99 protein-coding genes, 2 tRNA genes and 1 pseudogene (2 of these 102 only partly in view) are annotated in these 115343 nt (G+C 63.3%); 57 read left to right on the forward strand and 45 right to left on the reverse strand.

Annotated features, from left to right (window positions below; translation table 11 throughout):
* The 5 genes from M4J40_RS20695 to M4J40_RS20715 all read right to left on the reverse strand — a co-directional run.
* Positions 1 to 1091, reverse strand: partial view of a beta-galactosidase gene (locus M4J40_RS20695; protein ID WP_251756309.1) — the 5' portion only. 1048 nt of this gene lie to the left of the window's left edge; 1091 of the gene's 2139 nt are visible here — the first part of the coding sequence; the start codon lies at positions 1089 to 1091; the stop codon falls past the left edge of the window.
* A gap of 15 nt (positions 1092 to 1106) precedes the next feature.
* Complete coding sequence (locus M4J40_RS20700) at positions 1107 to 2243, reverse strand: ABC transporter ATP-binding protein (protein WP_251756310.1); 1137 nt, start codon at positions 2241 to 2243, stop codon at positions 1107 to 1109.
* A 25-nt stretch (positions 2244 to 2268) separates the two neighbouring features.
* A complete protein-coding gene (locus M4J40_RS20705) occupies positions 2269 to 3120 on the reverse strand; it encodes a carbohydrate ABC transporter permease (protein WP_251756311.1) in 852 nt (283 codons plus the stop codon).
* Positions 3120 to 4004: a carbohydrate ABC transporter permease gene (locus M4J40_RS20710; protein ID WP_251756312.1), complete on the reverse strand. Its 885-nt coding sequence runs from the start codon at positions 4002 to 4004 to the stop codon at positions 3120 to 3122. The genes M4J40_RS20705 and M4J40_RS20710 overlap by 1 nt, the downstream gene beginning before the upstream one ends.
* 126 nt (positions 4005 to 4130) lie before the next feature.
* A complete protein-coding gene (locus M4J40_RS20715) occupies positions 4131 to 5411 on the reverse strand; it encodes an ABC transporter substrate-binding protein (protein ID WP_251756313.1) in 1281 nt (426 codons plus the stop codon).
* 202 nt (positions 5412 to 5613) lie between these two features.
* On the opposite strand from M4J40_RS20715, the gene M4J40_RS20720 reads away from it, so the two are divergent.
* Positions 5614 to 6771 (forward strand): ROK family protein, encoded by a 1158-nt coding sequence (locus M4J40_RS20720; RefSeq protein ID WP_251756314.1) that lies wholly within the window; start codon positions 5614 to 5616, stop codon positions 6769 to 6771.
* Positions 6772 to 6885: 114 nt separating this feature from the next.
* Here M4J40_RS20720 and M4J40_RS20725 read toward each other — a convergent pair whose 3' ends face one another.
* The 3 genes from M4J40_RS20725 to glgA form a co-directional block, all read right to left on the reverse strand.
* Positions 6886 to 7092: a hypothetical protein gene (locus M4J40_RS20725; RefSeq protein ID WP_251756315.1), complete on the reverse strand. Its 207-nt coding sequence runs from the start codon at positions 7090 to 7092 to the stop codon at positions 6886 to 6888.
* Positions 7093 to 7184: 92 nt separating this feature from the next.
* Positions 7185 to 9518: a glucose/quinate/shikimate family membrane-bound PQQ-dependent dehydrogenase gene (locus M4J40_RS20730; RefSeq protein ID WP_251756316.1), complete on the reverse strand. Its 2334-nt coding sequence runs from the start codon at positions 9516 to 9518 to the stop codon at positions 7185 to 7187.
* 262 nt (positions 9519 to 9780) lie between these two features.
* On the reverse strand, positions 9781 to 11454 hold the full coding sequence (glgA, locus tag M4J40_RS20735) for a glycogen synthase GlgA (RefSeq protein WP_251756317.1): 1674 nt from the start codon (positions 11452 to 11454) through the stop codon (positions 9781 to 9783).
* 497 nt (positions 11455 to 11951) lie between these two features.
* Between glgA and M4J40_RS20740 the strand changes: the two genes are divergently transcribed.
* On the forward strand, positions 11952 to 12896 hold the full coding sequence (locus M4J40_RS20740; RefSeq protein ID WP_251756318.1) for a lactate/malate family dehydrogenase: 945 nt from the start codon (positions 11952 to 11954) through the stop codon (positions 12894 to 12896).
* Positions 12897 to 13044: 148 nt separating this feature from the next.
* Here M4J40_RS20740 and M4J40_RS20745 read toward each other — a convergent pair whose 3' ends face one another.
* From M4J40_RS20745 to M4J40_RS20760, 4 genes are all read right to left on the reverse strand, one after another.
* Positions 13045 to 13875, reverse strand: coding sequence for an SDR family NAD(P)-dependent oxidoreductase (locus M4J40_RS20745; protein ID WP_251756319.1), 831 nt, complete (start codon positions 13873 to 13875; stop codon positions 13045 to 13047).
* Positions 13876 to 14009: 134 nt separating this feature from the next.
* Positions 14010 to 14876, reverse strand: a complete 867-nt coding sequence (locus M4J40_RS20750; RefSeq protein WP_251756320.1) for a DMT family transporter — start codon at positions 14874 to 14876, stop codon at positions 14010 to 14012.
* A complete protein-coding gene (locus M4J40_RS20755) occupies positions 14873 to 15601 on the reverse strand; it encodes a copper homeostasis protein CutC (protein ID WP_251756321.1) in 729 nt (242 codons plus the stop codon). The genes M4J40_RS20750 and M4J40_RS20755 overlap by 4 nt, the downstream gene beginning before the upstream one ends.
* On the reverse strand, positions 15598 to 16491 hold the full coding sequence (locus tag M4J40_RS20760) for an ROK family protein (RefSeq protein WP_251756322.1): 894 nt from the start codon (positions 16489 to 16491) through the stop codon (positions 15598 to 15600). Before M4J40_RS20760 ends, M4J40_RS20755 begins: the two co-directional genes overlap by 4 nt.
* 340 nt (positions 16492 to 16831) lie before the next feature.
* Here M4J40_RS20760 and M4J40_RS20765 point away from each other — a divergent pair, with 340 nt between their 5' ends.
* The 5 genes from M4J40_RS20765 to tenA all read left to right on the forward strand — a co-directional run bounded on the left by M4J40_RS20765 (position 16832) and on the right by tenA (position 23257).
* Positions 16832 to 17032 (forward strand): DUF2892 domain-containing protein, encoded by a 201-nt coding sequence (locus M4J40_RS20765; RefSeq protein ID WP_251726492.1) that lies wholly within the window; start codon positions 16832 to 16834, stop codon positions 17030 to 17032.
* Between the two features lie 13 nt (positions 17033 to 17045).
* The gene (locus M4J40_RS20770; protein WP_251756323.1) at positions 17046 to 17999 is read left to right on the forward strand and encodes an efflux RND transporter periplasmic adaptor subunit; all 954 of its coding nucleotides are present in this window, start codon (positions 17046 to 17048) and stop codon (positions 17997 to 17999) included.
* On the forward strand, positions 17996 to 21223 hold the full coding sequence (locus tag M4J40_RS20775) for an efflux RND transporter permease subunit (protein WP_251756324.1): 3228 nt from the start codon (positions 17996 to 17998) through the stop codon (positions 21221 to 21223). The genes M4J40_RS20770 and M4J40_RS20775 overlap by 4 nt, the downstream gene beginning before the upstream one ends.
* A gap of 238 nt (positions 21224 to 21461) precedes the next feature.
* Positions 21462 to 22598 (forward strand): tRNA guanosine(34) transglycosylase Tgt, encoded by a 1137-nt coding sequence (tgt, locus tag M4J40_RS20780; protein WP_251756325.1) that lies wholly within the window; start codon positions 21462 to 21464, stop codon positions 22596 to 22598.
* On the forward strand, positions 22595 to 23257 hold the full coding sequence (tenA, locus tag M4J40_RS20785; protein ID WP_251756326.1) for a thiaminase II: 663 nt from the start codon (positions 22595 to 22597) through the stop codon (positions 23255 to 23257). The genes tgt and tenA overlap by 4 nt, the downstream gene beginning before the upstream one ends.
* Positions 23258 to 23261: 4 nt before the next feature.
* On the opposite strand, the gene M4J40_RS20790 is transcribed toward tenA, so the two are convergent.
* Entirely contained in the window at positions 23262 to 24383 is a 1122-nt protein-coding gene (locus tag M4J40_RS20790; RefSeq protein ID WP_251756327.1) for a serine hydrolase, read from the reverse strand.
* Between the two features lie 185 nt (positions 24384 to 24568).
* Here M4J40_RS20790 and M4J40_RS20795 point away from each other — a divergent pair, with 185 nt between their 5' ends.
* The 9 genes from M4J40_RS20795 (at position 24569) to M4J40_RS20835 (ending at position 33289) form a co-directional block, all read left to right on the forward strand.
* Entirely contained in the window at positions 24569 to 24964 is a 396-nt protein-coding gene (locus M4J40_RS20795) for a TfoX/Sxy family protein (RefSeq protein WP_251756328.1), read from the forward strand.
* Between the two features lie 108 nt (positions 24965 to 25072).
* Positions 25073 to 25597: a DUF4405 domain-containing protein gene (locus M4J40_RS20800; RefSeq protein WP_251756329.1), complete on the forward strand. Its 525-nt coding sequence runs from the start codon at positions 25073 to 25075 to the stop codon at positions 25595 to 25597.
* Positions 25598 to 25733: 136 nt separating this feature from the next.
* A tRNA-Leu gene (locus tag M4J40_RS20805) sits at positions 25734 to 25818 on the forward strand.
* 170 nt (positions 25819 to 25988) lie between these two features.
* Positions 25989 to 27338: a trigger factor gene (gene tig, locus M4J40_RS20810; RefSeq protein ID WP_251756330.1), complete on the forward strand. Its 1350-nt coding sequence runs from the start codon at positions 25989 to 25991 to the stop codon at positions 27336 to 27338.
* Positions 27339 to 27673: 335 nt separating this feature from the next.
* Positions 27674 to 28300: an ATP-dependent Clp protease proteolytic subunit gene (locus M4J40_RS20815; protein ID WP_251756331.1), complete on the forward strand. Its 627-nt coding sequence runs from the start codon at positions 27674 to 27676 to the stop codon at positions 28298 to 28300.
* A gap of 200 nt (positions 28301 to 28500) precedes the next feature.
* Positions 28501 to 29763, forward strand: coding sequence for an ATP-dependent Clp protease ATP-binding subunit ClpX (clpX, locus tag M4J40_RS20820; protein ID WP_251756332.1), 1263 nt, complete (start codon positions 28501 to 28503; stop codon positions 29761 to 29763).
* Between the two features lie 356 nt (positions 29764 to 30119).
* Positions 30120 to 32552 carry an endopeptidase La gene (lon, locus tag M4J40_RS20825; RefSeq protein WP_251756333.1) on the forward strand — a complete coding sequence of 811 codons (2433 nt, stop codon included), beginning with the start codon at positions 30120 to 30122 and terminating at the stop codon, positions 32550 to 32552.
* Between the two features lie 204 nt (positions 32553 to 32756).
* Positions 32757 to 33032: an HU family DNA-binding protein gene (locus M4J40_RS20830; protein WP_026782895.1), complete on the forward strand. Its 276-nt coding sequence runs from the start codon at positions 32757 to 32759 to the stop codon at positions 33030 to 33032.
* Positions 33033 to 33213: 181 nt separating this feature from the next.
* Positions 33214 to 33289 (forward strand) — tRNA-Val (locus M4J40_RS20835).
* Positions 33290 to 33383: 94 nt separating this feature from the next.
* Here M4J40_RS20835 and M4J40_RS20840 read toward each other — a convergent pair.
* A complete protein-coding gene (locus M4J40_RS20840) occupies positions 33384 to 35897 on the reverse strand; it encodes an EAL domain-containing protein (RefSeq protein ID WP_251756334.1) in 2514 nt (837 codons plus the stop codon).
* A gap of 36 nt (positions 35898 to 35933) precedes the next feature.
* Positions 35934 to 36971 (reverse strand): TRAP transporter substrate-binding protein, encoded by a 1038-nt coding sequence (locus M4J40_RS20845; protein ID WP_251756335.1) that lies wholly within the window; start codon positions 36969 to 36971, stop codon positions 35934 to 35936.
* Positions 36972 to 37400: 429 nt separating this feature from the next.
* On the opposite strand from M4J40_RS20845, the gene M4J40_RS20850 reads away from it, so the two are divergent.
* The 4 genes from M4J40_RS20850 (at position 37401) to glpX (ending at position 42313) form a co-directional block, all read left to right on the forward strand.
* A complete protein-coding gene (locus M4J40_RS20850; protein ID WP_251756336.1) occupies positions 37401 to 38141 on the forward strand; it encodes a cytochrome c biogenesis CcdA family protein in 741 nt (246 codons plus the stop codon).
* A gap of 172 nt (positions 38142 to 38313) precedes the next feature.
* Positions 38314 to 39543, forward strand: coding sequence for an LL-diaminopimelate aminotransferase (locus M4J40_RS20855; RefSeq protein ID WP_251756337.1), 1230 nt, complete (start codon positions 38314 to 38316; stop codon positions 39541 to 39543).
* 142 nt (positions 39544 to 39685) lie between these two features.
* Positions 39686 to 41002: a homoserine dehydrogenase gene (locus tag M4J40_RS20860; protein ID WP_251756338.1), complete on the forward strand. Its 1317-nt coding sequence runs from the start codon at positions 39686 to 39688 to the stop codon at positions 41000 to 41002.
* Between the two features lie 324 nt (positions 41003 to 41326).
* Positions 41327 to 42313 (forward strand): class II fructose-bisphosphatase, encoded by a 987-nt coding sequence (gene glpX / locus M4J40_RS20865; protein WP_251756339.1) that lies wholly within the window; start codon positions 41327 to 41329, stop codon positions 42311 to 42313.
* A 51-nt stretch (positions 42314 to 42364) separates the two neighbouring features.
* Here the strand turns inward: glpX and M4J40_RS20870 are convergent, their stop codons facing one another.
* Positions 42365 to 43024: a DsbA family oxidoreductase gene (locus M4J40_RS20870; RefSeq protein ID WP_251756340.1), complete on the reverse strand. Its 660-nt coding sequence runs from the start codon at positions 43022 to 43024 to the stop codon at positions 42365 to 42367.
* 151 nt (positions 43025 to 43175) lie between these two features.
* On the opposite strand from M4J40_RS20870, the gene pcaQ reads away from it, so the two are divergent.
* Positions 43176 to 44105, forward strand: a complete 930-nt coding sequence (gene pcaQ / locus M4J40_RS20875; RefSeq protein ID WP_311134176.1) for a pca operon transcription factor PcaQ — start codon at positions 43176 to 43178, stop codon at positions 44103 to 44105.
* Between the two features lie 8 nt (positions 44106 to 44113).
* On the opposite strand, the gene recG is transcribed toward pcaQ, so the two are convergent.
* Positions 44114 to 46225 carry an ATP-dependent DNA helicase RecG gene (gene recG, locus M4J40_RS20880; protein WP_251756342.1) on the reverse strand — a complete coding sequence of 704 codons (2112 nt, stop codon included), beginning with the start codon at positions 46223 to 46225 and terminating at the stop codon, positions 44114 to 44116.
* A 427-nt stretch (positions 46226 to 46652) separates the two neighbouring features.
* On the opposite strand from recG, the gene M4J40_RS20885 reads away from it, so the two are divergent.
* The 5 genes from M4J40_RS20885 (at position 46653) to M4J40_RS20905 (ending at position 49752) form a co-directional block, all read left to right on the forward strand.
* On the forward strand, positions 46653 to 47441 hold the full coding sequence (locus tag M4J40_RS20885) for a TatD family hydrolase (RefSeq protein WP_251756343.1): 789 nt from the start codon (positions 46653 to 46655) through the stop codon (positions 47439 to 47441).
* Positions 47441 to 48268: an MBL fold metallo-hydrolase gene (locus M4J40_RS20890; protein ID WP_251756344.1), complete on the forward strand. Its 828-nt coding sequence runs from the start codon at positions 47441 to 47443 to the stop codon at positions 48266 to 48268. The genes M4J40_RS20885 and M4J40_RS20890 overlap by 1 nt, the downstream gene beginning before the upstream one ends.
* A gap of 246 nt (positions 48269 to 48514) precedes the next feature.
* Positions 48515 to 48676: a DUF3563 domain-containing protein gene (locus tag M4J40_RS20895; protein WP_251756345.1), complete on the forward strand. Its 162-nt coding sequence runs from the start codon at positions 48515 to 48517 to the stop codon at positions 48674 to 48676.
* Between the two features lie 302 nt (positions 48677 to 48978).
* Positions 48979 to 49134, forward strand: coding sequence for a DUF3563 family protein (locus M4J40_RS20900; RefSeq protein WP_251756346.1), 156 nt, complete (start codon positions 48979 to 48981; stop codon positions 49132 to 49134).
* Positions 49135 to 49596: 462 nt separating this feature from the next.
* Positions 49597 to 49752, forward strand: coding sequence for a DUF3563 family protein (locus M4J40_RS20905; RefSeq protein ID WP_251726468.1), 156 nt, complete (start codon positions 49597 to 49599; stop codon positions 49750 to 49752).
* Positions 49753 to 49899: 147 nt separating this feature from the next.
* On the opposite strand, the gene mazG is transcribed toward M4J40_RS20905, so the two are convergent.
* Both mazG and M4J40_RS20915 read right to left on the reverse strand, forming a co-directional pair.
* The gene (gene mazG, locus M4J40_RS20910) at positions 49900 to 50733 is read right to left on the reverse strand and encodes a nucleoside triphosphate pyrophosphohydrolase (protein WP_251756347.1); all 834 of its coding nucleotides are present in this window, start codon (positions 50731 to 50733) and stop codon (positions 49900 to 49902) included.
* Positions 50734 to 50827: 94 nt separating this feature from the next.
* Positions 50828 to 51538 carry an HAD family hydrolase gene (locus M4J40_RS20915; protein WP_251756348.1) on the reverse strand — a complete coding sequence of 237 codons (711 nt, stop codon included), beginning with the start codon at positions 51536 to 51538 and terminating at the stop codon, positions 50828 to 50830.
* A gap of 89 nt (positions 51539 to 51627) precedes the next feature.
* On the opposite strand from M4J40_RS20915, the gene M4J40_RS20920 reads away from it, so the two are divergent.
* The 3 genes from M4J40_RS20920 (at position 51628) to M4J40_RS20930 (ending at position 55557) form a co-directional block, all read left to right on the forward strand.
* Positions 51628 to 52356 (forward strand): HAD family hydrolase, encoded by a 729-nt coding sequence (locus tag M4J40_RS20920; RefSeq protein ID WP_251756349.1) that lies wholly within the window; start codon positions 51628 to 51630, stop codon positions 52354 to 52356.
* A gap of 259 nt (positions 52357 to 52615) precedes the next feature.
* Positions 52616 to 54121: an IMP dehydrogenase gene (gene guaB / locus M4J40_RS20925; RefSeq protein ID WP_251756350.1), complete on the forward strand. Its 1506-nt coding sequence runs from the start codon at positions 52616 to 52618 to the stop codon at positions 54119 to 54121.
* Positions 54122 to 54240: 119 nt separating this feature from the next.
* Positions 54241 to 55557: an RsmB/NOP family class I SAM-dependent RNA methyltransferase gene (locus M4J40_RS20930; RefSeq protein ID WP_251756351.1), complete on the forward strand. Its 1317-nt coding sequence runs from the start codon at positions 54241 to 54243 to the stop codon at positions 55555 to 55557.
* A gap of 6 nt (positions 55558 to 55563) precedes the next feature.
* Here the strand turns inward: M4J40_RS20930 and M4J40_RS20935 are convergent, their stop codons facing one another.
* The 3 genes from M4J40_RS20935 to M4J40_RS20945 form a co-directional block, all read right to left on the reverse strand.
* Positions 55564 to 56736 carry an MFS transporter gene (locus M4J40_RS20935; RefSeq protein WP_251756352.1) on the reverse strand — a complete coding sequence of 391 codons (1173 nt, stop codon included), beginning with the start codon at positions 56734 to 56736 and terminating at the stop codon, positions 55564 to 55566.
* Positions 56737 to 56907: 171 nt separating this feature from the next.
* Positions 56908 to 57699, reverse strand: a complete 792-nt coding sequence (locus M4J40_RS20940) for a TOBE domain-containing protein (protein WP_251756353.1) — start codon at positions 57697 to 57699, stop codon at positions 56908 to 56910.
* Positions 57700 to 57803: 104 nt separating this feature from the next.
* The gene (locus tag M4J40_RS20945; RefSeq protein ID WP_251756354.1) at positions 57804 to 59396 is read right to left on the reverse strand and encodes an MBL fold metallo-hydrolase; all 1593 of its coding nucleotides are present in this window, start codon (positions 59394 to 59396) and stop codon (positions 57804 to 57806) included.
* Between the two features lie 194 nt (positions 59397 to 59590).
* On the opposite strand from M4J40_RS20945, the gene M4J40_RS20950 reads away from it, so the two are divergent.
* Positions 59591 to 60598, forward strand: coding sequence for an SLAC1 anion channel family protein (locus tag M4J40_RS20950; RefSeq protein WP_251756355.1), 1008 nt, complete (start codon positions 59591 to 59593; stop codon positions 60596 to 60598).
* 89 nt (positions 60599 to 60687) lie between these two features.
* The gene (locus tag M4J40_RS20955) at positions 60688 to 61635 is read left to right on the forward strand and encodes a nucleoside hydrolase (RefSeq protein ID WP_251756356.1); all 948 of its coding nucleotides are present in this window, start codon (positions 60688 to 60690) and stop codon (positions 61633 to 61635) included.
* Positions 61636 to 61659: 24 nt separating this feature from the next.
* On the opposite strand, the gene M4J40_RS20960 is transcribed toward M4J40_RS20955, so the two are convergent.
* The 5 genes from M4J40_RS20960 to M4J40_RS20980 form a co-directional block, all read right to left on the reverse strand.
* The gene (locus M4J40_RS20960; RefSeq protein WP_251756357.1) at positions 61660 to 62205 is read right to left on the reverse strand and encodes a DUF2087 domain-containing protein; all 546 of its coding nucleotides are present in this window, start codon (positions 62203 to 62205) and stop codon (positions 61660 to 61662) included.
* 233 nt (positions 62206 to 62438) lie between these two features.
* Positions 62439 to 64625: a bifunctional diguanylate cyclase/phosphodiesterase gene (locus M4J40_RS20965; RefSeq protein ID WP_251756358.1), complete on the reverse strand. Its 2187-nt coding sequence runs from the start codon at positions 64623 to 64625 to the stop codon at positions 62439 to 62441.
* Positions 64626 to 64823: 198 nt separating this feature from the next.
* Positions 64824 to 66215 carry a methylenetetrahydrofolate--tRNA-(uracil(54)-C(5))-methyltransferase (FADH(2)-oxidizing) TrmFO gene (gene trmFO / locus M4J40_RS20970; protein ID WP_251756359.1) on the reverse strand — a complete coding sequence of 464 codons (1392 nt, stop codon included), beginning with the start codon at positions 66213 to 66215 and terminating at the stop codon, positions 64824 to 64826.
* Positions 66216 to 66676: 461 nt separating this feature from the next.
* The gene (locus tag M4J40_RS20975; protein WP_084633142.1) at positions 66677 to 66826 is read right to left on the reverse strand and encodes a DUF1127 domain-containing protein; all 150 of its coding nucleotides are present in this window, start codon (positions 66824 to 66826) and stop codon (positions 66677 to 66679) included.
* Between the two features lie 664 nt (positions 66827 to 67490).
* Positions 67491 to 68069 (reverse strand): L,D-transpeptidase, encoded by a 579-nt coding sequence (locus tag M4J40_RS20980; protein ID WP_311134177.1) that lies wholly within the window; start codon positions 68067 to 68069, stop codon positions 67491 to 67493.
* 188 nt (positions 68070 to 68257) lie between these two features.
* On the opposite strand from M4J40_RS20980, the gene M4J40_RS20985 reads away from it, so the two are divergent.
* The 6 genes from M4J40_RS20985 to gyrA all read left to right on the forward strand — a co-directional run bounded on the left by M4J40_RS20985 (position 68258) and on the right by gyrA (position 76473).
* Positions 68258 to 68833, forward strand: coding sequence for an NnrU family protein (locus M4J40_RS20985; protein WP_251756360.1), 576 nt, complete (start codon positions 68258 to 68260; stop codon positions 68831 to 68833).
* A 144-nt stretch (positions 68834 to 68977) separates the two neighbouring features.
* Entirely contained in the window at positions 68978 to 69655 is a 678-nt protein-coding gene (locus M4J40_RS20990; RefSeq protein ID WP_251756361.1) for a tetratricopeptide repeat protein, read from the forward strand.
* On the forward strand, positions 69652 to 71025 hold the full coding sequence (locus M4J40_RS20995; RefSeq protein WP_251756362.1) for a PQQ-binding-like beta-propeller repeat protein: 1374 nt from the start codon (positions 69652 to 69654) through the stop codon (positions 71023 to 71025). Before M4J40_RS20990 ends, M4J40_RS20995 begins: the two co-directional genes overlap by 4 nt.
* An 82-nt stretch (positions 71026 to 71107) precedes the next feature.
* Positions 71108 to 72511: a ribosome biogenesis GTPase Der gene (gene der / locus M4J40_RS21000; RefSeq protein WP_251756363.1), complete on the forward strand. Its 1404-nt coding sequence runs from the start codon at positions 71108 to 71110 to the stop codon at positions 72509 to 72511.
* Positions 72512 to 72728: 217 nt separating this feature from the next.
* Positions 72729 to 73370: an NAD(P)H-dependent oxidoreductase gene (locus M4J40_RS21005; protein WP_251756364.1), complete on the forward strand. Its 642-nt coding sequence runs from the start codon at positions 72729 to 72731 to the stop codon at positions 73368 to 73370.
* Positions 73371 to 73716: 346 nt separating this feature from the next.
* Positions 73717 to 76473, forward strand: coding sequence for a DNA gyrase subunit A (gene gyrA / locus M4J40_RS21010; RefSeq protein ID WP_257235320.1), 2757 nt, complete (start codon positions 73717 to 73719; stop codon positions 76471 to 76473).
* A gap of 108 nt (positions 76474 to 76581) precedes the next feature.
* On the opposite strand, the gene M4J40_RS21015 is transcribed toward gyrA, so the two are convergent.
* Positions 76582 to 76830: a hypothetical protein gene (locus tag M4J40_RS21015; protein ID WP_251756365.1), complete on the reverse strand. Its 249-nt coding sequence runs from the start codon at positions 76828 to 76830 to the stop codon at positions 76582 to 76584.
* Between the two features lie 220 nt (positions 76831 to 77050).
* Between M4J40_RS21015 and coaD the strand changes: the two genes are divergently transcribed.
* The 4 genes from coaD (at position 77051) to M4J40_RS21035 (ending at position 79623) form a co-directional block, all read left to right on the forward strand.
* Positions 77051 to 77548, forward strand: coding sequence for a pantetheine-phosphate adenylyltransferase (gene coaD, locus M4J40_RS21020; protein WP_257235321.1), 498 nt, complete (start codon positions 77051 to 77053; stop codon positions 77546 to 77548).
* 75 nt (positions 77549 to 77623) lie between these two features.
* Positions 77624 to 78112, forward strand: coding sequence for a peptidylprolyl isomerase (locus tag M4J40_RS21025; RefSeq protein ID WP_251756621.1), 489 nt, complete (start codon positions 77624 to 77626; stop codon positions 78110 to 78112).
* A 75-nt stretch (positions 78113 to 78187) separates the two neighbouring features.
* Positions 78188 to 78655, forward strand: a complete 468-nt coding sequence (locus tag M4J40_RS21030; protein WP_251756622.1) for a peptidylprolyl isomerase — start codon at positions 78188 to 78190, stop codon at positions 78653 to 78655.
* Positions 78656 to 78801: 146 nt separating this feature from the next.
* Positions 78802 to 79623: a DUF817 domain-containing protein gene (locus M4J40_RS21035; RefSeq protein ID WP_251756366.1), complete on the forward strand. Its 822-nt coding sequence runs from the start codon at positions 78802 to 78804 to the stop codon at positions 79621 to 79623.
* Here M4J40_RS21035 and M4J40_RS21040 read toward each other — a convergent pair.
* Together M4J40_RS21040 and M4J40_RS21045 are read right to left on the reverse strand one after the other, a co-directional pair.
* Positions 79596 to 80600, reverse strand: coding sequence for an inorganic phosphate transporter (locus tag M4J40_RS21040; protein WP_251756623.1), 1005 nt, complete (start codon positions 80598 to 80600; stop codon positions 79596 to 79598). The genes M4J40_RS21035 and M4J40_RS21040 overlap by 28 nt on opposite strands.
* Entirely contained in the window at positions 80597 to 81238 is a 642-nt protein-coding gene (locus M4J40_RS21045; RefSeq protein ID WP_251756367.1) for a DUF47 domain-containing protein, read from the reverse strand. The genes M4J40_RS21040 and M4J40_RS21045 overlap by 4 nt, the downstream gene beginning before the upstream one ends.
* A 302-nt stretch (positions 81239 to 81540) precedes the next feature.
* Between M4J40_RS21045 and queA the strand changes: the two genes are divergently transcribed.
* The gene (gene queA, locus M4J40_RS21050; protein ID WP_251756368.1) at positions 81541 to 82629 is read left to right on the forward strand and encodes a tRNA preQ1(34) S-adenosylmethionine ribosyltransferase-isomerase QueA; all 1089 of its coding nucleotides are present in this window, start codon (positions 81541 to 81543) and stop codon (positions 82627 to 82629) included.
* Between the two features lie 78 nt (positions 82630 to 82707).
* Here queA and lexA read toward each other — a convergent pair whose 3' ends face one another.
* The 5 genes from lexA to M4J40_RS21075 all read right to left on the reverse strand — a co-directional run bounded on the left by lexA (position 82708) and on the right by M4J40_RS21075 (position 89818).
* Positions 82708 to 83421, reverse strand: a complete 714-nt coding sequence (lexA, locus tag M4J40_RS21055) for a transcriptional repressor LexA (protein ID WP_251756369.1) — start codon at positions 83419 to 83421, stop codon at positions 82708 to 82710.
* 517 nt (positions 83422 to 83938) lie between these two features.
* On the reverse strand, positions 83939 to 85138 hold the full coding sequence (nhaA, locus tag M4J40_RS21060; RefSeq protein ID WP_251756370.1) for a Na+/H+ antiporter NhaA: 1200 nt from the start codon (positions 85136 to 85138) through the stop codon (positions 83939 to 83941).
* A gap of 174 nt (positions 85139 to 85312) precedes the next feature.
* A complete protein-coding gene (locus tag M4J40_RS21065) occupies positions 85313 to 86218 on the reverse strand; it encodes a serine hydrolase (protein WP_251756371.1) in 906 nt (301 codons plus the stop codon).
* 46 nt (positions 86219 to 86264) lie between these two features.
* On the reverse strand, positions 86265 to 86435 hold the full coding sequence (locus tag M4J40_RS21070; protein ID WP_251756372.1) for a hypothetical protein: 171 nt from the start codon (positions 86433 to 86435) through the stop codon (positions 86265 to 86267).
* A gap of 11 nt (positions 86436 to 86446) precedes the next feature.
* Entirely contained in the window at positions 86447 to 89818 is a 3372-nt protein-coding gene (locus M4J40_RS21075) for a DUF5107 domain-containing protein (RefSeq protein ID WP_251756373.1), read from the reverse strand.
* 180 nt (positions 89819 to 89998) lie between these two features.
* Between M4J40_RS21075 and M4J40_RS21080 the strand changes: the two genes are divergently transcribed.
* The gene (locus M4J40_RS21080; RefSeq protein WP_251756374.1) at positions 89999 to 90838 is read left to right on the forward strand and encodes a helix-turn-helix domain-containing protein; all 840 of its coding nucleotides are present in this window, start codon (positions 89999 to 90001) and stop codon (positions 90836 to 90838) included.
* 25 nt (positions 90839 to 90863) lie between these two features.
* On the opposite strand, the gene M4J40_RS21085 is transcribed toward M4J40_RS21080, so the two are convergent.
* Positions 90864 to 91763 (reverse strand): LysR family transcriptional regulator, encoded by a 900-nt coding sequence (locus tag M4J40_RS21085; protein WP_251756375.1) that lies wholly within the window; start codon positions 91761 to 91763, stop codon positions 90864 to 90866.
* A 131-nt stretch (positions 91764 to 91894) separates the two neighbouring features.
* Between M4J40_RS21085 and M4J40_RS21090 the strand changes: the two genes are divergently transcribed.
* Together M4J40_RS21090 and M4J40_RS21095 are read left to right on the forward strand one after the other, a co-directional pair.
* Positions 91895 to 93109: an MFS transporter gene (locus M4J40_RS21090; protein ID WP_251756376.1), complete on the forward strand. Its 1215-nt coding sequence runs from the start codon at positions 91895 to 91897 to the stop codon at positions 93107 to 93109.
* Between the two features lie 282 nt (positions 93110 to 93391).
* Complete coding sequence (locus tag M4J40_RS21095; RefSeq protein ID WP_251756377.1) at positions 93392 to 95329, forward strand: beta-N-acetylhexosaminidase; 1938 nt, start codon at positions 93392 to 93394, stop codon at positions 95327 to 95329.
* A 4-nt stretch (positions 95330 to 95333) separates the two neighbouring features.
* Here M4J40_RS21095 and M4J40_RS21100 read toward each other — a convergent pair whose 3' ends face one another.
* Entirely contained in the window at positions 95334 to 95825 is a 492-nt protein-coding gene (locus M4J40_RS21100) for a GNAT family N-acetyltransferase (RefSeq protein ID WP_251756378.1), read from the reverse strand.
* A 68-nt stretch (positions 95826 to 95893) separates the two neighbouring features.
* On the reverse strand, positions 95894 to 96727 hold the full coding sequence (locus M4J40_RS21105) for a helix-turn-helix domain-containing protein (protein ID WP_251756379.1): 834 nt from the start codon (positions 96725 to 96727) through the stop codon (positions 95894 to 95896).
* Between the two features lie 72 nt (positions 96728 to 96799).
* On the opposite strand from M4J40_RS21105, the gene M4J40_RS21110 reads away from it, so the two are divergent.
* Together M4J40_RS21110 and M4J40_RS21115 are read left to right on the forward strand one after the other, a co-directional pair.
* The gene (locus M4J40_RS21110; RefSeq protein WP_251756380.1) at positions 96800 to 98191 is read left to right on the forward strand and encodes an SLC13 family permease; all 1392 of its coding nucleotides are present in this window, start codon (positions 96800 to 96802) and stop codon (positions 98189 to 98191) included.
* 84 nt (positions 98192 to 98275) lie between these two features.
* The gene (locus M4J40_RS21115) at positions 98276 to 99418 is read left to right on the forward strand and encodes a PQQ-dependent sugar dehydrogenase (protein WP_251756381.1); all 1143 of its coding nucleotides are present in this window, start codon (positions 98276 to 98278) and stop codon (positions 99416 to 99418) included.
* Here the strand turns inward: M4J40_RS21115 and M4J40_RS21120 are convergent.
* The 6 genes from M4J40_RS21120 to M4J40_RS21145 all read right to left on the reverse strand — a co-directional run bounded on the left by M4J40_RS21120 (position 99405) and on the right by M4J40_RS21145 (position 105462).
* Positions 99405 to 100484, reverse strand: coding sequence for an ABC transporter ATP-binding protein (locus tag M4J40_RS21120; RefSeq protein ID WP_251756382.1), 1080 nt, complete (start codon positions 100482 to 100484; stop codon positions 99405 to 99407). The two genes, M4J40_RS21115 and M4J40_RS21120, sit on opposite strands and share 14 nt — an antisense overlap.
* Positions 100481 to 101395: a PfkB family carbohydrate kinase gene (locus tag M4J40_RS21125; protein ID WP_251756383.1), complete on the reverse strand. Its 915-nt coding sequence runs from the start codon at positions 101393 to 101395 to the stop codon at positions 100481 to 100483. Before M4J40_RS21125 ends, M4J40_RS21120 begins: the two co-directional genes overlap by 4 nt.
* A complete protein-coding gene (locus tag M4J40_RS21130; RefSeq protein WP_251756384.1) occupies positions 101396 to 102412 on the reverse strand; it encodes an SIS domain-containing protein in 1017 nt (338 codons plus the stop codon).
* Between the two features lie 12 nt (positions 102413 to 102424).
* Positions 102425 to 103270, reverse strand: a complete 846-nt coding sequence (locus tag M4J40_RS21135) for a carbohydrate ABC transporter permease (RefSeq protein ID WP_251756385.1) — start codon at positions 103268 to 103270, stop codon at positions 102425 to 102427.
* Positions 103270 to 104154: a carbohydrate ABC transporter permease gene (locus M4J40_RS21140; protein ID WP_251756386.1), complete on the reverse strand. Its 885-nt coding sequence runs from the start codon at positions 104152 to 104154 to the stop codon at positions 103270 to 103272. Before M4J40_RS21140 ends, M4J40_RS21135 begins: the two co-directional genes overlap by 1 nt.
* Positions 104155 to 104223: 69 nt before the next feature.
* Positions 104224 to 105462 (reverse strand): extracellular solute-binding protein, encoded by a 1239-nt coding sequence (locus M4J40_RS21145; protein ID WP_251756387.1) that lies wholly within the window; start codon positions 105460 to 105462, stop codon positions 104224 to 104226.
* 217 nt (positions 105463 to 105679) lie between these two features.
* Between M4J40_RS21145 and M4J40_RS21150 the strand changes: the two genes are divergently transcribed.
* The 7 genes from M4J40_RS21150 (at position 105680) to M4J40_RS21180 (ending at position 112240) form a co-directional block, all read left to right on the forward strand.
* Positions 105680 to 106888 (forward strand): ROK family transcriptional regulator, encoded by a 1209-nt coding sequence (locus tag M4J40_RS21150; RefSeq protein ID WP_251756388.1) that lies wholly within the window; start codon positions 105680 to 105682, stop codon positions 106886 to 106888.
* 134 nt (positions 106889 to 107022) lie between these two features.
* Complete coding sequence (locus M4J40_RS21155; protein ID WP_405030782.1) at positions 107023 to 107787, forward strand: ABC transporter substrate-binding protein; 765 nt, start codon at positions 107023 to 107025, stop codon at positions 107785 to 107787.
* A gap of 160 nt (positions 107788 to 107947) precedes the next feature.
* Positions 107948 to 108742, forward strand: coding sequence for a dimethylarginine dimethylaminohydrolase family protein (locus tag M4J40_RS21160; protein ID WP_251756390.1), 795 nt, complete (start codon positions 107948 to 107950; stop codon positions 108740 to 108742).
* Between the two features lie 51 nt (positions 108743 to 108793).
* On the forward strand, positions 108794 to 109594 hold the full coding sequence (locus M4J40_RS21165) for a transporter substrate-binding domain-containing protein (protein ID WP_251756391.1): 801 nt from the start codon (positions 108794 to 108796) through the stop codon (positions 109592 to 109594).
* Positions 109595 to 109660: 66 nt separating this feature from the next.
* Positions 109661 to 110374 (forward strand): ABC transporter permease, encoded by a 714-nt coding sequence (locus M4J40_RS21170; protein ID WP_251756392.1) that lies wholly within the window; start codon positions 109661 to 109663, stop codon positions 110372 to 110374.
* A complete protein-coding gene (locus tag M4J40_RS21175) occupies positions 110374 to 111087 on the forward strand; it encodes an ABC transporter permease (protein ID WP_251756393.1) in 714 nt (237 codons plus the stop codon). The genes M4J40_RS21170 and M4J40_RS21175 overlap by 1 nt, the downstream gene beginning before the upstream one ends.
* Positions 111088 to 111091: 4 nt before the next feature.
* Positions 111092 to 112240 (forward strand): M20 aminoacylase family protein, encoded by a 1149-nt coding sequence (locus M4J40_RS21180; RefSeq protein WP_251756394.1) that lies wholly within the window; start codon positions 111092 to 111094, stop codon positions 112238 to 112240.
* A 2-nt stretch (positions 112241 to 112242) separates the two neighbouring features.
* On the opposite strand, the gene M4J40_RS21185 is transcribed toward M4J40_RS21180, so the two are convergent.
* Positions 112243 to 112791 (reverse strand): cysteine hydrolase family protein, encoded by a 549-nt coding sequence (locus tag M4J40_RS21185; protein ID WP_251756395.1) that lies wholly within the window; start codon positions 112789 to 112791, stop codon positions 112243 to 112245.
* 232 nt (positions 112792 to 113023) lie between these two features.
* Here M4J40_RS21185 and M4J40_RS21190 point away from each other — a divergent pair, with 232 nt between their 5' ends.
* The 3 genes and pseudogenes from M4J40_RS21190 to M4J40_RS21200 form a co-directional block, all read left to right on the forward strand.
* Complete coding sequence (locus M4J40_RS21190; protein WP_251756396.1) at positions 113024 to 113452, forward strand: NUDIX hydrolase; 429 nt, start codon at positions 113024 to 113026, stop codon at positions 113450 to 113452.
* 581 nt (positions 113453 to 114033) lie between these two features.
* Complete coding sequence (locus tag M4J40_RS21195) at positions 114034 to 114690, forward strand: sigma-70 family RNA polymerase sigma factor (protein ID WP_257235322.1); 657 nt, start codon at positions 114034 to 114036, stop codon at positions 114688 to 114690.
* A 144-nt stretch (positions 114691 to 114834) separates the two neighbouring features.
* Positions 114835 to 115343, forward strand: a pseudogene (locus M4J40_RS21200) (flagellin) (its annotated part continues 283 nt past the right edge of the window); the annotation flags it as partial.

A 115343-nucleotide genomic window follows, 5' to 3' on the forward strand; every position in this document is an offset into this window, starting at 1 on the left:
GGGCGCCAGCGGAAGAACATCAGGCCATCGGCGCCGCGCGCCACCGAACTCATGGCCATGCGGCGCATCTCGCCCGGTTCCGGCGTCATGGTCGAGAATGTCGGCTGGCTACCGAAACCCGAAGCCTGCTCCGGGACGATGAAGTTGCCCGTGAAACCGCGACAGACATCGAGGTGCAAGGCCTGCGTTGCCGCGTGACCGCCAGTCCGCTGCATCTCGTCGTAGAGCATCGGGTAGATGTCGAAGCCGAGAAAGTCGAGGTCCTGACCGAACTGTCCGCGGAAGTCGATGTCGACCAGACGACCGAGGTTGTGGAAGACGAACCAGTTGGGATTGGTGGCGCGAAGGATTTCGACCTGATCGTGCTGGAAGGCCGCCGTGGCGGTCGCCAGGAAGCGGTGGAAGTCCTGAACATGGCCGGGCGAGGGGTGGCCGGGAGCGCCCGAAAGCGGCAGCACCACCTGGTCGAAGCTGTCGTAGGCGAGCGCCCAGAAGTCGCCGCCCCAGGCAAAGTTGAGGTCGGCGATGGTCTTGTAGCGTCCGCGCAGATAGCGGCGGAACTCGCGAGCGGTCGCTTTCGAGTAGGAGGTCGAGACGGTGGTGTTGAGCTCGTTGTCGGTCTGCCAGCCGATGACATGCTGGTTGTCGCGGTAGTGTTCGGCCAGCGCCCTGGTGATGCGCCGGCTATGCTGGCGGTAGACCGGGCTGGCCGTGTCCGCGTGTTGGCGCGAGCCGTGGCTGGCGGTGCGGCCATGCTCGTCGACGCGCAGCACTTCCGGATAGGTGGCGGTCAGCCAGCGCGGCGGCGTCGCCGTCGGCGTGCAGAAGATGGTGCCGACGCCATGCTGCCCCAGGATGGCGATCGCCCGATCGAACAGAGAGAAGTCGAAAGCGCCTTCGCTTGGCTCGAGGATGTGCCAGGCGAACTCGCCCATGCGTACGGCATTGAAGCCGGCGGCCGCCATGCGCTCGGCGTCGCGTTCCCAATAGCTCTCGTCGACATGCTCGGGATAATGCGGGGCACCAACAAGGAAATCGTCGAGGGCGAGCGGGCGCCAAACCGACAGCGGCGCCTGAGATGCGAGTTTCATGTGCTGAAGTCCTTGTCAGATCTTGGTGACGGGCTTGGTTGCGGAAAGCGTCTTTCCGTTGGAATCGAAGAGATAGGCGGCGCCGGCGTCGAAGCCGACGGTAATCGCCGTGTCGGGCGCGAACGGTTGTATATCGCCGATCTGGATGGTGAACACGCCTGTGCCGCTATCTGATCCGGAGGTCGAGAGGGAGCCGGCGTCGGCATAGACGATGGTTTCGCGGCCGAGATACTCGGTCAAGTTCACGCGCGCCGGAAAGCTGTTGCCGGCGTCCGGATCGCCGATGCGGAGTCTCTCGGGCCGGATCCCGACCGTCACGCTTGAACCGGCGGCCGGTGTCTCGACGAGATCGTCGAAGTCGATCTTGAGGTTGTCGCCGCAGACCACCGTGGCGCTGTTGCCGTTTGCCGAGCTTACCTTGGCGGCGACGAAGTTCATGCGGGGCGCGCCAAGGAAGCCGGCGACGAACAGGTTTACGGGGTTGGTATAGAGGTCGAGCGGCGCGCCCACCTGCTCGATCCGGCCGCCGTTGAGGACGACGATGCGGCTCGCCATGGTCATCGCCTCGACCTGATCGTGCGTCACGTAGATCATGGTGGAGCCGAGCCGGGCGTGCAGCGTGGAGAGCTCCACGCGCATCTGGGTGCGCAGCGCCGCGTCGAGATTGCTCAGCGGCTCGTCGAACAGGAAGACGTCCGGCGAGCGGGTGATGGCGCGGCCGATGGCGACGCGCTGGCGCTGGCCGCCGGATAGTTGCTTGGGATATTTCCGCAGCTGCTCCTCAAGCCGCAGGATCTGAGCTGCCCGGGCGACGGCGGCGTCGATTTCTGCCTTGGGGCGCTTGGCCATCCTGAGACCGAAGCCCATGTTCTCCTCCACCGTCATGTGCGGATAGAGAGCATAGGACTGGAAGACCATGGCAATGCCCCGGTCGCCGGGTTCGAGGTGAGTGACGTCGCGCCCCTTGATCTTCAACTGGCCGGAGGTGACGGTTTCCAGCCCGGCGATGGTCTTGAGCAAGGTCGACTTGCCGCAGCCGGACGGTCCGACCATCACGATGAACTCGCCCTCGTCGACAGTGAGGCTGATGTCCTTGAGGGCGTGGAAGCCGCCATAGTGCTTTTCGACGTTCTGTATTTCGACGCTCGCCATCGGAGCCATCCTTCAAGTGGTGTTGTCAGCCCTTCACCGCGCCCATGGTCAGGCCGGCGATGAAGTGGCGTTGCATCAGGAAGAACATCGCGACCGGCGGGATCGCGACCATGATCGTCGCGGCCGCCACGAGGTTCCAGGCGGAAACCCATTCGCCGCGCAGGTTGTTGAGGCCGGCGGTCACCGGTTTCACGGCGTCGCTTTGCGTCAGCACGATGGCCCAGAAATAATCGTTCCAGACGAAGGTGAAGGTGAGAATGGCCAGTGCCGCGAGCGCCGGGCGTATCAGCGGCACGACGACGTGCCATAGCGTCTGCCAGGGGGACGCGCCTTCGGCCCGGGCGGCCTGGAACAGCTCGTCCGGCAGGGCGGCGATGAAGTTGCGCATGAACAGCGTCGCGAACCCGGTCTGGAAGGCGGTGTGGAAGATGATCAGCGCGAAAAACGTGTCGTAGAGGCCGATGCCGACCATCAGGTCGCGCACCGGGATCATCATGATCTGCGCCGGCAGGAAGTTGCCGCCGACGAAAAGCGCAAAGACCAGCCTGTTGCCCGGGAAACGATGGCGCGACAGCACGTAGCCTGTCAGGGTCGACAGGATCAGGACGCCGAGAACGGATGGCAGGGTGATGATCAGGCTGTTGGCGAAGTAGCGGGCCAATGCCGTCTGCTTGAACACGGCCGTATAGTTCTCGACGAGATTGAACGACTTCGGCCATCCCCAGTAGTTGCCGGCCATCACCTCTTCGAAGGAGCGGAGCGAGGTCAGCATCACCGTGACGAGCGGCAGCAGCCAGAGGACAAGCACCGCGGTGACGAGGGTGACATAGGCGGCGCGAGCCGAACGGTTGGTTTCCGGAATGGGACGGGGGTACATCAGGCGGTCTCCTGTTCCGGCCGGAGCAACGTGCGCAGGTACCAGGCGATGAACGCCGCCATGATGGCGAACAGCACGGTGGCGATGGCGGCGCCGTAGCCGAAGCGGTAGGAAAAGATCGACTGCTCGTACATCTGGTAGGCAAGCACGGTGGACGACCCGAACGGTCCGCCGGAGGTCATGACGGCCACCATGTCGAACGAGCGCAGGGCGCCGATGACGGTGACCGCGAGCGCAATGAAGCTCACCTCGCGAAGCTGCGGCAGCACGACATGCAGCAGCATGGCGGAACCTCGGGCGCCGTCGACCCGGCCGGCTCCGATCAGGTCCTCGTTGAGGTTGTTGAGGCCGGCGAGGAACAACACCAGACAAAAGGCAACCTGCGGCCAGAGGGCGGCGATCACCACGGCGAAGCTGACCAGATGCTCGTCGGACAGCAAGGCGGGGGCGGTGGCGCCGAACCAACCGTAGATCAGCGACAGCAGGCCGAAGGTCGGATCGTAGACCCAGGTGAAGACCACGCCGACGGTGACCGAAGCGAGCACCAGCGGCACGAAGAACATGGACTTCAGGAACTTCATGCCGGCGATCGCCTGGTTCAGCAGCAGGGCGAGCGCCAGGCCGAGCGGCGGCGCCAGCATGAACATTCCGAGCCAGATCACGTTGTTCTTCAACGAGACATAGAACTGCGGATCTTCTGCGAGTTGCTCATAGTTGGCGAGGCCGACCCACTGCATGGGGCCGACGCCATCCCAATCGAAGAAGGAGACCCAGATCGTCTGGACCGATGCCAGAATGATCACGATGCCGAACAGCAGGGCGCCGGGCAGGATGAAGAGAGTGGGCGCCAACCAATGCCGGTGGCGCCGCCAGAGGCGCATCATCTGGTCATTCCCGTCGAGTTGTGTGACCGATGGAGAGGGCCTCGGGCGAGGGTGCCCCCGGGGGGGAGGGACGTTGTCCTCGCCCGAGACAGCGATCGGGAGGAGTTCGCGATCGCCTGGAGCTGGTTATCCCTTGAAGATCCGCTGACGCGTCGCTTCCAGTCGTGCGAGGATTTGATCGCGGCGCTCTGGCTTGACCATGAACTCCTGGAAGCCCTTGAGGCCTTCCTGCGCCATGTCAGGGTCGGTGTCGCGGTCGTAGTACTGGGCGGTGCCGACGACGGTCTTCATCGACTCGACGGCGGCATTGATCAACGGATCCTTGCTCGGCGGGCAATCGTTGCGCGGCGGCACGGCGCTTTCGGCTTCCAGGAAGGCGGCGAGATTTTCCGGCTTGTAGAAATAGGCCAGGAAGTCGCGGGCGTTTTCCTTGTTCTTGCCGTTCTTGGGAATGTGTACCGAGTTGAGGGAGAAATCCTCGTAGCGCGGCATGGCCTTGTCGATCACGGGGAATGGCGCATAGGCGATCTGATCGACGTCTTCCGGCGGGAAGCCGTATTTGATGAAACCGCCGAGGTCCATCATGGCGGCCTTTTTCTGCGCCAGCGCTGCTGCCGCCTGTTCCCAGCCCGAGGAGGTATGGTTCGGGGTGAAGAGATCGGCCCGGATCAGGTCCTCCCAGCTATCGAACACCGGTTTCAGGGAAGCATCGGTATAGGGAAGTTTGCCGTCCATCAGGGCCAGGTGCTTTTCAAGGCCGCTGATCCTGAGGTTCATGTGGTCGAACCAGCCGGCGGCCGGCCACATCTCCTTGGTCCCCATGCTCACCGGCACCATGCCTGCGGACTTGGCCTGTTCGGCAAGCGCCATCAACTCCTCAATGGTGGAGGGCGCGGTCCAGCCTTTCTCCTCGAACACGTCCTTGCGATAGAACATGCCCCAGAGGAGGCCGCCGAGAGGCAGGCCGTATTGCTTGTCGTCGACGGTCAAGGCGCCGGTGGTGGCGCCGAGGACGTTCTTGTAGCCCTCGCGTTCGTAGAGGTCGGAGATGTCGTCGAACAGGCCGCGCTTGACGAAGGCCTTCATGCGATTGCCCGAGAACCAAAAACAAACGTCGGGCGCGCCGACCACCAGATAGCTGCGGATGGCCGTCTTGTGGGCCTCGTGGTCCATGTTGTTGATGGTGACGGCTACACCGGACGCTTTGGAATACTCGTCGGCGAGGCGCTGCAACACGGCGCGCTGGTCGGCATTGCCGATGTTCGAAATGACGGTCAGTTCCTTGGCCTGGGCAATGGCCGGGCGGGCCAGCATGCCGCCGGCCAGCACGGCGCCGGTGCCGAGGATGAACCGGCGGCGCGTCGTGGCGAGTTCAATGCCGGTCGTGGATTCAAATTTTCCATCCATATCAATCTCCTCCCGAGACATGACGAGGCGTTTTCGAACGGATATCCGTTCGAAGCTCAAAGACTGCAGAGCTGTTGTTTCTGACCTCCGGGCGCGGAAACGCCGCGCGGGCAACCTCTCCCCGATTGCCTTATGGACTCTGATAGCCTAGTTTCGGCGAGGTTCCAACAGTTAATTTAAGAAATAAACAAACGAGGACATCGTGCGGGGCAACTCCAGTACATCGCGGGCGCTGAACCGCCGGCTCATTCTTAATCTGCTGCGCCGCCACGGCCCCGTCTCGCGCGCGGAGATCGCAACCATCACCGGCCTCAGTCCGGCTGCCGTGACCTTTGTCGTCGCCGAACTGGTGGAGGAAGCGCTGATCGTGGAGCGGGAGGCGGTGACGGGCGCCACCGGTCGGCGGCCGGTCCCGATCGACATCAACTACGAGGCCCATCTTGCCTTCGGCTTCAAGCTCAACGCCGACGGAATAGACTGCGTGTTGACAGATCTCGCGACGAACCCACTCGCCACCTGGCACGCCCCGATCTCCGACACGAGCCCGGAGGGCATGATCAGAGCGATTTCGGAAGCGATGCCACAGATGCTCGCGGAAAGTGGGCGTCAGCAGTCCGAGGTCATGGGGATAGGGGTCTCGATTCCCGGTGAAGTCGATGTTCGCAACGGCATCTGCCGCCGCAGTCCTCGCTTTGGCTGGCGCGATCTGCCATTCGGCCAGTTGCTGGGCGAGCACGTGCACGTGCCGACCTGGATCGACGACGACATCAGCGCCTTCGCCGTTGCGCAGAAACTGTTTGGCGCGGGGCGCGATCGTCGGAATTTCGTCGCTCTCGCAGTGGGCACGGGCATCGGCACCGCGCTGATCATCGACACGGAAATCTACCGCGGCGCCAGGAATGTCGCCGGCAGGTTCGGCCATATCACGTCCGTTCCCGGCGGTAGGTTGTGCGAGTGCGGGCGTCATGGCTGCCTGATGGCTCATGCCGCCGAGCCCTACATGCTGGAAACGTGGCGGGAGAGGCGCGGTGGCGCCCCTGTCTCGCGGACGGAGTTCGCAGGGGCGGTTGAAGCGGGCGTTCCGGATGCGATTTCCATTCTTGAGGAAGCTGGAACCCGCATCGGCCGGCATCTTGCCGATCTGGTCAACCTGTTCGACCCCGAAGTCATCGTCGTCGGTGGCGAGGCGGTCCAGTTCGGCGAGGCGCTCCTTGCGCCGATCCGACAGGCGATGGAGGAAGGTGTGTTCATGTCGAAGCCCGAGCTCCTGCCCGACTGGGTGCCGGGCTCATGGGCGCGCGGCGCGGCTGCGCTGGCGACCCAGGGCATTTTCGACTTCGAGCGGTCTCCCAGCGGCTGAGCGTCGTCAACGCAAAGAAAGCCCCGCGTGCCCGGCAGGACCGGAACGACGCGGGGGTAGGGAGTTGGCCGAGGCAGACGCCCGAAGGCGGGGGTGAGGTGTCTCGGCGTGGCGTCAGGGCTGATAGGCGATCAAGGCGGCCATTTCGGTGATACGGGGATCGCAACGGTCGCCACCAAGGCGCCCCTCGGGATCGGCACGTTTCTCGTTACGGCTTACGAAGTCCTGCGCGGTGAATCGAAGAATGTCTCTCGGGGCATCGCCGCTTTCGATGAGATAGTCGCGATACTCGTCTTCCAGTTCGTGCAGACGGGTGGTCATGGCTTCTCTCCGTTACGTTTGGGCGGATTGGCTTTCGCAAGGGCAACCTGCGAAAGCCGGTGCGGTTCCATGAGGCGGTTGCCGGTTCGGGCTCAGGGCAGGGCATAGGCGATCACATAGTCGCCCGCCTTGGTGCCGATGGATCCGTGACCGCCTGCGACGATCACCACCATCTGGCGTCCGTCGTCGAGGGCGTAGGTCATCGGTGTCGCCTGGCCGCCTGCCGGCAGACGAGCCTGCCAAAGCTCGCGACCCGTCGTGAGGTCATAGGCGCGCAGATAGTTGTCGACCGCTGCGGCGAGGAAGGCGACGCCGCCCTTGGTGATCATCGGGCCGCCGATGCCCGGCACGCCCAGCTTGAAGGGCAGTGGCAGGGCGGTCATGTCGTAGACCGTGCCGTTGCGGTGCTTGTAGGCGATCTTGCCGGTGGAAAGATCGGCCCCGGCGACATAGCCCCACGGCGGAGCCTGGCACGGAATGCCCAGAGGACCAAGGAAGGGGCCCATCACCACGCCATAGGGAGCGCCGTCGTTGCGGTTGAGACCCTGCTCGCTGCCTTTCTCACCCTCACCGGGCGCTGGGATGTCGGCTCTCGGCACAAGACGCGAGGTGAACGCGAGGTAAGTCGGCATGCCGAACATCACCTGCCGTTCGGGATCGACGGCGACGCTGCCCCAATTGAACACGCCGAAGTTGCCCGGATAGACGAGGGTGCCATTCAGCGACGGTGGGGTGTAGCGGCCTTCGTAGTTGAGCTCGTGGAATTGAATGCGGCAGGCGAGCTGATCGAACATGGTGACGCCCCACATGTCCCTTTCCCGCAGTGGCGGGGGCGAGAACGACAGCGCGGACACTGGTTGGGTCGGCGCCGAGAAGTCCTCGGCAATGGCGCCTCCTGGGGCGGGCACCTCCTTCACAGGGAGGATCGGCTCGCCGGTCCGCCTGTCGAGCACGTAGATGTCGCCTTGCTTCGTCGGACCGACGAGTGCCGGAACGGTGGTCCCGTCGGGCCTTGTCAGATCGAGAAGCGCGGGTTGGGCGGGCACGTCCATGTCCCAGAGGTCGTGGTGGACGGTCTGGCGGACCCAGCGGTCCCGACCGGTTTCCACGTCCAGCGCGACGATCGACGAAGAGTATTTCTCGACGCTGGCGCTGCGCCCCATGCCGAGTTGATCCGGCACCTGGTTGCCGAGGGGGACATAGACGAGCCCCAGGGCCTCGTCGACGCTGAACACCGACCAGCTGTTGGGCGAGTTCGTTGTGTAGGTCTGGCCGGGCGGCAATGGCGCGGTTTCGCTCGGATTGCCGGAATCCCAGTTCCAGACAAGAGCGCCGGTATCGACGTCGAAGGCGCGGATGACGCCGGACTGTTCCTCCGTCGAGTAGTTGTCGTTGACGGCGCCGCCGATGATGATCTTTCGGGCCGCGATAACCGGGGGCGAAGTCGAATAGTAGTACCCCTTCGGGGTGTGCTTCATGCCGACTTCGAGGTGCAGCTCGCCTTGATCGGCAAATGTGGTGCAAACCGCGCCGGTCCGGGCATCGAGGGCGATCAGGCGGGCATCCGAGGTGGGCAGGTAGACGCGTTCGGAACAAGGGGCGCCAGCGGCCGCGGCCGTGTCGCGATAGTAGGTCACGCCACGGCAGGTCTGGTGCTGGCGGCTCGGATTGAAGCCGACCTTTGGGTCGTATCTCCATTTCTCCTTGCCGGTGGCGGCATCAATGGCGATCGCCCAGTTATGCGGGGTGCAAAGATATAGCGTGTCGCCGATCTTGAGCGGTGTGACCTGATAGGTGGTCTCGCCGACATCCTCGGGTTGTTTCAGGTCGCCCGTCTCGAAACGCCAAGCCTCCTTGAGCTTGTCGACGTTGTCGACCGTGATCTGGGTCAGGGGCGAATAGCGCTGTCCCAGCGGCGTTCGGCCGTATTGCCGCCACTCGCCATCGGGTACGTCGCTCTGGTTGACGGCGACCTGGCTGCTCTTTTCGGGAAGACAACCGGCGAGATCGTGCGGGTCGGACAGCATCGACCAGCCCGCGACGCCCGCCGAGACGATGCAGACGGCGGCCAGGGCCAGCGCTGGCGGACTGCCAAGGGCGGGAGATATCAGGCCTCGGTCGAGGTGCGACCGAACAAACGGTGTCAGCAGCCAAAGGCCGAGAAGGACCAGCAGTCCGCCTCGCGGGCCAAGCTGCCACCAATCGAAGCCGACCTCCCAGAGCGCCCAGGCCAGCGTACCAAAGAGCGTCGCGGCATAGACGGTGAGAGCATGGGCGTTTCGTCGGAGGAGAAGTAAGGCGGTTACCAGCAAGCTGGCGCCTGCGAGCAGATAATAAACACTACCCCCGAGAAGGACGAGGTAGACGCCGCCTCCCAGAAGAAGCAAACCGAACAAGCCGGTCAGAATTACGCTGAAGATTACCATTTATGACCTGTCCCAGCTGAAGTGTCATACCATTGACGCGCCAGGACTGCGTTGGTTCCCGCAAAAATCACTTCCCTTCCACGAGTGGAACAAGTTCGCCTCCGCCGCGTTTGACGATGAGTACAAACAGCGAGAAAGGTTTTCAGATGCGCCGAAACCGACTGATGCTCGTCCTTGGCCTTCTGGTCGTCATCGCCGTGGTTGGGGCGGTACGGCTTGGGGGAAACCTAGGTCGCGGTGAGGACCAGAAAGAGTTTCCGCCTCACTCGATCCAGCAGTAGGCAGCCGCCGGCGCGCCGGCGACCAGCCGCTCGGCGCGGCCGGGGCGCTCGCCGTCGCTACCGGGGTGAAGGGGAGGACTTGCCCAGGTCATGTTTCGCGCCAGAACGGCGCGCGCTTCACCCCGTGCCCACTTGCGATAGAGATATGCGTAGCGCTCGGCACTGCGCGCCCAGCCAAAGCTCGTCCGCATGGCCTGCGTTTGCAGCTGTCTCCAGGTACGGGCATCGTCGAAGGCGACGAGCGCCCGGTCGATGGCCTGATAGAGGTCCTCTATGGATCCGGGGTGGAAGTGGAACCCCGTCGCCACGCCCGCCGCAGTCGCCGCCTCGTTGGCGTCGATGACCGTCTCTGCGAGGCCTCCGGTTCGGGAAACGATGGGAATGGCGCCGTATCTCAGGGCGTAGAGCTGGGTCAGCCCGCATGGTTCGAAGCGGGAGGGCTGTATGACGATGTCGCTACCGGCATGAAGGAGGTGAGCCAGCTCCTCGCTGAAGCCCATCTTGACGACCACGCGGCCGGAATACTGACTCTCTTGCTCGAGGAGCCCCTGGACGATGCTGGAGTCGCCTTCTCCCATGACGATGAGGCGTGCGCCGCGATCGACGATCCCGCGCACCACGGGGGCGAGAAGATCGACGCCTTTCTGCCAGGTGAGCCTGCTGATGACGCTGAGGATGGCGCCATCGCCAGGTGTCAGGCCGAAGACCTTCTCGACGGCTTGGCGGTTTGCCTGGCGGTGTCCAAGGCTGTGGAGGTCGTAGTTTTCCGCGATGTAGGGATCAGTCCGAGGGTTCCAGACGTCCTCGTCGATGCCATTGACGATGCCGCAGAGCGCCGAGCGGCGGCTTTGCAGTACGCCCGCCATTCCCATTCCCATCTGCTCGGTCAGGATCTCGCGCGCATAGGTCGGCGATACCGTGGTGACCGCATCGCTCCATCGGATGCCGGCTTTCAGATAGCTGATGTCGCCATAGTACTCGAGGCCGTCGACGTTGAGGAAATGATCGGGCAGGTCGAGCCCGGGGAACACATCCGCCGGAAACTGCCCCTGAAAAGCGAGGTTGTGGATGGTGGTGACCGTGGGCACGCAGGTGCCGGCCGCGCGCATGTAGGCGGCCGTGAGCCCCGCCTGCCAGTCGTGAAGATGGACCATATCCGGCCGCCAGCCATCCACGCCCTCGGCGGCGATCCTCGCCCCTGCCGCCGACAGGAGGGCAAAACGACGCCAGTTGTCGGGGTAGTCTCTGCCCTGCTCGTCGAGGTAGAGGCCACCCGCCCTGTCGAAGAGCGCGGGGCAATCGACAAGCAAAAGCTCCAGTTCATGGCGGTGGCTGGCCCATAGCGTGACGTCTTCGCCAAGCACCGACATTTGCCCGACCATCTTTCGAGCGCCGCAGTTGGCCAGTGCCATCGGGTAGGCTGGAATGAGCGTCCGGGTGTTCACGCCCAGCGGCACAAGGGCTCTCGGCAGTGATCCGATGACGTCGGCGAGGCCGCCGGTCTTGACGACCGGAAACACTTCAGAGGCCACAGCTAGAACCGAAAGGGCCCCAAAGCTTTTTGATCGCCGGGCTTCCCAGTGTCCATCCGACTCGATCCGGTCCCACATCTGTTCGTCATCGTAGGAGTGGGCAATTTCCAGTTTTCGGGTCACTTGCGTCACCTCCTGGCCGGTTTGACTGCCGGATACCCCATTGCCTTTGGAACCGCACCGCCGCGCATTGGTCCCCCCCCCGTGAGATACGGCGGACGCGACCGAACAATCGTCTGGCGCCGGATAAAGACGCGTCAGTCGGGTTCGCCAATTGAAGAAAGCCGGAAATCAGAACAGGCCGGACAACTCTTGGAGGCTTGCGGGAACAGCAGCGGCCGAAAGCGATACAACCAGAGGAAATGGGCCGAAGCCAACATAGTCTATTGAGGCCACTACAGGAAGACATCTAGCGCCAAAAAATGCAAGTTTTGGTGAATGGCGGTGATAGATAGATACAACTATGGGTAATTCTGTCATGGCCCGGTAAGGGAGTGACGGCGGTTCCATTGTTATCGTCTCGTCCATCAACGGGACGCACCTTCACCTCATCCGGCGATTGCCTCTTGTCGTGTTAAGTGATCTAGATTCCGCCATCGATCATGCGTCAGGGGGCAGGGATGAAGATCACGGTCATCGGCATGGGAGCGGTGGGCACCGAGGTTGTCGGCCACCTTCTCGATAGCGGCATCGCTTCGGAGATCGTGGTCATGGATCAGGCGGCGGCCAAGGCCCAGGCGGAACTCTGGGACTTCTCGCACACGACATCCTTCATCTACGCTCAGAACCCACGCCTGACGGCTGGCGACTACGCGGACTCCGCCGGCAGCGACATCGTGGTGATCACGGCGGGCGCCCAGATCAAGCCGGGACAGACGCGCGATGCTCTCGCGCAGATCAACAGCGCGATCATGAAGTCGATCATCGCCGAGGTGGAACGGACGTCGCCGGGCGCCATCGTGCTGATGGTCACCAATCCCGTCGACATCCTGGTGCAGGTGGTGCTGCGCCACTCGTCTTTCCCGAAGGAGCGGGTGATCAGTCTCGGCACTATCATCGACACCGCCCGCTTCATGCGCATCGTCAGCGAGCACGTTGCGATCGATCCGAAGAACATCTTCGGCTGGGTGCTCGGCGACCACAGCGAGACCGGCTTCATTCCCTGGAGCCTCTGCAACGTCTGCGGCCTCGACGTCGACAGCTACTGCGAATTGAACGGCCTGCCGCCGATCGACCGCGCCGAGGTCCGGCGGCGGGTGCTGCAGATCGGCCTCGACATCTTCGCGGGCAAGGGCAACACCAACCACGGCATCGCCGCCTCGGTGTTCCGGATCATCCGGGCGATCGCCGGCAACGAGCGGTCGGTACTGCCGGTCGGAACGCTTCTGCAAGGCGAGTATGGCGTTTCCGACGTGGTGATGAGCGTGCCCTGCGTGATCGGTCGCGCCGGCCGCGAGGCCATCGTCAACTGTCGGTTCACCGAAGAGGAGCAGGCGGCTTTCGAGGCCTCGCACGCTCACGTGCTGGCGCTTCTTGCGCAGGCCGAGGCGCAGGCGACGGGGTAGGCCGCCCGCGCCATCTCTCATACGCGTTCCGCTTGATCCGGACTCATCCGGCTCAAACGGGTCTCGGCCTGACCGGCCGGCGCCCGGTCGGGCGCTTCCGCCTCCGTCAGCTTCCGACCCGAAAGGTCAAAACCCGACGGAAGCGGTATCAGATCTCGACGCGCGTGAGGCGCAATGCCCTGCCGTCCGTAGCGACGAGATCGTCCATCGCCTTTTCCAGGGCGTCGCGGTCCTCGACGCCGCGCAGCATGCGCCCGGCCAGCGGGTCGAAGCGTCCGGCGGCGATGTCGGCGATCAGGGCCGCGGCCCGGCTCGGCGGAATGTTCACGCCGTCGTCGAACAGTCGCTCGATGTCGGGCAGGTGTTTCTTGCCTTCGTCCGAATAGAGCTGGAGCTCTGTCATGGCGGTACGAACCAGACCCGGATCGACGGCGAAAGCCAGGACGCCGGCATCCTTCACTGTGTCGTTGAAGCATTCCGTGAAGCGCATGATCGCGGCCTTGCTGGAAGCATAGCCGGAGCCGTTGGGGAAGCTGTTTCCGGTTCCGCCGCCGACCAGATTGACGATGCGGCCGCGCGCCCGCTCCCGCATGGTCGGCGCCACGGCACGGCAGGTGTGGAAGGTGCCGCGCAGATTGATCTCAACATCGGCCCACCACGTCTCGGGATCGCAGTCCCAGATCGGACCGAAGGCGCGGAAGGAGCCGTGGTTGTTGACGAGCGTATCGATCGGGCCGAGTTCGGCGGAAACGTGGGCAACGGCCGCTTCGACAGCAGCTCGGTCGACGAGATCGACGGGCAGGGCGATCGCCTGGCCACCTTCGGAGACGATCAGGGCGGCAGTCTCCTCGATCTCTCGGGCCGTGCGGGCGAGAACCGCGACCTTGGCACCGGCGCGGGCCTGATGAAGAGCGATTTCTCGTCCGATGCCCCGACCGGCGCCAGTAACGATCGCGACCGTTCCTTCAAGTTTAGCCACGTCATTCTCCTCCCTGCGAGTAGTTTTGTCGTATGATTACGTTGTCATTCCTGCCCTCACGGCAAGCTAGCGCGTGGACTCGCTCGCATCAAGCTCGTCGAAGCGGCCAGCCTTTGGCGGTGACGGGCAATGGATCAGGCGTTGGTCCGATCGGACCGCAAGACGATCAGGCCGGCGACGATGATGATGGCCGCGCCGATCCATGTGAACAGTTCGACGGACTCTCCGAAAACCAGCCAACCGTTGAACGCGCCCCAGAAGATCAGGCAATACTGGAACGGGGCAACGAAGGATGCGGCGCCGACGCGATAGGCGCGGACGATCAAGAGATTGCCGGAGAACAGGCAGAAGCCGGCGAGGAGGACGAGCGCCAGATCCCGGATCGAGAGCGCCGGAAAGCCCGTGGTCAGCACGGTTAGTGTGCCGCTGCCGATGGCCAGGATGATCATCGGGCAGATGACCAGCGCCAGATCGGACTCGCGGGGTGGGGCGATGCGAATCATGACCAGCGTCACCGCGAAGATGAGCGCCGACCCGGCAGCGGCGAAATGGCCGAGGCCAAAGCCCATGTCTCCGGGGCGAAATGCAACGAGAACGCCGACGAACCCGAGCACGACGCCGACAGCCACCAGTGGCGAGGGGCGTTCTCCGAGGGCGACGATAGCGATCAGCGAGACGAAGATCGGCGTGAGAAAGGTAAGAACGTAGACATCAGCGAGCGGAACGATGGTGAAGGCGTAGTAGATGATCGCGGTTTCTGTTGCGAGGAGAGCGCCCCGGCCGAGCGTGAAGGCCGGCATTACGGGAACGAGCGCCCGCCCGCGACCGATGCCGAAGCCGTAGAGGGCGATCAGAAGCGTCGCTGTGCTTGTGATCATCACCGTCACGGCGGCGACGGGCAAGGACTGGCTCTCGTATTTAACGATGGTGTCGGCGACCGAGAACAAGCCGAAGGCGCAAACGGCGAGCAGAGCGCCCCGGAGATTGTCGCTGAGGATCACGACGGTTCTCCGGACATAGCGGCAGCCTTCAACACCCGGATGCGATCGGCATCGGTCAGGCGTCGTTCGCTCGGTCCGAAGCCGAAATGGCGGATGGCGTCTCCGTTGGCTTCGACGCGCCCGCAGGACGAGTGTAGCCAGTGGACACGCGTGCTTCGGTGGATCGCGGATGCGTTTTCCGGACGGACGCCGCTGCCCGCCATGATGTCGATGCGGCCGGCGGAGCGCTCGACCATGGCGGCGATGACGGCGGCGCCTGTGTCGGCGGAAAGAGCTCCGCCGGAGGTCAGGATGCAGTCGAAGCCCAGATCGACGGCGAGGTCCACGGCGTCGACGGGGTCGGGCAGCAGATCGACGGCGCGGTGCAGCGTCTTGCCGAGAGGACCGGTCGCCTTGACGAGACGGGTGATCACGGCGATGTCGAGCGTGCTCTCGCCAGTCGTCGCCCCGAGCACCACACCGGAAAGGCCTGCCTCCCGGACCGCCGCGATATCGGCGAGCATGACGTCCACCTCGGCGTCGGTGTAGCGGAAGTCGCCAGCGCGCGGGCGGATCATGGCTCGTACCGGCACCGAGGATTTCGCGGCGGCGGAGATGAGGCCGGGGGAGGGGGTGAGACCTCCGAGATCGAGCGCCGAACAGAGTTCAACGCGATCGGCCCTGCCAGCGGCGCAGGCGGCGAGGCCGGCAACGTCGTCGATGCAGACTTCGAGGCGGATGGTCATGGCAGGAGTGTTTCCGAAACGTGGATGGCGGCGCCGATGAGGCCTTTCTCCGGCCCAGTCTCGGTGGCTAAGCAGAGGGCCGTCGCACGGCGACCGAGCGTGCGGGAGCGGACTTCGGCATCGATGGCGGCGACGAGGGCTGCGTTGCGGGCGAGACCACCGCCGATCGGGACGATATCGGGATCGAGGATGTTGACGGTGTTGGCGAGCGCGCCGCCAACGACGTCGAGATAGACGTCGAGCGTGCGAACGGCGTCCGGTTCGCCCTGCTGCCAGGCGGCGAGAATGGCCGGCGTGTCCGCCTCGACGCCGCAGAGATGGCGGTGAAGGCGTTCGAGGCCGCGGGCGCCGCCCAGCGTGTCGACGCAACCGGGCTGGCCGCAGCCGCAGCGGACGATCGGCAAGGCGGCGCAGGTGCGCGCCGCCGCCGCCGGTCCGTGCCCCCACTCGCCGGCGCTGCCTGTCGCGCCCATGACAAGTCGGCCGTTCAGAACGAAGGCGCCACCGATTCCGGTGCCGATGATCACGGCGAAGACCGAAGCGTGTCCCTTGCCAAGGCCGACGGTGGCTTCAGCGAGAGCAAAGGCCTTGGCGTCATTGAGCACGCGTACGCGGCGGCCCAGGCTTGCCTCGAGGTCGGCGGCAAGAGTTTTGCCGTCGGCGCAGGGAATGTTCGCGACGGTGAGCCGACCGTCCCGAGGGTCGACGACGCCGGCTATGGAAATTCCAATCGGCTCGTCACCTTGTCCGGCGAGGTCGGCAATGGCGGCGCAGAAGGCGTCATAGTCGCGGGTCGGCGTCGGAACGCGGCCAATTTCGTTGGCCACCAGATCGACGCCGACTTTTGCTGCCGCGATTTTCGTTCCGCCGATGTCGAAGGCTATGGCCATGCGTTCCTCTCCGAGATTCGGGGCCGGAGGCTATCATCAAACCGGCGGAAAAGGCGATCGAAGTTGACCGCCGCGCCGGCTTGCCATCTGATCTTTCCGCGTCGCTCCGGAGGGGTGCCTCGTCGTGTTATCCTGATGAAATAACTATACAAATATCCAGATTTGCCGCCTGATGTATGATTGACGACGGCCCCTCGTTGATCCAGCCTGTCACGGTCTCCGGTGCTGCGTGACCACACTTGGTTGGCCGTATGCCGAAGAGGGTGGAGAAGCGCTTGCATCTTTGGTGCGTTTCTGTATATGAGTATATTATAATATAAACTCTTGACGGAGATGACCGATGACTCTTGATCGTGCCGTTCTCGCCTTCGCCGGCAGCGTGCTGCTCGTTTCGCTGCTGCTCACCTATTTCGTCTCGCCGTATTTCGTCTGGCTGACGGCCTTTGTCGGCTTCAATCTCATCCAGTCGGCCTTCACCGGGTTCTGTCCGGCGGCAATCGTGTTCCGCAAGCTCGGAATCAAGTCCGGTACCGCCTTCTGATCGGGAGTTCGTGATGCGCCTCTTCCTTGCCGGGCTTGTTTCGCTCAGCCTCGTCTCACTGGCGGAGGCGGGAACGTTCGTCGTCCAGCCGGTCTCTGTTCCGGAGTGGAAGGCGGTCTATGGCCGCGTCGAGGCGCGAGACAGTCTCGCCGCTCGCGCCCGCGTCGGTGGTACCCTGGTGTCGCTCGATGTTTCCGAGGGCGACACGGTGAAGGGGGGGCAGCGCATCGCAGTCGTGCGCGACGACAAGATCGATTTTCAGATCTCCGCCCTCGATGCCCAGCTGAAGGCGCTTGTCGCTCAGTTGCAGAACGCGGAGTCCGAACTCGCTCGCGGCCAGACGCTGGTCGACAAAGGGGTCAGCACCAGCCAGCGGCTCGACCAGTTGCGCACTCAGGTCGATGTGTTCCGCAACCAGATCGCCGCTGCCGAGGCGCAGCGGCAGGTCGTGGTTCAGCAGGGCGCTGAGGGGGACGTGCTGGCGCCCAGCGACGGCAAGGTCCTGACAGTGCCGGTGACCAAGGGGTCGGTGGTGATGGCTGGCGAGACCGTTGCCCAGTTGGGCGGTGGCGGCTTTTTCCTGCGCCTCTCGATCCCCGAGCGTCACGCCGACCTTCTTGAAATGGGCTCTTCGCTTGCAGTGGAGACCGCGAGCGGAGCCTTGGAGGGGCGGCTCGCCAAGATCTATCCGCTGATCGAAGGCGGCCGCGTGACCGCCGACGTCGATGTTCCGGGGCTTCCCACCGAGTTCGTCGATGCCCGTCTGCTCGTCCGTGTACCGGTCGGCAAGCGTCAGGCCATCCTGGTGCCGGCTTCGGCCGTCGTCAGCCGGTCCGGCATAGATACGCTGCGCGTCATCACGGATGGCATGGAGAGCGATCGGACCGTGGTGCTTGGTGAGCGAAACGGCGACAATGTGGAAATCCTGTCCGGCCTCACCGCCGGCGATGCGGTGGTGCTGCCATGAAACTCGGTATAGCCGGCCATCTCACCCGCGCCTTCATCGGCTCGGCGCTGACGCCGCTGTTTCTGCTGGCCGCCTTCGCGGTTGGCCTCGTCGCGCTCGTCACGCTGCCGCGCGAGGAAGAGCCGCAGATTTCGGTGCCGATGGTCGACATTCACGTGTCGGCGCCTGGCCTCAACGCCGAGGATGCCGAGAAGCTGATCACCGAGCCTCTCGAGACCATCGTCAAGGCGATCAACGGGGTCGAGCACGTCTACTCTCAGACCTACGACGAGCAAGTCCTCGTCACCGCGCGTTTCCTCGTCGGGACCTCGGCCGACGCGGCAGTGCTGCGCGTGCACGATCGGATCAGAGCCAATCTCGACCGCATACCCGTGGGAATCGCCGAGCCGAGAATCGTCGGTCGCGGCATTGATGACGTCGCCATCGTTACCCTGACACTGTCGCCGAAGCCGGAAGTGGCTGGCTCGGTGACCGCCGCCGATCTGACGCGCGTCGCCCACGAGTTGCGGAGCGAGATCGCAAAGGTCGAGGATGTCGGGTTGACCTATCTGGTCGGCGAAACCGGCGACGCCATTCGGATTGCACCCGATCCGGATCGACTCGCCCTTTATGGCGTGACGCTGCAGCAGCTATCGGCCAAGGTCACCGCCGCCAACAGGTCGTTTCCTGCCGGGACCGTGCGCAAGGACGGAAACGAAATCCAGGTGGTGGCCGGTGAAACGCTGCAATCGCCCGCCGAAATCGCAAATCTTCTGCTGACGACCCGTGACAGCCGGCCTGTCTACGTGCGCGACGTCGCCGACGTCTCCTTTGTTCAGGATACGGCCGACCATTATGTCTCTACCGTCCGCAAGGCGGCTGACGGATCGCTGGAGCGTTTGCCCTCGGTGACCCTGGCGGTCGCCAAGCGGGCGGGCGCCAACGCGGTCACCGTCGCTCACGACATTCTCACACGTGTCGAAGGCCTCAAGGGCAACCTCATTCCCGACAGCCTCTCCGTCGAGGTGACGCGCGACTATGGCGAGACCGCCAACGAAAAGGCCAACGAGCTTCTCTTCCATCTCGGGCTTGCGACGCTGTCGATCATTGTCCTGGTCTGGGTGGCCATCGGTTTCCGCGAGGCGGTGGTCGTGGCCGTCGTGATCCCGGTCACCATCCTGCTCACCCTGTTCGCCGCCAAGGTGATGGGCTACACGCTCAATCGCGTGTCGTTGTTCGCGTTGATCTTTTCAATCGGCATCCTGGTGGACGACGCCATCGTCGTCATCGAGAACATTGCCCGTCATGCCGCCATGGGCAAGGGCATCAGTCGCCGGGAAAGCGCGGTCGAGGCTGTCGCAGAGGTCGGCAACCCGACCATCGTCGCAACGCTGACGGTCGTGGCGGCGCTTCTTCCGATGCTGTTCGTGTCCGGAATGATGGGCCCCTACATGAGCCCGATCCCGGCCAACGCGTCAGCGGCAATGATCTTCTCCTTCTTCGTGGCGGTGACCGTGACGCCTTGGCTGATGCTCAAGGTGACCGGCGGTGGCTCAGCACATCATCACCAGGGTGATAGTGCCGGTGGTGCGCTGGGCAAGGCCTACGCGGCCGTGGCCCGGCCGATCCTGGCAACCAAGGGAAGAAGTCTTGCCTTCCTCTTGGCCGTGGGTGTGCTGACGCTCGGCTCGCTGAGCCTCTTCTACACCAAGCACGTCACCGTGAAGCTGCTGCCCTTCGACAACAAGGCGGAGCTCGCCGTCACCATCGACCTGCCGGAAGGCTCGTCGGTGGAGGCGACGGATGCCGTTGCCCAGGCCGTGGCGAAGGTGGCGCTCGACCTGCCCGAGGTGGTGTCGGTCCAGACCCACGCCGGTGCCGCGGCGCCGTTCAACTTCAACGGTCTTGTCCGCCACTCCTATCTGCGCGCCGAGCCGCAGCTCGGGGATGTTCAGGTCAACCTGACGCCAAAGGGCGAGCGTGACAGGGCATCGCACGACATTGCACTTGAACTGCGGCATCGCGTCATGGCGCTGCCGGTTCCTGCCGGTACCTCGCTCAAGGTGGTTGAGCCGCCGCCCGGACCTCCGGTGATGGCGACGCTCCTGGCGGAGATCTACGGTCCGACCGCCGACATGCGCCGCCGGACGGCCGAGAAGGTTGAAGCCGCCTTCCGCGAAGTTCCCTTCATCGTCGACGTCGACAACTCCTTCGGCGAGCCGGCCAAGCGGATGCGGGTCACCATTTCCACGGACGATCTCGACTTCTTCCACGTTCAGGAGAGCGACGTGTTCGACACGCTTGCCATCCTCGGTGGAACGTCGACGGTCGGTTATTCGCACCGTGGTGACGGGCGCGCGGCCATTCCCATCGTCGTCGCGCGGCCCAAGGGCCAGAGGGTGCTCGACGAGACGGCGCTCACCACGCCCATTCCGGCCAACGTGTTGCCGGGCGATCGCGGCGTCGTCGAGCTTGGAGATGTCGTGCGGGTGAGGGAGGAGAGGGCGTCCTTCCCGATCTTCCGCCACAACGGTCGCTTCGCGGAGATGGTGACGGCCGAGCTTGCCGGCGCCTATGAGGCGCCGCTCTACGGCATGCTCGCCGTTCAGGAGGCGCTTGACCGCCAGGACTGGACGGGGCTCGAGAAGCCGGTCATCGCCCTGCATGGCCAGCCGGCCGACGAGGGCAAGTCGACCTTGCTCTGGGATGGCGAGTGGGAGGTGACGTGGGTGACCTTCCGCGACATGGGCGCGGCTTTCGCCATCGCCGTGCTCGGCATCTACATCCTCGTCGTGGCGCAGTTCGGCTCATTCAAGCTGCCGCTGGTGATCCTGACGCCGATACCTCTGACCTTCATCGGCATTCTCGTCGGACACTGGCTGTTCCACGCTCCGTTCACCGCGACATCGATGATCGGCTTCATCGCGCTCGCCGGCATCATCGTGCGCAACTCGATCCTGCTCGTGGACTTCATTCGGCATGCGCCGCGCGAGGTGACGGTCAAGGACGAAGAGGGCGTGCCGCACACCGTGCAGCGTCCGCTCGCCGACATCCTGATCGAGGCTGGCTCGATCCGCTTCAAGCCGATCCTGCTCACGGCGCTTGCCGCCATGATCGGCGCGGCGGTGATCCTGACCGATCCGATTTTCCAGGGGCTCGCCATCTCGCTCCTGTTCGGCCTCGCGTCATCGACGCTACTCACGGTGCTGGTCATTCCGGCCATCTATCGCCTGCTCAGGAGCTGAGAGGCCGATTGGAGATTCTACTCCGGCGGCCGTCTGGCCCGACTTGTCTGCGCTTCCGGTGCTCACGGATCGAATGTCCGCTGCGCTCCGGTTCTCGAAAGCCGCGCCAGCCGACTCGCCGGAGCGATTCTCGAAACGGCCTCCGAGAGGCGTTGTTGCCGGCGGCATTTTTCGCTATTGGCGGGCGGCGCTCTCGTTCTCGATGAAACGGGGCGCCGTTCTCCGGAAAGCGATGCCGATGACACAGCCCTTTTCCTTCCGCCTCCTTGCGACCGATGGTCGGGCGCGCCGTGGCGAGATCGTCACGCCGCATGGCGTCGTCCGCACGCCGGCCTTCATGCCGGTTGGCACGCTCGGAACGGTGAAGGCGATGTTCATGGACGACGTGAAGGCGACAGGCGCCGACGTCGTGCTTGGCAATACCTACCACCTGATGCTGCGGCCCGGCGCCGAGCGGGTGGCAGCGCTTGGCGGGCTCCATAAGTTCTCAACCTGGGACAAGACCATCCTGACCGACAGCGGCGGCTTTCAGGTGATGTCGCTCGCCAAGCTGAGGAAGATGGACGAGCGCGGCGTCACCTTTCAAAGCCATATCGACGGCAGCCGCCACGAGCTGTCGCCGGAGCGCTCCATCGAGATCCAGGGGCTGCTGGGATCCGATATCCAGATGCAGCTCGACGAATGCGTCCGTTTGCCGGCCGAACCCAAGGAGGTCGAGCGCGGCATGCGATTGAGCCTCAGGTGGGCCGAGCGGTCGCGCCGGAAGTTCGAGGCGATGGGTGGCCCCGAGAAGGGGCAGGGCCTCTACGGCATCGTCCAGGGGGGGGACGTTCCGTCGCTCCGCGAGGTGAGCGCCCGCGAACTCTCCGCCATGCCCTTTGAGGGCTACTCGGTCGGTGGCCTCGCCGTTGGCGAGCCGCAGGCTGTCATGCTTCAGATGATTGACGTCGTCGATCCGGTTCTGCCGCGCGACAAGCCGCGCTATCTGATGGGCGTCGGCACGCCTGACGACATCATCGAGAGCGTAGCGCGCGGCATCGACCAGTTCGACTGCGTGATGCCGACGCGGGCAGGGCGCCACGGTCTTGCCTACACCCGCTTCGGCAAGCTCAACTTCAAGAACGCCCGCCACATGGATGATCCCCGGCCGATCGACCCCACATCGAACTGTCCGGCGGCGCGCGACTATTCGCGCGCCTACATCCACCACCTCGTTCGCACCGGCGAGGCGCTTGGCGCCATGCTGCTCACCTGGGTCAACGTCGCCTATTATCAGTCGCTGATGCAGGGTATCCGCGACGCCATCGAGGCCGGCCGCTTCGAGGCGTTCAAAGCGGAGACCCAGGCCGCGTGGGCGAGAGGAGAGACGGAATGACCCTGTTCGATCGCCTCGCCGAGTCCTGCGCCGACGATTGGCGCGCCTATGTCGAGCATCCCTTCGTGGAGATGATGGCGGCCGGTACGCTGCCGGAGGCCGCTTTCCGGCACTATCTCGTCCAGGACTACCTGTTTCTGATCCAGTTCGCCCGCGCCTATGCGCTTGCCGCCTACAAGGGGCGGACGATGGAGGAAATGCGCTACGGCCTCGATGGTCTCCGGGCGATCCTCGATGGCGAGATGGCGCTGCACGTCAAGTATTGCGAGGGCTGGGGACTGACGCCCGCCGACCTTGAATCATCCGAGGAGGATATGCCGACCACGGCCTATACCCGCTTCGTGCTCGACTGGGGCGTGCGGGGCGATCTCCTCGATCTCCACGTCGCGCTCGCGCCCTGCATGATCGGCTACGGGGTGATTGCCCGTCGGCTTGCACGGATCCCCGGGGCGCTTGACGCGAGCAACCCTTACGCGCCTTGGATTGCCGAATATGCCGCCGACGGCTACCAGCAGGTGGCGGCCGCGACCATCGAGCATCTCGATGCGCTGTCCGCTGGCGCGATGGGAGAGGTGCGCTTCCGCCAGGTCGCCGGCATTTTCAGGCAGGCGAGCCGGCTAGAGGCTGCCTTCTGGCAGATGGGGCTCGACAGGGCCTGAAGTGTCACTTGCCGGTGGCGAGCTGGGCGGTCGCCCTGGAAAACAGGCCCGCGGCGGACGCTTCGTCAATCGGCTTGTCGCCGTTGAGCGTCACCGACAGGCAATGTGTGCGGCCGTCCTTGCCGGTCAGCGCAGCCGTCAGGTTGAGGACGCCGGTTTCGCTGCCGCCCTTGTAGGCGACGCGCTGCCACAAACCGGGGCGAACCGGGCCGGGATTGATCTGGAAGACGTCGAGATCGGAGAGCGCGACGGCGAGGCTGCACAGTCGCTCGACGGGAATCATCCATTCGAGGCCGGGCGCGTAGGGGCTGGATGCCGCAGCCACCGAAGGCAGGTCTCGATCGGACAGCTGCTTCAGGATGGCCTTCCGATCGTCGGCCGAACCCGAAACGTAGGCGTTGGCCAGAGCCTTCTCGGCTTTCAACTGGAACAGGGCTCGGGTGGTCAGCAATGTATCAAGGCCGAGCACATCGGCGGCTCGCTCGGCTCCGACGACCCGGATCAGCAGGTCCGTTGCCGTGTTGTCGCTTCGGGCGATCATTTCGGCCGCGAGCGTATGGAGCGTGAAGGGCGATCCGGCGGGATAGAGGCGGAGGTCGCCCGATGGCAGCGAACGGTCGCTCTCCGCAAGGCGCACCACATCATCCCATCGGCTGCGTCCGGCCGCGATGTCGTCGGCGAGAACCTTCAGTACGCCGAGCTTGAAGGCCGAGCCGACGGCGAGCGGCCGGCTGGACTCTCGTTCCAGCCGAGCCGCTCCCGAGGTTTCGACCAGGTAGGAGACGGTATCGGCGAGGCCTGAGAGCTTCTCCAGGGTCTCCTCCAGCGAGGCCGTGAGCGCTACGGGCGGCTGGAACAGCAAGCCATCAATCAAGCCGTTGCTGTCCAAGGTCATCTTGGTGGGAATCGAGTGGGTGTCGGTCTCAATCGCGTAGTCGTCGCCGTCCTGAACGATCGCGCGGGGTGTCCCGAGCGAGCCGACCATCTGCTCGACGATCCTGGATACTTCTCCGGCAGGCACCGCGGCGAGAAAGGACCGGGAGAACTGGGTGCTTGCCAGCTCAGGGGCGCTGAACAAGCGTTCCAGATGGGCGATTTCCGCTTCGCCGGCGATAGCGTCGGTCACAGGGCTCACCAGTAGGGTTATTTGGACAAGGAACGAAACCGCGAGCGAGTTGCCTTGGATCATGGTTTGGACAGCTTAATCCTGCGTCAAGAAAGAACAAGTGATCGGCCGCGCTTCATCTCCGTGCTGGACGCGACGGTTTGTTCGCTTTATGTTCTTTTATGTTTCACGATTTGGAGGTGACGATGGCGGACGATGGTTTCAGGGAGTTCCTGCGCGAGCTGACGGAGCCGCTTGGCGGCGTCACGTTCCGCAAGATGTTCGGCGGGCTTTCGATCTATCAGGATGGCATGGTGTTCGCCCTGGAGGCCGATGGCAGCCTCTATTTCAAGGTGGACGAGGAAACACGGGAACGCTTCATCGCGGAGGGCTGTCCTCAGTTTGAGTACACTACCAAGGATGGTCGGACGGCCCAGATGCCCTACTGGAGGGCTCCGGAGCGGCTTTACGACGAGCCCGACGAGTTCATCGAATGGTGCCGCGCCGCGGTCGCCGTCGCTCGCCGCAGCGAAGCGATCAAGGCCGAGGAGAAGTCGCGCAAGGCAAGCCGCAAGCGCAAGGGGACGGCCGATACGCTTTGATACACTTCGCCATCTTGGTGAGAAGATTCGGACGAGGAGGAGTGCTAGGACTCGTTGAAGACCAGAGGTCTTCTTTCCAAGCTTTTCTTCATTCGTCGAGTTTTCCTCATGTCCATCAAAGATGCCCTGTTTCGCTATGCAACGCCCCTGACCACCTGGCTGTTCCTGATCTCCCTGGTCTCCGGCGTCGCGCTCTTCTTCGGCCTTGGCGCACAGTATTTCCGCGAGATGCACGAGATCCTGTCGATGCTCCTGATCGTGCCCTTCGGGCTGCACGTGTGGCGCAACTGGCGGACGCTTGCGAACTACTTCCGGCGGTCGGCCATGTGGATTTCGACGGTGGTCTGCCTAGCCGCCGCGGGCGCCTTTGCCTATGAGGGGGCGGGCGTCTCCTCGGCCAATCCCCGTGCCGTGGTGTTCGGCGCACTCAATAATGCGTCAGTGACGGCGCTGGCCGCGCTTGCCCACGCCGACGAGGCAACGGTAACCGATCGGCTCAAGGCGATCGGAGTCGAGGTCAAGTCGGCCGAGGATACGGTGGCGGGACTTGCCGAGGCATCCGGGCACGACAGTTTCGAGCTGCTGGGCGCCGCGTTGGTGGCTCCCGCGGCGACGGGCCAGCCGACGCCGTGAGCCCCTGAAAGCCGGCAAACTCGACCAAAGGGGAGGTTCGTCGCGAATCCTCCCCTTTTTGCTTTGTGCCTGCTGGGAAGTTTGCTATGGAGACCCCGCTTCGAGCATCGGAGGCGATGGTCGGCGCGGTTGGATCGCGGGCGTGGTGGAATTGGTAGACACGCTGGATTTAGGTTCCAGTGGCGAAAGCCGTGGGGGTTCAAGTCCCTTCGCCCGCACCAGATCGACACGCCGAGATCGAGGGTGATGCGGTCGGTGTACGGTACGCCTCCGTGGCGTCCCGCCGGTGGTGAAGACAGAATTGAACCGCTTCTTCGGACCGGGCCGGCAGGGAGAACCACCGGAACGGTCTCTGGGGCGTTCTCGGGATCAGAGACGAAAGAAAACATCCATGCAGGTGACTGAAACCTCGACCGAAGGCCTGAAGCGCGAGCTCAAGATCGTCGTCACGGCCTCCGAACTCGCTGAGAAGCTCGATGCTTACCTCGAGGACCTCAAGGCCCGCGCCAGGATTCCCGGCTTCCGTCCGGGCAAGGTTCCCAAGGCGCACCTCAAGAAGCTCCATGGCAAGTCCGCCATGGCCGAGATCGTCAACAACGTGATTGGCGAGACCTCGACCAAGGCTCTTGAAGAGCGTTCCGAGAAGGCTGCCATGCAGCCGCAGATCAAGCTGTCCGACGAGGATGCCGAGAAGATCCTGTCGGGTGAACTCGACCTTGCCTACGACCTCTCCTACGAGATCGTTCCCGAGTTCGAGCTGGCGCCGGTCGACGGCATCGCCATCGAGCGCCCGGTCGTCGAAGTTGCCGATTCGGAAGTCGAGGAGCGCCTGACCCAGATCGCCGAGGGCGCCCGTTCCTACGTTGCCCGCGAAGAGGGTGCCGCTGCCGAGAATGGCGACCGGCTGACCATTTCCTACCTTGGCAAGATCGATGGCGAGCCCTTCGACGGTGGCGCCGACGAACGCGCCACCATCGTCATCGGCCAGGGCCGGTTCATCCCCGGCTTCGAAGAGCAGCTGACGGGCGTCAAGGTCGGCGACAAGAAGGTCATCGAAGTGACCTTCCCTGAGGGGTATCAGGCCGAGCACCTTGCCGGTAAGCCGGCCACCTTCGATGTCGAGGTGTTCGAGATTGCCGCGCCGGGCGAGCTGAGGCTCGACGACGACTGGGCCAAGACGCTCGGCATGGACAGCCTCGATGCGGTGAAGGACATCGTCAAGCAGCAGATCGAAGCCCAGAACGGTGGCCAGACCCGCCAGAAGGTGAAGCGGCAGCTGCTGGACGCTCTTGATGCGCAGTATTCCTTCGAGCTGCCGGCGACGCTGGTTGAGCAGGAATTCAACGCCATCTGGGGGCAGGTCGAGGCTGAGATGAAGTCTGCCGGCAAGACCTTCGAGGACGAGGACACCACCGAGGAGAAGGCCCACGCCGACTATCGCAAGATCGCCGAGCGCCGCGTTCGTCTCGGTCTCGTGCTGTCGAAGTTCGGCGAGCGTGAGAAGGTTCAGGTCAATGAGCAGGAGCTGCAGCGCGCGCTGATCGAGCGTGCCCGTCAGTTCCCTGGCCAGGAAAAGGCCGTGTTCGACTTCTATCGTCGTGATGCCAATGCTCTCGCCTCGTTGCAGGCGCCGGTGTTCGAGGAGAAGGTCGTCGACGTTCTTCTCGGTCTGGTCAAGGTCACCAACAAGACGGTTACCAAGGAAGAGCTGTTCAAGGACGACGAAGAGCCGGCCGTCTGATCGGCCTCCGCAATCCTTGCAAAGCTTTCGCGGCCGGGGCGGCGACGCCCCGGCCGGTTGCGTTTTGAGGAGAGCAGCCTTGCGCGCGGTTTCGACCGCTTGCAGAGTTTGCCGACGATGCATAAGTGGCCTTTATGGGGATATCCCCATGCATAGGCGGGTATGGAAAGCCGTACACCATGCACCGAAAATTCAGAGGCTTTGGTGTAGCCAAGCGTCTGGTTGGGATGTAACGATCACGGCAAGAGTGATTTGCTGGCGACGCCACCGCTGTTCCACGCAGCCCCGAGACGGGGCGGGAAGGGCGGTTCGTCCGTCGAACGCCGAGGGAACGTATGAAGGATCCTGTCGATTTCACCATGAGCACGCTGGTCCCGATGGTCGTCGAACAGACGAATCGCGGCGAGCGCGCCTATGACATTTTCTCGCGCCTCCTCAAGGAACGGATCATCTTCATTACCGGCGGCATCGATGACGGTGTCGCGACGCTGGTCAGCGCCCAGCTGCTTTTCCTGGAGTCGGAGAATCCGAACAAGGAGATCTCTCTCTACATCAACTCTCCCGGCGGCTATGTGACGGCGGGTCTCGCGATCTACGACACCATGCAGTTCATCCGCCCGAAGGTGGCGACGCTCTGCATCGGGCAGGCCGCGTCCATGGGGTCTCTTCTGCTTTGCGCCGGCGAGGCCGGCATGCGCTTCTCGCTGCCCAACGCGCGCATCATGGTGCACCAGCCGTCGGGCGGCTTCCGTGGTCAGGCGGCGGACATCATGCTGCATGCCCAGGAGATCCTGAAGCTGAAGCGTCGCCTCAACCAGATCTATGTCGAGCACACCGGGCGCGATCTCGCGGCGGTCGAAGAAGCTCTGGAGCGCGACAATTTCATGGATGCCGAGGCGGCCAAGGCATTCGGCCTCGTGGACGATGTGATCGCCAAGAGGGCGGTTCCCGAACAGCCCTGAGGAAAGTAGGTTTGCCGGCGCCGCAGGCGGCGGTGCATCGAGATCGGTACGTTAAAGCTATCTTGAGTCCTTTGAGCGCAGCATGCGCATGTGGCGGTTCCGGCGGATACGGTCACTGAAGAGGGTTCGAGAGGAAGGTTCGGTTCGATACTCGCCCGGAGCGGGGTCGGGCCGTCCGTCAACCGAGCGGGAATGATTGGATGACCAAGGTTAGCGGCGAGTCGAAGAACACCCTCTACTGTTCGTTCTGCGGCAAGAGCCAGCACGAAGTCCGCAAGCTCATCGCGGGACCGACGGTGTTCATCTGTGATGAATGCGTTGAACTCTGCATGGACATCATCCGTGAGGAGTCGAAGTCCAATCTCGTGAAGTCGCGCGACGGCGTTCCGACACCTTCGGAAATCCGCAAGGTGCTCGACGACTACGTGATCGGCCAGGACAAGGCCAAGAAGGTGCTGGCTGTGGCTGTCCACAACCACTACAAGCGCCTCAATCACGCCTCGAAGAACAACGATGTCGAGCTGGCCAAGTCGAACATCATGCTGATCGGCCCGACCGGTTCGGGCAAGACGCTGCTCGCCCAGACGCTTGCCCGCATCATCGACGTGCCGTTCACCATGTCCGATGCGACGACGCTGACCGAGGCCGGTTACGTCGGCGAAGACGTCGAGAACATCATCCTGAAGCTTCTGCAGGCCGCGGACTACAACGTCGAGCGGGCCCAGCGCGGCATCGTCTACATCGACGAGGTCGACAAGATCTCGCGCAAGTCCGACAATCCGTCGATCACCCGCGATGTCTCGGGTGAGGGGGTGCAGCAGGCCCTCCTGAAGATCATGGAAGGCACTGTGGCCTCCGTGCCGCCGCAGGGTGGCCGCAAGCATCCTCAGCAGGAGTTCCTGCAGGTCGATACCACCAACATCCTGTTCATCTGCGGCGGTGCCTTCGCCGGCCTCGAAAAGATCATCTCGGCGCGCGGCAAGTCGACCTCGATCGGCTTCCAGGCACAGGTGACGGCCCCCGAGGATCGACGCACCGGCGAACTTTTCGCTCAGGTCGAACCGGAAGACCTCCTGAAGTTTGGTCTGATCCCCGAGTTCGTCGGACGTCTGCCGGTGCTTGCCACCCTTGAAGATCTCGACGAAGCGGCGCTGGTGATCATCCTCACCGAGCCGAAGAACGCCTTGGTCAAGCAGTACCAGCGCCTGTTCGAGATGGAGAACGTCAAGCTCTCCTTCCAGGATGATGCGCTGTCGGCCGTGGCCCGCAAGGCCATCGACCGCAAGACCGGCGCCCGTGGTCTGCGCTCGATCATGGAAGGTACTCTGCTTGAGACCATGTACGAGCTTCCCAACCTCGAAGACGTGACGGAAGTGGTCATTTCTGGCGACGTCATCGCCGGCAAGGCCAAGCCGATCTATGTCTACGGCGAACGCCTCGACGACACGGGCACGGGTGCCTGATAGTTTTCCGTGGGTGGCGACCAGAGCGCTCGCCGCCCATTTTCCCGGCCTGGCCGGCCGGGAGCGTCGTGCGTCGGGTCAATGACGCTTTCGTGTCAGGACCTTGAAAGCACAGTCGCCGCGATACATGTATCCGCTTACGCGGCGGCGACGGAAACGGGAACGGCGTCTGGCCTTGCGCCCATCAAGGGGCGGACCGGACGGCCACGTAGCGGATCACCTTCTCCGATCCTCTCACCCGTTGCCGAACTGGGGCACTCCGACCTTACGGTTGGCAGCCCTTGCCGAAAAACGCGTGCGACGGACGCCGGCGCCGATAGGCTTGGCCGGCGGGCCACCAGAAAGGAAACCACTCCATGGCCGCATCCACTCCAGCGACCGGCGCCGAACGGGACGTCTTTCCTGTCCTGCCGCTTCGTGACATCGTCGTTTTCCCGCACATGATCGTGCCGCTGTTCGTGGGGCGCGAGAAGTCGATCCGCGCCCTCGAAGAGGTGATGACGGCCGACAAGCAGATCCTGCTGGCCACTCAGCGCAATGCATCCGACGACGATCCTGCGTCCGGCGACATCTACACGGTCGGCACGCTCGCAACGGTGCTTCAGCTTCTGAAGCTGCCCGACGGCACGGTGAAGGTGCTTGTCGAGGGCGCGCGCCGGGCGGAAGTGATCAATTTCATCGACCGGTCCGACTATTTCGAAGCAGAGGTTCGGCCGATCGAGGAAGTGGAGAGCGATCGTGTCGAAGTTGAGGCGCTTGCCCGCTCGGTGCTGGTCGAGTTCGACAACTACGTCAAGCTGAACAAGAAGGTGTCTCCCGAGGTGCTCGGCACCATCAAGGAGATCGACGACTACGCCAAGCTCGCCGACACCATCGCCAGCCACCTCGCCGTAAAGATCTCCGAGAAGCAGGAAGTCCTTTCCCTGAAGTCGGTGGTCGAGCGGCTCGAACGCGTGCTCGGGCTGATGGAAAGCGAGATCTCTGTCCTGCAGGTGGAGAAGCGCATCCGCAGCCGCGTCAAGCGGCAGATGGAGAAGACGCAGCGCGAGTACTACCTCAACGAGCAGATGAAGGCGATCCAGAAGGAGCTGGGCGACGGCGAGGAGGGCAAGGACGAGCTTGCCGAGCTCGAGGAGCGCATCAAGCGCACCAAGCTGTCGAAGGAAGCGCGCGAAAAGGCGACGGCCGAGCTGAAGAAGCTTCGCCAGATGTCGCCGATGTCGGCCGAAGCCACAGTGGTGCGCAATTACCTCGACTGGATCCTGGGGATTCCCTGGAAGAGCCGCTCCAAGACCCGCGACGACCTCGCCTATGCCGAGGCGGTCCTGAACGAGGACCATTTCGGCCTTGAGAAGGTCAAGGAACGCATCATCGAGTATCTGGCGGTGCAGAGCCGGGCTAACAAGCTGAAGGGGCCGATCATCTGTCTCGTCGGTCCTCCTGGCGTCGGCAAGACCTCGCTCGCCAAGTCGATCGCCAAGGCGACCGGCCGTGAGTATGTGCGCATGTCGCTCGGCGGCGTGCGCGACGAGGCCGAAATTCGCGGCCATCGCCGCACCTATATCGGCTCGATGCCCGGCAAGGTCATCCAGTCGATGAAGAAGGCGAAGAAGTCAAATCCGCTGTTCCTGCTCGACGAAATCGACAAGATGGGCATGGACTTCCGCGGTGATCCGTCGTCGGCCTTGCTCGAGGTTCTCGATCCCGAGCAGAACCACACCTTCATGGACCACTACCTCGAGGTCGAGTACGACCTTTCGGACGTGATGTTCGTGACCACCGCCAACACGCTGAACATCCCCGGCCCGCTGATGGACCGCATGGAGATCATTCGGATCGCCGGCTATACCGAGGACGAAAAGGTCGAGATCGCCAAGCGGCATCTGTTGCCGAAGTCGATCGCCGACCACGGTCTCCGCGCAGGCGAGTACGAGATTACCGACGATGCCATTCGTTCCGTGATCCGCCAGTACACGCGCGAGGCCGGTGTCCGTAACCTCGATCGAGAGATGATGTCGCTCGCCCGCAAGGCGGTGACCGAACTCCAGAAGTCGAAGGGGGCGTTGAAGTCCGTCACGGTGACGCCGGAGAAGGTCGAGCAGTATCTCGGTGTGCCGCGCTTCCGGCATGGCGAGGCGGAGGGCACCGATCAGGTCGGCGTTGTCACCGGTCTTGCCTGGACCGAGGTCGGCGGTGAGCTTCTCACCATCGAGAGTGTGCGCTTGCCCGGCAAGGGACGCATGACGGTGACCGGCAACCTGAAGGACGTGATGAAGGAGTCGATTTCCGCAGCGGCGTCCTACGTGCGCTCGCGGGCTGTCGATTTCGGCATCGAGCCGCCGCTGTTCGACAAGCGCGACATCCACGTGCACGTGCCGGAAGGCGCGACGCCGAAGGACGGTCCGTCGGCCGGTATCGCCATGGTCACCTCGATCGTGTCGGTCATGACCGGTGTGCCAGTGCGCCATGACGTTGCAATGACCGGTGAGATCACGCTGCGTGGCCGGGTGTTGCCGATCGGCGGCCTCAAGGAGAAGTTGCTCGCAGCTCATCGGGGCGGCATCAAGACGGTGATGATCCCCGACGAGAACGCCAAGGATCTCGCGGACATTCCCGAGAACGTCCGGAACGTCATGGAAGTCATTCCGGTCGCTCATATGGATGACGTGTTGAAGGTGGCGTTGGTGCGGCCGCTCGAACCGATCGAGTGGGACGAATCGAAGCAAACACCCCCCGCGCCGGTGGCCGAGGGTGAAGCTGGCGATTTGGGTGTGATCACCGCGCACTGAACCAACGCGGGACACTTGTCCAGCAAATTACCGACCCGGGCCGCCAAAGCCCGGGTCTTTTTCGTCTTCGGCCAAAAAATCGCGCATAAGCGGTCTTTCCGCACTTGATTTTCCCCGGAAATCCGGGAAACGTGCCGCCGGGGTGACGGGCTAACTCCTATATGGCAAGTCCGCTACCGACAGAGTCAGACAAAGGGACACGACATGAACAAGAACGATCTGGTCACGCAGGTCGCCGAGAAGGCGTCGCTCAACAAGGCGCAGGCCGGTGCCGCCGTCGACGCGGTCTTCGCGACGATCACCGAGGCGCTCAAGGCGGGCGACGAAGTTCGCATCGTCGGCTTCGGCAACTTCGTTGTGACCGAGCGCGCCGCCTCGGAGGGCCGCAACCCGCAGACCGGCGAACCGCTCAAGATCGCTGCTTCCAAGCAGCCGAAGTTCCGCGTGGGCAAGGGCCTCAAGGACGCGGTCAACGGCTGACGTCCCGAATCGGCCTGCCCCGAATCCGGGGCGGGCCGACGTGACTTTGAACGGCGCGGCCGGTGACGGTCGCGCCCTTTTTCGCCCTGTTTCCCATTCCCAAGGCGATATGGTCGGCGATCTTGCAATCGGCCGTCCGAGTGGGTAGAGCAGGGAACCTTCTGCCGCCGTCGCGCGGTCGGGGCGGTTAGCTCAGTTGGTAGAGCGCCAGTTTTACACACTGGATGTCGGCGGTTCGAGACCGTCACCGCCCACCATCACTCCTTTGACAAATGAAGCCATGAGCGCTCTCGGACGCCGTCTTTGTCTGTCTGCGTCACAGAGGCCATGCCTGTAGCTGAGCGGGCCCTATCACGCTGCCGATATGGCCGAGGCTTCGCCTTCTTCCAGTATGCGCGCGACGTCGTCCGCCGGTACGGGCATGCCCAGAAGGAAGCCCTGCACGGTGTCGCAGCCCTCGGCGCGCAGGCGCTCGAACTGCTGCTCGCTTTCCACGCCCTCGGCGGTGGTCGCGATGTTGAGATTGGACGACAGGCTCGCCACCGCCCGGACAATGGCCAACGATTCATGGTCGCCTTCGCCGAGATCGGCAACGAAGGACCGATCGATCTTGATGCGATCGAAGTGGAACTGGCGAAGATAGCCAAGACTTGAGTAGCCGGTGCCGAAGTCGTCCATGGCGATGCGAACGCCGATTTCATGCAGGCGTTGCAGGATAGCAATCGTCATCGATGTGTCGGCGATCAGCACGCGTTCGGTGATCTCGATCTCCAGGCGGTGCGACTCCAAGCCGGACTCGGCGAGCGCCGCCACCACTTGGTCGGCGAAGGCTCTGTCGCGGAACTGCACGGGTGAGACGTTGACGGCAATGCTGATGTTGCTGGGCCATGTTGCGGCGTCGCGGCAGGCCTGCTCCAACACCCATTGTCCCATCGGCACGATCAGGCCGACTTCTTCAGCCAGCCAGATGAAGTCGTTGGGCGGGACCATGCCTCGCGTTGGATGGTTCCAGCGCAGGAGCGCCTCGAAGCCGATGACCTCGCGGGTGTCCACGCTGAACATCGGCTGATAGTGAAGGCAGAGTTCCTCAGAGGCCAGCGCGCGGCGAAGCTCCAGCTCCAGCAAGCGTCGCGTCTGGGAGCGGAGGCTCATCTCGTCGCGGAAAAAGCGATAGACGCCTCGGCCGTCGGCTTTCGCCGTGTAGAGCGCCATGTCGGCATTCTTGAGCAGCGTGTCGGCGTCGGTGCCGTCTAGGGGGGCGACGGCTATGCCGACGCTGGCCCCGATGATGATTTGCTGGCCGTCGATCTCATAGGGTTCGCCGACGATCCGGACGATGCGGCGGGCGAGATCGGCGGCGCTTTCCGGTTGCTGGACGGGGCCGAGCTGAATGATGGCGAACTCGTCGCCGCCAAAGCGCGCGGCAATGTCGTTCTGGCTGATGCACGACCTCAAGCGGTCGGCAACCGCCTGCAGAAGCGCATCGCCAACCGGATGACCGAGCGTGTCATTGACGTTCTTGAAGCGATCGAGATCGATGCAGAGAACGGAAATGCTTTCCTTGCCGGTCAGTTCGGACAGCGCTTCTTCGAGGCTGTCGCGGAACAGCAGCCGGTTGCCGAGGTCGGTCAAGGCGTCGTGGCGCGCCATGTGACGGATCTTCTCCTCGACGCGGCGCCGGGCCGTGATGTCCTCGTGGATGGCGACCCAACCGCCGCCGGCGATGCTCTGAATGCCCAGCGCGAGAATGCGGTCGTCGCTCGTCTCGTATACGAAATGGGTCGTTCCGCCGGGACTGGAGCTCGTCTCCGCCAGAACCTCGGATACCGGTGCGTAGATGCCGCCATCTCGAAGAGCCTCGGCGAAAATCTCGTGGTAGGTACGGCCGCGCAAGGTGTCCTCGGGCGGCAAGCCGTACATGTCGCAATAGATGCGATTGCAGATGATGAGCCGGTCGGAAGCGTCGAACATCGATAGGCCCACGGGCATGTTGGCAACCGCCGCTCTCAGGCGCTCCCATTCCCGTTCGGCGTTGCGAGCGAACTCCCGACTGTGAATCAGGGCGTCCCGATAGCCGGCGAGGGCGCCCACGAGCACGCCGATCTCGTCGCGCCTTGGTGTCGGATCCGGAATAGGGGTCGTGTGATCACCGATCGTCAGCCGTCGCATGGCGTAGGCGATGTCGCGGAGCGGCCCCGACACGTTGCGCCGAACCCAGAGGATTGCCCCCAAGGCCGCCAGACTGGCAATGATCAATGCGATCAGCGATTGGGTAATGGCCCGTGACACAGACGTGGAGGCTCGCGCGGCGGCGTCCTGCGACTGGGTCTTGGCGTAGGCGATGAGGTTCTCGAGTTCGCTGACCGCCGCCTTGTACTGAAGGCGCGTGGTGCCGTTGGCATACTCTGTTGCCTGTTCCAGCTCGCCGCTTTCAATGGCGTCGTTCACCTGGTCGAGCGAGGAGAGATAGATGCCCCAGGCTTGCGCGAAAATGGCGAACAGGCGCTCTTCCTCCGGCGAGCTTATGGTCGCCTTGAAGTCGGCCGAGGCCTGGTTGAGTTCGAGGCGCGTCTCATCGAGGCTGGCGTCGATCTCGGCCAGGTTGTGATAGTCGATCACCTGGAGGCGCCGCATGACGACTAGGTTGTGCTGAAGGGCGAGCCGGCGCAGTTTCTCCAGCAACTCGACCTGAGGGAGTCTTACCTCGCGGATCTCGGTGGTGACGTTGTTGACCGAGATTACCTGCGTGACTCCCAGCGCGCTGACGGCGGCGATCAGCAAAAGGACAAAGATGATCGCTCCGGACAGTTTGGTCCGGATGCTTGCGTTCTTCGCGCTGCCGATCGGCTCGTCATGCCAATTCATCGGTCTCGGCTTCTCCTTTTGAGTGCCTCGATGAACTCAGTGAAGGTAGCTGAAACGCTTCCAGAACCCATATTGGTCCCGAAACCGTACGTACGACTCGTATATCTGTTTGAAATGCGGATTGGCGGCCATCTCCTCATCGGCGACTTTGCCCCAGGTGGCCTCGAAGGTAAGCAGAAGCTCCGGTGACCAGCGGCGGAGCTTTATCCCGCGCTTCTTGATCTCCTCGAGGGCTTCGGACTGCATGATCTCGGCTCGGCCGATGGCGTCCGTCATGACCGCGGCGCAGACGGTTTCGATCGTCTGCTGTTGTTTCTCCGTCATCGAGTGCCATGCGGCCTCGGAGAAGTATAGCTCGTAGAGTGTTGAAGGCTGGTGCCAGCCGGGGAAGTAGTAGTACTTCGAGACACTCTGTAAGCCGAGGGTCAGGTCCATCGACGGCAACGAATACTCGGCCGCCTCGATCTCGCCGTTCTTCAGGGCGGCGAGGATGTCGCTCGGAGCCATTTTTACGACGTCGGCGCCGAGCCGGGCGAGCACCCGCCCGCCAAGGCCGAAGAACCTGATGCGCAAGCCCTTCAGGTCATCAACGTTTCGGATTTCCTTTGAAAACCAGCCGGCTCCCTCTGGTGGAAGCACCATGCAGGGCACATTGTGGATGCCGTGACTGGCAAACAGCTCACGCGACAGCGTGAGGCCGCCTCCTTCCATGAACCATGCCATGAACTCCATGGTGTCTGGTCCGAAGGGAATGGAACTCAGAAGCTCGAAGGCGCTGTCGTGGGTGGCAAACTGACCTGCGGTGGACCAAGCGGCGGCAAGCTCGCCGGTTGCGACCCGGTCGACCGTGCTCGACGCTGGCGCCAGGTTGCCGGGTACATGGAACACAAGCTGCACTTCGCCGCCCGTCAGGCTGTCGACCTGCTCGCTCAGGCGACCTGTGGCTTCAGAGAATAGCTTGAGTGACAAGGGGAAGGTGCTGGCGACGTGGATCACCTTTGCGTCGCCTGCATGCGCAGACGCCACGAGGCTGGCAAAAAATGCCAGTCCGGCGATCGCCAACTGCCTGATCATTCGTTCCCCCGAAACGCACAACCCCTGCAACCTTGCAGATGAATATATGCGAATAACGCTAGATAATAGTTAAATTGCGGAGCATGGGGTAGTGGCTTTTTCGAATAATGCGAGGAAACGCTGCTTCGCAACGAAAAGCAACTCCCTTTCAACTTCATCCCCGAAAGGCATCACTCCTCACGCTCGGGGCGCATGCTCAGCTGGTTTCACGTTCTGCGAGTTCAATCGGTGAACACGATTTCTGGGTATTGGACTGCCCTCGTGCGTCGACTTGTCTGTTCGTTGAAGGGGACGCTAGCTCTCTGTTGACCGGTATGTGGCCTGGGCGACTTGGCCTTTGCCGGCAATTTGATATGCGGGAGGAAAACCTGCCTCGCATGAGCCGAGGAAATCGAGTATCAGTCGGTTGCTCGCCCTGGTAGGGACCATATGGACGCGAACGTAACACTGATCGCAGCATTCGGCGCCGGATTGCTCTCCTTCGTGAGCCCCTGCGTGCTGCCGCTCGTTCCGCCTTATCTCGGGTTTCTGACCGGCGCCTCGATCGAAGAGCTGACGGGGGAAGAAATGAGCCGGCTGGCCGCAAAGCGGCGAGCGGCCGAGGTTTCGCTCTGCTTCATCCTGGGGTTTACCTGCGTTTTCGTGACGCTTGGCGCCACAGCGTCGGTGTTCGGCCAGCTTCTTCGCCAATGGTCCGAAGTGCTCGGTATCGTCGCCGGTTTCTTCATCATCGCCATGGGGCTGCATTTCCTTGGCCTGTTCCGCATCGCGCTGTTCTACCGTGAGGCCCGGTTCCACGATTTTCGGATCAGGGCCGGTCTTGGTGGTGCGTTTTTGCTGGGCCTTGCCTTCGCCTTTGGCTGGACGCCTTGCATCGGTCCGGTGCTCGCCACCATCCTGTCGGTGGCCGGAAGCCGCGATACCGTCGGCGACGGCGCGCTGCTGCTCGCCGTCTATTCGCTGGGCCTGGGCGTTCCCTTTCTGATCGCCGCGTTGTTCGCGGCAAAGTTTGTGCTGTTCATGCGCCGTTTTCGCCGGCACTTTCCGCTGGTCGAGCGAGCTATGGGCGGCGTGCTGGTCATTACCGGCGCGCTGTTCCTGTCAGGCGGCATGCAGCGCGCGTCGTTCTGGCTTCTGGAAAACTTTCCGGCCCTCTCCACTATCGGCTGATTCCGTGGTGGGCCGGGTAGGGCGGCCACAACGGCGGCTTTTTGGAGAGATCGGTCTGCGACCGGCCAAAAGCCACTTTCCCCTCCGCCCGGAATTGATCTAGAAGCACAGACCCGCCTGCCGGCGCGGGGCGAAAACCGCCGGCTTCCACGACCACACTGAGGTCAAGTCCATGAGCAACAACGAGTTCCACAAGATCAAGCGCCTCCCGCCGTATGTCTTCGAGCAGGTCAATCGGCTCAAGGCTGCCGCGCGAGCTTCGGGCGCAGATATTGTCGACCTTGGCATGGGCAATCCCGACCTGCCGACGGCGCGCTACGTGGTCGACAAGCTGATCGAGACGGTGCAGAGGCCTGACACGCATGGCTACTCGGCCTCGCGTGGCATCAACGGCCTTCGCAAGGCGCAGGCGGCCTATTACGGGCGCCGCTTTGGCGTGAAGCTCAACCCCGATACGCAGATCGTGGCTACGCTCGGCTCCAAGGAAGGCTTTGCCAACATGGCGCAGGCGATCACCGCGCCGGGCGATGTCATCCTCTGCCCCAATCCGTCCTATCCCATCCACGCCTTCGGCTTCCTGATGGTTGGCGGCGTCATTCGTTCGGTCCCCGTCACGCCGGGGCCGGAGTTCTTCCATTCGCTTGAGCGCGCGGTCGCCCACTCCATTCCGAAGCCGCTGGCCCTCGTCCTGTGCTATCCGTCGAATCCGACGGCCGAGGTGGTCGATCTCGACTTCTACAAGGACGTGGTGGCATTTGCCCGCAAGCACGAGGTGTTCGTGCTTTCCGACCTTGCCTACTCGGAGATCTACTTCGACGGCGTCCCGCCGCCCTCCGTGCTGCAGGTGCCCGGCGCGATGGACGTCTGCGTCGAGTTCACCTCGATGTCGAAGACCTTCTCCATGGCTGGCTGGCGCATGGGGTTTGCCGTGGGCAACGAGCGGCTGATCGCTGCGTTGTCGCGCGTCAAGTCCTACCTCGACTACGGCGCATTCACGCCCATCCAGGTGGCGGCGACGGCTGCGCTCAACGACCCGGAGGCCGATACCCATATCGAGGAGGTTCGGCAGACCTACAAGCGCCGCCGCGATGTCATGGTCGAAAGCTTCGGCCGTGCCGGCTGGGAGATTCCGGTTCCGCGCGCCTCGATGTTCGCCTGGGCGCCATTGCCGGAGCGGTTCAAGCCACTTGGCAGCCTGGAGTTCTCCAAGTTGCTGATCGAGAAGGCCGAGGTGGCCGTCGCCCCCGGTGTCGGCTTCGGCGAGCAGGGGGATGACTATGTCCGCATCGCCCTGGTGGAGAACGAGCAGCGTATTCGGCAGGCGGCGCGTGGGCTACGTCGATTCTTCGACATGGCCGACGAAACCATGCATAACTACGCTCCGGTCGAGCGTAGCCGCTGATCGGCGCCTCTTCCCGGCAGATCTCCGGCAATAGACGCATCGCGATTTTGCGGTGGAGCTGCGAGAGAACAATAGCGAGGGCATTTCCGGCGACCCGGCTCCTCGGGAGTGCCCCCTCAGACAGAGAGTATCGAAAAGTACCATGGGTAAACCGCTTCGCCTTGGCATCGCCGGTCTCGGGACCGTCGGCGCGTCCGTCGTCCGCATCGTCCAGTCCAACCTCAGCTCGCTGACGCTGAGAGCAGGGCGGCCGGTGACGATCACGGCCGTGTCGGCGCGGAACCGCAACCGCGACCGGGGCATCAATGTGGATGGGTTTGCCTGGTACGACGACCCCGTGGCCATGGTCGCCGATCCGAACGTCGACGTCGTGATCGAGCTGATCGGCGGCGCGTCCGGGGCCGCCGAAGCCGTGGTGCGGGCCGCGATTGCTGCTGGCAAGCCGGTGATCACGGCCAACAAGGCGTTGCTCGCCCGGCACGGTGTCGAGCTCGCCCGTCTCGCCGAGGAGGCCGGTCTGTCGATCGGCTTCGAGGCGGCGGTTGCCGGCGGCATTCCGGTGATCAAGACGCTGAAGGAAAGCCTTGCCGGCAATACCGTCACCGGTATCGTCGGTATTCTGAACGGCACCTGCAACTACATCCTGACCCGGATGGAGAAGGAGCAGTTGTCCTTCGAGACCTGCCTGTCGGAAGCGCAGCGGCTCGGCTATGCCGAAGCGGATCCGACCTTCGACGTCGGCGGCTTCGATACCGCACACAAGCTCGCCATTCTGGCGAGTCTTGCGTTCGGAACGGAGATCGACGCCGATGCCATCTATGTGGAGGGCATCACCTCTATCTCGCTGGAGGACATCAAGGCCGCGGAGGAGCTGGGCTATCGCATCAAGCTTCTCGGTGTCGCCCGGCGCACCGATACGGGCATCGAGGCGCGGGTCAACCCCGCGATGGTGCCGAAGAAATCGGTTGTGGCTCAAACCTCCGGCGTTCTCAATGCCGTCGCCTTCGACGGCGATGCGCTGGGCGAGGTAGTGCTTGTCGGTCCAGGCGCCGGTGGCAGCGCCACGGCTTCCTCGGTCATCGCCGACATCGTCGACGCAGCGCGCGGGCACCGCACGCCCGTGTTCGGACTGCCGGCAAACGAGTTGATGCTCTATCAGAAGGCCGAGATCCAGGCCCACAAGGGCGGCTACTACGTGCGTCTTTCCGTCTACGATCGTCCGGGGGCCTTTGCTGGCATCGCCAAGAGCATGGCCGATCGCGACATATCGCTCGAATCCATCGTTCAGCATCGTCGGGGCAACGACGAACTGCCGCCCGGTCACACCGGTGCTCCGCAGCCGGTGGTGCTCATTACCTATGCCACGCGCGAGACGGAGATCCGGGCGGCGCTCGCCGCCATCGAGGCTGCCGGCCACATTGCCGAGAAGCCGACGCTGATCCGCATCGAGAGTTTGTGAGCCCCTGTCGGGCCTATGTTGGTTTCCAGGCCCATATTAGGGAATGCTGCTATCGACTTTTTGCATGTCTGACGGTGGAACAGTCCAAAAGAGCCGGTAAACGGCGGTATTTCGCCAAGTATCAAGATGGTGCCTAGGTCGCGGTATGGTTAATTCATCCGCGGAACATCCGTATTGCGTCCTATGGCGCATTGACCTCCATCGCCTGTTCTTCCTACCTCGCTAAGGTATCGACCGGGTTTCCTCCCCGTTCGCGCGCGGCCACAAGACCTCCCTGAGCCGCAGCGACGAACTCGGTCGACTGTCCGAACCGCGGGTTGTTTCATGTCGCAAAAATTGTCCAATTCCCTCGACCGTATTCTGACTCTGGAGATCGTTCGGGTTACCGAGCGCACGGCAATGGCCGCCGCCCGCCAGCGTGGCCACGGTGACGAGCGCGCCGCCGACCAGGCCGCCGTGGACGCCATGCGTTCGGAGCTGAACCAACTGCCGGTCCAGGGCACGATCATGATCGGCGAGGGCGAGCGAGACGAAGCGCCGATGCTGTATATCGGCGAAGAGGTTGGCAGCGGCAAAGGGCCGCGTGTCGATATCGCCGCCGATCCGCTCGAAGGCACTGCGATGTGTGCCAAGAACCAGACCAACGCGCTGGCCTGCATCGCGATCTCCGAACAGGGAGGTCTTCTGAACGCTCCCGACGTCTACATGGACAAGATCGCCATCGGACCGGGATTCGCACCGGGCCTTGTCGACCTCGACGCCACGCCAACCGACAATATTCGTGCGCTCGCCAAGGCCAAGGGCGTGCCGGTGTCGGCGATTACCGTCTGCATTCTCGATCGGCCCCGCCATGCCCGACTGATCGACGAGGTGCGCGGCCTTGGAGCCTCCATCCGGTTGATCGGCGACGGCGACATCGCCGGCGTCATTCAGACAGCCGACCCGGAAGAGACTGGCATCGATATCTATCTGGGCGTAGGCGGAGCGCCGGAAGGCGTGTTGGCGGCGGCGGCGCTGCGGTGCCTCGGCGGCCAGATGCAAGGCCGGTTGATGATCAATCGCCCCGACCAGATCGAGCGTGCGCGGCGCATGGGCATCGTGGACGTGACCAAGAAATACGCCATGGAGGACATGGCCCAGGGCGACGTGCTCTTCGCCGCCACGGGCGTGACCAAGGGCAATCTGCTCGACGGCGTGCGTTTCAAGGGCGGCAAGATCATCACCGACACGGTGGTCATGCGCTCGTGGACCGGTACCGTGCGTCGCATCAGGGCTGAACGCATCGACCGCGACGGTGGCGAGGCCGTCTGACGTATTGAAGACGCATTTGAAAGGGGCGCCCAGACGGCGCCCCTTTTTGTTTCAGCCTCTTGTCGCCTCCACTTCGGCGGCGATTTTGCGCAGGGCGTCGACCAGTACCTCCGACGTCTGTGCGCCGGAAATGGCGAACTTGTTCTCGACGATGACCGTCGGTACGCCGGTGATGCCGATGCGACCGGCATGGGCGATGTCGGCCTTCACCGCGTCGAGGTCGACGCCGTCCTCCAGTTTCATCGTGACCTCGTCTTCATCTAGACCGACTTCCTCGGCAGCGGCGACGAGGGTCTCCGCGTTGGTGAGATCGGCACCTTCCTCGAAGAACAGCGAGAACAGCCGCTCCAGCATGGGGTCGCCGAGGCCTTCCGCCGCCGCCCATCGAACAAGACGGTGAGCGTCGAGCGTGTTGGGCGTCTTCTCTATGAGGTCGAAGGCATAGGTAATGCCGACATCGGCGCCCAGGCTGAAGAGACGGGCGTGTGCTTCGTCCAGGGCATCGGCGCTGCCGAACTTGCCTATGACATACTCCTCGCGCTCGACGCCGTCCTGGGGGATGGTCGGATCGAGCTGGAACGGCCGGTAGCGAACCTCTATGTCGAGGTCGTCAAGGTCGGCGATCGCCGCGTCGAGTCGCCGCTTTCCGAGGAAGCACCAGGGACAGACGACGTCGACGATCACGTCGAGATGGAGTTTGGTTTTCTGCATGGGTACTCCCCGGAGTGTTTGCCCCTGATGGATGGCGCTTGGGCCACCCTACCACCGATTACGGACGAGGGCGGACACGGACTCGACCATTGTTCCATGGCAGAGGGATGCTTTGCCCCTTTACATAACGGCCGGTTATAGAGGGCCCGACGTGATCGAGAACCGCATCAAACATAGGCATCTGAGTTCCTTTGTGGAAGTCGCCCGCGTGAAAAGCATCGGCAAGGCGGCGGTGTCGCTGTCGATCAGCCAGCCGGCGGTATCGAAGACCATTCGCGAACTCGAAGAAATCCTGGGTGTCGAGCTGTTCGACCGCAGTCATCGGTCTGTTGTCCTGTCCTATTACGGCGAGGTGTTCCTTCGCTTTGCCGGAGCGTCCATTGCCGCGCTGCGCCAGGGTGTCGAGTCGGTCGAACTGGCGTTGAAGCAGGGCGCTTCGATCGTTCGCGTTGGTGCGCTCGCTTCGGCCTCGTCTCGCGTTCTGCCCGAAGGGGTGACGCGATTCCTCAGCACCAGCGTTGGAACCACGCCCACAATCATAACCGCAGACAACGTCTCCATTCTTGGTCAGCTGAAGGCCGGAGAACTCGATTTCGCCTTGGGGCGCATGGGCTCGCCCGCCGATATGGTCGGGCTTGCCTTCGAGCACCTGTATACCGAGCGGGTGGCAGTGGTGGCGCGGAGGGAGCATCCCCTGTTCGCCATGGGAGGCGGGCTCGGTCGCCTGTCCGATTATGTCGTCCTCGTGCCGCCGCCCGGTTCGATCATCCACGACCATGCCGTCGAGCTCCTGATCAGGCTTGCCGTAGGGCCGCAGCTTCGGCGGGTCGACACGGTATCCACCGTGTTCGGCCGGGCGTTCGCCACAACGACCGATGCCATCTGGATCGCCCATTATGGCGAAGTGGCCGGCGATCTTGCCGCCGGTACGCTGCGCGAACTGCCGGTCGACACCTCGGATACCTTCGGACCGCTGGGCCTCATCGTCCGGTCGGGGACGCCGCTTTCATTGGGCGCCGAGATGATGATGGCGGCCATTCGCGAAGTTGCCGCCGAAGTGCGGGCGGAAGGCGAGCGCTAGGCCTGTCTTCAACCGGCACGGATCAGCCGCACCGCTTCATCTCGCCCGAACAGATAGAGCAATAGCCGAAGGGCTTCCCCACGTGGCCCCTCCAAACCCGCATCGCGGGCAAGGAGCAGGGCGGCGTCGTCGCGGGCGGTTTCCATCAGCGCGCTGTGATGCTCGGCGCGTACGAATCGGAAGCCGGGCAAGCCGCTTTGCCGGGTGCCGAGCAACTCGCCACCGCCTCGTAGCTTCAGGTCCTCCTCGGCGATGCGGAAGCCGTCTTCGGTGTCACGCATTACCTTCAATCGCGCCTTGGCCGTTTCACCGAGCGGCCCCTTGTAGAGAAGCACGCAGGACGAAGACTTGTCGCCGCGCCCGACCCGGCCCCGCAACTGGTGCAGTTGGGCAAGGCCGAAGCGCTCGGCGTGCTCGATGACGATGATGGTCGCGTCCGGCACGTCGACACCGACCTCGATGACGGTTGTCGCCACCAGGATATGCGCCCCGCCGTCCTTGAAGCGCGCCATGGCGACGTCCTTCTCGGCCGCCTTCATGCGACCGTGGACGAGGGCCACGTCCTCGCCGAAGTGCTGGCGGAGGTCGGCGTAGCGCTCCTCGGCGGCGGCAAGGTCGATGCTTTCGCTTTCCTCGACCAGAGGGCAGACCCAGTAGACCTTGGCGCCTTCCTGGCGAATGGCGGAGCCTATGCGCCCGACGATCTCGCCGATCCGCTCCTGCGGTACCGTGACGGTGGCAATCGGTTTGCGGCCGGCCGGCTTCTCCGTGAGACGGGAGACGTCCATGTCGCCGAAATAGGCGAGCATCAGCGTGCGTGGGATCGGTGTTGCCGTCATGACGAGCAGGTCGGTCGTCGGCCCCTTGGCCGACAGTGCCAGCCGCTGGTGGACGCCGAAGCGGTGCTGCTCGTCGACGATCGCCAGCGTCAGACTGCGGAACTCGACCGCCGTCTGGAACAGCGCATGGGTACCTACGACGATGTCCACCTCTCCGGATGCGATCCGTTCCAGCGTTTCGCGGCGGCCTTTCGCCTTGTCGGCGCCGGTCAAGAGCGCGAGCCGCAGGCCGGCCGCTTCGGCCAGGTTCGACATGGAGCGCGCATGCTGGCGAGCCAGCAGCTCGGTCGGCGCCATCACTGCCACCTGACCGCCGGCCTCCACGGCGGCCGCCGCGGCGAAAAGAGCCACCATGGTCTTTCCCGAACCGACGTCGCCCTGGATGAGGCGCACCATGCGCGAGGGCGAGGAGAGGTCGGCAACCGCGTCGGCTATGGCCGCTTCCTGGGAGGCCGTCAGGCGAAAGGGCAGGGCGACGCGGAGGCGGTTGGCGATATCGCCTGTCGGCAGGCGCGGTCGGCTCGCCACGCCCTTGAGCTGTCGGCGCACCAAGGCGAGAGCCAACTGGTTGGCGAGCAGTTCGTCATAGGCGAGGCGCGTCAGTGCCGGGCTCGGCTCGTCGGTTGTCTCTGGTTCCTCCGGCTTGTGAAGGTATCTCAGAGCCTCGGCAAAGGTCGGCCAGCCCTCGCGGCGAAGATGGGCGTCATCGAGCCATTCGGGTAGCGGCGGAAGTCGCGAAAGCGCTGCGTCGGCAAGGCGAGCGATCAAGCGGCCGCTGACGCCCTCCGTCATCGGGTAGACAGGTTCGAAACGCGGCAGTTTGTCGGCTTCGGCTTCCAGCACCACGTGGTCGGGATGGCTCATCTGGAGCACGCCGTTGAAGCGCTCGACGCGACCGGAAACGAGCACCGTCTCGCCCAGGGGATAGAGCTTCTCGAGCCACCCCTTGTCGGCGCGGAAATAGGTGATGGCAAGCTCGCCGCTGTCGTCGTAGACCGAGATGCGGTAGGGCGCTCGCGACTGCGGCGGCGTCGGCCGATGGCGGTCGACATGGACGCGCAACGTGACGATCGCGCCCTCAGGCGCCGATTCGATCAACGCCTCGTGGCTGCGGTCGATGAGCCCAGTCGGAATGTGGAAGAGCAGGTCCAGCACCACGGCGTCGCGCGCGGTTTCGCCGCCCGGGCCGACAAGCTTCTCAAGCTTGGGCGCGGTACGTGGCCCGACACCGGGGAGCGACGTGAGTGGCTGGAACAGCGGATTGAGGAGATCGGGACGCATTGGAGGATGTTAGGGCATCCGCCCGAAAAGTTGCAGACTTTTCGGATGGGCGGATGCCGAGGGGAGTACCCAGCCGCCCGAAAGTTGCAGACTTTTCGGATGGGCGGATGCCGAGGGGAGTGCCCATCCGCCCGAAAATTGCCGACGTTTCTGGTGCAGACCCTGACGGCGGCAAAAAAACGGACGCCCGAAGGCGTCCGATAATGTGGCAGGCAAAAGCCGCCGGCTTCTTTCAAATGCTACCGACAAAATTCATGGTTGCTCGACGGAATGGATGTCGCAACCAGAGCTTTCTTAGTCGTGCGGCGTGAGAGTTTTGTGACGACCGGCGCGTAGCGCGGATCAGCCCGACACTCGCCGCTGCTCGACAGCGCCGGTGCGAGCGGCTATGTCGGAACAATCCCTTGTTCTATTGCGTTCAGCTCCAATGATCGTCGACAGCCACTGCCATCTCGATTTTTCCGATTTCGCCGGTGAGGCGGATGCACTTCTTGCCCGTGCCGCGGCGGCCGACGTGCATGTCATGGTGACCATCGGTACGCGTGTCCGCGACTTCGACAAGGTCCGGGCAATCGCGGAGGCCCATCGTCAGGTCTACTGCACGGTGGGAACCCATCCGCACGAAGCCGAGAAAGAAGCGGACGTCGGCGTCGAAGAGCTGGTGTCACTGGCCTCCCACCCCAAGGTGATCGGTATCGGTGAGGCGGGACTCGACTACTTCTATGATTCCTCGCCTCGGGACGTACAGGCCGAGGTCTTTCGTCGGCATATCGCCGCGGCCCGGATCACCGGCCTGCCGCTCTGCATCCATTCGCGCGATGCCGATGACGACATGATCGCCATTTTGGAGGAGGAAACAGGGAAGGGCGCCTTTCCGATCCTGCTTCACTGTTTCTCATCCGGCCGCGAGTTGATGGAACGGTCGGTGGCGCTCGGCGCCTTCATTTCCTTTTCCGGCATCCTGACGTTCAAGCGATCCGACGAGCTCAGGGCTATCGCCCGTGACGTGCCCGCCGACCGTTTGCTGGTCGAGACCGATGCGCCCTATCTGGCGCCATTGCCGTGGCGCGGCAAGCGCAACGAGCCCGCCTATGTGGCGCACACGGCCAAGGTTCTTGCCGAGGTCAAGGGCGTTCCCCCGGCAGAGATGGCAGAGACGACGACGGCCAACTTCGCCCGGCTGTTCGCCAAGGTGCCGCGCGAGGTGTTCGCGTGATGACCGGACGCATGCGCTTTACCATTCTTGGCTGCGGCGCGTCGCCCGGCGTGCCGCGCATCGGTAACGACTGGGGCGCCTGCGATCCCAACGAGCCGCGCAATCGCCGTCTCAGGTCGTCTCTGATGGTCGAGCGGTTCGGTGAGGGCGGCGGCGTTACCCGCGTTATTGTCGATACTGGCCCGGACTTCCGCCAACAGGTCTTGCGGGCGGGGGTCGGCGAGGCCGATGCGGTGCTCTACACCCACTCCCATGCCGACCATATTCACGGCATCGACGAGCTCAGGCAGTTCTTTCACAACAGCGGTCATCGCGTGCCCGTCTACGCCGACGAGGCGACCGCGGCACGGCTGAAGGACGCCTTCGGCTACTGTTTCGAAACGCCCCTGGGGTCCGGCTATCCGCCCATCGTAGCCGAGCATCGGGTCGAGGCCGGCGTGGCCTTCTCCATTGAGGGCCGGGGCGGCGTGATCGGGATCACGCCCTACACTCAGACGCACGGCGATATCGTCAGCATCGGCTATCGCTTTGGCTCGCTTGCCTACTCTTCCGATGTCAGCGCCATCCCCGAGGAGAGCTGGCCGCTGATCGAAGGTGCGACGGTGTTTGTCGTCGATGCGCTTCGCTACAAGCCTCATGTCAGTCACTTCTCGGTGGATCAGGCGATTGAGGCTGGTCGCCGCGTCGGGGCCAAGCTGACCGTCCTTACCCATATGCACCACGACCTGGATTATCGCACGCTGGCTTCCGAGCTTCCGGCTGGTGTCGTTCCGTCTTTCGACGGCATGGTGATCGAGAACGACGCGGTGGTTGGCGCTTCCGACTGAGGAGGGCGCCGTGACGTTACGGAAAGTCGCGGATGAGTCCGGACTTTTGTGGCGCGTTCAACTTGCCTGAATCGACCGTGAAGAAATTGTGTCGTGTTTTCCGGTCCCTGCATGGCTGGCTTGCGCGGCCGCTTCTAGCTCCTCTACGACGAAAGTCTATATAAGTGGGCAAGGCGATGGGAGCTGAACCGTTCCGGGGCAGCCATATTCCCTCGCCGGTCCGTATCGTTGAGAGAAGTGAAAGCCATGTTTGGTCCGCTAAAGAAGGTTGCCCGCGCCTTTCGTGTTCCCTCGACCGAGGAACGTGAGCTGCAGTACCTTAGCGCCGCTGGCGACCGTATTGAGCTTGAGTACCGCCAGCGCGAGATCGATCGCGGTCTGTTCCGGCGCGGTCCCTACGGTCTCTGATGGAAGGTTGCCCGTTCCGAATGGGGCGGATGCAACACAGATGCGACATGCCAAGCGCTCCGGGGCCGAAAGGTCGGAGCGCTTTGTCGTATCCGGGCCGGCAGTCGTTGCTTGATGCCCCGCAAGTTTATCTGAAGACGAACTATAGTTATTCTTCATGTCGGGTTTCGTCAGGCGCATGGCGGCGTTGCGGTATCCGCGCTGGTACGATCAGCAGAAATAGCTATGTTGTGTCTTGCAAGAGCAAGAAAGGAACGCCGGAGCAATGATGATCCCGGCGGCACCCCAGAAAGGATGCAGCTATGTTTGCCAACCTGAAGAAGGCTTTCCGTTCCGTCACCGCCTCAGCGCGCGAAGCGGCATACCTCAATGAGGCTGGCGATCGCATCGATCTCGAGCTTCGCCAGCGCGAAGTCGATCGCGGTCTGTTCCGCCGTAACCGGAACCTCGGTCTCTGATCTAAGAGACTGTTTCGAAATAACAAAGCGTTGGCACAATTTGGTGCTGGCGTAAGGCCGACGGAGGATGGTCGGGCAAACCCCAGGGCCTGGATCCTTCGTTGCAAAGCTCCTGACCTGACGACGAGCGCCCGCTAGGCTTGATTGCCCGGGCGCTTTTTGTCGTTTCGGCGGTAGCTGTTTTTCCCGGTCACCACTCTTTCTCCCAGAGCTCGGCGTAGGTGCGGTGGTGCGTTAATCGCTCGTTAAGATGTTCCGCCGGGGGTGAAGTGAAATGAAGTTTCTCTGAAACCCTGCAAAAGAAAATCTGTTGAGACCAATTCGCAGGACGCATGCGCGTCATGCAACATTCGATCTGGTCCAAAGAACAGAATGTATTATCTTCATGACTGTCAGGACAGAGGAACGGATCGCTGGGTCCTGAAGAAAAACCGGCGGTTCGTGGATCGAAAGGAAGAAACAATGTTCACTCATCTGCGCAAGGCCGCCCGCGCCCTTCGCCCCGCCACTGCCGCCGAACGCGAGCTTGCCTACCTTAACGAGGCTACCGACCGTATCGACCTCGAGTATCGCCAGCGCGCCGTCGATCGTGGGATGTTCCGCAATGCCGGCTTCTGAGCGCCGTCACATCGATCCCGTCATAGGGATCGCTCGCCAGCTACCCCGGACCACGAGCCGCAGGCTCGACGACGGTCCGGCCCCGAGAGGTCTGTGAAACCCGGCCACCGTGCCGGGTTTCTCTTTTTTCGGTCACCGCAGAACCGGTCAATCCGCGGTTTTGGCTTCTTGCCAGAGAGCTTCCATCTCATCGAGCGTGGCGTTTTCGGGCCGTCGTCCGGCTTCCTCCAGCTTTCGCTCTATATATGAGAAGCGCTTCCTGAATTTCTCGTTGGTCGCTCGTACGGCCGCTTCCGGATCGATGTCGAGATGGCGGCCAAGGTTGGCGAGGGCAAACAGAACGTCGCCGAGTTCAGACTCGATTGAAGCGCGCACGTCGGCTTTCTTGCGCACCTCCTTGTCGGCCCGATCCATTTCGGCTTCCAGTTCGTCGAGTTCCTCGCGAATTTTCGCTAGAACCGCGCGCGGGTCGTTCCAGTCGAAGCCGACCGTCCCGGCCTTGTGCTGCAGCTTGACCGCCCTCTGCATCGGCGGCATGGCCACCGATACGGCATCAAGCAGGCTCTTCGGCATTTCGCCGCCATGGCGTGCCGCCCTCTCGGCCTTTTCCTCGGCCTTGATCTTCTCCCACAACCCCTTGACGAGGTGCGGCGTGCGCGCCTCCTCCGGTCCGAACACGTGCGGATGGCGGCGGATCATCTTGCGCGTGACTGCCTCCACCACGTCGGGGAAGGCGAAGGCGCCTTCCTCTTCGGCTATGCGGGCGTGGAACACCACCTGCAACAGGAGATCTCCCAACTCGTCGCAGATGTCGTGCCGGTCGCCACGGGCAATCGCCTCGGCGACCTCGTAGGCTTCTTCGATGGTGTAGGGCGCTATGGTCTCGAAGGTCTGCTCGAGATCCCAGGCGCAACCTCCCTTTGGATCGCGCAGCCGGGCCATGATGTCGATCAGGACGGAAATGTCGCGTCCGGGCTGCATGGCGGAGACTCCTTAGCTGTGCGGGAAGGGCGGCGCGAGACTTCGCGCGGTGGGGCGGCGGAGTCAACGCCAAACTCGCGGTGATGCCGCCGTGTCAGTTTGCGCTATGGGAGGCGAGGAAGGCCGGGAGCGCGCCAATATCCGCGAGACAGGCGTCGGCAATCGGTTCGAGCGTCGCTGCATCCCCAGTTCCACTCAGAACGCCGATGACGAGGCCGGCGCCGGCGCTGCGTCCCATGTCGATGTCATGGCTATTGTCGCCGACGACGGCGATCTCCGATGACTTCAGGCCGAGCGCCTCGGCAAAGGCGAGGGCCATGCCGGGACCCGGCTTCACGCCGTGGCCGCTGTCATAGCCAGCGACGAAGGAGATGTGATGGGCGAGACCGAGGTGATCCAACATCAGGCGGATGGATGCCTCGTTGTCCGAGGAGGCGATGCCGAGCGTCAGGCCCAAGGTCCGGAGCGCCGAAAAACAAGCTTCGAGATTGCCGATCGGGACCGAACGGGTTGCCGAGGCGGTGAACAGCGCGTCGAGCCGATCGGCGAGGTCGTCGAGAGGCAGGGGGCTTCCAGCTTCCACCCAAGCAGCGGCGATCTCGACGGTGTGGGCCGCCGCGAGCAGGCTGCCGGTACGGGTGATCATGCTCGTCCTGTCCATGCCGCCCAATGCGAGAAGGCGGCCGGCAAGGAGTTCGTCACCGGCCGCCGCAATGTCGGCAGCGGCAAGATTGATGGGCCCCCAGGTCCGGTGGTAATCGAGAAGGGTGCCGTCCTTGTCGAACAGCACGGCGCGGATCGGCATGTCTGGTCCTTTCGAGAGGGGCTCGTGCGGGCTTGCTTAATGGCAGCTCCGGGCGACGGCAACCTCCGCGTTTCAAGGAGAAGCGTTACATGGTTCAGGCGACGGTCACCACACTTGGCTTCGATGCCGACGATACGCTTTGGCAGAACGAACAGTTCTTTCGCCAGACCGAGGAGCGCTTTCTCGAACTGCTTGCCGATTTCGGGGATCGTTCGGCGCTATCGAGCCGACTGTTCGCGGTCGAGAAGCGCAACATCCCGATCTATGGTTTCGGCATCAAGGGGTTCGTGCTGTCTATGATGGAGACGGCTCTTGAAATCAGCGACGGCCGGCTGGATCCCGGGATAATAGCTCGCGTCCTGACCATGGGGCGCGAGATGCTCAACCACCCTGTGGAACTGCTGCCGGGAGTGCGCGAGACTCTGGAGGCGCTGGCGGATCACTATCCGCTTGTTCTCATCACCAAAGGCGATCTGTTCGACCAGGAGCGCAAGCTCACGGCGTCCGGCCTCGCCGATCTGTTCAACGCCGTGGAAATCGTTTCCGACAAATCCGCTTCGACCTATGCTCGCGTGTTCGCGGCCCGTGGCGACGGGGCGAACAAAGGATTGATGGTCGGCAACTCCTTGCGCTCCGACATCTTGCCGGCTCTCGAGGCCGGAGCCTATGCCATGCATATCCCGCACGATCTGACCTGGACCTACGAGCACATCGAGGAACCGGTCGAACATCCACGTCTTTTCGTCGAGGAAAACATTCAAAAGGTCTTCGAAGTAATTGAAAAAATTAATATAAAAAGCGTTGATCTGAGGATCTGATTCCGGACGCTGATGTGGTGAATCCGGTGGCTCTCGTCGGGTGCATTTCACTTCGTGCATTGAGTCATGCGGCGCGGCTATCCGTCCGCGCTTTCGCGTAAGTATACCAAAGTCGCGCTTTTGCCTTTGCCAAATGCCGCGTCCGTGGTAGAGACCACCGCCAACTTCATTCGGTGATGAGTGCTTGCTCCGAGTCGCGAAACGCGATTCCGGACAGGCGTATTTTCATTTCGTCGCCTGCGAGCCCAAGGAGTTGGTCATGGCCTCATTCTTCGTTCCCTCCGCCGGTGGCGATCACGCGCTGACATTCGACGACGTCCTGTTGATGCCGGGGCACTCCGAGGTCCTCCCGGCCGACACGGACGTTCGCACCCGTCTGACCCGCACCATCGAGCTGAACATTCCGCTCTTGTCGTCGGCCATGGATACGGTAACGGAGGCGCGGCTGGCCATCGCCATGGCGCAGGCCGGCGGCATCGGCGTCATTCACCGCAATCTCGACGTCGAGACCCAGGCCGAGCATGTCCGGCAGGTCAAGAAGTTCGAGAGCGGCATGGTCGTCAACCCGGTGGTCATCGGCCCCGAGGCGACACTGAAGGACGCGCTCGACCTCATGAAAGGTCACAACATCTCCGGCATTCCCGTGGTGGAGAACGCTGGAGACGGCGGTCGTACCCACGGGCGCCTGGTCGGCATCCTGACCAACCGCGACGTTCGCTTTGCCTCCGACCCCAACCAGCGTGTCTATGAACTGATGACGCGGGAAAACCTCGTCACGGTGCGCGAGGGCGTCAGCCACGACGAGGCCAAGCGCCTGCTTCACCAGCACCGTATCGAGAAGCTGCTGGTCGTGGATTCCGCCTATCAGTGCGTCGGCCTGATCACCGTCAAGGACATCGAGAAGGCTCGCCTGAACCCGAACGCAGCGAAGGACGATCAGGGGCGTCTGCGCGTCGCCGCGGCCACTACCGTCGGCGACAAGGGGCATGAGCGCTCGCAGGCGCTGATCGATGCCGGCGTCGACGTGCTGGTGGTCGACACTGCCCACGGCCATTCCGAGTATGTTTTGAAGGCCGTCACCAAGGTGAAGAAGCTGTCCAACCATGTGCAGGTGATCGCCGGCAACGTGGCGACCGCCGACGGCGCCAAGGCGCTGATCGACGCTGGCGCCGACGCGGTCAAGGTGGGTATCGGTCCCGGCTCGATCTGCACCACGCGTATCGTCGCCGGTGTAGGCGTGCCGCAGCTTACGGCCATCATGGAGGGGGTCTCGGCCGCTCAGGAGGCCGGCGTGCCGGTGATCGCCGACGGTGGCATCCGCTTCTCCGGCGATTGCGCGAAGGCGCTGGCGGCGGGCGCCACGGCCTGCATGATCGGTTCGCTACTGGCTGGTACCGACGAGAGCCCCGGCGAGGTCTATCTCTATCAGGGCCGCAGCTACAAGAGCTACCGGGGCATGGGCTCGGTGGGTGCCATGTCGCGCGGATCCGCCGATCGCTACTTCCAGGCGGAAGTGCGCGACCAGTTGAAGCTGGTGCCCGAGGGGATCGAGGGGCAGGTGCCCTACAAGGGGCCGCTCGGTTCGGTCGTCCACCAGTTGGTGGGTGGCATTCGGGCCGCAATGGGTTACGTCGGCGCCAAGACCATCCCAGATCTTCAGGAGAACAGCCGGTTCGTGCGTATCTCCTCGGCCGGCATGCGCGAGAGCCACGCCCATGACGTGACCATCACACGCGAGAGCCCGAACTACCCCGGCTCCGCCTGAGCCGTCGGCTTCGAGAGCAAGTTTTGCAGTATTGACCTGCGGCCGCCGGGCTTGCCCCCGGCGGCCGTCTCATTCATATGTCGGCGACGAGACTAGACGGGCAACCGAGGGATATCGAAATGAGAGACGGCGGCAGGATCGCGGCGGCGATCGAGGTGCTGGAGGATGTCGAGCGCACACGGCGTCCGGTTCAGGATGCGCTCAAGGACTGGGGGCTCAGGCACCGTTTCGCTGGATCCAAGGATCGCAGCGCCATCGGCAATCTGGTGTTCGACGTGTTGCGCCGCAAGGCATCGCTGGCCGCCATCATGGGCTCCGACAGTCCGCGTGCCCTGGCTCTCGCCGCCGCGGTGCGTCTTTGGGGGCGTAGTGTGCCCTCGCTCGACACGTTGTTTGCCGAAGACAAGTTCGCTCCGCCGCCGCTTACCGACGACGAGCGCAGCTCGCTTGCCGAGGGGGCCGTTCCCGCTGATGCGCCGGACTGGGTGAAGGGTGATTATCCGGAATGGCTGGCCGGTTCGCTGGCGCGCGCATTCGGTGATCGCGTGGTCGAGGAAGGTGAGGCGTTGGCCGGGCGCGCCGACGTCGACCTTCGCGTCAACACGCTCAAGAGCGATCGTGAGAAAGTGCTCGCTGGGCTCACCCATCTCAAGGCCGAGCCTTGCCGCTGGTCCCCCGTCGGCATCCGTATTCCGGCCGTCGATGGCGATCTTCGGCCCGGCCACGTCTCTTCCGATCTTGCCTACAAGAAGGGCTGGTTCGAGGTTCAGGACGAAGGCAGCCAGTTGGCGGCGCTCGTCGCCGCTGCGGGCGGCGGCCGGCAGGTGGTTGACCTTTGCGCCGGGGCAGGCGGCAAGACGCTGGCATTGTCGGCAGCGCTCGGCAACCACGGCCAGATCTACGCCTATGACAGCGACAAGCGTCGTTTCGGCGACATTCTCGATCGAATCGATCGCTCGGGCAGTCGCAACATCCAGATTCGCGAACCGCGTCGCGACCAGGATGTGCTGGTCGACCTAGCCGGCAAGAGCGATCTCGTGCTGGTTGACGCGCCGTGCACCGGCTCTGGCACGTGGCGGCGGCGGCCTGACGCCAAATGGCGTCTCGCGCCGGGAGCGCTTGAGATCCGGCTCAGGGAGCAGGCGGCGGTACTCGATAACGCGGCCAAACTGGTGAGGGCCGGCGGTCGCATCGTCTACATCACCTGTTCGGTGCTGCCGGAGGAAAACGAGGAACAGATCTCCGCCTTCCTTGCTCGTTCGCCGGATTTCGCCCTGGGAGACGCGGCCGCCGCCTTCGCAACGGTGACCGGCACGGATGCGCCGGATCTCGCCTGTCTCCACATCGAAGGGAGAGACGGGGCGATGCTGCGTCTGACACCGGCGCTGACCGGCACGGACGGCTTCTTCGTCGCCATCCTCAACCGGGCAGGCTGATCGTCTTCAGGCGCTGGCCGGTTCGGCCGCTTCCGGAGCCTTGCGGTCTCCGGGGCGGAGCGAACCGGTGAGCAGCAGGCTGACGAACAGGACGGGGATCAGAAACATCAGGCCGATCCGGATTCCAAGGAATTCGGCCAGGCCGCCGATCACCAGAGGACCCGCCAGGAAGCCGAGAACGTAGATCGCCGAGAGTATGGCGACGTTGCCGGCTGGCGTTCCCGGTATCGAAGTGACGGCCGTCACGGCCATCGGGAAGGCTGTGGATATGCCAAGACCGATCATGCCGAAAGCGACGGCTCCTACCCAGAAGTTGCTGGCCACGGACAGCAGCAGGGCTCCGCCAAGGGCGATGGACACGAAAAGCCGACCCATCGCGACCATGCCGAGGCGCCGGCGCAACGTATCCCCCATGAACCGGCCTGCCGACAGCAACGCCGCGAAAACCGCATAGCCATAGCCCAGCATGGCGGTCGGCGTACCCGCTTCGTCGCGCAGGAAGATGCCCGACCAATCGCCCATGGCGCCTTCGGTGACGGCGAAGCCTATGCTGAAGATGCAGACCAGGAGCAGGGCTCTTGGGGGGATGGCGAAGAACGAGGGCGCGGGCGCGTCGCTCCCTGCCGGCTTGATCGGCTCCGCCGCGGGCAACTTCAAACCGACCCAGACGGCAACCGGCAGTACGACCACCACGGACAGCACCAGTGCTTGGGTGACCGACAATCCCAAGGTGGCCAGCGTGGCGCCGACGAAACTTCCGACGCCGATGCCGACGCTCCAGCAGCCGTGGCAGGTGCTCATGATGAGGCGTCCGGCTTCTTGTTCTATGCGGGCCGCCTCGACGTTCATCGCGAGTTCCGCCAGCGCCAGAAGAGCGCCGCAGGAGGCGAGGATCAGGAACAGCGAGGGAATGTTGAAGGCCAGCCCCGGCAAGGTCAGGATCAGCAGCATGCCGGCAAAGGCGGAAATCAGCAGGTTTCGGGCGCCGACGGCGTCGCAGATCCGGCCGGCAAATGGCAAGATCAGCAAGTTGGAGATCGGCATGCCCAGAAGGGCGAGCGCGAGTTGAGCCGGGCTGAGGCCAAGGCCCGCCTGCACTTCGGGGATACGCGACAGCCAGTTGCCGAAGACGAGCGGCTCCAGGAAGAACATCAGCATGATCAGGCGGACTTGGGTCATCGTATCACCGGATGAAATGACGAAGCTTTAGAATCGATTCAATCGAAGCTTTAGCGCCAAATCCATGCCGACGCCAGATGGGAAAGCGCTGTGGGAGGCGTTCCTTTCACATTGGCAAATCACCGGGGCTGAAACTGCCGGCCGATGGATCTTTCTTACGATCGCGAACGCTCAGTCTATGGCGACAATGACGTGCCCGGCGTCGAACAGGGCAAAGGCGGGGGAGCCTTCCTCCAGCGACAATGTCTGGGCCGATCGGGCGGTGATTGAGGCGGCGATGGACTTGCCGCCACCGACGTCAAGTACGACTTCGGCGTTGACGGTACCAACCTCGATGCGGGCGATGCGGCCTGCGATGCGGTTGGCGACCGAGACGGCTGGCGGCTCGGTCCCCGGGGCGATCATCACGAAGGGCGCCTTGATGAGAACGATGGCCTCGCGACCGACGACCAGCCCCAGGTCCCTGAGGCTGCCTGCGGTCACGGTGGCGTGGATGGTGGTTTCGCCCGAAACGGCGACAGCGACGTCGGCATTGAGAGCGTCGGAGTCGATGGAGACGATGGTGCCGCGGAGCACGTTGCGCGCCGATGTTCGCATGAAGTAGCCCGAAAATAGGTTGAGAGGGGAAATGCCGCTGCCGTCGAGGTCCGGCTCTATCAGGCGGACCACGCGGGCCATCTCCGCCTCCATGCGGCGATAGGCCTCGATCACCTTTGCGCCGGCCGGTGTAAGCGTTGCGCCGCCGCCGGCCTTGCCGCCGGTGCGGGTTTCCAGCATGGGCTGACCGAACAAGTTGGCGAGCGCGTCGAGCCAGTCCCAGGCCGCCTTGTAGGTGATGCCGACCGCTTTGGCTCCGGCCGAGATGCTTCCCTCGCGGGCAACGGCCTCCAGCAGGCGAATGCGATCACCGTTGACCGATGACGAACCGTCGCTTCTGAGGGTGATCGAGGCATTGATGGGCATCGAGGGGCGTTCCTTCATTACGGAAGCCGCCCGACCGATCATGGTCCGGCGGCCAGCCGTCCGTCTCTTCTATCTCGATGCGAGGACGAGGGGAATTCCCTGCCTTACTCGGCTGCCAACGCGTCCCTGAGCCGGCGGATGGTCTTGGCGCGCGCCTTCTCGTCCGCCCCCTTCCCGACTTCGGCCTGGATGTCGAGAAGAAGTCTCTGAAGATCGTTGTGCCAGTCGGTGTGCCCGGCCTGCTTCGGTTCGAGACGCGGCCTTCTGGCGGTATCGAGTATTTCCACCGCCGCGCCGTGGCCGATCCGGAAAGACGTATCCAGGCGCGGGTCGACAAGGCGCTCGTAGGGCAGGCTGTTGGCAAGCCGGGCTCTGAGGCCTCCGATCGCCTTTTCTTCGCCATGTACCATGAACACGGTGCCCGCTATCGGAAGGCGCTTCTTGAGCCAGGTAGCAAGCTCCGGCCCATCGGCGTGACCGCTGTAGAGATCGAGTTGGCGGATGCGGGCGCGGACTTCGATCTGCTCGCCTTTCATGCGGACCACGGGAGCGCCGTCGGAGAGCAGGCGGCCCAGCGTGCCGGTTGCCTGATATCCGACCAGCAACACCGTTGCTTCTTCCCGCCATAGCCAGTTGCGGAGCCTGTGCCGAATGCGGCCCGCCTCGCACATGCCGGACGCCGAGATGACGATGTGGAAGCCGTGCATCTGATCGAGCGCCATCGACTGTTCGACGCTTTCGGTGAACCGCACATGAGGGGAGGAGAAGGCGCGAAGCAAAAGGCCGCCGTGATCAAGGCTCCTGGCATAGGAGCGGAAGATCTGGCTCGCCCGGTTGGCAAGCGGGGAGTCGATGATGATGGGGCAGGGTGGCAGTTCGCCGGTCTCGATCAGATGGACCAGATCGGCCAGAAGCTCCTGCGTGCGCTCGACAGCGAAGGAGGGGATCAGCAGCACGCCGTCCGGATTGATTGCTGCCTTGACCTCGGCCTTGAGCGCGGCGCGGCGACGGGCTTCCGTCACCTCCTGCCGGTCAGTGTCGCCATAGGTCGATTCCATGACCACGTGGTCCCAATCCGTCGGAGCCTCCGGGCTGGGCTGCAGGAGCTTGTTGTCTGGCCCGAGGTCGCCCGAGAACAGGATCCGTATCGGTCGCTCGTCGCCAGCCGTCTCCAGCTCGACCGACGCCGAACCAAGCAGATGGCCGGCGTTCCACAGGCGGAACCGAAATCCGGGAGCCGCCTCGCGCCACTCGCCGAGCTGTGTCGCTTGCATCTGTCTCACCGCTTCCATGGCGTCGAGCAGCGAGTAGATCGGCGTCACTTCCTTTCGGCCGCGCCGCTTGTTGCGTCGATTGAGCTGCTCCACCTCCATCTCCTGGATATGGGCGGAGTCGGGCAGCATAACCTTGCAAAGGTCGACGGTCGGCGCCGATGCGAAGATCGGGCCTGTGAAGCCGTCTTTGACGAGCTTGGGCACGAGTCCGGAATGGTCGATGTGAGCGTGAGTCAGAATCAGGGCGTCGATGGTGCGGGGATCAAATGGAAAGGCGCGGTAGTTGAGTTCCTTCTCGGTCTTGGAACCCTGGAACATGCCGCAGTCGATCAATATGCGATGCCCGCCGGATTCGACCATGTGGCAGGAGCCGGTGACGGTTTCAGCGGCACCGTGGAATGTGATGACGGGCAGGGTGGGCATTGGAACACCTCGAAGGAAACGACCGGATCGCTTGCCGGCGCTCTCCTGATACTGGGGTGTTCGTGTGGCTTGGCAAGGGCGTTGGGCTGCACCTTAAGGCCAACATCGCCCTGTTAGGCTTTACGGAGCCTTAGCCTCCGTGTGGGAAAATAGGAGCATGTCGCGGAAGTTCTCATCCGCGTCTGGAGGACGAAATGGCAACCGCTCCAAGAAAAGACCGCGACGAAGCGGAGCCCACGGCCGTGGCGACGCGGCCCAGCCGCATCGCTCACCTGCCTTTCCCCCTATTCTCCGCGCCGATGGGCATCGGCGGTCTTGGACTCGCCTGGCGCGAGGCAACGGCCCATTTCGGCGCGCCAGCCTTTCCGGGAGAGGCGCTGCTTTCGGTCGCTGCGCTGGTCTGGGCGCTGCTCACCCTTTTGCACATCTGGCGCGAGATCCGCCATCCGCGAGCGTTGTTCGCCGACCTCGCCCACCCGGCGCGCGCCGCTTTTGCCGGCGCCTTCACCATCGGCCTCATGATGGTCTCGGCCATGTTGATTCCGATCCAACCCGGTGCTGCTTTCTGGGCCTGGACGGTCGCGGTGGTTCTGCACCTGCTGGTGGCGCTCATGACCGTGCGCGGTTTGATGCTGACGCCCCGCCACGACCCCATGTCCTTGATGCCCCCGACGCTGATTCCGCTGGTCGGCGTGCTGCTGGCTCCGGTGTTTGGCGTGCGACTTGGCGTTGTCATGCCCTCGTGGCTGCTGTTCGGAATCGGCATGATCTTCTGGCTGACGGTGCAGCCGCTGTTGTTTCAGCGCATCGCCGCAGGTCCGGCCTTTCCCGAAAAACTGAAACCGACGCTCGTGATCTTCCTGGCGCCACCCTCGGTCGCCTTCTTGTCGCTCGTGGCGCTGGAGGGAAAGGTCGACTGGCCGGCGCTTGCGCTGTTCGGCTACGCCGCCTTCCTGGCGATCGTGTTCCTCACCATCCTGCCGCGCTTCCTTAAGGCGCCGCTTGCTCTGTCCTGGTGGAGCTACACCTTTCCGGCGGCGGCCTTCACCGTGGCGTTCTTCACCCTGGTGCGCGCCTACCCATTCCCGTTTGCCGATTGGCTGTTGTGGGCGCAACTCTCGATCGCCACGCTCCTCGTGCTGGTGGTGGTGCTGGCAACGCTTCTTGGTCTCGCGAACGGCAAGCTGTTCGTTTCCGACTGAGCAGCCATGTCGGGCGAACTCCATCGTTGCTTATAGGTAATTGAACGGATAAGGCTGCCGGGAGCCAACAGGCGTTCCCGGAGCCCTTCATGGTCAAGTCCATCATCATCGATACCGATCCGTCGCCCGACGATGCCGTCGCCTTTCTGATGGCGCTCGGCTCGCCAGACGAACTCGAACTTCTGGCGATTACCACCGTCGGCGGAAACGTGCCGCTCTACCACACGACCCGCAACGCGCTGAAGGCGCTCGAGCTTGTGGGACGAGAGAGTGATGTACCGGTCTATGCCGGCGCCGCCGGCCCCATGGTTCGCACGCTGGAGACGGCCGAGTACGTGCACGGCGAGACCGGGTTCGAGGGGTATGACCTTCCCGAGCCGGTCGCGACGGCCGCCGAAGGGTTTGCGCCGGACAAGATCGTCGAGCTTGTCATGTCGCGGCCGGAGAAGACGGTGACGCTCTGTTGCCTCGCACCGCTCACCAACATCGCGCTCGCCATGGCGAGGGAGCCGCGACTTGCGGGGCGTCTGGAGAGCATCGTGCTGATGGGGGGCGCGCGCTCGGAGGGCGGCAACGTCACGCCGGCCGCCGAGTACAACATCTATGTCGATCCGGAAGCGGCGAAGAAGGTGTTCGAGTGCGGCGCGCCGATCGTCATGATTCCCCTCGACTGCACCCATACGGCGCTCACCAAGAAGCCTCGCCTCGACAAGCTGCGCGCCAAGGGCGGACCGCACATGGAGGCTTTCTACCACCTTCTCGAGTGGAACAAGCGCTTCGACGAGAAAGCCTGGGGCATGGACGGCGGGCCGCTGCACGACCCCACCGTTACCGCCTATCTCCTGAAGCCGGATCTGTTCAAGGGGCGCCTCGTCAACGTCGAGATCTCCTGCGACGAGCTGACGCGCGGCATGACCGTCGTCGACTGGCATTCGGTGACGAGCCGGCCGAAGAACGCGCTCGTCCTGACCGAAGTCGATGCGGACGGCTACTTCGATCTGGTGATCGACCGGCTCCACGCCGCGCGCAAGGGCTGAGGGAGCGCCGTCAAACGAATGCCATCAGGCAGAGGGGTGGGTTGAGATCCGGTGGATCAGAGCCAGCGCCTCGCCGGGTGGTCTTCGCTCGACGCGACGATATTCTCGCCCGTCGAGCGTGCGAGTGAGGAGACCGGCGTCGATCATGGCGCGGCGGATCAGGGCGTGATCCCCGAAACGGTGGTTGTTGCGGATGATCTTGCTGACGTCGAACTCGCTATAGACGGTTCCTGCCTTGAGGCGCGACCAGAGCACCCATAGTGCAAGGCTCTGATGGCGGTAGCGCGAGGGCCAGCGCAGGAACTGCCCCTCATCGTCGAAGTGCCCGGCCACGCGCTCGACCAGAGCGTGATCTACCGGCTCTGGGGCCGGACGCGGCTCGGCGAGGCGTTCCCCGGCCTTTGAAGCCGAGCGAAAATGCTGGAAGTTTCGATAGCCGCCGGCCCGCGCCAGCATATTGAGCAGTTGAACATGGCCGGGCTTGCCTTCGATCTGGGCGAGCTCGCGGCCGAGCACTCTTGCGAGCGCCGACACGTCGGGTACCGTCAGCGGCAGGGTGTCTCGGGACATGACCTATCCTCGCGCGTGCCGATCATTTCTGACTGTCGCTGGTCGCTGGCTTGCGGCGGGGCACGCGAGGAGTGTCCGTCGACTTCCGAAAAGGAATGGCAGGTTTAGCTTCCCCTGAGGGGACAGCGACGCCTCGGTGAACTGCCGACCGAGGCATTGTTTAGCTCCGATCGTCCTTGGAGACAAGCTGTCCACAACTGGCGCCCCCGCCCGCTGGGATTGACGATTGGCGGCTAGACTTGGCTTGGCATGATGCCGGCCAGCTGATCCGCGCTCATTGGTCGGCCGAGCGCGTAGCCCTGCAATGTTTGGCAGCCGAGATCCCGAAGAATGTCCGCCTGCTCGATGGTCTCGACACCTTCGGCGACAATGCCTATGCCCTGCGTGCGACCAATCTCCACGATCGAGCGGATGAGTTGGCGCTGCGAACCGGAGGTCGCGACCTCGGCGGTCAGTTGGCTGGCGATCTTGAGACGCTTCGGCTGCAAGCGCATCAGGCTGACGATAGAGGCATAACCGGTGCCGAAATCGTCGATCTCTATCTCTATGCCGAGTTGCTTGAGGCGGTTGATGTTCTCGGCGACGATGTCGTCGCTATCGTCGAGGTAGATTGCCTCGGTCAGTTCGAAGGCCAGCATACCAGGTTCGATTGCCATTGCCGCGAGCTTCTCGATCAGGCGCTCGTCGCGGAGCCTGCCCATCGAGACGTTGACGGCCACTCTCGGCACCCGCAGGCCAGTGGAGAGCCAGCGAAATCGCTGGGCGAGGGCCATTTCCAGCACGATATGATCGAGCACGGGCAGGACGTTGATCTCGTCCGCAGCCTCGAGGAAGCGGGACGGTCCGATCAAGCCTGCCGTCGGATGATTCCAGCGGATGAGCGCTTCCAGGCCAACGACATCGCGCGTCGAAGCATCGAACTGTTGCTGATAGTGCGCGGTGAACTGTCCCTCTTCGATGCCGGTCAGTATTTCATCGGCCAGGCGTTTGGCGCTGACGACCTCGGCTTCCAGCGCACGGGTGAAAAACTCGAAGCGATTGCGGCCAAGCTTCTTCGCTCGATAGAGCGCGATGTCGGCGTCGATGAGAAGCTTGCGGGGCTGGTATTTTCGTGGCTCCGAGCAGGCTATGCCGATCGACAGTCCGCTTCGGCACCGCACCTCTCCGAGGTCGATCGGGTGGCGGAAGCTTGCAATCAGCTCTTCGGCCAGCGCGCTGGCCAACTCTTCCGGCTCATCGCTGATACACACGGCAACGAACTCATCGCCGCCGATACGCGCCACGAGGTCGTCGGGCCGGAATACGGCGCGCATGAGATCGGCGGTATGCTGGAGCAAGTGGTCGCCAGTTGCGTGACCGTAAGCGTCGTTGACCTGCTTGAAGCGGTCGATGTCCATATGAAGGATGGCGATCCGGCCGAGCGGTTCTCCGGTGTCGGAGCTCAGGTGGCCAAGGCGATCCATGAGATGACGGCGGTTGGGCAGGCCGGTGAGTTCATCGTGCAGCGAGGTGTGCCGGACAAGCCGGTTTGCCTCCTCAAGCTGGATGTTTCGCGCCTCGGCAAGTCGTTTGGCTTCGCTGAGCTCGTCGAGATTGCGTCGACGCTCGGCATAGAGGTGGCCCGTAATCAGGATCGGCAGAACAACGAACGTGCCGATGAGGGCGATCATCAGTCGGAAGCTGATCGTGTTGGGCGGCGCTGGCCAGCCACCTTTCGGTGTGGCGGCAAGCTGCCAGGCCCCGCCGGGAATGCTGACGGTCGCGATCAGAGGGTCGTGCTCCAGAACCTCCTCCGAGCCGAAGAAGATCTCTCCGGCGGCGCCTTTTCCGTCGCGCCCGCGTATGGTCAGGTCGAGATCGAAACTAGGGTCGGTCAAACCGCTGTTACGGTAGAGGCGCTCGAGATCGATCACAGCCGAGACGATGCCCCAGAACACGGGCGGCCCGGCCGGTCGGTCGACCATCACGGGATAACGACCGATGATGCCGACGCCTCCCTGAACCAGTTCGAGCGGACCGGCAAGAACGAGGTGACCGGTTGCCCTGGCGCGCTCGACAGCCTCTCTCTGGGCGGGCGTCTTCGTGTAGTCGAGGCCCATGGCCTGCTCGTTGCCGACGAGCGGATGAACCATGGTGATGACCATGTCCGGCGCGGCGGCGATCAGACGAAGATCCGACCCTGCCGCGAGGAGGTGTTCGACGAGCGTGTTGAATTCGGTTCTGTCGAGCTCCGGGCGCGTGGCGAAGGCGGCTACAACCGCCCTGCCGATCTGGATGTCGCGGTTGATGTTGCCCTCGAGGCGCGCCCGAATGACGGACAGGCGGTCTGCGACTGTCGCCCGCGTGTGTTGTTCGAACAACTGATGGTTCTGGTAGTCGGCAAGCAGGCCGAGCATCCCGGCGGCGATCAGAGCGATCAAGGCTGGCACGCTCGCGGGGCGGAGAACCAGTCGGTTCACACGGCGCAAAATCCGAAGCAACCCGCCAGAAGCCATCGTCTGCGTTCCAGAAGTAGACGTTGCTACCTTATAAGCCAGATTTTCCTTTTGTAATTCTTACTTGTTCCGTAAATGCTTCTCTTGGTTGAGGATTTCACAGAGTACCCTATCAGTGACGTATCAGCCGAGCCATTCGGTCAAGTCATCCAGGGCACGACGGCAGATCGCCTGTCGTTTTGCTATGGTCTTCTCGTTGCCCCGGAGTCGCCGACCGGGCTCTTTGGGCAACTCGACGGGAGGAAAGAGGCCGAAGTTGACATTCATCGGCTGGAACGAGCGGGGCGCGCCCTCGGCCTCCATGGAGATGTGGCCGCCGGTGATGTGGCCGAGAAGAGCGCCGAGCGCTGTGGTCGGTGGAGGAGGGACCGCTGCCGCACCAAGCCGTTCGGCGGCGGCGAAGCGACCGGCCAGGAGGCCGATGGATGCCGACTCGACATAGCCCTCACAACCGGTGACCTGCCCGGCGAATCTGAGATGGGGCGCTGCCTTGAGGCGAAGCACCTGATCGAGCAGACGCGGGCTGTCGAGGTAGGTGTTGCGATGGAGGCCACCGAGCCTGGCAAACTCGGCCTTCTCGAGCCCCGGGATCATCCTGAAGACGTCGGCCTGAACACCGTACTTCAGTTTCGTCTGGAACCCGACCATGTTGTAGAGCGTGCCGAGCGCATTGTCCTGACGGAGCTGAACGATGGCGTAAGACTTGACGGTGGGGTCGCGTGGGTTGGTGAGGCCGACCGGCTTCATCGGTCCGTGACGCAGTGTCTCACGGCCGCGCTCCGCCATTACCTCGATCGGAAGGCAGCCGTCGAAGTAGGGCGTCTTCTCGAAGTCCTTGAACTCGGTCTTCTCGCCCGCAAGGAGCGCATCGATGAACGCTTCATACTGCTCGCGGTTCAGCGGACAGTTGATGTAGTCGGCGCCGGTACCGCCCGGGCCGGGCTTGTCATAGCGCGACTGGAACCAAGCCTTGTCCATATCGATGCTGTCGAAGTGGACGATGGGCGCGATGGCGTCGAAGAAGGCAAGCGAAGCGGCGCCGGTGGTTGTGCGGATGGCTTCGGCCAGTGCTGGCGAGGTGAGCGGGCCGGTTGCGACGATCGTGCTGCCCCAGTCCTCCGGCGGCAGGCCATCCACTTCGCCCTCGACGACGGTGACAAGCGGATGGGCGCGCAGCGTCGCGGTGATCTTGTCGGAGAACCCATCGCGGTCGACGGCCAATGCGCCGCCGGCCGGTACCTTGTTGGTGTCGGCGGAAGCCATGATCAGTGAGCCGGCTCGTCGCATTTCCTCATGCAGCAAACCGACCGCGTTGTTCTGGTGGTCGTCGGAGCGGAAGGAGTTGGAACAGACCAGCTCGGCGAAGCCGCCGGTTTTGTGCGCCTCGGTTCCGCGCTGCGGACGCATTTCGTGAAGAACGACCGGGATGTCGTGGGAGACGATTTGCCAGGCGGCTTCCGAGCCGGCCAGGCCGGCGCCGACGACGTGGATGGGGGCGTGGGACTGATTGGTCATGGCGGGGGGATAGCATGTCCGAGGGGTGCATGCAGCGTTTTTCCGGAGGTCGCTCCGACGAAGAAATGGATCTGGAAAGCCTCGAAATGCAAACGCCCACCGGGGGAGGAGATCCGGTGGGCGCTGCAATTTTCTGTAGACGGCATGGGAGGAGGTATGCCGCTACAGCTAACCTGCGATGCGGGAGGAGGAGCATCGCAGGACGGTCGTAGCAAGGGAGGAGGATTGCCACGACCAAACCGACGTTGCCCAGGGAGGAGGAAGGGCAGGCCGGTACTCACAAATCCGGCGAAATGGTCCTGGGAGGAGGAGAGGACCATCATCGCCTAAGGGAAAGATGGGGGAGGAGGACCATCTTTCCAAGACACCGGCCGGAGGGAGGAGGAACCGGCAGGGTGTCTATCAGGGTCGCCGCAGAACTGGGAGGAGGATAGTTCGGCTGGCGAGCCTAATTTCGTGGTTCAGAGCGTGGCCTTGCGGGCAACGTTCGAGATTTCACCGCGGGAGATGCCCAGGTCGGCAAGCTCGCGGGTGCTCAGACGGGAGAGCTCGCGATAGGTCTCCTGGTACTTGCGGTAGGAGCGGAGCTTGTTGACAACGGTGTCCAGCATTTCGTTCATCCATTCGGGTTGTGAGGCGCTGCGCTCTTCAGTCTGTTGTCTGCTGCGCTTCGCTCTCGACACCCCGATAATTAGGCGAACGAGGCATGCAGGGCTAGAGGGTGGCCTGCATGTCAGGAATGCAGTTTTCGCACGGCAGCATTCGGAGCTCGAAATGAACTTCGCTGACGGGTTGAAATACGGCTGAAATACGACTTTCGACGGAGTCTCGGTCGCATATTTGCCGTCATTTGGCTTCCATGATGTTGTTTTTGATGAAATCAACTCAAAAATTGGCCAATGCTGCAGCGCAACATACATCTTGCCTAAAACCGGGCGAAAGAATTTTTGAATGTGCCGGGCGGTTATGGGAGCGGCTACGAGGTTTGGAACGCCTCAAAATTCTCTACGCAAATATGCTGATCGGTCTGAAACGGTTTTCCTGGGCTCCTGTTTTGGGAGCTGGAGCCCGTTGAATCGTTTTCGGTCGCCGATAGCGTATCCATGGATGATTGTCGGCTGATGACAGCGATGTCATGGACGATGCTGCTGAGGAGGCCTATGGCGCGGCCTGTGCAGCGGCCGGGAGCTTGTTGCGCGGTACGATTCTGCGCAGGAACACGCTCCGCCGTTCCTCCCTTATAGAGGGGCGGAGGCTATGAAACTCCGGCGGTGGTTATTGCTCGACGGACACTCGTACGTTCGACGGGCCGTATTGCCTGACCAGTGCGAACAAAGCCTTGGCGTTGTCCGGGTGCAGGCGCACGCAGCCATGCGAGGCGGGCTTACCGAGGCGCTTGATGTGAGGCGTCGCGTGAATCGCATAGCCTTTATGGAAGAAAATGGAGTGCGGCATCGGCGCGTTGTCGTATTTGCGAGAGTGCCACATGACGTGCATGCGATAGGGTGTCCAGAATCCGGTAGGCGTGACATAGCCGCGTCCAGCGGTCGACACCTTCCAGACGTGCACGACCTTGCCGTGGACGAGAACGGTCATGGTTTGCGACGATATGTCGACGCGTATCTGAACCTTCGGTCCCAGAGCTTGCCTCGTCGCCGGTCCCGTTGCGAGCGCTTGGGCAATGTCGGCGGCGGGCGGGAGCGTCATGGCCAATTCGTCGGCGCGGTCATTTGAAGACAGCGACGGCCGCATGGGAATGCCATCGAAGCCCGATCGGTCGTCCGTCGCTGCGTGGGCTGGTGCCGCAACGGTCAAGCATAGTGACAGTCCCAACAGGGCGAAGGCGCGATACATGACATCCCCCGTGAAAATAGAGTTACTATTGCACGCAAGGGTTAATTCATTATGGTCATGAACGTCTTTGTGAAATTCGTTGCTTTGTAGCCTTTGGGGGAGGGCGGTGGCCCGCCGTTCCCCGTGATCGGGCTTCAGCTCGCTTTGGGCTGTCGGCCACCTCGCGTGTCGTGTTCAAGGAGCAGGGAATGTCCGTTTTCCTCGTTGGCCTCGTTCTCTTCATTGGTATGCATTCGATCTATATCGTGGCGCCCGGTGTGCGGGCGGGGGCGGTTGCCCGCATCGGATACAACCCCTGGCGCGGCATCTACTCGCTCGTTTCTCTCGCAGGCCTGCTGTTGCTGATCTACGGTTACGGGCTCGCGCGTCAGGATCCCGTTCTGTTGTTTGAGCCGCCGTCCTGGGCACGCATGCTTGCCTTCGTGCTGATGATGGCGTCGCTGCCGTTGCTCGTGTCTTCCTTCTTTCCCACGCCGACGCGCATCGGTCGCTTCGTTCGCCACCCGATGCTGATGTCGGTGACGCTCTGGGCGGTCGCCCATGCGCTGGTGGTCGGGACGCTCGCCAGCGTGTTGCTCAGTGCCGTCTTCTTTATATGGACTCTGGCCGCCCGTTTTTCCCTGATTGCGCGGCCGATGACGACCACGCCTGCGAAGACGCCCAAACCGCTGAACGACTGGATCGCGGTGGCAATCGGGCTTGCGGCTTGGGCGGCGCTGTTGTTCGGGCTGCATGAGTGGCTGATCGGCATGCCGTTGCTGTAAGCGCTCGGGCATCGTCCACATGAAGAGGTGGCGTCGTTTTGAAAAAGGCTGTAAACGGCGTCGATGAGTTGCGCTGGCACAGTATGGCGCGAACCGTGTATGGGCGGCGGCCGGCAGGGTCGCGAGCCGATAGTTGGATAGAAGATGTCTGATATTTTCGACGAAGTCGGTGAAGACCTGCGCCGCGACAGGCTGACGGGGCTGTGGAAGCGTTACGGCTGGGTCCTCTACGTTGTGGCCGGACTGATCGTCGCGGGTACCGCTGCCTGGCGCGGATATGATTATTGGGCGACCAGCCGTGCCAACGCGGCCGGTGATGCCTACTCGCAAGTGCTGGCCTCGGCCAAGGCTGGGGACCACAAGGCGCTCGCCGAGTCGCTTGCGGTCTATGCCAGTGATGCCCCCAAGCAGTATCAGGTGCTTGCCCGCTTCCGTGCCGCTTCCGAACACGCTGCCATGGGCGAGACCGACAATGCCCTTGCTGCGTTCGAGGATCTATCCAAGGCATCCGGCGTCGACCAGACGTTTCGCGATCTCGCGGCGGTTCGCGCCGCGCTGATTGCCGTCGACCGGGAGAGTCTCGATCAGATCAAGGCGCGCGTTTCCAGCTACAACAACGACATCTCCCCCTGGCGCCACGCGGCGCGCGAGATCGTCGCCCTCGCGGCCGTTCGTGCCGAGGACTGGAAAACCGTCAGTGAAGAGACCCGGAAGCTGACCGATGATCCCGCGACGCCCTCGGGCACCCGCAATCGGGCGCACATTCTGCAGGATCTGGCGATTTCGCAAACCGGTGATTCCGACAGTGGAGCTGCCGGATGACGACTCTCCTTCGCCTTTCCTCTGTGGCCTTCGCATTGGTCGTCACCGTGGCGCTCGGCGGTTGCGGTTCGGACTCGGCGATGGACTCGTTGTCTTCCCTTAATCCCTTCAAGAAGGATCAGCCGGTCGCCGAAGGCAACCGTACTTCGATCCTGGCTGTCTCGGATCCGACGCGCGGCGTAACCAATGGTCGGGCCGATATCGGCGCGGCGACGGCGCTTGCTGCGTGGTCCCAGCCCGGCGGCACCTCGACCAACGATCCTGGCAATGTCGCTGGCGCCTTGAAAGGCGTGCATTTCTGGTCGATCAGGGGCGGCAAGTCCGGCTTCGGCAACGGCATGATGGGGCTTTCGACCAGCAAGGGACGCGGCATTTCGGCCCGTCCGGTAGCGGCCGACGGCGTCGTCTACGTTTATGATTCCGCTGGCGTCGTTTCGGGCTTCAAGGTGGCCAATAGCGGTGCCGTCTGGCACGTCGGCGTCTACCCCTCCAGCTCGAGCGATCCCGTCGGCGGCGGCGGACTTGCCGTGTCGGGTGGTCGCGTCTACGCCGCGACGGGCTATGGCGAACTGCTGTCGATCGACGCGGCGACCAGCTCGATCCTTTGGCGCGTGAAGCTCGATGCGCCGGCTCGTTCTGCTCCGGCGGTTGGTGGCGGCAAGGTGGTGGTCACCGCCCAGTCCGGCGCGGTACAGGCCTTCGACGCGGCGACAGGGGCTGCCGGCTGGCGTGCCTCCACCGAGGTGTCTGGCGCCTCTTTGGCAGGCGCCGGCAGCGCGGCGATTTCCGCCGATACCGTCGTGGTGGCCGGATCTACCGGACAGATCCAAGCCTTTGATCTCGCCACCGGCAGCGTCAAGTGGCAGGCGTCGATCACCGGTAGTGGCTCCATCTCGGCGATCACTGGGCTCCGGGACGCTTCGGCAAGTCCGGTGATCCATGGTGATGCCGTCTATGCCACAGGCATTGGTGGTGCTCTGGTCGCCCTCGACCTGAAGACCGGCGACGTTCGGTGGCAGCAGTCGATCGGTAGCGCCGAGACGCCCGTCGTGTCCGGTAGCAGCCTGTTCCTGATCGATCTCGAAAACAGGATGATCGCCATCGATCTCAAGACGGGCAAGGTGATCTGGGCCCAAACGCTGCCGCTCCGGCCGTCGTCGAGCCGCAAGGGCTCGTGGGCCGGACCGGTGATGGCGGCCGGCAAGCTGTGGGCGTCGTCCAACGATGGACGCATCGCTTCGGTGGATGCGGTCACCGGTGCGCTTGGCGTCACCACCGAGATAGGTTTCAGCGGCGCCATTGCGCCGATCCTGAGCTCTGGCAAGATGATGGTTCTCGCTGGAGACGGTACGCTCATCGCCGTGAACTGATCGCGGCGCCATAGGATAGCTGACGAGCGGCGGCGGATCGATTGATCCGGCGCCGCGATGTCTATTGAAGGAAGTCTCGACCATGCCCGCGCAACCGACCGTTGCTCTCGTCGGCCGCCCGAATGTCGGCAAGTCCACCCTGTTCAATCGCCTCGTCGGCAAGAAGCTGGCGCTGGTTGACGATACGCCGGGCGTCACGCGTGACCGGCGTGTCGGCAACGGCCGGCTTGGCGATCTTGTTTTCCAGGTGATCGATACCGCGGGTCTCGAGGAGGCAAATCCGGAGTCGCTGGAAGGTCGGATGCGCGCCCAGACGGAGATGGCGATCCGCGAAGCGGATGCCATCCTGTTCCTGTATGACGCTCGGGCGGGCATCACGCCGCTCGACAAGCATTTCTCCGACATGATCCGTCGCATGGACCGCGAGGTGATCCTGATCGCCAACAAGGCGGAAGGGCGTGGCGTCGAGCCCGGATTGATGGAGGCCTACGAGCTCGGCCTTGGTCAGGCGATTCCCATTTCGGCCGAGCATGGCCAGGGTATGTCCGATCTTTACGACGCGCTGCGCGAAGCGCTGGAGGGGCGTCTCGGCTTTGCCGAGCCCGATAGCGAGGAGGCGGTGGTCAACCTCGACGTTGACGAAGAAGGCAATCTCGTTCGTCCGCAGGAGCAGCGGCCGTTGCGCATCACCGTCACCGGCCGTCCCAACGCGGGCAAATCGACGCTGATCAACCGGATGATCGGCGAGGATCGATTGCTGACCGGTCCCGAAGCGGGCATTACCCGGGACTCCATCTCGGTCGATTGGACGTGGCGTGATCGCGAGGTGAAGCTGTTCGACACCGCTGGTCTTCGTCGCAAGGCTCGCGTTCAGGAGAAGCTCGAGAAGCTGTCGGTTGCCGACGCGCTCAGGGCGATCAAGTTTGCCGAGGTGGTTGTCGTTCTCCTGGACTCCACGATCCCGTTCGAGAAGCAGGACCTGCACATCGTCGACCTGATCGTCCGTGAGGGCCGGGCGCTGGTGATCGGCCTCAACAAGTGGGATCTTGTCGAAGACCGTTCCGCCAAGCTCAGGGAGTTGCGCGAGGAATGCGAACGGTTGCTGCCGCAGGTGCGCGGTGTCGAGCTGGTGACGCTCTCCGGCCTCAATGGCCAGGGTATCGACAAGCTGATGCAGGCGGTTTTGCGCGCCTATGATGTCTGGAATACGCGTATCTCCACCGGCCGCCTCAATCGCTGGCTGACTGGGCTCATCGAGCACCATCCGCCGCCAGCCGTCGCTGGCCGCCGCCTGAAGATCCGCTATATCACCCAGGCCAAGACCCGGCCGCCGATGTTCGTCATCTTTGGCTCGCGGCCCGATGCCATGCCCGAAAGCTACATGCGCTATCTGGCCAATGGGCTCAGGGAAACCTTCGAGATGCCGGGCACGCCAATCCGGGTTCAGATGCGCTCCGGCGACAACCCCTATGACAAGAAAGACTGACTATAGCACCCGCCGATCAGGTTGAATCAACCGGATCGAAAAGCGGCTGCTCCAGCGAATGCCTAGGGAGTGGCGGTCACGTCTTGGTGACGTCTGCGCGAAGTCGTTGACCCCCGGGGTTCGCCACAGGAGTGTTCCTGTGCCTTCCAGGTAGATCGTCCTGCATGACGCGGGCGGTTTTTCTTGAACGTTTCCTCCTTCACCAAGGGCTATTTTCATGCTCCTCGAGAAACTCAACTGGCGGTACGCTACCAAGAAATTCGATCCGTCGCGCACGGTGCCGCAGGACAAAGTCGACCTGATCGTGGAGGCGGCGCGGCTGGCCCCGACATCGAGTGGCCTTCAGCCTTACGAACTCCTTGTCATCACCAACCCGGACATCAAGGCGAAGATTCTGCCGATCGCCAGTGGTCAGACGCAGGTCGTGGAAGCCTCGCATCTTCTGGTTTTCGCTGCCTGGGATACCTACACGGCCGACCGTATCAACGAAGCCTTCGACTTTGTCGCCGAAGAGCGGGCACTCGATGGCGAACGGCTCACCAACTGGAACGCCTACAGGCAGAGGCTGCTGTCGGCCTACGTGCCGCGCGACGCCCGCACCAACTTCGAGCATGCCGCGCGCCAGGCCTACATCGGCTTCGGCCTTGCCATCGCCCAGGCGGCGATGCTGGAAGTGGATGCCACCCCGATGGAGGGTTTTGACGCCGAGGCTCTCGACGAGCTGCTTGGGCTCGGGGCGCGCGGTCTCAAGTCGGTCACCATTCTGCCGCTCGGTTATCGTCAGGCCGACAGGGACTGGCTGGTAAACCTCAAGAAGGTGCGCCGTCCGAAGGACAGGTTCGTCACCGAGATCAACTGAGGCGATTTCGGAGTGGTTCGGGGCGTCCTTCGTGCTCTTCTCATGTAAGGGCGCCCGGTGTCCGTGGCGAAGTTTAGGCAAGCTATTCGACGGCTTGATCGAAGCCACCAAAAAGCCCGAATAATCTGTTGATGTGAAACGGTAAATTTGCTCGCCACGATGGCTGTTGACGGGGGCTGGGCACCATGGCTTCCGCCGTCAGAATCGGCTAGAACGAAGCATATCCGGCAGGTCCGGTTTCAAAGGACGATGCGTTGTCCGGCCGGGCGGTAAAGACGTAAAGACAATCCCTGCTTCCTTCATGTCTTTTGACTGGGGAGCGGAGTAGTTCAGGAAGTTTAAGCCATTGGCTGAAGAGACGAAGACACCCGACGGCGCCGAGCCGACCGACATCAAGCCGGTGTCGATCATCGAGGAAATGAAGCGCAGCTATCTCGATTACGCCATGAGCGTGATCGTGTCCCGCGCCTTGCCGGATGTGCGCGACGGCTTGAAGCCGGTGCATCGTCGCATCCTCTACTCGATGAGCGAAAACGGCTATGACTGGAACAAGCCGTATCGCAAGTCGGCGCGCGTGGTCGGTGACGTCATCGGTAAATACCATCCGCACGGTGACAGCTCGATCTACGATGCCTTGGTCCGCATGGCGCAGCCCTTCTCGATGCGGCTGCCGCTGGTGGATGGGCAGGGCAACTTCGGCTCCATCGACGGCGATAGCGCGGCCGCCATGCGTTACACCGAGGTTCGCCTCGAGAGGGTGGCGCAGGCGCTGACGGACGACCTCGACAAGGACACCGTCGACTTCAATCCCAACTACGATGGGTCCGAGCGGGAGCCGTCGGTGCTTCCGGCGCGCTTCCCCAACCTGCTGGTCAACGGCTCCGGCGGTATTGCCGTGGGTATGGCGACCAACATCCCCTCGCATAACCTTGGCGAGGTGGTGGATGCGACCATCCGTCTGATGGACAATCCGGACGCCGACATTGAAGAGCTGATGGAGGTGCTTCCGGGCCCCGACTTCCCGACCGGCGCCATGATTCTCGGCCGTTCCGGAATCCGTCAGGCGTTCATGACCGGTCGTGGCTCCGTCGTCATGCGCAGCCGCGTCGCCATCGAGCAGGTTCGCAAGGACCGCGAAGCGCTGATCGTCACCGAGATTCCCTATCAGGTGAACAAGTCGGTGATGGTCGAGAAAATCGCCGAACTGGTGCGTGAGAAGCGCGTCGAGGGCATCGCCGACCTACGCGACGAAAGCTCGCGCGATGGCATTCGCGTCGTCATCGAACTGAAGCGCGACGCCGTCGCCGATGTGGTGCTTAACCAGCTCTATCGCTTCTCCCAGCTGCAAACGTCCTTTGGCGTCAACATGGTGGCGCTCAACGGCGGCCGCCCGCAGCTGATGAACCTCAAGGATGTGTTGTCGGCCTTCATCGCCTTCCGCGAAGTGGTGGTGACACGGCGCACCCGCTTTCTCTTGGGCAAGGCGCGCGACAGGGCTCACGTGTTGGTCGGCCTTGCCATCGCCGTCGCCAACATCGATGAAGTGATCGCCGTCATTCGCAACGCGCCCGATCCGGGCACTGCCCGCGAGCAGTTGATGACCCGTCGCTGGCCGGCGGCCGACGTCGAGGCGTTGATCCGCCTGATCGACGATCCGCGCCATGAAGTGAACGACGACGGCACGTACAATCTTTCGGAAGAGCAGGCGCGGGCGATTCTCGATCTTCGCTTGCAGCGCCTCACCGCTCTTGGCCGGGACGAGATTTCCGACGAGCTCAACCAGCTGGCCGACGAGATCAAGGGCTATCTCGAGATCCTCGCCTCGCGCGATCGGGTGCTTGAGATCATCCGCAACGAGCTCATCGAGATCAAGACGGCCTATGCCACGCCCCGCCGGACCGAGATCGTCGAGTCCGACGCCGACATGGAAGACGAGGACCTCATCGCCCGCGAGGAGATGGTGGTCACCGTGTCGCATGAGGGCTACATCAAGCGGGTGCCGCTGTCGCAGTACCGGGCGCAGAATCGTGGCGGCAAGGGCCGCTCGGGCATGGCGACCAAGGAAGAGGATTTCGTCACCCGCCTGTTTATTGCCTCGACACATGCGCCGGTGTTGTTCTTCTCCTCGCGCGGCATTGCCTACAAGCTGAAGGTCTGGCGCTTGCCGCTCGGAACGCCGCAGTCTCGCGGCAAGTTCATCAAGAACATCCTGCCTCTGCAGGATGGCGAGCGCATCACCTCGATCTTGGCGCTGCCGGAGGATGAGCGGAGCTGGTCGGATCTCGACGTGGTGTTTGCCACCCGCCTCGGCACCGTGCGCCGCAACAAGCTCAGCGACTTCACGCAGGTCAACCGAAACGGCAAGATCGCGATGAAGTTCGACGACGAGACCGATGGCATCGTCGGTGTCGAGACTTGCACCGAGGACGACGACTTCCTCCTAGTGTCGGCGCTTGGCCAGTGCATTCGCTTCCCCGTTGGGGATGTGCGTGTCTTCAAGGGGCGCGATTCCACCGGTGTGCGCGGCATTTCGCTGGCCGATGGCGACGAGCTGATCTCGATGACCATCTTGCGTCATTTCGACGCCAGCCCGGCCGAGCGGACCGCCTTCCAGAAGCAGTGGGCGGCTGAGCAGCGAATGGCCGGAGACGAAGAGGCCGATGTCGAGGATGTGGTCGTCGACGAAGCCGAGGAGGAGGGCAACGGCATCGATGCTTTGTCTCCCGACCGTTATGCCGAGATGATGCTGGCCCAGCAGTTCGTGTTGACAGTCAACGAGCAAGGCTATGGTAAGCGCTCGTCTTCCTACGAGTTCCGTATCTCGGGCCGCGGAGGCAAGGGCATCAAGGCGACCGACCAGAGCAAGCTCGACGAGATCGGCAAGTTGGTCGCCGGCTTCCCGGTGGAGCCGACCGACCAGATCATGCTGGTGTCCGATGGCGGGCAGCTGATTCGCGTGCCGGTCGGGCAGGTTCGCATCGTCTCTCGTGCCTCGAAGGGCGTTCGCATCTTCAATACGGCCGAGGGCGAGAAGGTCGTGTCGGTCGAGCACATCTCCGACATCGGCGAGGAGAGCAGCGAGGAGAATGGCGTCGAGGAGTGATCTCAGCGCCGTCATCCCGGAAAAAGTCAGGGCGCAAGACGGTGGCCAAACGTCTTGCGCCCTTGCCGCATTCTGATCAAGGCGTGAGAAAGCGTCTCGTTGGGTTTCTCACTCCACGATGGTCAGGCCGGCCGCCACGGTGGTGACGGTGACGCCGATGCCGTACCGCGCCTCCCTGGCGCATACCTTCAAGCCATCAACTGTTTCGACGGCGCAGTTGGTGAGATTCGCCATCTGATCGCCCCGGCTGACTTCCGGATAGAGGGGTTCGGTGGCGCCGATCGACAGAACGGCAGCCGAAAGCCCGGCCATGACGAGGGCCATCTTCCTCAAACGCGGTATACGATGCTTCGTCATGTCAGTCCGCCTTCCTGCGCGAGACCACTGTAAGGGGACAGTTTCGGGCGGGATCGTTACGCGGCAGTTAACGTAATCTGGCGGATTGGACGTATCCGGGTTAATGCTTAACGAGTGGTAAATGCGACCAAGTGCCTAAGTTCAGCCAGCAAGTCGAACGCACCTTCCGGCAGTGGCGACGCAGTTGTTAACAGACTGCGAACCGGCTATTCAGGTGATCATGACGACAGCTCTTTATGCCGGCTCGTTCGATCCGGTCACATACGGCCATCTCGACGTGATCGAGCGCGCTTCGCGCCTGTTCGACAGGCTCGTGGTGGCCATTGGTATCCACCATGAGAAGAAGAGCGAGTTCGACGCCGCCGAGCGCGAGGCGATGCTGCGCGATCTCGTTGCCCCGATCGCCGAGCGGACCGGGGGGGAGATAGAGGTCGTTACCTTCGCCTGTCTGGTGGTCGACATTGCGCGGCGGCATCAGGCACGCGTCATCGTGCGCGGTATCCGCAACAGTTCCGACCTCGACGTCGAAGTGGGCATGGCGGGCATGAATGCGGCCATGGCGCCGGAAATCGACACGGTTTATTTCGGGGCCTCCTCGGGCGTTCGCCATGTCGCCTCGAGCCTGGTCAAGCAGATCGCCAAGTTGGGCGGCGATGTCACTGCCTTTGTTCCGCCGCAGGTGGCGGAGAAACTCCGCGCCCGCTACCCGGCCGAGTGACCGGCTACAACAGGAAACAGGGAGATCGATGTGATCCGCAGAACCTTTCTCGCGGCGCTTGCCGCCACCGGCATCATGCTGGCGAGCGGAGCCAACGCCGCCTCGCCCGACAACATGCTGATCCTGGAAACAAGCAAGGGCAAGGTGACCATCGAACTCAGGCCCGACCTTGCGCCCAAGCACGTCGCGCAGATCAAGACGCTGGTCGGCAAGCACTTCTATGATGGCATCATCTTTCACCGGGTGATCGAGGGGTTCATGGCGCAAACCGGTGATCCTACCGGTACCGGCATGGGCGGTTCCGATTTGCCCGACATCCCGGCCGAGTTCTCCAAGGCGCACTTCGGACGCGGAGCGGTCGGCATGGCGCGCGCGCAGGACCCCAACAGCGCCAACTCGCAGTTCTTCATCATGTTCGATGACGGCGGTTTCCTCGACGGTCAGTATACCGTCTGGGGGCAGGTGACCGACGGGATGGACGTGGTCGACAAGATCAATCGCGGCGAACCGCCGGCAAACCCGGACAAGATCGTCAAGGCGCGTCTTGCTTCCGATCCGAACTGATCGATCGAACTTTCCGCCCGGCCGTGATAAGAGCGCTGCCGGCAACAAGACCGAAAGGAGGCCCGCGTGGCCGATATCAAGGATCCTGAGAACACCCTCGTCATGGAAACCAGCAAGGGCACCGTCGTCATCGAGATGCGGCCCGACCTTGCGCCTAACCATGTGGCTCACATCAAGAAGCTCGTGCGCGAGAAGTTCTACGACGGCATCGTGTTCCACCGGGTGATCGAAGGCTTCATGGCCCAGACCGGCTGCCCGCACGGCACCGGCACCGGTGGATCGAAGTATCCTGACCTGAATCAGGAGTTCAACGCCGAGCCTCACGTGCGCGGCACGGTGTCCATGGCCCGCGCCATGAACCCCAACTCGGCCAACTCGCAGTTCTTCATCTGCTTCGACGATGCCCGCTTCCTCGACAAGCAGTATACCGTGTGGGGCAAGGTTATCGAAGGCATGGAGAACGTGGACAAGATCAAGCGCGGCGAGCCGGTGCGCGATCCCGACACGATCATTTCCGTCGTCGTGGCTGCCGACGCAGCGTAAAGACGTCATCCAATTGATTATGCGCCGACGGAGGTTTCTTCGTCGGCGTTTTTTTGTGGGAGGCGGCCATTCTTCCTGTGCCCGAGCACGCCACTGGCCCATTGTTGGAACCACTGCGCCTGGCTCTTCGAGGGCTTCTGTCGCGCTTGCCGACCCCGATCGCTGAGTTCATCCTGTTCGGTCTGAAACAGGCTTGGTCGTGTCTGTTCGGCGGCGTGATGCTGTCGGCGCTTATCGCCACCAAGTATCTCTGGTCGGCGGATTGGCCTGTTCACCGCTACGACTTTCTTTTCGCTTTTGCGCTGACGATCCAGGTTCTCATGCTTGTCTTCAGGCTCGAGAGCCTTTCCGAGCTGAAGGTGATCGCCGTCTACCACGTGGTCGGCACGGTCATGGAAGTCTTCAAGGTTCATATGGGGTCATGGAGCTATCCGGAGCCCGCGGTGATGGCGATCGGTGGCGTGCCGTTGTTTTCCGGTTTCATGTATGGCTCGGTTGGCAGCTACATGGCGCGGGTGATCCGCGTCTTCGACATGCGTTTCACCAACTATCCGGGGCGCAACTGGACCATCGCCCTGTCGTTGGCCATCTACGCCAACTTCTTCGGACACCATTTCATACAGGATTTCAGGTGGTTCCTGTTCGCGGCGACGGTTCTTTTGTACGGGCGCGTGCGGATCTATTTCACGGTCGATCAGACGCCACGCTGGATGCCGCTCGTCGTCGCGGCGATTCTGAGCTGCTTCTTCATGTGGGTGGCGGAAAATGTCGGAACCTTTACCGGAACCTGGCTCTATCCCGGCCAGGCTTCGTGGCACCTGGTGTCATTCGGAAAGATGGGGTCGTGGTATCTGCTTCTGTTCGTGAGCTTCACCCTGGTGACGCTCGTCCTGCCGCCTCGCCCGCCGGATGATCGGCGGGCGGAGGAAGGTCAGGGGTATCAGGCGAACAGCTCGACCAGCCAGTAAGAGCAGGCGGCGATCGCGGCGCCGGCCGGCATCGTGATGATCCAGGCGATGACGATGTTGCCGGCGATCCCCCAGCGGACGGCCGAAACGCGCCGCGCCGCGCCGACGCCGATGATGGCGCCGGTGATCGTGTGGGTGGTCGACACCGGGATGCCGAAATGCGTGGCGATGAACAGGGTGATGGCGCCGCCCGTCTCGGCGCAGAAGCCCTGCATCGGGTTGAGGCGGGTGATCTTCGAGCCCATGGTGTGAACGATGCGCCAGCCGCCCATCAGCGTGCCGAGCGCCATGGCCGATTGGCAGGCGATCACCACCCAGAACGGCACGTAGAACTCACCACCGAGATAGCCTTGCGAGTAAAGCAGCACGGCGATGATGCCCATCGTCTTCTGCGCGTCGTTGCCGCCGTGGCCGAGCGAGTAAAGCGAGGCCGAGACGAACTGCAGGTGCCGGAAGGTTTTATCCACGGCAAATGGGGTGCGTTTCACGAAGGTCCAGGAGACCGCGAGCACCAGCATCAACGCAAGGAAGAAGCCAAGCGCCGGCGACAGGAAGATGGCCCCCGCCGTCTTGATCAGGCCGGCCCAGACGATCGAGCTGAACCCGGTCTTGGCGAGGCCCGCGCCAACCAGGCCGCCAACCAGGGCATGCGAGGACGACGAGGGAATGCCGGCAACCCAGGTAATGACGTTCCAGACGATCGCACCCATCAGGGCGGCGAACACGACATGCGGCGTGACGATGGACGGATCGATGATGCCCTTTCCGAGCGTCGTTGCGACGTGCAGGCCGAAGAACAGGAAGGCGATGAAGTTGAAGAAAGCCGCCCAGAACACCGCGTACTGCGGCCGGAGCACGCGCGTCGACACGATGGTGGCGATCGAGTTGGCGGCGTCGTGCAGGCCATTGAGGAAATCGAACAGCAGAGCGATGCCGATCAGGCCCATGAGCAACGGAAGGGCGAGCGTCTCCATCAGACGTTCTCGATCACGATGCCGCTGATTTCCTTGGCGACGTCCTCAAACCGGTCGAGGACCTTCTCGAGCTCGCCATAGATCTTGCTGCCGATTATGTAGCCCATGGCATTGCCGGCACCGTGTCGCCGATAGAGGTCCTTGAGGCCGTTGTCATGCAGGAGGTCCGAGTGGCCTTCGACGCGCGTGACCTCTTCCGAAAGAGCCGTCAGACGTGGGGCGTTGGAGCCGACGTTCTTCAGGAGCGGAATGGCTTCGGCGACCAGCTTGGATGCCTGGATGATGTCAGCCCCCATGTCGCGCATGCCTGGATCGAAGGCGCGCTGCTCGAACAGCAGGATCGTTTTCACCACGCGGTGCATGGTGTCGATGGTGTCGTCCATCGACTGTATGAGGTCCTTGATGTCGTTGCGGTCGAACGGCGTGATGAAGCTCCGCCGAACAGCCAGAAGCACCTCGCGGGTAATGCCGTCCGCCTTGTCTTCGAGGGCGACGATCTCGGCGATGCGTGCATCGCGGTCCTCACCCGACAGAAGGGCGTTGAGCGAGTGGGCGGCGCTGACGACGGTTTCGGAATGCTGTGCGAACAGATCGAAGAATTGCTCTTCGTGCGGGAGGAGCTTGCGGAACCACTCAAGCATGGTCGGTCCTTGTTTTCTGGACTTTTCGGGACGCGGTTTATCCGATGAGTTCCCCGGGCGCTAGTCGCAGTTCCCCAGAAGGGTGGTTTTTTAGGCGGATATCCATTGTGTCCTTCGCAAGGAGGGCGTTGGGACTGCGTTCCATGGCTCTTTGGGCCGAGAAAGCTGGTGGCGCAAAGCGCGCTCTTCTTTCGGCTTCTCGCAGCTTCGGCGCTCGACTTGCACGGCAATCTGCGTGGCCAACTGCCTTGGTCTTCTCGCGGGACCGTTGCCTTTCGCAGCGCTCCTGCCTATGCAGAGTCATGCAAGTTTCAGCCTTCGACTTCGATCTGCCACCCGACCGGATTGCCCTGCGCCCAGCCTCTCCGCGTGACGCGTCGCGCCTGCTGGTGGTGAAACCGGGCGAGCCGTTCGAGGACCGGCATGCGCGCGATCTCGCCGAGCTGCTCTCGCCGGGGGATGCGCTGGTGTTCAACGACACCAAGGTCATTCCAGCCCAGCTCGAAGGACGGCGGGAGCGCGAGGGCGCCGAACCCGTTCGCTTTTCCGCCACCTTGCATATGTGTGAGGCGCCGGATCGCTGGCGCGCCTTCGTGAAGGGCGCACGCAAGCTGCGCTCGGGCGATCATGTGGTGTTCTCAGGTGTCGATACGAGCGCGCCCCCTCTGGGCGCTCTCGTGGCGGAGAAGGGGGGCGACGGAGAGGTTACGCTGGTTTTCGACCGTGCCGGACCGGATCTGGATCTGGCGTTGATGGCGGTCGGCCACATCCCTCTTCCGCCCTACATCGCAGCCAGGCGAGCCGAGGATGAGCGCGATCGGGCCGACTACCAGACGGTTTATGCCCGTGAGAGCGGCGCGGTTGCCGCGCCGACTGCCGGCCTCCACTTCACGCCGGATCTTTTCGATCGCCTCGACGCGCGCGGCATCGGCCGGCACTTCGTGACTCTGCATGTGGGAGCGGGCACCTTCCTGCCGATGAAGGTGGACGATACCGAGAACCACAAGATGCATTCCGAGGTCGGTCACGTCTCAGCGGGCACCGCCGATGCGCTCAACGCCGTTCGCGCGCGTGGGGGCAGGGTGGTGGCCGTCGGCACCACGTCGCTCCGGTTGCTGGAAAGTGCGGCTAGCGAAGATGGCCTGATCCGGCCGTTCGCGGGGGCGACCGATATCTTCATCACCCCTGGTTACCGCTTCCGCGCCGTCGATCTGCTAATGACCAACTTTCACCTGCCGAAGTCGACACTGTTCATGCTGGTATCGGCCTTCTCCGGCCTCGACACCATGCATGCCGCGTATGCTCATGCGATTGCCAATGGCTACCGCTTCTACTCCTATGGCGACACGTCGCTGCTCCTTCCCGCGCCAGAGAGCCGGTTGACGAGATAGGGCCTGACTGCACTCGCGACGATACAAAAAGGGGCGCCTGGAAGCGCCCCATAGCCGGTTTCAGGTGCTTGAAAACACTCAGTAGCGGCGCATCAGCGCCACGAGGCGACCCTGGATACGGACCCGGTCGGGGCCGAAAATACGCGTCTCATAGGCCGGATTGGCGGCTTCGAGCGCGACAGAGGCGCCTTTGCGCCGAAGTCGCTTCAGCGTCGCTTCCTCGTCGTCCACCAGCGCCACGATGATGTCGCCGGAGTCGGCCGTGTCGGACTTCTTGATGACCACGGTATCGCCGTCGAGAATGCCTGCCTCGATCATCGAGTCGCCACGCACTTCAAGGGCGTAATGCTCGCCACCTGCCACGAGGTCGATCGGCACGTGGAGGATATGGGATTGGTTCTGGATGGCGGCGATCGGCACGCCGGCAGCAATGCGTCCCATCACCGGCACCGGTACCGTATCGCGGCTGTCGAGCGAAGGCGCCGAGACGGAGGCGGGTGGAGCCTTGCGGCCGCCGTCGCCTTCGATCACCGATGGTGCGAAACCCTTGCGCGCCCTGCCAATGCCCGGCTGCATGGTCTCTGGCAGCTTGATGACTTCCAGCGCTCGCGCCCGATTGGGAAGCCGGCGAATGAAGCCGCGTTCTTCAAGCGCGGTAATGAGACGATGAATGCCGGACTTCGACTTGAGGTCGAGAGCATCCTTCATCTCGTCAAAAGAGGGCGGAACGCCAGACTCTTTCAGACGCTCATGAATGAACATCAGGAGTTCGAGCTGTTTGCGCGTGAGCATCGTCTGGTCCCCGCTGGTCGGCCGGCGCGCCGAAACGCGAATCGGTACAAATCACGAACAGAGTTAACATGTTCCGTGTGTGTTCCGCAATGATTATCGCCCCCGCCAGGAACAGCATGATCAAAGAGGTAAGGGGGCATACGCGCGTGATGCTGCCGTCGGTCGGCGTCGAATCCTCTTCGGGGAAGAGGGTTGAGTGTCGTGCATGGAGGCCGAGAATATAGCCATTCCCGCTTGGACTTCTCCCACTTCGGCGGCGTTGACAGGGCTTGCATCCCGATCGTCGCGGCGGCGAGCTTGAGGAAGCCTTCGTGCGAGAGTTGCGTCTTGTCGTAGTGCGTTGCGCTGCGACGGAGCTGCTCGAGGCGATTGGACACGCGCTCGATGCGGTTGCGATCCTTGTGGGCTTTGAAGTCGCAGGATGGCGGATCGATGAGACCTGCGACCGGGCGAGGCCATCGCTCGGTCGCTTTGCGTTTGTGGCTGACGGATTGCGGCAGAGACGCCGCAGGACCGTTCAGCTTGCGGCGGTGGCGGCTTGGCGGCGCCCGAAGCTTGCGAGGCAGATGGCGCCGAGAACGCCGGAGGCAAGCGAGCCCAGCAGAATGCCGATCTTGACGTGATCCTGAACCGACGGGTCGTCAAAGGCGAGCAACCCGATGAAGAGCGACATCGTGAAGCCGATGCCGCACAGGAGCGACGTTCCGGCCATCTGTCCCCAGCTGGCGCTCGCCGGGAGGTGAGCGACACCCAGTTTGACCAGTACGGCCACCGTCCCCATGACGCCGATCAGCTTGCCCAGCATCAACCCGCCGGCGATGCCCATCGTCAACGGTTCGGCGAACACGCCCATCGACAGGCCGGCAAGGGAGACGCCGGCGTTGGCAAAGCCGAACAAGGGCACGATCAGGAAAGCGACCGGCTTGTGGAGGGCATTCTCCAGCCGATGAAGCGGCGATTCCGCATGGTCTGCTTCCGGGGTGCCCGGCGTCGGCTTGAGCGGAATGGTCAAGGCCAGCATCACGCCGGCCAGGGTAGCGTGGACGCCGGAGGCGAACACGAGCACCCATAGCCCAACTCCCAGAACCAGATACGGCCAGAGCGCCATCACCTTGGCCCGGTTCAGGCCGATAAGCGCGGCGAGGACAACAGCGGTGCCGCCGAGCGCCCACAGGTTGAGATCGGCCGTATAGAACAGCGCGATGACGATGACGGCGCCCAGATCGTCGATGATGGCGAGCGCGGCCAGGAAGATCTTGAGGGAGCTCGGGACCCGGGAGCCGAAAAGCGAGATGACGCCGAGCGCGAAGGCGATGTCGGTGGCGGTTGGAATGGCCCAGCCTCTCAGCGACGACGGATCGCTCCAGTTGAGGGCCACGTAAATCAGGGCGGGAAACAGCATGCCGCCGGCCGCGGCGGCGCCGGGAAGGATGCGCCGGCTCCAGCTCGACAGCTGGCCGTCCAGCATCTCTCGCTTGATCTCCAGTCCGACCAGCAGGAAGAACACCGCCATCAAGGCGTCATTGATCCAGTGCTGGAGGCTTAGGGGGCCAAGGTAGACGTGAAGCGCATCGAAATAGGTGTCAGCAAAGGACGAGTTGGCCGTCAGAATGGCCAGCGCGGCGACAACCATCAGAACGAGGCCGCCAGAAGCCTCTCCATCCAGGAACCGGCGAAGCGTAGACTGGATGTGCTTCGGTTCGATCGGCAAAGACATAGATTATCACTCCAAAAAGCTGGAAGTTGATCAAAGGTCTCCGTCGACTTCGGGTTACCCGTAGCGCACGCAGCACGCGCTATTTTGTCACTATGCTATCGCAGTGAGCACCATATTTCCACGTAGATAGCTATCGCCAAGGGCTTCAACAACAGGCGAAGTTCCCGATCGAGGCTATGCCGTGAACGAACATCTACTCAGGGCAAAGTCCGACGCCTCGAACTCGGCGCCGCCTTCGGTCAAGCCATCGCTAAAGCTGGCTACGGTCACGCCGCGATCCACATCCGGGAAATGATAGACGGCATTCGTGGAAAACGGTCCGCCGCCGGTGTGCCCGATGACACGTCCCGATCCACTGAAGCTACCGATCATCAGGCCGAGACCATAGCTGCATTCCGTCCATGGGCGGCCTTCCAGGGCTCCGCCCAGCGGCAGGGATTGGCGCATCTCGCCCAACATGGACTCGCTCAGAAGCGCCCCGGTGACGAGGCCATGAAGAAGCAGTGCGGCATCCTCGGCCGTTCCCATCAGGCAGCCATGATAGACCCATCCTGGATGGTAGCTGTCCGCACCGCGCCAATGGACGCGCCGGAACTGCTCGCGGGTGGTCGCAAGCTCCAGGCTTTTCAGCCCGAGCGGGCGGCTGACGGTTTCCTCGACAAGGGCGGCGAGAGACAGCCCCGAGGCCGCCTCGATCCATTCCTTCGCCAGCATGTAGCCGACGTTGGAATAGGCCCAGCTCTGGCCGGGGGCGAACAAGAAGCCCTTTGCCATGGTGGCGCCGAGAAGCCTGTCGCGTGGCCACGGAGGCTCCTCGGCGGCAACTGCACGGTGATAGTCGACAAGCGACGCGTAGTCCGGCAAGCCGGCGGTGTGGTTCAGCAACTGCCGAAGCGTGAAGCGCTCGCCGGTGATCTCGTCGTCCAGATCCACCTTGCCACTTTCGTGGAGTTTCAGGGCGCAGATGGCGATGACGGTCTTCGTGAAACTCCAGTAGGGAAACAGCAGCGACGCCTTGCCCCGCGAGGCCCGAGTGCCATCGGCGGAGATCCGAAACGAGTGGATGGTCGTTGCCTGCATGACAGCTCCATACCAATTCGATCGCGTTCCGTCTTGCGGTTTGGCGTCAGCTGCCTCGCTGCACCAGAGCATCGAGCGTGATGTGCTCCTCTAGCATCGCGTCGGGGGAAGGAGACCGGTTTCCGTATCCAGATTCCAGATTCCAGCCGAGAACGGCCGTGCCTTGCGTCGAGAGCGTCAGCTCGGTGACTTCGGTTTCAAGGCACGGCGCGTTCATGTGGGGCCTCCTCAGCTATTGGGAAGATCGCTGAGGAGGTCGGCTGCGAGCGCGTGGTTGGGGTCCAGCTTCAGGGCGGCCTGAAGATGCTCGCGGCCGTTTTCCTTGTCGCCGAGGCCGATGGCGGCTTCGGCGAGCATGACGTGGGCGGAGACGCGACGACGAAGCTGAAGGTCGTCATCGAACAGCAGCATGGTTGGCAGAGAGGTGGCGAAGTAGTCGATCTTCGCCGGCGTCTCCATCGTCTCCTCTGCATAGGCGCGGAGTTCGCCCAGCAGTTTCTCCGCCTCATCCTTGCGTCCGAGCGCCAGAAGCGACAGGGCGGAGAAGAAAGTCTTCTCAGAATAGGCGCGTACCTCCATGCCCAGGAAGTCGCCGGCGAACTCGGCGGCCAGGGTCAGCCAGCGGCTTGCCTCTTCGTTGCGGCCGGCGTCGATGAGCGCCTTGCCCAGCCAGTAGTGGACGTCACTCTGGTTGGCGAGGAGATGACGCGCCTCGCCGAGCGAGTGCGGCGGATGGAGAGCCGCCTCGAACTGAGATACCGCCTTACCGGCGTCACCGGCCGCGAGCGCCTTGCGGCCAAGGCCCAGGTGACCGCGTACCCATTGATCGAGGGCGAGGCCTTCGCCGCCCTCCCAGGGCTGGAACAGACGTCCGGCAATCAGCGGGGCCGATTTCTCGGGCCGGCCGAGCTGATTGTAGAGGGCGGAGAGCTCGACGCTGAGATCGTCACGACAAGCCACGAGATCGAACCGACTTTCCAGTTCGGCGAGGCGTTCGGCCGGCGAGCGGCCGATGCGCTTCCAGAGCTGATCTCGCTCGTAGACGAGGCGGGCGTCGGACGGAGCCGCGGCCAGCGCCTTGTCGTAGGCGGTAACGGCTTTCTCCACCGAGCCCTCGATGTTGAAGTAGCCGATGCCGAGGTTGCGCCATGGGATCGACCACGATGGATCGATGGCGACGGACTTCTCCCACATGGCGATCGCGTCAGCATGGCGGCGGCGATCGTAGAGGAGGTTGCCGAGATAGCAGGGCGCTCGGCCATCGCAGGGGCTCATGGCGATTGCCGTTTCCAGCGCGGTGATATCTTCGAGACGGGCTGGGAAACAGTAATCGGGCGATGCCTTGGCGGCGGCAGCGAGATAGGGCTCGGACGACTTTCCAAGCCGGCTGGCGAGAAGGGCGGCATGATAGTGAAGAAGCGGCGATGCGCTGTTGCCGCTGGTGGCGATACGGCTCTCGAGCAGCGACAGCGCATCGGCGACAAAGCCACCGCGCGCCGCCTCGATGGCGACGTCGAGAGAAAGCTGGTCGTCGCCGTCGAACGGCTGTCCCATCAGTGCGCGGGCACGGGCGTCGAGCGGGTCACGGGCCAGCGTTTCAGCGACAAGCGCGCGGCCTTCATCTCCCCGACAGAGCTTGAAGAGCAGCGCCGCGCGAAGGTTGCGGGCGACCGAGTTCTCGACGTCATGACGGAGCGCTTCCTCGACATGGGCCAACGCGTCGGCAAGGGCGCCGCGGGTCCCGTCGATTTCCGCCAGCGCCAAATGGGCAGGGCCGCGCCAGGCGGCGTTCCATGTCGCCTTGTAGAGAGCATCGTAGGCGGCGTCGGTCCGGCCGAGATAGCGCAGGGCAAGACCGAGATGATAATGCGCCTCACCGGTCGACGGGTTCGGATTGCGCCGTGTCAATCGCTCGATCGCCTTGCGCAGGCAAGCTTCGGCGACCGCGAACTCGCCCCGCCTCAGATGCCAGATGCCGAGGGCCGTGTTGCATCTGATATCACCTGGGTCGCGACGAAGCGCTTCGCGCCAGTAGATGTCGGCGGGGCGTGTTGCGTGGCGGTACTGGTCGAGATGGACGCCGGTCATCCATAGCTCGTCGGCGCTTTCGATCTCGGCGGGCGGCGGCGGTTCGGTGGCGGGCGGCGGAATGATCACTTCGTCCCGATCAACCGGGCGGCGTTCGACCAGCGTCGCGCCATCCTTTTTCACGGTGATGCGGACGTCTTCGCTGTCGATGCCCTCGGCGAGGTCGACAGGAAAGAGGAGCGGTCCGGTCGGATCGAGATCGGCGGAGCGCTCGGCAAGCGTCCGGTTCCCGACCGAGACGGTAATGCGCGCGCCGGCAACGGCCTCGGTCGCCTGTACGCCGACCGTCAGTCTGGAGCCATTGAGCTTCAGGCCGATGGCGGCCTTGAGGGTTGCCGCGGCGGCGGCTCCGATCTGACGGATCGGGTACCAGTACTGCGAGAAGGTCTTGGTCTCGCCCGGTACCAGGAAGGAGAAGTCGGGCTGGTTGTCGGTGTAGACGCCGGCCATGATCTCGATATAGGGCCAGCAGATGCCGTTCTCGTCGGGTTCGGTCAGGTTCCTGTCCCAGGCGTAGCCGAAGTCGTGGTTGCCCCATGTCCACTGCTTCTTGCCAGGGGATATGTGATGGTTCGCGACATGGACGATTCCCGCATCGACGGCATGGTCATAGCCGCCGAAGAAATCGTCGCGCGAACCAAGGCACATGTAGCTCGTCGGCACCGGAATGTTGGAGTACCAGCGGAGGTCGTTGGGGGCATAGCCCCGCCGAGGCACGAACTGCGCCGGCGTTTCCTCGGGCGGTACGCCGTTCTTGGCGCGCCCGGCATAGTCGATGCCGTAATAGCGGCCCTCGCAACCAGGAAAGGCCGATGTCGCGCGCTTGGCGTGATCGGCGATGAAGTGGACGTCCTCCGGGAAGAAGCTCTGATAGTCCTCATGAACCTCCGTGGCGACATTCGCCCACCACAGGAAGGTCTGGGTCAGCTCGGTGCGATTGTGCAGGCGAACCGCAAGTTCGAGGCAGGCCTTGCCAGGGCTGAGGCGTACGCCGTGCATGCCCTTCATGCGATTCATCGGTTCGTGCTCGGACAACCAGATCACACGAGATCCGTCGGATTCCTCGACGATTTCCCAAGCCGTTGGCATGTAGGTGCTGGGGCGGTGATGCTGGGGCCAGTTGAACTCGATGCCGCCGGACAGCCACGGACCGGCAAGGCCGACGAGTGCCGGCTTGATGACGCGATTGCGATAGACGAGGTCATAGCCGTTGATCTTGTCGACGACGGCGTAGATGCGGCCACCGAGCTCGGGGAGAACGGTGACGCGGAGATACTCGTTCTCGATATGCAGCGCCGTCCAGCTTTTCTCGCGGAGCTCGGGTGCGATGCGATCGAAGAAGGGCAGCGGATAGACGCGGCCGCTCGACCCCTGGAAGACACGCTTTTCAAGGAACATCGGATTGCGGTCGGCGGGAGCCGGCTCGTAGGTCGGGATGACGAGCGGCGCCGACCATGCCCTGACCGGCCCGGCGAGCGTCGCAGGCGCTTCGGGGAGTTCGACTTGTTTCATGGCGCGTTCCTTCCCATCCCGGAGCCGGGGACCTGTCGTTGTCGGAACGCTAGGCGTCGGCCCCATTGGCGTGAATAGCGGTAACGATGGACATCATGGAGGATACTCTGATAGCGTCATCCCATGTTGGAGGGTGGCGAACAGCGGATCAAAGAGGGTTTCCCGGGGCAGAGGTCTATCGTGCTGCCGCGTCCGGTGGTGTCCGGCTGGCTGGATGGACAGCCGCTGATCGAGTTGCTGCCGAGCGACGTTGGCCACTATCCGCGCGCCCAATGGCACTTCGTTGAGCGGCCGGACGGCATTTCCCAGACGGTTCTGATCTATTGCACCGACGGTTGCGGGTGGGCGCGTGTCGGCGACGTCAGTTTGCGCATTCGTCCGGGACAGGCTCTGGTCGCGCCGGCAGGAGCGGCGCACGCCTATGGCGCTGCCCCTGAAGACCCATGGACGATCTACTGGGTGCATCTCGATGGCGCCAAGGTGGCGATGCTGCCCGTTCTGCTGGAGCTCGATCCAGAGGAACCGCTGCTGAATCCCGGGCGCGATCCGGCCATCCCGACGCTGTTCGAGAAGATGCTTTCGATCCTCGGGCGAGGCTATACGCCGGACAATCTGCTGTCGGCTTCGATGGCGCTGGGGCAGCTCGTCACCCATCTCGTGGTTCTGCGCCACCGGTCGCCCAACCGAGATGACAATCTCGACCAGCGCATTCGCCGCGTGATCGATGTGATGCAGGGCAATCTCAGCCGGTCGTTGAAGGTCGACGAGTTGGCGCGCGAGGCCAACCTGTCATCGTCGCATCTGGCTGCGGTGTTCAAGAAGCGAACCGGCTTTACCGTGCTCGACTTCTTCATTCGCCTGAAGATCCAGCGCGCCTGCTTCCTGCTCGACACCACAGACCAGTCGGTCAAGGCCATCGCCGCCGATCTCGGCTTCGACGATCCCCTGTATTTTTCCCGCTGCTTCCGGCGGGTGCACGACAGTTCACCGACGCAGTACAGGGCGTTGCGAAAGGGGTGATGGGGTTCGCTTCTGTCGGCCGTGGTCAGGATGCAAAGCGCGGCTTCAGGAAGGCGGCCAGTTCTCCGATGAAAAGGGAGAGCAGGCGGGACTGTGATCGGCTGACTGGGTGGATGGCAAAGAACGAGGCCGGATCCGGCTCGAAGGCGTCGAGGACGGTCACCAGCCGTCCTTCGTCAACATGCTCCTGAACCTCCCAGAGGGATTTCTGCGTCAGACCGAGGCCGGCCACCGCCCAGGTCACCGGCAACTCGGAACTGCTGGTCGCAAGTCGCGCCGATACCCGCACGATCCTCGACGCTTCGCCGCGTCCGAAGCGCCAGTCGGCGTGAAAGTGGCCGCCGGCATTGAATATCAGGCAGTCATGCGCGGTGAGATCGTCGGGCTGTTCGGGGATGCCGCGGGCCTTCAGGTAGTCGGGGCTTGCGACGGTGACCCTGCGGGTCGATGCCAGCAGGCGGCCGGTGAACTCCGATTCGACGGCGGGACCGCCGCGGATGGCGATGTCGAAGCCTTCCCCGACAATGTCGACGTAGCGATCTTCCAGCACCAGTTGAAGGCGAATATCCGGATAGCGGATGACGAACTCACCGACGAAAGGGGCGATCCAGCGACGGCCGATCGGCATGGGCGCGGTAATCCTCAGCGTTCCCCTAGGAGTGGACGACAGGTCGCGAACGCGCGTTTCAAGGTCGTCTATGGCGGCAAGGATCGGCTGCATTTCCGAGAGGTAGAGCCGCCCGGCCTCGGTCAGGGACTGGCGTCGTGTGGTCCTGGCGATCAATCGAACGCCGAGCCGGGTTTCGAGACTGGTCAGGCGGTCCGAGACCACCGAGACCGACAGGCCGAGGTGTCTCGACGCCGCCGACAGGCTGCCATGTCTCACGATGGCCGCGAGAGCCGCCATTTCCAGATCTGTTCGCAACTCGATCTTCCGAATTTTCCGAATGGTCCTTCCGATATCACATGTTTATTCCGGGAGAAATCAAACCTAGGTTGGCGCTTCAAAGATCGATTCCGGGACGTCCCGCGTGATCGCCAGCATGATTGGTCCCGATGAACACTGCCGCCAAGACGTCCCTCTTCAGCGCCGCGACAATTGCCGAGTTCGCGCTGGCTATCGGCGCTTTCGCCATTGGTACCGGCGAGTTCGCCGCCATGGGCTTTCTGCCTGACGTCGCCAATGGCTGGCAGGTCACCGTGCCGGCCGCCGGACGGATCATCAGCGCCTATGCGCTCGGTGTCGTGGTCGGCGCGCCGTTGATCGCTGTCGTCGGAGCCAGGTTGTCGCGGCGCGTTCTGTTGCTGATCCTCATGGGCATCTTTGCCCTGGGGAACCTTGCCAGCGCGCTGGCGCCGAGTTTTGTCAGCCTGGTGGTTCTGAGGTTCGTAAGCGCCTTGCCGCATGGCGCCTATTTCGGGGTCGCCGCGCTGGTGGCTGCGGGCATGGCAGGCCCCGACGGGCGCGCCCGTGCCGTCGGCCGCGTCATGCTTGGCCTGACCATCGCGACGCTTGTCGGCACGCCGGTTGCGACGTGGGCGGGCCAGGCGCTCGGCTGGCGCGTTGCCTTCGCGATTGTGGGGGTGCTAGGCCTGATGACGGTAGCGATGGTTTCCGTTTGCGTTCCACGCGATCGTCCGATGCCCGGGGCAAGCCCTTTGCGGGAACTGGGCGCGTTGCGTGAGGTGCAGGTCTGGCTGACGCTGGCCATTGGCGCGACGGGCTTTGGTGGCATGTTCGCGGTGTTCAGCTACATCACCCCGACGCTCGTCAATGTGTCGCACATTCCCGAAAGCGCCGTCCCCTTCGTGCTCAGCGTGTTCGGCGCCGGCATGATCGCCGGCAACATCGTGGGACCCAAGCTGGCCGATCGGGCGCTGCTGCCGACGATCGGCGGCTTGATGGCCTGGAACGTGCTGGTTCTGGTGCTGTTTACCGTGGCGGTGCGCCAGCCGGTGATGGCGGTCATCGTCGTCTTCTTCATCGGTACCGGATTCGCCGTGGTGCCCACCCTCCAGACCCGCCTGATGGATGTGGGCAAGGATGCCCAGACGCTGGCGGCGGCGCTCAATCATTCGGCCTTCAACATGGCTAATGCGCTCGGCGCCTGGCTGGGAGGCGTTTCGATCGCCGCCGGCTACGGCTGGGCCTCAACCGGTTGGGTGGGCGCGGCGCTCGGCTTGGTCGGGGCGGCAGTGTTCGTCGTCTCGCTGCTTCTCGACAGGAAGACGAGAGCCTCCAAGACCCAGCCGGAGCACTCGGCAGGCTGACGGGAACTCCAGCACGATCCGGGTGGCTGTCGCGCAAATCGCGGCGTCGGATCTCCTTGTGCCTCGACCCGACGCAACAGGCCGCAGTGCTCTGGGGACGGGCATGGTCATGGCAGGCGACTTTTCTGTTCCTTGAAGATACGGCGAACTTGCGCCTTGCTCGTTGCTGCCTTCCTATCGGGCAGCGGCGATCGCATCGGGCTTTGGGGCCAGCCCGTGTCCTCTGAAGCACCGGAGGACGCGGCTTCCAGGTTTCGGGCTCGGTCGCGGGGAGGAGTTCAGATGACCGACCAGCAATGGGTGCCCGGCGCTCCCGAAGCCACGTGTTTGCATCTCGATTGCCTTTGGCAACCGTCGGAAGACGATCCGGCCGGCCGTTTCGTGTTCGAGCTCCGCAATACCGGCGCTATGCCGGTCGATGGCTTCCGCCTGGCCTTCACCACGCTTCGGTTCGTCGAGCGCGATCCATCCGCCAACAACGCGCGCCTTCTCGACAGACGGGGATACTTCCACGAGGTCGCGCCGCCCGATGGCTTCCGTTTCGTCTCCGGTGGTGTGTGGCGCTTCTCTCTCGGCGGCATCACGGGGGAGCCGCTGCATCGCGGGGAGGGGATTGTCTCGGCCTACCTGACCGAAGCGGACGGAGAGAGGCGGACGGTTGCTGTCGGCGATCTGAGGCGAGAGTTCCCCGAACAGCGCATTGCGTCCGGCGCGGCTTCAGCCTCTCCCTTTGCGCTGATGCCTTGGCCGGCCAATGTGGAGCTCATGCCTTCGGATCGTATACCCGGCTATCTGGTGCCGGCCGATGGCGCCACCGCGGAGGAGCTGTCGGCTGTTTCTTCCGTGATGGCCCTGTTCCGCCGACTGTTTCCGACCGATCCCGCGCCTTTCTCGCTGATGGCGCTGCCGGGCGACCTTCTGTTGCGCTTTGCGGTCGATGCGTCGCTCGGCAGAGAGGCATATCGTCTGGAATTTGGCGCCGACGCCGTTCTGATCACGACAGCCGACGCTGCCGGGTGTCAACATGCCCTGATGGCGCTCGGGCAGCTCTTGCGGGGCGCGCGAGCCGGAGACGGGTTCCGCTTTCCGGCGGGCGGTCACATTGTAGATCGGCCACGCTTTGCCTGGCGCGGTTGCCATCTCGATACTGCCCGCCGCTTCTTCCCCGTCGGCGATATCGCCCGCTTCCTCGACTGTCTCGCCTATCTCCGGATCAACGTCTTCCACTGGCATCTCACCGATGACGAGGCCTGGAGGCTGGAGATTGGCGGCTATCCGGAGCTGACCTCGGCCGGATCGCTGCGCGGGCCGGGTGCTCCATTGCCGCCGCAGCTCGGCGACGGTGCGCAGGCAAGTGGCGGCTTCTATAGCCACGCCGACGTGCGGGCGCTGGTTTCCCATGCCAGCCACCTCAACATCGAGATCGTGCCGGAGATCGACATTCCCGGCCACAGCACCGCCGCTCTTGCCGCGCTGCCGGCGCTAGCCGACCCGGCCGAACCGGCTGGTGCCTATGCGTCCGTTCAAGGGTTTGCCAACAATGCCCTCAACCCGGCGATCGACCTGACGTGGACGATGCTTGAGGCCGTGTTCGATGACCTCGCGACCCTGTTCCCGTCGCCTTACCTGCATGTCGGCGGCGACGAGGTGGCGCACGGGGCATGGCAATCCTCGCCTCTGGCAGTCCGCCTGATGGCCGATCTCGGCCTTGATGGCGCCGAGGCGCTGCAGTCGCACTTCATGCGCCGGGTTCAGGCAATGCTGAGGAAGCGAGGCCGCCAGCTCGCCGGCTGGAACGAGGTCGGCAACGGGGAGGGCGTCGATGCCGAGGGAACGCTTCTCACTGTCTGGCAGAAGGCGGCGATCGGCGCCGGCCTCGCGCGGCGCGGCTACGACATCGTCATGGCGCCGGCCGAGGCCTATTATCTCGATATCGCCCATTCCAACGGCTGGGACGAGATCGGCATGAGCTGGGCCGGGGCCACGTCACTGGAAACGGCCTATGCCTACGAGGTGGGGGACGACATTCCCGCCGAGATTCTGCCTCGCCTCAGGGGCATCCAGGCCTGTCTCTGGACCGAACTGGTCGACAGTCGCGCCCACTTCAACCACTTGGTATTTCCGCGCCTTGCCGCCGTCGCCGAGGCGGGCTGGACGCCGGCGGCAAACAAGAACTGGGAGCGGTTCAGCATGCTGAACCGTTTCCGCCCGAGTATGTGACGATCTACTCGGTCGGCGCGTGCAGCAGCGGTTTCAGCAGCCCTTTGTAGACGCTGCCATCCGAGTCGGGGATCGGGATGGCGCCAACGGCGCGGGTGTAGAAGTCCACGGGGCCGGCCCAACCAATGGCCGCGTAGCCGTAGCCGCGCTCGCGCATGGCCAGCAGCGTCCTGATAAGCAGGGCCTTGCCTATGCCGAGACCGCGTGCCGCCTCGTCGACGCCTGTCGGGCCGAAGAAGCCGAGGGCGACCCCGTCATAGCAGGCAAATCCCAAGAGCTTGCCCTCCCGCACCGCGATCAGGCAGGCATTGGGATCACGCGAGAAGGCGACCTGCGCTTCGCTCACCCAGCCGGCGCTGAAGCGGGCAGCGATCCAGGCGCGGATGGTGTCGAGTTCGGGCGCCAGCGCCCGGCGGATGACGATGCCTTTGTCCGCCAGCTGCCTGTCTAGGTCAGCGTCGGCAACGACGTCGTAGAGCTTCACCAGAAGGTCCATGGTTGCATTCTCGTCTTGAGATCGGGTGGCCGACAGCGACCTTGCGATGGCTGTATCAGCGCGGAGAGCTAGGCGTCCAGAACCATCCGCCTTTGGCCTTGCAGAAAGGCACGCGGCGGTTCGCCGAACTCCTCCCTGAAGCTTGCCGTGAAGGCGCTGGGCGAAGAATAGCCGAGCGTCAACGCAACCTCGGTGACGCTCTCGCCGCGTTCCAGATGCTCGATGGCGGCGAGGAGGCGAAGCCGGGCTCTCCAGCGGCGATAGGTCAGGCCGGTCTCGGCGGCAAACAATCGCTCCAGGGTGCGTGTACTGGCGCCGACAAAGCTCGCCAGTTCGGCGAGAGGACGGCTATCCTCCGGGTGTTCGCCGAGGTGGCGAGTAAGGCGGACCAAACGAGGGTCGCGACCGCCGGGCAAGTTCAGTGGCGCCTCGGCGAGGCGGTCCAGCTCATCGATCATCACGTCGCAGAAGCGTAGGCGGCGTGCCTCGTCGGTCTCCTTGACCAACAGTGTTTCCAGTCGAAGCGTCATCTCGCGCATCAAGGGCGTTACCGCGAGCACGGCGCAACGGTCCGGGCGCTTGGCGCCGGTTCGTACGGCGCGGGACGGATCGACGAAGACGTGCCGCACCTCCGCCCGCGTTTCGCTCGCCACCTGATGGCGCGTTCCGCCGGGTATCCAGACCGCGTGCGTTGGCGGAACGATCCAGACGCAATGATCGCTGACGATGCGCAACACGCCTTTCTTCGCCCAGGCATACTGGCCGCGCGGGTGCGAATGCGGTCGCACGATTCGACCGGCGATCAACGTCTGGCTGCGGATTAGCAGTGGACGAGCGGGGTCGAGGATGTAGGAAACGGGCGAAGGTTCGAAGAATGGCGTGTCGGCGACATTTCTTGGCATGATGGCATCTTAACGCCAGCGCCGCCTTTCCGATAGGGTGCCCTTCCATCAGACGCATAGAAGGATATCATCATGTTCTCGCCCGGCCAGTTGACCCTCAGGCATTTCATTCTTGCCGCCGTGATCCTGGCCGCCGCCACCCTCGTCTTCGTGTCCCCGACTGAGTTGGGTCGGTCGGGTAGCCTTACGCTTGCCATCGTCTTCGTTACGCTCGGGCTTTGGGCGACGGCCTTGGTGCCGAACTATTTTGCCAGTCTCCTGCTTTTCGCCGCCGTTCTGATCGCAGGCCTGCAACCGGCGCCCCTGGTGTTCTCGGGGTTCGCCTCGGCGGCGGTGTGGTTGATCATTTCCGGCTTCGTCATCGGCGCGGCCATCAACGCGACAGGGCTCGACAGTCGTCTTGCCGGCATCATCGCCCCACTTTTGACGAGTAGCTATCCGCGACTGATTGGTGGGTTGATGCTCGCTTCGATGCTTCTCGGATTCCTGATGCCATCGTCCGTGGGACGTGCCGTGGTGATGATCCCGATCGGCATGGCGTTGGCCGATCGCTGCGGCTTTGCAAAGGGCTCGAACGGGCGCATAGGCATCGCCGCGATCCTCGCCATCGGCTGCAACATGCCTAGCTTCGCGATCCTGCCGTCCAACATCCCGAACATGGTGCTGGCCGGTTCGGCCGAGACCATCCTAGGCGTCCGCTTTGGCTACACCGATTATCTGTTCCTGCACTACCCGGTGCTGGGCATCCTCAAGGCGGTGGTCACTGTGGCGTTGGTTCTGGCGCTTTTCCCGGCCAAGGTGGAAGCGCCGCGTGGCGCGACCGTGGCGGCGGCCACATCCGGCAAGACGGGGCAGGGCAAGGTGATTGCCATTCTGCTCGTTACGCTCGTCTTGTGGATGACCGACAGCCTGCATGGCATCAATGCCGCCTGGGTTGGCCTCGGCGCCGCCGTTTTGTTGCTGTCGCCCGGTATCGGCGTGGTCAACCCGCCGGCCTTCAAACAGTCGATCGACTTCGGCCTGCTCCTGTTCGTGGCCGGTGCTTTGGCGCTCGGAGCTGTCGTGGGGGCCTCCGGCCTCGGTGCCAGGCTGGGCGCCTTTCTGACCTCCGTTTTGCCGCTCGCTCCGGGAAACGATGCTGCCAACTTCTTTTCGCTGACCTTCATGTCCTTCTTCACGGGCATGTTCACGACGGTGCCAAGCGCGCCGGCCGTACTGACGCCGATGGCCGGCGATCTGGCCACGCTCACCGGTTATGGTGTCATGACCTTGCTGATGACGCAGGTGGTGGGGTTTTCGACCGTGATGTTCCCCTACCAGGTTGGACCGCTGGTGGTGGCTATGCAGCTTTCCGGTGAGAAGCTAGATCATCTCGTCAAGGTTACGGTGCCCCTGGCGCTGATCACCCTCCTCGTGCTGGTGCCGATCGACTTCTTGTGGTGGAAGTTGCTCGGCTGGCTGTAGTCACGTTCTCTTGCGAATGGCTCGCGGCTTCCCAAATCTCCTGGATGGTGTCGAGGTGGTCGACATACTCAGGGAGACGCCGACATGCACTTCACTCTCGCAAGGGCTTTGATCGCCGCGACGACAATCAGCGGTCTGGCAACGAACGCGGCCAATGCCGCGCCGGAGAACGCCGGTCCGAACACGCCTACGACGCAACTGCCGTTCCAGTCGCAGACCGTGGCGCGCTTCGACCTGCCGTGGGCCATTGCCGTCATTGATGCCGATCGACTGATCGTCACCACCAAGCCGGGCAGGATGTTTCTGGTCGATCACAAGGGTGGGGCGCCTGTCGAGGTCTCGGGCTTGCCGAAGGTGTCGCATTCCGGACAGAACGGCTTGCTCGACGTGGCGCTGGCGCCCGATTTCGCCGAGAGCCGGCGCATCTATTTCACTTATGTCGAACCGGGCGATGGTGGCAGCTCGCTGGCGCTTGCACGCGCGACGCTGACCGGGCAACAGGGCAATGCGCAGCTCGACGACCTCAAGGTGATCTGGCGGCAGATGCCGAAGGGCAGGGGCGGCCAACCGGGAGGAATCATCGCCTTCGCACCGGACGGCAAGTCGCTGTTTCTGACCTCTGGCGATCGGATGCGACCCCAGACGGCGCAAGACCCAGACCTTGCCCTCGGCAAGGTGCTGCACCTGACGCTCGATGGAAAGCTGGCGCCGGGCAACCCGAACGCGGATGCAGGTGGCGTCCGTGCCGAGACCTGGACGACCGGTCATCGGAACCCTTACGGTCTGGCGTTCGCCCCTGACGGGCGTCTCTGGCTTCACGAGATGGGGCCGAAGGGGGGAGACGAGTTGAACCTGATCGAACCGGGCGTCAATTACGGCTGGCCGGAGGTCTCCTATGGCGACAACTACAACGGCACGCCAATTCCCAAGCCATCGACCCGGCCTGAGTTCCGCGAACCGGCTCTCTATTGGACGCCGGTGATCGCGCCCGCCGGTCTTGCCTTCTACGACGGCGACCTGTTTCCGGCATGGAAGGGCACGGCGCTGATCGGAGGGCTGAAGACCCACACACTATCGCGGGTGACCATCAAGGGCGATGCCGCTCATGAAGACGAGCGCTTTGCCATGCAGGGGCGCATCCGCGATGTCGCCGTGGCTCCGGACGGTGCGGTATGGGTGATCGAAGACGCAAGCCCGGGACGGCTTTTGCGTCTCAGTCCACGTTGAGCCGTTGGCCGCTTTCGGCGTCGAAGAGATGCAATGCCTCCGTGTCGAGAGCAAGCGTCACGTCCGTGCCGGACGCCGCCCGGGTGCGCGGCGACAGGGTTGCGACGAGGCGTTGCGTGCCGATGCTGCCTGAGAGGATCAGCTCGGGGCCGGTGAGTTCCACCACTTCGCAGCGAAGCGTCAGAGGCAGACCGCCTTCGGCGTCGGCGCGGAAGCACTCGGGCCGGATACCCAGCTTGATGTTACGACCCTGCGGCACCTTGGCGAGCAGAGCGGGCGGTAGCGGAATGACGGTTTCGCTGCCGGCGACCAGCAGGCCATGGTTGGTGGCGAGAACATCGAGAAGGTTCATCGGCGGCGCGCCGACGAAGGTCGCCACGTAGAGCGTGGCCGGCCGGTTGTAGATCTCTTCCGGCGTTCCGAGCTGCTCGATCTGGCCGTTGCGCATCACGGCGATGCGGGTGGCGAGCGTCATCGCCTCGATCTGGTCGTGGGTGACGTAGACCACCGTGGTCTTCATCATCTGATGCAGACGCTTCAGTTCGGTGCGCATTTCCATGCGCAGCTTGGCGTCGAGGTTCGATAGCGGCTCGTCGAACAGGAACAGCTTGGGATTGCGCACCAGTGCCCGTCCGATGGCGACGCGCTGGCGCTGGCCGCCGGAGAGCTGGCTTGGCCGCCGATCGAGGAGGGGTTCTATTTGCAAGAGGCGTGCTGCCTCGAGCACGGCCTGTTCGCGCTCGGCGGCCGGCACCTTGCGCATCTCAAGGCCGAAGCCGATGTTCCGCCGCACCGACAGGTTCGGGTAGAGCGCGTAGGACTGGAACACCATGGCGATGTCGCGGTCCTTGGGGTGGACGCCGATCAGCGAGCGGTCGTTGAGGCGGATATCGCCTCCCGTTGGCTCGGCGAGGCCGGCGATGATGTTGAGCAGCGTCGATTTGCCGCAACCGGACGCGCCGAGCAGCACAAGGAACTCGCCACTTTCAAGCGATATGTCGATGCCTTTCAGCGTCTCGACATCGCCAAAGGACTTGCGGATATGATCGACGACGAGGGCGCTCATTGGCGGTTCTCCGGCGAGGCGTAGCGGCGGGGGTAGGTGGAAACGGCGAGCGAAGCGGCGGCTGTCCCCGCTGCGAGGCTTTCTTCGAGCGATTTTCCGGCGGCCAGCGCAGCCAGGAAACCGGCATTGAACACGTCGCCGGCACCGATTGTGTCGATCACCGTGATCTTCGGAGCCGCGACCTCGATAAGTCCGGCACTGGATGCGGCCATGGCCCCATGCGGGCCGCGCTTGACAACGGCGATTGCGCCGTCTGGCATCAAGTCGAGCATGGCGCGCGCGGCGTCACGGACGTCGCTTCGTCCGGTGATCGATGTTGTCTCGACCTCGTTGAAGAGGGCGATCGACGAGCGGGCCAGCCATCCCTTGGCCGAAGCGATAACCTCGGGTGTCCAACCGGCCGGTGGCCAGCCGGTGTCGAGGGCGACGCGGATGCCGAACCGGTCGGCCCAGTCGTAGAGCTGGTCGTATTCTCCGGCCAGTTTCGGCATCAGGAACGGCCCTGCGAAGAGCGCATAACCGGCGCGATGAGCTTCGCCATCAAGGGCGGCCAGAACGTCGGCGGCGCCGTAGTGCGGCAGGTGACCGAGCGTGGTGAAGAAGGTTCGCTCGCCGTCGGGGTGGGTGATGCCGACGGAAATGGTGGTGTTCTCTTCATGCACGCGCCAGCGCCTGGACTGATCACCGAACTCTTCGGCCAGCCATGCGCCGAAGCGATCGCTGCCAATGCTGGCGGCCAGGGCGAAAGGAACACCGAGCGCCTTCAGCGCCAGCGCCGAGTTGCCGGCGCAGCCACCGACGCGCAACTCGTCGTGGTCGACGATGATCTCCGTGCCCGGTTGCGGCCAGGGCGCGGCCGGACCGAGAATCAGGTCGACGTTGACGTTTCCGATGACGGCGATCGGCTTCACTTATTCGCTCCGGGTGATCTTGTTCGAGCGGACGGGGGTGCCGGCATTCTCGACGCGCTCGGCGGCGAAGGCGACCATCAGCGTCTGGGCCGCCGGCAGAAGTGCGAAAACGGCGGCCATGCCAGCGGCCGGCTTGACGGCAACGGTGACCGCGCCGGGCACCGGCGCTTCGCCGGACGCGTCGAAGATCACCACCGGAGCTCCGGCGGCGAGGATTTCACCCGCCATGCCGGCAATAAGCGGCGCGGTTGGATCCTTGGCGCGGAACAGCACGGCGCCAATCTCGGGCGACAGCATCTCCATCGGTCCGTGACGAAGCTGGCCGCCCTCATGCGAGAAACAGGGCCGGCGGGACAGCTCCGTGAAACCCAAGGCGATCGCCTCGGCGACGCCTTGCAGGCTGCGGCCGGAGGTGACGACGTTGCGGACGGTCTTCAGGGCGGCAAGCGCAGCGGATACGTCGGGCATCTCCGGCGCGCTCAGCACGGCAAGCGCCGGCTGGGGATCGGCGCCGAGCGCCGAGAGAATGGCAAGGTGCAGAGCGAAGGTCAGAGTCAGGCTGCGTGTGGCGGCGAAGGCCAACTCCGAGCCACCGGCGGCGACGAGCGCCGGGGCAGCCTTGCCGAGGAAGGAGCTTCCTTCGAGCGTCAGGGCAAAGGTATCAGCCGTGCCGCCGGTCTCCTTGAACCAGCGAACCACCTCGACGCTCTCGCCGGACTGCGAGGTGACGAAGACGGTGCGGCCGGCGATCGGCAGAGGCGCGGCGAGCTGTTCGGAGACAGGAAGAGAAACGGCGTCGATGCCGAGGGCGCGATAGTAGGGCTCGACGGCGCGGGCAACCGCGTGCGAACCGCCCATGCCGAGCATCAGAAGACGCCCCGTCTTCTTGAGCGAGGCGGCCGCGCGAGCGGCGACCTCTCGGTTTTGTTCGAAAGAGGCGAGGGCATCGGCGTGCTGCCGGGCCATTTCGCGATCGATGGCGATGAGGCTTTCGGGGCGGGGAGCGGTCATTTTCATTGTCCTTTGGGTTCAGCCCTTGACGCCGCCCGAGGTGAGGCCGGAGATCAGCGCCCGCTGCATGACGATGCCGACCAGCATCGGTGGCAACGCGGCGAGCACGCCGGCCGTGGCGATCAGGCCGTAATCAGAGACGCGGCCGCCGGCCAGGTCGGCAATGGCGACAGTGAGCGTCTTGGCCCGCTGGTCCGAGGTGAACAGCAGGGCATAGAAGAACTCGTCCCAACCCAGCAGGAAGGCGAACAGGGCCGAGGTGGCGACCACCGGCAGGGCCAGGGGCAGGGTGATGATCCTCAGAGTCTGCCACAGGCTGGCGCCGTCGATCACCGCCGCCTGCTCGATCTCGCGCGGGATGCCGTCGAACCCGGACTTCATCAGCCAGGTAGTGAAGGGGGCGAGAATGGTGAGATAGACGAGGGCCAGGCCAAACACGCTGTTGAGCAGGCCAAAGTTGGCAAGCGCCATGTAGAGCGGCACGGCCAGCGCCACCGGGGGCAACATGTAGGTCGCGATGACCAGCGATAGCGACCACCCTACGGACGGCGTACGCGACACGGCCCAGCCGGCCGGCACGGCGAGCGATACCGCCGCCACGGTGGCCATGCTGGCGACCATCAGCGAGTTGCGGAGGCTGGCCATGAAGGCGGCGCCCGCGCTGTTCTCCACGGTGGAGAGGAGGGTGGCGTAGCGTGAGAAGTCCATGGTCTCCGGCCACCACTTGAGCGGCTTGGCGGCCAGATCGGCGGCCGGAGAAATGCTCATCACGAACAGCCAGAGAAGCGGCGCCAGGATGATCGCCGCGAGCAGCAGGGCGGCAACGTGCAGGAAGAGGCGAAAGAGTGGGCTCTGGCGTTCCATCAGGCGGCACTCCCTGCGACCTTCTTCACGATGGTGCCGTAGGCGACGGCGAGCACCGTGATGATCAGTGTGACGATCAGGGCGAGCGAGGCGCCCGAGCCCGCTCGTTGGAAGGAAAAGGCCTCCTGGTAGACGAGGATCGACATGGTTCGCGTCGAGTTGGCGGGGCCGCCGCGCGTCATGACCCAGATGATGTCGAACACCTTGAAGGCCTCGATGGTACGCAGCACCAGAGCCACCAACAACGGTCCGGCGAGATAGGGGAGCGTGACGAAGCGGAATCGTGAAAAGGCGTTGGCGCCGTCGACGAAGGAGGCGGCCACGACGTCGCGCGGAACGGCCTGCAAGGCGGCCAGTGCGATCAGGGCCACCAGCGGAAAATTCTTCCAGCAGTCGGCAACGATCAGTGCCGTCAGGGCGGTGCCGGGCTCGCCGAGCCAGGAACGATAGTCCGAGAGGATGCCGAGCTGGGTCAACGCCGCGTTCAGAGCGCCGTATTCGGGATTGTAGATCAGCCGCCAAAGGGTGGCGTTGACGACGGTGGGCAGCGCCCAGGGAAGGATCAGCAAGGCTCGCAGCAACGTGCGGCCATGGAACTGCTGATTGAGCAGGAGCGCTGCGAGCACACCGAGCAGCATTTCCGTCGTCACGACAACCACCGCAAAGAACGTGGTCGTGAAGAGGGTCCTGCCGAAGGCGTTGCCGGACAGGAGCCGGACGTAATTGTCGAAGCCGACATAGCTGCCGGAGGTCCCCACCAGCTTGGCGTCGGTGAAGGAGAGATGCACGGTGTCGGCCAGGGGCCAGCCGATGACGGCCACCATGACGATGAGGAGCGGCAGCATGAGTAGCCACGCCCGGGTTGTGATCCAGGTGCCGGACATGCGGTGTCCTCGTCGGATAACTGAAAGGCGGGGGACCGGGCGCCAAGGGCGCCCGGTGTGATCATACGCTCAGAGGCCGCTGTTCTCGGCGGCGGTCTTCAGCGCATCCTCGGGGCTCGACTGGCCGAGCAGGGCTTCCTGGATCGCCTGCTGAAGGGCGACGGAGATCTCCTGATACTTCGGCGTGGTCGGGCGCGGATACATGACCGCGAGGCCGGTCTTGGCGGCGGCGATCAGCTCTTCCTGGCCCTCGGTGACGGCCGGATCCTCGTAGGAGGAGGCCCAGATCGGCAAGCTGAGCTTGGCATAGGCATTCTGCGTCGCCTGCGAAGTCATGAAGACGACGTACTTCCACGCTTCGTCCTGATGCTTGCTGACCGTGGTGACGCCAAGGCCCATCGAACCGTTGACGGCCGATGCCTCGCTTTTGCCGGCAACGCCCGGCGCCGGCACGACGCCGGCCTTGCCGGCGACCTTCGAGTCCTTCGGGTCGTTGGCCATGTTGTACATGTAGGTCCAGTTCAGGGCGAAGGCGGCGTCGCCGTTCTCGAACACCTTGCGGACGTCTTCCTCCAAGAACTCCTTGGAGTTCGGGTTGGTGATCCCGGAGGTGTAGCTGTCAACCATGTACTTCAGGGCGTCGAGGCCACCACCCGACTGGAAGGCAGGCTTGCCATCCTTCAGGAAGTCGCCACCGAAGGCGCTGACCAGCGTGGTGTAGTCGCAGATGGCGGCTTCCGCCTGTGCCCAGCTCCAGGCGATCGGCGAAGCGAGAATGCCCTTGTCCTTGATGATCTTGGCATCGGCGGCCAGTTCTTCCCAGGTCTTGGGCGGGTTGGCGATGCCGGCCTTCTCGAGGATTTCCTTGTTGTAGAAGAGATACTTGGTATCGAGAATCCAGGGCATGCCGTAGAACTTGCCGTCATACTTGACGGTGGTCCAGGCGCCCGGCAGCACGCCGGCCTTCATCTCGTCGGTGATCTTGGAGGTAACGTCGACGAGGACGTTGTTGGCGGCGAACTCGGCCGGCCAGATCACGTCGAACAGAACGACGTCGTACGCGTTGCCGGCGCCCTGGGCCAGCACGGTCTTGTCGTGCAGGCCTTCATAGGGCACGAACTCGAGATTGACCTTGATGTCGGGGTTGGCCTTGGTGAAGGCCTCGGTCATGGCGCGGACATCGGCCTCGCTATAGGCGGCCTGGGCCATGAAGAGCGCGTTGATCTGGGTCTCGGCGAAAGCCGGAAGGGAAAGCGGCGCCGTCAAAAGCGTCGCGGAGAGGAGTGTCCTGCCGAAAAACCTGTTCATTGTGGGCTCCCTTTGGTCGGTGACTACGCGGAAGGGATCGGGGCAGCACAGGGCCGCCACGATCGGTCGTCTGGTGGCCCGAAGGCCTCTGGCTTGGAGCGTCGTCACGCCTTTCGAGCGGACTAGCGTTCCCCGGAACTCTGCGGTTCCTTATTAAGTCAAATTGCTTGACTTATTCGTGGGCGAAATATCAACTGCTGTCAAGATGGATTTGGGCATGAACGAACAGCGGCCGATCCGCGCCAAAAGCGGCGCCAATATCGAAGGGACCAGCGCTCACAACCGGCGCGTCATCATCGACGCGCTCCGGGTGAACGGCGCCTTGTCACGCGCCGACCTTGCTCGTGCCACGGGCCTGACCAAACAGGCCGTATCCAATCTCGTTGAAACGCTGGAGGGCGAAGGCCTCGTTGCTTCCGAGGAACTGGTGCGCAAGGGGCGAGGGCAACCGTCGACACCTTATCGGCTCGTGGCCGACGGAGCCTATTCCATCGGCCTTCAGATCGACCGCCACGTCAGTCGAGCCGTCGTTGTGGATCTTGTCGGCAATATTCTGGCTCGCGCCACCGCCAAGGTGCCGCCGCGGGCGCCGGAGGAGGGCGTTGAGGTCCTGCTCGATCTGCTCGCCGAGGTGAGGGGCACGTTTTCTGCCGGGCGACCGGAGGCCGAGGCGCGCATCGCCGGCATCGGCGTTGCCATGCCCGGCCCGTTTGGCGTCGAGATCGCCGACGACAGCCTATGGCTCATGCAGGCCTGGCAGAGCTTTCCATTGGCGGATCGACTGGCAGCCGGCACAGGCCTCGCCGTCAGCCTGCAGAACGATGCGGCGGCCTGTGCCACCGCCGAGCGCATGATCGGCGCCGCGCACGGACTGGACCACGTTGTCTGCATTTACGTCGGCTACGGCATCGGTGCCGGGCTGATTCTGGGCGGTGGCCTCTATAGTGGCGCCAACGGCAACGCCGGCGAGATTGGCATGGTGCTGTTCGGCAAGCCGGAGAACCTCGTTCCGCTCGAGCACAGCGCGTCCATCGCGTCGCTCTACGCGCTGGTCGGTATCGACCCGGCCGATCCGAAGCAGTTCGACAAGCTGGAAGAGCTTGTTCTTTCGGGGGATCGACGCGTTGGCGAGTGGATCGAACGGGCAGGGCACGACCTGAGGCTTGCCGTCCACATGGCCGAAACCCTGTTCGACCCGCAGACGGTGATCCTGTCGAGCGGTGTTCCCGGCTCGTTGATGCATCGGCTGATTGCCGCGATCGAACCGCTGCGTCCGTCCCTGGTGCCGGTGGCAGGGCGTTCCGTCCCCCGGCTGCGTCTGGGCATGACCGACCCCTGGGCGGTCGCGATCGGTGCCGCCGCCGACCCCATTCGTCGTGCTTTCGATCCCAGTTTTTCAGCAATCCTGAAGCGACAGGGAGAATGATGGTGCGACGAGGCAACAAATTTTCTGACAGAGAATTGTCATTCCCTGCGGTTTGCAGCTAATCTTTCAGCGTCATGGGCAAAGAGAAAAACCGGCCCACGCATACCAGGGGAACGACAATGACCAATCGCTTCATTCGCGGGCTTGCCACCGCTGCGCTGCTCGCTGCCTCGGCGCTTGCCGTACACGCCCAGGAGACGCTGAAGATCGGTACCGAGGGCGCCTATCCGCCCTTCAACTATGTGGACACCGACGGCTCCATCAAGGGATTCGACGTCGAGATCGGTCTCGCGCTCTGCGAGAAGATGAAGGTCAAGTGCGAGGTGGTGGCGCAGGATTGGGATGGAATCATCCCGGCGCTGCTTGCCAAGAAATACGACATGATCATCGCCTCGATGTTCATCACCGAGGAGCGCAAGAAGGTCGTCGACTTCACCAAGCCTTATTACAAGGCGGCGATGACCCATGTCGTTCCCAAGGACAGCGACATCACCGACTTCTCCGACGCGGCGCTGTCGGGCAAGATCATTGGAGCGCAGGCCGGCACCACGCAGGCCGAGTATATCGAGAAGACCTATCCGAGCGCCACGCTGAAGACCTATCCGACGCAGGACGAGGCCAACCTCGACCTCGCGGCCGGCCGCCTCGACCTGCAGGTCGGTGACTTCCTGCCGATGTTCGACTGGGTCGGCAAGGACGCCGGCGCCTGCTGCAAGCTGGCCGGAGAGCCGATTACCGATCCCGCCTTCGTCGGTGAAGGCGTCGGCATCGCCGTCCGCAAGGAGGATGGCGCCCTCAAGGAGGCTATCAACAAGGCCATCGACGAAGTGGTTGCCGATGGCACCTACAAGACGATCAACGACAAGTATTTCAAGATCAACCTCTACTCGCTGAAGTAAGGCATCGGGGACGGCTTTACCGTCGTCTCCGTCAGTTCCGTGGCCGGCCGGACGCAGGTTCGGCCGGTATCCGTCTTCTCACGAAGGACAATGCCCCTTACGGTTGTTGCACCTTGACGGATGGTTCGTCTATGACAGCGCTTTCCATCAAGGTGTCAGAATGGCCAGCACTCTTCCCGTCTATCGTTTCGATTCCTTCATCGTCCGCACGCCGTCCTCTTCTGTGGTGAACGGCCTCCGCGCCGATGATCGCGGCAATCCCACCTATGCAGGCGTTCTCGCCGAGCATGCGGCCTACATTCACGCGGTGAGTCAGGCCGGTGTCGAAGTGACTGTGCTGCCGCCGCTCGAAGCCTTCCCCGACTCGATCTTTGTCGAAGATCCCGCGCTGGTGTTCCCGGAGGGCGCCATCCTGCTGAGGCCTGGCGCTCCGACCCGTGCCGGAGAGACGGCCGAAATCGCGCCGGTGTTGAAGCGGATGTTTTCGACCGTACTCGATTTGCCGCGCGGCTTTGCCGATGGTGGCGACGTGCTGACGACGCAGAAAAGCGTCATGATCGGCCTGTCCGCCCGCACGAACCGTGAAGGCGCCGAGGCGCTGATCGAATGCTTGGCCCAGCTCGGTCGCAAGGGCGAGATCGTCGAGACGCCCAAGGACGTTCTGCATTTCAAGACCGATTGCTCGCTCCTTGACGAGGAGACGGTGCTGACCACCGCGCGTCTCGAGCGCTCGGGCGTGTTCAAAGGGTTCAAGACGCTTCTGGTCCCCGAAGGCGAGGAGGCGGCCGCCAACGCGCTGCGCGTCAATGACGTCGTGTTCGTCGGGTCCGACTATCCGCGCACCATCGAGCTTCTGGCCGCCAATGGCTATAAGGTGGTTCCGCTCAAGACCACGGAGATCGGCAAGATCGATGCCGGTCTCTCGTGCATGTCGCTGCGCTGGCGGCGGGGCTAAGGCGGGGGCATAGCCCAAGCATTTGTGTCGAAGAAAAGGGGAACGTCTCCAATGTCCAATATCGTTGTGAAAACGGCGCTGGCGCTTGCCGTCGTCTCGTCCGTGGCTCTGCCGGCTTTCGCCGAGGATGTGATCAGGATCGGCATGACGCCGGAGCCCTATCTGCCGTTCGGTCAGGTCAACGCCGCCGGCGAGTGGGAAGGCATCGAGGCCGATATCACCCATGCCCTCTGCGAGCGCATGAAGGTGAAGTGCGAGATCTCCGCCATGGCCTTCGACGGCCTGCTGCCGGCCCTCAAGGAGAACAAGCTCGACGTGGCCGTCGGCGCCTTCTCGATCACCGACGAACGTCGCGAGACGGTTGATTTCAGCGCCTCCTACTACACCGAGGGCACCTCGCTGGTCGGTCCGAAGTCGGAAGAGGTCACCATCGGGACGGTCGACGCCCCCGATGGCAGCAAGATCCTCGACCCCAAGGCCTTCGAGGGCAAGATCCTGGGCGTGCAGGCTTCGACCGTGCAGCACCAGTATGTGCTCAAGTACTATCCTGAAGTTGAAGTGAAGGCCTACGATACCGCCGATAACTCGATGGCCGATCTGGCCGCTGGCCGCATCGATTTCGTTCTGTCTCCGGACCTTTATCTCCACACCTTCCTGGCCACGCCGCAGGGCGCTGAGTTCGACATCAAGGCTGCCGCGCCCGACAACAAGACGCTCGGTGAGGGCGTCGGTTATGTGGTCAAGAAGGGCGATGCGGCCACTCTGAAGAAGGTCGATGACGCGCTCGCTTCGATCAAGGCCGATGGCACGCTCGACAAGAGCATTGCCCATTGGGTCGACGGCGCGAAATAAGCTCCGACCTCAGCTGCCGCCGGCTCCCATAGAGGCCGGCGGTGGTTTTTCTTTCCGGATGGCGCGATGGACGGAACTCTTTCACTGCTCAGCTGGGGCGACACGGGCTGGAGCGACGATCTCTTCTGGGGCATCGTCACTACGCTCAAGGTGTCGATATCGGCCTACCTGATCGCCCTGGTGTTCGGCGCGGTCTGCGCCGTCGGCAAACAATCGTCCTGGCGCGCCGTTCGCTTTATTGCCGGCGTCTACACCACGGTGGTGCGGGCACTGCCGGAACTCCTCGTCATCCTGCTGCTCTACTTCTCCATCGCGTCGGGCATCGAGCGGCTGGTAAAAGGCTTCGGCCTGGCTGGCGACAACTTCCAGGTCAGTCCGTTCTGGGCGGCGGTGGTCGCGCTGGCCTTCGTGTCCGGCGCCTTCATGGCCGAGGTGCTGCGCGCCGCCTATCTCGCCGTTCCCGTGGGACAGATCGAGGCGGGGCTGGCGCTCGGCATGCATCGCGGGCTCATTCTCGTCCGCATCGTTGCGCCGCAGATGATCCGTCACGCCATTCCCGGCATGGGTAACCTGTGGCTGGAGATGACCAAGGAGAGCGCCATCATCTCGGTCCTCGGCGCCTTCAACGACCTTCTCTACGTGGGGTATCGGGCGGCGGCCGGCACGCGGCAGTATATCTTCTTCTACGGAATCACCGCCGTGCTGTTCCTCATGATCACGGCGGTGTCCGTCTGGGCGATCTCCCGTATCGAGCGGCGTTTCTCGCGAGGGTACCGCTGATGGACGCCCTTGCTCACGTCGTTTCGTTTCTGCCGCCGCTCATTGGAGCCATGCCGCTCACGCTGTTCCTGACGGTGACCGGCGTCGTCTTCGGGCTGCTGATGGGCACGCTCATCGCGGTGGCCATGGTCTACGGCAGGCGTACGTCCGCCTGGCCGGCCAAGGCGTTCACCTTCGCCTTTCGCGGCACGCCACTTCTGGTTCAGCTCTATCTGATCTATTACGGGCTGGGGCAGGTGCTGCCGGGCACCTTCATCCGCCATTCCTTCCTGTGGCCCTATCTGCGCGACGGTCTCTGGTACGCCGTGTTCGCGCTGTCGCTCAATCAGGCCGCCTACAATGCCGAAGTGATCCGGGGCGCCATCCTCGCCGTGCCCAAGGGACAGATCGAAGCGGCGGTTGCCGTTGGCATGCGCCCCTTCACGATTCTGAGGCGCATCACGCTGCCGCAGGCCCTGCGGCTCTGCCTACCTGTGCTGACCTCCGACGTCATCATTCTCCTGAAGTCGACGTCGCTCGCTTCGACCATCACCATCATGGAGATGATGGGTACGGCGCGCATGCTGCAGCGCCAGTCGCTCCTGATCTTCGAGCCGCTGATCGCCGCCGGTCTTCTGTACTTCGCCGTGGTCGTGGTGCTGACGCGCGTCATGGCCGAGGTCGAACGCCGGATGACGCTCTATCGCCAGCCGGCGCGGCCGCAGCAGGGTTAGCATCATGGACGAATCCGTTTTCCAGGCTTTTTTGCCGGAGCTCGTCGATATTCGCCGCCGTCTGCACCAGATGCCGGAGACCGGATACGAGGAGAGACAGACCTCGGCTCTCGTCGCCGACCTGCTGGAGGGCTGGGGGCTGACCGTGACGCGGGGGTTTGCCGCCACGGGGTTCGTGGCGACGCTCGACCGGGGCGGCGATAGGGCGATCGGCCTCAGGGCCGACATGGACGGCCTGCCAATCGTCGAGGAGACGGGAGCGGCCTACGCGAGCCGTATGCCGGGCATGATGCATGCCTGTGGTCACGACGGCCATACGACGATGTTGATCGGCGCCGCCTTCCGCCTGCTTCATGACGACGACTTTCGGGGAAAGGCGCATTTCATCTTCCAGCCGGCCGAAGAGACCGCCGGTGGCGCTGCGCGCATGATGGAGGAGGGGCTGTTCGAACGCTTCCCCTGTGACGCCGTGTTTGCGCTTCACAATTATCCGGGCCTTGCCGCAGGTCGGTTCTCGGCTCGTCCTGGCGCCATGATGGCGGCGATCGACGCGGCGACGCTGACGGTGCGCGGAACCGGTGGGCATGGCGCCCGCCCGGAAGACACTGTCGATCCGATCGTGACGGCTGCAAGCATCGTCATGGCGCTGCAAACGGCGGTGTCGCGCAACGTGCCTCCGCAGGAAGCCGGCGTCATCACCGTCGGTGCTTTCCATGCCGGTTCGGCTTGCAACGTGATCCCCGACGAGGCGGTGCTGGAGATCAGTTTGCGCGCCACGGATCCGGTTGTGCGATCCCGGCTTTGCCGGCGGTTCGAGGAGATTGCTCGTCTTCAGGCCGAGAGCTTTGGTGCCGAGGTGAGTATCGACTGGCAGGTCGGGTACCCGGTTACCATGAATGACGCCGCTGCGATCGATCTCGCCACTTCGGTCATCCGAGATGTTTTTGGAGAGGACGCCTTCGAGCCGCTCGATCGGCCGATGATGGGCAGCGAGGATTTCGCCTTCATGCTGGAGAAGGTGAAAGGCGCCTATCTGTTCATCGGAAACGGCGATAGCGCGGGGCTGCACAACAGCCGGTACGACTTCAACGACATGCTTCTCGAACGCGGTCCCGTCTTCCTTCATGCGCTGGCCCGGCGCTTTTTCGCCTGACCTTATCTCAGAAGGGCGATCAGTTCGTCGGTTGTGCCGGTTTCCGCGATCCACGGAAAGGTGAGTTCGACACTGCGCCGATGCGCCTCAGGATTGGCGTCGGCCATGGCGTCGACGGGCAGCGCGACATTGTATCCGAGCTCATGGGCGAAGCGAGCTGTCGACTCAACGCCCCGGCTTGTGGCAATGCCGCAAACGACGACATCGGTTACCCCGAGCTCGCGTAGACGGTCGTCGAGGCTGGTACCCGTGAAGGCGCCCCAGGTCCTCTTGCTGATGCGGATGTCGTTCGGCGCTTGGCCGAGTTCGGGGAGGAGTTCGGCCCAATCGGACGGCCGATCGCCATTCGGCTTCCTGTCGGTCCGGCCCGGAGCGCCACCGAGAACGTTGACCAGAACAACCGGCCGTCCAAGAGCACGAAATGTCTCGACCAAGTGGACGGCATTGCCGATTGCCTGGCGCGCCAGATCTTGCGGTGGTAGAGCGACAATGCCTTTCTGTAGATCGATGACAACAAGAGCGCTGCGAGCGTCGATAGTTGTAAATGACATGGTTGTCGTTGCTCTCTGCAATTGAGTTTGACGAAAAGGACAGTGTAAGGGTAATTGCGGCGCGTCGATGACCGGCCTGTGAGATGACGAATATGCCCCACCCCATACGAAAAGCGCATGGGGGGCTTCCCTGGTATTCTCGTTTCTCTACTGACTGGAAACTTTTCGACGATAATCTAGTTAATTGGGATTGAGTCGGTGACGACTCGCCTGCATTCGCTGTTGGGATATCATGGGTAAGGCAATCGCCAAGGAGAAAGTTCAGCATCAGGTCGCGGCCCTTCCGTTCCGGCGGACGGCTGATGGCGACGTGTCCGTGCTGCTCGTTTCCTCGCGCGAGACGCATCGCCCCCTGATCCCCAAGGGATGGCGCATGAAGGGCAAGAGCGACCGCAAGGCGGCGGCGATCGAGGCGATGGAAGAAGCCGGTGTGATCGGCACTCCCTCCAAGACGCCGATCGGTCGCTATCGATACTGGAAGCGTCTCGAGGACTGTTTCACGCTGGTCGATGTGGACGTCTATAGCCTTGAGGTGACGGAGAACCTCACCGACTGGCCTGAACGCCAGGAACGACAGCGGAAATGGATGAGCCGCGAGGACGCCGCCATTGTCGTCGATGAGCCGGGCCTTGCCTTTATCTTGCAGTCATTCCGAGCCTAGGGCATTCGCCGACCAAAATGAGATCTTGGGTCGCCGCGAGAAGGCTCCCGCGCAACTGAAACCGGACGCCGGTCTGGTCCATGAGGCTCCGGTAAGTTTTTGCCGGCTGGCCCGGTGAAAAATTCCGAGCTTGTTTCCAGAGTGTCCGTCGCGCTCGCGCGATTTCTCCGCCTCTTTCTCAAGGCGGCATTCGCACGTACTTCACCATGGGCAAGATCTGCCGGTGTTCGTTGCTGACTGCAACGGCATGTAACGCATTGTAAAAATTGATAAAAACCAGAAAAATAGCATAGCGCTTGCAGCGTCTCCCGTCGAAGACAGTGTTGATGTCGACCTCAGTTGCATTTTGAAAACGATCTTGCAGGGAAAGGGCGGAAAACTCGGGTTCGTTGATGTTGAAGGTGGGCAATAGCTACCCGGCAGTTTTTTCCTTGAGGAAGAACTTGCCGTATTTACCGGGAAGCAATTGCCTATACTTATAAATCTCCACGAATTCTCGTTTTTGTGCGCCTGAATTTCTCTGTTGCTTCGTACAAAGTTCAAGAGGGGCGTTTCAGCCGAATGATGTGTAGGGGTGTGCGATGATGGCTGCAGCAAGTTCGTTTGGCGCTACGGCTCCGTTGCCGATGGTGTCTCGGGGTATGGCGAAAAGCGATCCGGTGACATCGTCGGTGCGTAGCGAGGACGATCTCCTGCTGGAGCGGATCGCGGCTGACGATAGCGACGCGTTCGCTCTCCTGGTGGAGCGCCATGCCGATCGTGGTTTCGCTCTGGCCTTGCGTATCCTCAGGAACTCCGACGATGCCGAGGACGTGGTTCAGGACAGCTTCCTCAAGCTCTGGACGCACAGGAAGCGGATGGAGATCGGTCGGGCGAAGTTTTCCACCTGGCTTTATCGGGTGATTACCAACCGCTGCATCGACCTCAGGCGCAAACCGGCCATGGACGATATCGAGACCGCGCCCGAAATGGCCGACGATACCGAGGATGCGCTGACGCGGCTCCATCGCGCTTCCATGACCAGCCTGCTGGAGACGGCGCTCTCCCGCCTGCCGGACCAGCAGCGGGTCGCCGTCATTCTCAGCTATCACGAGGCCATGTCGAATGCCGAGATCGCCGAGGTGATGGATACGACGGTGATGGCCGTGGAGTCGCTTCTCAAGCGTGGGCGGCAGCAGCTTCGCAAGCATCTGGCGCGGGCAGAAGACGATATCCGTCAGTCGTTTACTCAGAACTAACCATAAAATCAGCGTCCGGCGAACAAAAAGCGCCGGGTTGGTTCCTGCTCATCCGTTGAAGACACGAAGCGAGGGGCGATGACGCCTCGCGCCGACGCCCCCCTCCTGGGAGGAGCGTCATCCATCGATGAGGAACAGAGCGCCATGCCCGTCATTTCCACGAACACCGCCGCCAACTCCGCCGTCCGCTACCTCAACATCAATGCCGCCGATCAGGCTGCGTCGCTGTCCAAGTTGGCATCCGGTTCGCGCATCACGCAAGCTGCCGACGATGCTGCCGGCCTTGCCATCTCCACCCGCATCTCGTCCGACATCGCCACGCTGAACCAGGCTGCGACCAATGCCACGCAGGCCGTCTCAGTGCTGCAGACCGCCGACGGCGGCGCTTCCAACATTTCCGATATTCTCGAGCGCATGAAGACGCTGGCCACCCAGTCGGCTTCCGGTACCGTCACCGATAGCGAGCGGACCTACATCGACGCCGAGTTCCAGGAACTGATCGAGCAGATCGACACCATCGCAACCGGAACCCGGTTCAACGGCGAGAGCTTGCTCGACGGCACCTCCGACTTTGACACCACGGCCGGCGGCACCGAGATCGTCGTCGGTTCGTCCGCCGATGACACCATCAAGGTTTCCATCGACGAGCTGAC

Origin of the sequence: Pleomorphomonas sp. JP5 (genome assembly GCF_023721815.1) — a bacterium.
Lineage (GTDB): Bacteria > Pseudomonadota > Alphaproteobacteria > Rhizobiales > Pleomorphomonadaceae > Pleomorphomonas.

Bases quoted from the DNA above. Each gene is read 5' to 3' on its own strand.
- M4J40_RS20700 (WP_251756310.1), bottom strand. From the start codon at position 2,243: ATGGCGAGCGTCGAAATACAGAACGTCGAAAAGCACTATGGCGGCTTC.
- M4J40_RS20705 (WP_251756311.1), bottom strand. From the start codon at position 3,120: ATGTACCCCCGTCCCATTCCGGAAACCAACCGTTCGGCTCGCGCCGCC.
- M4J40_RS20710 (WP_251756312.1), bottom strand. From the start codon at position 4,004: ATGATGCGCCTCTGGCGGCGCCACCGGCATTGGTTGGCGCCCACTCTC.
- M4J40_RS20715 (WP_251756313.1), bottom strand. From the start codon at position 5,411: ATGGATGGAAAATTTGAATCCACGACCGGCATTGAACTCGCCACGACG.
- M4J40_RS20725 (WP_251756315.1), bottom strand. From the start codon at position 7,092: ATGACCACCCGTCTGCACGAACTGGAAGACGAGTATCGCGACTATCTC.
- M4J40_RS20730 (WP_251756316.1), bottom strand. From the start codon at position 9,518: ATGGTAATCTTCAGCGTAATTCTGACCGGCTTGTTCGGTTTGCTTCTT.
- M4J40_RS20740 (WP_251756318.1), top strand. From the start codon at position 11,952: ATGAAGATCACGGTCATCGGCATGGGAGCGGTGGGCACCGAGGTTGTC.
- M4J40_RS20755 (WP_251756321.1), bottom strand. From the start codon at position 15,601: ATGACCATCCGCCTCGAAGTCTGCATCGACGACGTTGCCGGCCTCGCC.
- M4J40_RS20760 (WP_251756322.1), bottom strand. From the start codon at position 16,491: ATGGCCATAGCCTTCGACATCGGCGGAACGAAAATCGCGGCAGCAAAA.
- M4J40_RS20765 (WP_251726492.1), top strand. From the start codon at position 16,832: ATGACTCTTGATCGTGCCGTTCTCGCCTTCGCCGGCAGCGTGCTGCTC.
- M4J40_RS20770 (WP_251756323.1), top strand. From the start codon at position 17,046: ATGCGCCTCTTCCTTGCCGGGCTTGTTTCGCTCAGCCTCGTCTCACTG.
- M4J40_RS20775 (WP_251756324.1), top strand. From the start codon at position 17,996: ATGAAACTCGGTATAGCCGGCCATCTCACCCGCGCCTTCATCGGCTCG.
- tgt (WP_251756325.1), top strand. From the start codon at position 21,462: ATGACACAGCCCTTTTCCTTCCGCCTCCTTGCGACCGATGGTCGGGCG.
- tenA (WP_251756326.1), top strand. From the start codon at position 22,595: ATGACCCTGTTCGATCGCCTCGCCGAGTCCTGCGCCGACGATTGGCGC.
- M4J40_RS20795 (WP_251756328.1), top strand. From the start codon at position 24,569: ATGGCGGACGATGGTTTCAGGGAGTTCCTGCGCGAGCTGACGGAGCCG.
- M4J40_RS20800 (WP_251756329.1), top strand. From the start codon at position 25,073: ATGTCCATCAAAGATGCCCTGTTTCGCTATGCAACGCCCCTGACCACC.
- tig (WP_251756330.1), top strand. From the start codon at position 25,989: ATGCAGGTGACTGAAACCTCGACCGAAGGCCTGAAGCGCGAGCTCAAG.
- M4J40_RS20815 (WP_251756331.1), top strand. From the start codon at position 27,674: ATGAAGGATCCTGTCGATTTCACCATGAGCACGCTGGTCCCGATGGTC.
- clpX (WP_251756332.1), top strand. From the start codon at position 28,501: ATGACCAAGGTTAGCGGCGAGTCGAAGAACACCCTCTACTGTTCGTTC.
- lon (WP_251756333.1), top strand. From the start codon at position 30,120: ATGGCCGCATCCACTCCAGCGACCGGCGCCGAACGGGACGTCTTTCCT.
- M4J40_RS20830 (WP_026782895.1), top strand. From the start codon at position 32,757: ATGAACAAGAACGATCTGGTCACGCAGGTCGCCGAGAAGGCGTCGCTC.
- M4J40_RS20840 (WP_251756334.1), bottom strand. From the start codon at position 35,897: ATGAATTGGCATGACGAGCCGATCGGCAGCGCGAAGAACGCAAGCATC.
- M4J40_RS20845 (WP_251756335.1), bottom strand. From the start codon at position 36,971: ATGATCAGGCAGTTGGCGATCGCCGGACTGGCATTTTTTGCCAGCCTC.
- M4J40_RS20850 (WP_251756336.1), top strand. From the start codon at position 37,401: ATGGACGCGAACGTAACACTGATCGCAGCATTCGGCGCCGGATTGCTC.
- M4J40_RS20855 (WP_251756337.1), top strand. From the start codon at position 38,314: ATGAGCAACAACGAGTTCCACAAGATCAAGCGCCTCCCGCCGTATGTC.
- M4J40_RS20860 (WP_251756338.1), top strand. From the start codon at position 39,686: ATGGGTAAACCGCTTCGCCTTGGCATCGCCGGTCTCGGGACCGTCGGC.
- glpX (WP_251756339.1), top strand. From the start codon at position 41,327: ATGTCGCAAAAATTGTCCAATTCCCTCGACCGTATTCTGACTCTGGAG.
- M4J40_RS20870 (WP_251756340.1), bottom strand. From the start codon at position 43,024: ATGCAGAAAACCAAACTCCATCTCGACGTGATCGTCGACGTCGTCTGT.
- recG (WP_251756342.1), bottom strand. From the start codon at position 46,225: ATGCGTCCCGATCTCCTCAATCCGCTGTTCCAGCCACTCACGTCGCTC.
- M4J40_RS20885 (WP_251756343.1), top strand. From the start codon at position 46,653: ATGATCGTCGACAGCCACTGCCATCTCGATTTTTCCGATTTCGCCGGT.
- M4J40_RS20890 (WP_251756344.1), top strand. From the start codon at position 47,441: ATGACCGGACGCATGCGCTTTACCATTCTTGGCTGCGGCGCGTCGCCC.
- M4J40_RS20895 (WP_251756345.1), top strand. From the start codon at position 48,515: ATGTTTGGTCCGCTAAAGAAGGTTGCCCGCGCCTTTCGTGTTCCCTCG.
- M4J40_RS20900 (WP_251756346.1), top strand. From the start codon at position 48,979: ATGTTTGCCAACCTGAAGAAGGCTTTCCGTTCCGTCACCGCCTCAGCG.
- M4J40_RS20905 (WP_251726468.1), top strand. From the start codon at position 49,597: ATGTTCACTCATCTGCGCAAGGCCGCCCGCGCCCTTCGCCCCGCCACT.
- mazG (WP_251756347.1), bottom strand. From the start codon at position 50,733: ATGCAGCCCGGACGCGACATTTCCGTCCTGATCGACATCATGGCCCGG.
- M4J40_RS20915 (WP_251756348.1), bottom strand. From the start codon at position 51,538: ATGCCGATCCGCGCCGTGCTGTTCGACAAGGACGGCACCCTTCTCGAT.
- M4J40_RS20920 (WP_251756349.1), top strand. From the start codon at position 51,628: ATGGTTCAGGCGACGGTCACCACACTTGGCTTCGATGCCGACGATACG.
- guaB (WP_251756350.1), top strand. From the start codon at position 52,616: ATGGCCTCATTCTTCGTTCCCTCCGCCGGTGGCGATCACGCGCTGACA.
- M4J40_RS20930 (WP_251756351.1), top strand. From the start codon at position 54,241: ATGAGAGACGGCGGCAGGATCGCGGCGGCGATCGAGGTGCTGGAGGAT.
- M4J40_RS20935 (WP_251756352.1), bottom strand. From the start codon at position 56,736: ATGACCCAAGTCCGCCTGATCATGCTGATGTTCTTCCTGGAGCCGCTC.
- M4J40_RS20940 (WP_251756353.1), bottom strand. From the start codon at position 57,699: ATGCCCATCAATGCCTCGATCACCCTCAGAAGCGACGGTTCGTCATCG.
- M4J40_RS20945 (WP_251756354.1), bottom strand. From the start codon at position 59,396: ATGCCCACCCTGCCCGTCATCACATTCCACGGTGCCGCTGAAACCGTC.
- M4J40_RS20950 (WP_251756355.1), top strand. From the start codon at position 59,591: ATGGCAACCGCTCCAAGAAAAGACCGCGACGAAGCGGAGCCCACGGCC.
- M4J40_RS20955 (WP_251756356.1), top strand. From the start codon at position 60,688: ATGGTCAAGTCCATCATCATCGATACCGATCCGTCGCCCGACGATGCC.
- M4J40_RS20960 (WP_251756357.1), bottom strand. From the start codon at position 62,205: ATGTCCCGAGACACCCTGCCGCTGACGGTACCCGACGTGTCGGCGCTC.
- trmFO (WP_251756359.1), bottom strand. From the start codon at position 66,215: ATGACCAATCAGTCCCACGCCCCCATCCACGTCGTCGGCGCCGGCCTG.
- M4J40_RS20975 (WP_084633142.1), bottom strand. From the start codon at position 66,826: ATGCTGGACACCGTTGTCAACAAGCTCCGCTCCTACCGCAAGTACCAG.
- M4J40_RS20980 (WP_311134177.1), bottom strand. From the start codon at position 68,069: ATGTATCGCGCCTTCGCCCTGTTGGGACTGTCACTATGCTTGACCGTT.
- M4J40_RS20985 (WP_251756360.1), top strand. From the start codon at position 68,258: ATGTCCGTTTTCCTCGTTGGCCTCGTTCTCTTCATTGGTATGCATTCG.
- M4J40_RS20990 (WP_251756361.1), top strand. From the start codon at position 68,978: ATGTCTGATATTTTCGACGAAGTCGGTGAAGACCTGCGCCGCGACAGG.
- M4J40_RS20995 (WP_251756362.1), top strand. From the start codon at position 69,652: ATGACGACTCTCCTTCGCCTTTCCTCTGTGGCCTTCGCATTGGTCGTC.
- der (WP_251756363.1), top strand. From the start codon at position 71,108: ATGCCCGCGCAACCGACCGTTGCTCTCGTCGGCCGCCCGAATGTCGGC.
- M4J40_RS21005 (WP_251756364.1), top strand. From the start codon at position 72,729: ATGCTCCTCGAGAAACTCAACTGGCGGTACGCTACCAAGAAATTCGAT.
- M4J40_RS21015 (WP_251756365.1), bottom strand. From the start codon at position 76,830: ATGACGAAGCATCGTATACCGCGTTTGAGGAAGATGGCCCTCGTCATG.
- coaD (WP_257235321.1), top strand. From the start codon at position 77,051: ATGACGACAGCTCTTTATGCCGGCTCGTTCGATCCGGTCACATACGGC.
- M4J40_RS21025 (WP_251756621.1), top strand. From the start codon at position 77,624: ATGCTGGCGAGCGGAGCCAACGCCGCCTCGCCCGACAACATGCTGATC.
- M4J40_RS21045 (WP_251756367.1), bottom strand. From the start codon at position 81,238: ATGCTTGAGTGGTTCCGCAAGCTCCTCCCGCACGAAGAGCAATTCTTC.
- queA (WP_251756368.1), top strand. From the start codon at position 81,541: ATGCAAGTTTCAGCCTTCGACTTCGATCTGCCACCCGACCGGATTGCC.
- lexA (WP_251756369.1), bottom strand. From the start codon at position 83,421: ATGCTCACGCGCAAACAGCTCGAACTCCTGATGTTCATTCATGAGCGT.
- nhaA (WP_251756370.1), bottom strand. From the start codon at position 85,138: ATGTCTTTGCCGATCGAACCGAAGCACATCCAGTCTACGCTTCGCCGG.
- M4J40_RS21065 (WP_251756371.1), bottom strand. From the start codon at position 86,218: ATGCAGGCAACGACCATCCACTCGTTTCGGATCTCCGCCGATGGCACT.
- M4J40_RS21070 (WP_251756372.1), bottom strand. From the start codon at position 86,435: ATGAACGCGCCGTGCCTTGAAACCGAAGTCACCGAGCTGACGCTCTCG.
- M4J40_RS21075 (WP_251756373.1), bottom strand. From the start codon at position 89,818: ATGAAACAAGTCGAACTCCCCGAAGCGCCTGCGACGCTCGCCGGGCCG.
- M4J40_RS21090 (WP_251756376.1), top strand. From the start codon at position 91,895: ATGAACACTGCCGCCAAGACGTCCCTCTTCAGCGCCGCGACAATTGCC.
- M4J40_RS21095 (WP_251756377.1), top strand. From the start codon at position 93,392: ATGACCGACCAGCAATGGGTGCCCGGCGCTCCCGAAGCCACGTGTTTG.
- M4J40_RS21100 (WP_251756378.1), bottom strand. From the start codon at position 95,825: ATGGACCTTCTGGTGAAGCTCTACGACGTCGTTGCCGACGCTGACCTA.
- M4J40_RS21105 (WP_251756379.1), bottom strand. From the start codon at position 96,727: ATGCCAAGAAATGTCGCCGACACGCCATTCTTCGAACCTTCGCCCGTT.
- M4J40_RS21110 (WP_251756380.1), top strand. From the start codon at position 96,800: ATGTTCTCGCCCGGCCAGTTGACCCTCAGGCATTTCATTCTTGCCGCC.
- M4J40_RS21115 (WP_251756381.1), top strand. From the start codon at position 98,276: ATGCACTTCACTCTCGCAAGGGCTTTGATCGCCGCGACGACAATCAGC.
- M4J40_RS21120 (WP_251756382.1), bottom strand. From the start codon at position 100,484: ATGAGCGCCCTCGTCGTCGATCATATCCGCAAGTCCTTTGGCGATGTC.
- M4J40_RS21130 (WP_251756384.1), bottom strand. From the start codon at position 102,412: ATGAAAATGACCGCTCCCCGCCCCGAAAGCCTCATCGCCATCGATCGC.
- M4J40_RS21135 (WP_251756385.1), bottom strand. From the start codon at position 103,270: ATGGAACGCCAGAGCCCACTCTTTCGCCTCTTCCTGCACGTTGCCGCC.
- M4J40_RS21140 (WP_251756386.1), bottom strand. From the start codon at position 104,154: ATGTCCGGCACCTGGATCACAACCCGGGCGTGGCTACTCATGCTGCCG.
- M4J40_RS21145 (WP_251756387.1), bottom strand. From the start codon at position 105,462: ATGAACAGGTTTTTCGGCAGGACACTCCTCTCCGCGACGCTTTTGACG.
- M4J40_RS21150 (WP_251756388.1), top strand. From the start codon at position 105,680: ATGAACGAACAGCGGCCGATCCGCGCCAAAAGCGGCGCCAATATCGAA.
- M4J40_RS21160 (WP_251756390.1), top strand. From the start codon at position 107,948: ATGGCCAGCACTCTTCCCGTCTATCGTTTCGATTCCTTCATCGTCCGC.
- M4J40_RS21165 (WP_251756391.1), top strand. From the start codon at position 108,794: ATGTCCAATATCGTTGTGAAAACGGCGCTGGCGCTTGCCGTCGTCTCG.
- M4J40_RS21170 (WP_251756392.1), top strand. From the start codon at position 109,661: ATGGACGGAACTCTTTCACTGCTCAGCTGGGGCGACACGGGCTGGAGC.
- M4J40_RS21175 (WP_251756393.1), top strand. From the start codon at position 110,374: ATGGACGCCCTTGCTCACGTCGTTTCGTTTCTGCCGCCGCTCATTGGA.
- M4J40_RS21180 (WP_251756394.1), top strand. From the start codon at position 111,092: ATGGACGAATCCGTTTTCCAGGCTTTTTTGCCGGAGCTCGTCGATATT.
- M4J40_RS21185 (WP_251756395.1), bottom strand. From the start codon at position 112,791: ATGTCATTTACAACTATCGACGCTCGCAGCGCTCTTGTTGTCATCGAT.
- M4J40_RS21190 (WP_251756396.1), top strand. From the start codon at position 113,024: ATGGGTAAGGCAATCGCCAAGGAGAAAGTTCAGCATCAGGTCGCGGCC.
- M4J40_RS21195 (WP_257235322.1), top strand. From the start codon at position 114,034: ATGATGGCTGCAGCAAGTTCGTTTGGCGCTACGGCTCCGTTGCCGATG.